Source organism: Mesorhizobium huakuii (genome assembly GCF_030160235.1).
Classification (GTDB): domain Bacteria; phylum Pseudomonadota; class Alphaproteobacteria; order Rhizobiales; family Rhizobiaceae; genus Mesorhizobium; species Mesorhizobium huakuii.
Window position 1 is genome coordinate 169,731 of the sequence record NZ_BSNY01000053.1, and the last position, 88,468, is coordinate 258,198.

Genomic DNA, 88,468 nt, shown 5'->3' on the forward strand with positions numbered 1-88,468 from the left:
GCTGTTCGTTGCCCAGGCCGCTCTCTTCGCTGTGTATGCCGTCATCGCCCCTCCAGAACTAAGGTTCGAGCTTCGAGCGGGCTGGCAACCAATTGCCGGCTTGGCGCTCATCCTATATTCGGCGCTCGTCTACGAAATTCTTGGGATCGCGGCCGGCCATGGCCTTATGAACGGGCCGTTGTTCGGAGTAGCGCCGTGTCCAAGCACGATCTTCACGATCGGCTTGCTGTTGCTGCTCGGAGGTCGATCTGTGGTGCCGCTGTCGGTGATCCCTGTCATCTGGGCCTTGATCGGTACCGGTGCGGCGCTGATGCTTCAAGTCCGCGAAGATCTCGGCCTCGCAATAGCTGGCCTCATTCTAATTATCAGTCTCACGTCCGACTGGCTGCGACGCCCGCAATCGTGACAAGCGAAAGCGTCGCCGCCTGCCAGTCACCTTTCGATGGAGGTCGATGGACATAGCTGACGTCGCGCCTATCGCAGGCCGAAGAAGCTCAATATCGCTAGGACGATGACCACCGCTCCGACGAGCCAAATGATATTGTTCATGATCTTTCTCCCGTTGCCTGGAAAGCCCGCGCCCCTGGTGGAGGAACGTTGGCCACCAGCCGTTCCCGGCCGATCTTCAGGAGACACCAAGCGATGGTGCCTGCTGCAAGGGAGAACAATTAGGCAGGCCTAATGTTCCATCGCTTGGCAAGATCGAGCAATGGCCCTGCGATTGCTTTATATTAGCCTGTCTGCATGTCTTCTCGAGGAATGCTAGAACGCCGGTGACATCGGAGCCGATATGAAAAGACTGGTTTTCGCAGCAGCGGTATTTGCATTTGCCTGCCACTGCGCGCCCTCTCGGGCGGACGATGAGCGGTCATGCCAGATCATCGCAGCCGCAGCCCTGCTTTCCGGGAAGACCAACTGCAGAGACGGCGATATCATCACCATCTCCGGCATCACCACCAAAGAGGTACCGGAAGCGATAGCCAGATATTGCGATTTTTGGGCACAGATCGTCGTGCTGCCCGACGCGAGCGCGTCCGATGCATCGGGCCACTTGGTTCTTTGCAAGTACCGTCAGCGAGAAGCGGCCCCTTCCCAGCCTTAGCCCATACGCTTCGTCCATTCGGTTTGCCGCAGGCGGTCCGACTGTCCTGGGCCCCGGAACCAAAGGGCCTAGCGACAGTTATCCAACGAAGGGCTAATCAAGGCAATGGAGAAATTGCAATGAAATCAATGATCATGTGCGCTTTGGCGCTTTCCATCGGATTGCCGGCTGTCGCTTCGGCGGCAGAGGCCGACGTAATCATCAGGACTCACCATCGCCACCACGGCAACGTCAGGATCATCAACGAGGACGGCCAGCGCCTGCATCACCGCCACCATGGCACGGTGGCTTTCTACGATCACGGCCGCCGGCACCATCGCCCCGATGCCGTCGTTGTTACGAGTTCGGTCTACAAGCACCATCACCGCCGCCCGGTGGTGATCCAAAACAACGATTACTGATCGACCCAAGGGCCCGGCTCGTTACAGCCGGGCCTGCCGCATGAAATCTGAAATGTCCCTGGTGATCTGGCGTGCCGACACAAGGCATCATCAACGGACAGTCGTGTGATTTCGATGCCATTCAGCCTCTCCGAAAAAGGGTCGCGCAATCTCGCCACCTAGGCTGGAATGCCGGCTACGGCGCTTGCGAATATTTAGGGTTCGCCCGCCACGCGGACGTGGCGGGCGAACCCTATCAGCGCAGGAAGGGACATAGCTGCGCCAATCTGCCAAATATTCGTACTCTCGGATGGTCAGCCTAAAGCCATTCCAATCGCCATGAAGGTGATGGGCATTGCGAATATCACCGCGAGCAACCAGCGCGCTTGGCCAACACTCTTATCCATAAGCTTCCTCCAGGTTTAGCCGACAACGGTCACGAACGGTGGCTGTTCCGAACAGCACCACAGCCAGGACCATTGCATTTTGCGGTCGGACCAAGGTCCGGCGTTCCGTCGGACCGAAGCCCAGCCAGGGAACGTTTTCGCTGCGACCCAGTTTCGAGTGGTTGGGCGCGGGGACGATCAAACGAGGAAGCGAAACTGGATGAACGTGTCTAACAGTGAGGCCATACAATCCGATGTCCTGGGGGTGCGGGTGGCTGACCTCAAGATCAGAATGCGGCAGGCCCGGATTACCATGAGCGAAATGAAGACCTTCCGAAAGGTCGCGGCCATGATGGTCGACGGACGAGGCAGCATTGATGGCGACGACTTGATCGCCGCGTCCTTCGTTGCCGGTAGGCTGCTTGACGAGAAAACGCTCTGAGACCATGCGGACAATCAGCAAGCTTTTTGATTCCCATGCGGAAGCCTCCCGGGTTGCCGGAGAGCTGATGGCCGTCGGAGTTCCCCGCGTTCAGGTTGCCATTATCGGGCCCTACCAGGACGAACTGACAGTTCTAAGGTCTCCAAGCGTCATCCTTTGCGCCGTCGGTGCGGCATTGGCTTGCGTGAGCGCCCTTGCGGTCCACGGTATCAGTTCTCTTCCGGCCGGACTGCCGGCAACAGCACTGGTTTGCGCGGTCTGCGGCGGCGGTGCCGGCGGGCTGCTTGGTGGCTTCATGACCACAGCAAAGTCGGATGATCGGAGCGTTGCCGAGGGCATCGTCTTGGTGACGGCGCATGTCGATGAAAATGAAACCGACATCGCTCAGGCAGTGCTTGGCGGCTGCGCTCCCACTGCATTCATCGCCGAAGCAGCCTGACTTTCAGGCAGTTTGAACGAACGGCGGCGCGGGGCAGCCGGGCGCCACACCAGCGCGAGCCGCTAAGATCGGTCCGGGGCAAGGATCGACGAAAGGCCGCCCCGGCGTCAACCGGGGCGGCCCCTCTTCGTTTCCAGTGATTGAATTTAGACACTCGACGGACACCAACTTCGGGTGGCCGAGAACGTTCCCACATCGCAGGCCTCGTGGTGCCATGCCCGAGGGCTCTTTCGCGAGCCCAATCTTTGACGAAATAATCGTCGGCTCCAGATAGTTCGGTGGATATGATGAAGCCAGTGAAACGGCGAGCCGGGTGTGGACATGAATTTGATCGCGACGACGACCTCGACGCCGGTTCTTGTGATTGCGGTGCTTCTCTTTACCGGCTGCTCGTCGATCGGCAGGACCGCCGATCCGGCGAAGTACGAGAGCATGAGCTGTACAGAGCTCAACGGAGCGCTGGGGGAGAACGCGACTGAAATCTCGCAGACCGCCATCACCCGCGGCAAGGTGGCCAACACCAGTGTTCCGCGCTGGCTACTCGGCGGCTCGCGCGTGAAGACCGCCGTCGCCAACCGTGAGACTGCCCGCATCGATCGGCTGAAGCAGCAGCAGGATGCCATTGCCGCCGTACGGGCGCGCAAATGCCCGAGATCAGCTGACTGAGCGAACGGACGCCGCCCGATGATTGCCCTTACCTGAAACGACGTCTCAGGCGCTCAGCCGGAATCGGGTGACATCGATCGCCGCAGCCATCAGCGTCTGCGTGTAGACATGCTGCGGGTTGCTGAAGATCGCTTCGGTCTGCCCCTCCTCGACGATCTTGCCCTGTTTCATGACGATGATGTAATCGGCCATGGCGCGCACAACCGAAAGATCGTGGCTGATGAAGAGGTAGGACAGTTCATGGTCCGCCTGCAGCTTGCGCAAGAGTTCGACGATCTGTTTCTGCACCGAGCGGTCAAGCGCCGAGGTCGGCTCGTCCAGCACAACCATCTTGGGCTTCAGGATCATGGCGCGGGCAATGGCGATGCGCTGCCGCTGGCCGCCGGAAAATTCATGCGGGTAGCGGTTGCGGGCGTTGGGATCGAGGCCGACTTCAAGCAACGCCTCGACCGCGCGCTGGTCGCGCTGCTTGCCCGAAAGGTTGGGCTCATGCACCAGCAACCCTTCGGTGATGACCTGGCCGACGGTCATGCGCGGCGACAGCGAGCCGAACGGATCCTGGAAGACGAGTTGCATCTGGCGCCGCAGCGGCCGCATCGCCTGGCGGTCGGCTGTGGAAATGTCGCGATCGCCGAAGCGAATCAAGCCGTCGCTCGGCAGCAGCCGAAGCAGAGCGCGGCCGAGCGTCGATTTGCCCGAACCGGATTCGCCGACAATGCCGATGGTCTGGTTGCGCTGCAGCCGGATCGAAATGTCATCGACGGCGCGCAGCATCAGCGGCTCGCCGGCCAGAAACCCGCCGCCGATCCTGAATGTGACCTCGACATGCCTGCCTTCGAGCACCACGGGTGCGTTGGCGGGCGGCGGCGCCTTGCTTCCCGTCGGCTCGGCCGCCAGCAGCATCTTGGTATAGGCGTGCCGCGGGTTGGCGAAGATTGCTCCCGCCTCGCCCTCCTCGACCACCTCGCCCTGGCGCATGACATAGACCCGGTCGGCGAAGCGCCGGACGATGCCGAGATCGTGGGTGATGAAGACGATCGCCATGCCGAGCTTGCGCTGCAATTCGGCGAGCAGCATCAGGATCTGCGCCTGGATGGTCACGTCGAGCGCGGTGGTCGGCTCGTCGGCGATCAAAATGTCGGGATCGTTGGCCAGCGCCATGGCGATCATCACGCGCTGGCGCTGGCCGCCGGACATTTCGTGCGGATAGGATTTCATCCGCCGTTCGGGATCGGGAATATGCACAAGCCGCAAGAGCTTGAGCGCCTCTTCGCGTGCTTCGGCGGCATTCAGGCCGCGATGCCTGCGGATCGGTTCGATCAGCTGGTTGCCGATCGAATAGAGCGGGTCGAGCGAGGTCATCGGCTCCTGGAAGATCATGCTGATCTTGGCGCCACGCACCTTGTTCAGGTCGGATTTGCTCAGCGTCAGCAGGTTGCGGCCGCGATAGTCGACGCTGCCCGTGGCCTCGCCGTTCGAGGCCAGCAGGCTCATCGCCGCCATCATGGTCTGGCTCTTGCCGGAGCCGGACTCGCCGACCACGGCGACGGTCTCGCCCGCATTGACGTGGATGTTGATGCCCTTCACCGCTTCGACGGTACCGTCGAGCGTGCGGAAGCGGACGCGCAGGTCCTTGACGCTGAGGATCGTTTCGGGAGTGGCCATGTCAGCGGTCCCCATCTTATCGATCCCTCGGGTCAAGTGCGTCGCGCAGGCCGTCGCCGACGAAATTCAGGGCGAACAGCGTCGAGACGAGGAAGAAGGCGGGGAACAGAAGCAGCCAGTTGGCGGTGCCGATGTTCTTGGCGCCGACCGAGATCAGCACGCCCCAACTGGTCATCGGCTCCTGCACGCCAAGGCCGAGGAACGACAGGAAACTCTCCAGGATGATGACCTGCGGCACCAGCAAGGTCATGTAGATCACCACCGGACCGAGCAAATTGGGGATGACATGGCGCAGCAGGATGCCGCGCTGGCCGACGCCCATGGCTTCCGCCGCCTGGACATATTCCTGGCGGCGGATCGACAGCGCCTGGCCGCGCACGATGCGCGCCATGTCAAGCCACAGCACCGCCCCTACCGCCAGGAACATCAGCACGAAGTTGCGGCCGAAGAACACCACCAGCATGATGACGAAGAAGATGAACGGCAAGGAGTAGAGCACATCGACGATGCGCATCATCGCCTCGTCGATCTTGCCGCCGGAGAAACCCGCGGCAGCGCCGTAGATCACCCCGATCACCACCGCCACGACGCCGGCGAGCAGGCCGATGGCCAGTGAGATGCGCCCGGCCATCAGCGTGCGCGAGAGCAGATCGCGGCCTGTGTTGTCGGTGCCGAACAGAAAATATTGCTGCTTGACCGACGCGCTCATCGTCACTTCCAGACCGTCGGACGACTTGCTCTCGATCTTGGTGTCGTCAAAGGCATCGGAGCGGTCGAGGTAGCGGATATTGCGGTCATCGATCGGCTTCGTCGACTTGACCGTGACGAAGACGTGATCGCCCTCCTGGTGCCATTCCTTGATATCGACCCGCATGCGCTTGATCGCATCACTGAGCGCGGACTCGATCATGTCGGCCTTCGGATAGGCTGTCAGGCTTGGCGGCATGCGCACATAGTCGGCATAGATGGTCGTGTACTGGTGCGGCACGAACCAGTGGCCAAACACGCTGACGAGCCCGATCAAAGCGAGGTAGTAGAGGCTGAACATGGCGGCACGGTTGGCCTTGAGGCGCGCCCAGGCATCGCCCCACAGCGAGCGGCCGACGATAGCGGGAGCAGTGGCTGCGATGTCAGTCATAGCGCACCCTCGGGTCGACGACCGCATACATGACGTCGACGATCAGGTTGAAGACGATGGTGAAGATGGCGATCACCACCACCGTCCCCATCACCAGCGTGTAGTCGCGGTTGAGCGCCGCATCGACGAAGTAGCGACCGACGCCGGGAATGGAGAAGATCGTCTCGACGATGACGGAACCGGTCAAAAGGGCCGCCGCCGCCGGGCCGGTGAAGGAAACGATCGGCAGGATGGCGCCGCGCAAGGCGTGCTTGACCACCACAGACCAGTCGGAAAGGCCGAGCGCGCGGGCGGTGCGGATGTGATGGGATCGCAGCGATTCGATCATCGAGCCGCGCATGAGGCGGGCGACGATGGCGATCTGCGGCAAGGCCAGCGTCAGCACCGGGCCGACCTTGTTGATGAAGGCGCCATCACCCCAGCCGCCGATCGGCAGGAGCTTCCAGGTCAGTCCGAAGAGAAGCTGGATCACTGGCGCGATGACGAAGGTCGGTATGGTGCTGCCGGCCGTGGCCAGCGCAATCACCGTATAGTCGCCAAGCTTGTTCTGGTTGAGCGCGGCAATGGTGCCGAGCACGGAACCGAGCAGCAGCGCCAGGATCAGCGCCGAAGCGCCGAGCTGCACCGAAATGGGCAGGCCCTTGGCGAACAGTTCGGTGACGGTGAAATCCGGCATGTTGTAGCTCGGGCCGAAATTGCCGCGCAACAGATTGCCGAGATAGTGGACATATTGCAGCCAGAGCGGATCGTTGAGGCCGAACTGGGCTTCAAGGTTGGCCTTGATCTCGGGGCTCAGCCCCCGCTCCTGGTTGAATGGCCCGCCTGGCGCGACACGCATCAGGAAGAACGCCATCGTCACAATGACGAAAAGCGTCGGTATGGCGGTCAAAAGCCGCCGGAATACGTATCGCAGCATCGGTGCCCCACTTGATCCGGAACACGCCTGTCCGATTGGACCATTGTGCTCCAGCCTTCAAATCTTCGCACCGGATTTTCCGAAAATCGATTGCGCTTCCCGGCCGATGCGATGGCAAACCAGCACCGCCGCGCACAAAGTGCGCGGCGGCTTGGCCAGGGATCAGTCCTTGCTGACGAAACGCGACGGATGGATATCCATCACATTGTCGACGAAGCCATGCAGCTTCGAGGACACGATGTCGTGGTAGCTATAGTAGAGCAGCGGGATCTGGCCGACGTCGTCGACGAGAATGCGCTCGGCCTCGGAGAGCTCCTTCATGCGCTCCTCGGGCTTGCCGCCGGCGGCGGCTGCCTTGTCCATGGCCGCTTCATAGGCCGGGCTGTTGTAGTTCGAGTAGTTGTTGCCGCTCGCCTTGCGCGAGATGCCAAGGAAGGTTTCCGGATCCTTGTAGTCGGCGATCCAGGCGGCACGCGCCACGTCATAGTCGCCCTTCTGCTCGAGGAAGGAGTAATGCGTCTTGGTGTCGGTGTTGAGCAGCGTGACGTCGACGCCAAGCGGCTTGAGCTGCTCCTGGATGGCGACCGCGGTGTTCTTGTGGTTCTCCGAGGTGTTGTAGCGGATTTCCATCTTCAGCGGATGTTCGGGCGTGTAGCCAAGTTTCTCGAGGATCTTCTTGGCCGCGTCCTCGCGGTCTATCTGCGGCATGTCGGCGTATTTGGCCATTGCGGGCGTGTAGCCCTCGATGCCGGGAGGCACCATCGAATAGCCGGGCAGCATCGAGTTCTGCCAGACCTTTTCGGCGATGAAGTCGCGGTCGATCGCCATCGAGATGGCGTTGCGCAGTTCAGGGTTGTTCCACGGCGCCTTGTCCGTCTTGATCGCGTAATAATAGGTGCCGAGATACGGGCCGACATGGATCTGGGCGCCGAACTTGGTCTTGAGGTCAGCGAGCTGTTCGGTCGGCAGATCGTCATAGCTGTCGAGTTCGCCGGCCTCGAAGCGCTTCATCGCCGATGAGCGGTCTTCGGTCGGGATGTAGTTGACCACGTCGAACTTGACGGTCGCGGCGTCCCAGAATTTCGGATTCTTGACCAGCTTCATGTGGTCGTTGGGAACCCATTCGGCCAGCGTATAGGCGCCGTTCGAGACGAGATTGCCCGGCTTGATCCAGTCGGCGCCGAGTTTTTCAATCGAGGCCTTGCTGACCGGATAGGTCGCCTGGTGGGTCAGCATCTCCAGGAAGTACGGAGTCGGCGCCTTCAGCGTCACTTCCAAGGTGTTGGCGTCGATCGCCTTGACGCCCATGTCCTCGGGCTTGCCCTTCTTGGTGTTGACGTCCTCTGCGCCCTTCACCGGATACAGCATCGAGGCGTATTCGGCGCCGGTCGCCGGGTCCTCCAGCCGATGGAAGGCGTAGACGAAGTCGTCCGCCGTCACCGGGCTGCCGTCCGACCACATGCCGTCCTTGCGCAGCTTGAAGGTGTATACGGTGCCGTCATCCGATACCGTCCAGCTTTCAGCCGCGCCGGGAATGAGGTTTGCCTTCTCGTCCTGCATGACCAGTCCCTGGAACAGGTCGCGCAGCACATTGGCTTCATAGACCGTCGAGGTCTTGTGTGGGTCGACCGATTCCGATTCGGCGGCGGTGCCCCTGTTGTAGACGCTCTCGGCGAACGCCGGCGAGTAGAATGCGCCGGCGGCTACCGCCATGGTGGTGGCGAATACCGTCGCCTTCAGCATGTTTTTCAGCATGAAGTTCTCCCTGTGGCGCTGCCGTGGGCGCGCCTTCAAGTGTTGACGCCCCGGAACCGATGCCTGGTTCCTTTGAGCGCGCCGCCGGTTCCCCCCGGCAGCTGGTGGCAGGAGACTAGACAGGAGGTAAGCTCTTTTCAACCGAGTACTGATTGACCCTAAGTCAATCCCTAGAATCGAATAAGCAACGGCTAAATTAGAACGGCGCTTTCAATCGCGCGCATCTGCAGGTTGCACCCAGAGTTTTCGCTTTCTGCATGCGAACTTTGGCATGCTGACAGCATGGTCCAGAACCCCATTCCCAGGCTCCGAAGGCGTGCCTTCTCGAAAGACAATTCGGGAACCTCAGCCGTCGAATTCGCGCTGTTGTCGCCGATTTTTATCCTCCTTCTGCTCGGAATGGTTGCGTACGGTATCTATTTTGGCGCTGCCAACTCGGTCCAGCAGATCGCGGCGGATGCCGCCCGGACGGCCATAGCCGGGTTGAACCAGACCGAGCGGCAGACGCTCGTGGCCGCCTTCCTCACCAACAATGCCGGTGGCTACCCCTTCGTGGACGCCAGCAAACTGACCTACCAGGCCAATGACAGCGTGGCCGACGGCAGCCAGTTCGTCGTGTCGATCTCATACGATGCGCGCAACCTGCCGATCTGGAATCTCTTCCCGGGCATAGCCATGCCGGGGACCACCATCAAGCGTCAGTCGACAATCAGGGTCGGGGGTATCTGAATGCTGCGGCATGCCGGCAAGGGCATCGGCCGGCTTGCACGGTCGATGGCGGGAGACAGAAAGGCGAACTTCGCGGTCATGACCGCGCTGAGCGCGCCGGTCGCGCTGGCGCTGGCGGCGGTGGCCATCGATGAAGCCTCCATCTACACCGAGCGTCGGGAAGCCCAGGCGATGGTCGATCTGGCGGCGATCACAGCCGCCTCGAACATCAACAATGTCAACACGGCGGTCGTCACCACGCTCACCGACAACGGCATGCCGGGTGTCGTCGTTCAAGCCTCGGGCCAGACCATTGCCCCAGCCGTCGGCAAGACGGTGGTGACGGTCACGCGAGGCCGATATGCCTCGACGACCACCAATGTCACCCAGCGCTTCCAGCCGGGCGTGACACCCTACAATGCGGTGCGTGTCACGCTGGCGAAAGTCCCCGCCCGCTATTTCGCGAGCTCGCTCATCCCCACGCCCGTCATCGGCACCCAAGCCACGGCCAGCATGACGCCGCAGGCGACATTCTCGGTAGGGTCGAGGCTGCTCAGCGTCAATGGCGGTATCCTCAATGCTCTGTTGAGCGGGCTCCTCGGCGGCAACATCTCGCTCAGTGTCATGGACTATAACGGGCTGATCTCGGCCGATGTCAGCGTGCTGTCCTTCATCAGCGCGCTCGCCACACAGTTGAACATCACGGCCGGCACCTATTCGGACGTGCTGGCCTCGAAAGCGACCGTCGGCCAGATCGCGACTGCCATGGCCAATGTCCCTGGCCTCGGCAACACGGCGAAGGTCGCCCTCCAGACCATCGCTTCCAAATCGACCAGCACGGTCAAGATCCCGCTCTCCAGCCTTGTCGATCTCGGCTCCGTCGGCAGCCTGGGGCTCGGGCAACAGCCGTCCGGCCTCGGCGTCGATGCAAGCGCCATGGGAATGCTGACCGCCGCCGCCGTGCTCGCCAACGGCACCAACCAGGCCGCGATCGACCTCGGCGCCACCATACCGGGGCTGCTCTCGACCAAGCTCAACATCGCCATCGGGGAGCCGCCGCAATCCTCGCCGTGGCTCGCGGTCGACGGCATCGGCACTGTCGTGCGGACCGCCCAGACGCGCATCAAACTGACGGCCACCGTCGGTGTCGGCACGCCCGGCCTCGGCGGCGGCATCAGCCTGCTGGCGGTCAACCTGCCGCTCAATGTCGAAGTCGCCTATGCCGAAGCCAAGCTGACCGACATCACCTGCCCGACAGGGCCTTCCAGCATCAGCGTTTCCATCGCCGCGCACCCGGGCGTTGCCCAACTGAACCTGGCCAACAGCAACAATCCCTCCGGCTTCGCCGATTTCAGCCAGCCGCAGACCTTCACCGATGCCGACATCGCCGATGTGAGCCTGCATCTGCTGCTGATCAACATCCCGTTGATCCAGGTGATGGGGTCGGCCGCGACCGCGATCACCAACAACAACCCGCAGACCTTGACCTTCAGCGCAACCGACATCGCCAACAAGACGGTGAAAACCGTTTCGACGCGCAACATCTCGCAGTCGCTCACCACGTCGCTGGTCAACAACCTGTCGCTTTCAGCCAATGTGCTTGGTCTCGGCATCGATCTCAGTTCCCTGCTCGGAACGGTCAAACCGGCGGTGGTGACCCTGCTCAACACCGTAACGGCGCCCGTGGACGACTTGCTCTACAATGTGCTGTCGGCCTTGGGTGTCGGCGTCGGCCAGGCCGACGTGCGCGTCACCGGAGCGACCTGCGGACGGGCGGTGCTCGTTCAGTAAGGTTTCCTGGCCAAGCGGGTCGCTTGGCCAGGGCGCAGCCGAACCGCCAGTCAGTCGAGCCGGCCAAGGAAGCAACCGAGGGCCGGCAGCGAGGGCGTTGCTTCCTCACCGGCAGCGGTGCCAGCCAGGACTGCAGCGACAGCGCCAATATCCGGTGGCAAGGGCCAATTCGCCGGCTCTCCGGCGAAATTGAAGACACAGAGCAACTTTTGCCCGCCGCCTTCGCGAATGAAGGCCAGCACGTTGCCTTCGGTGTCGAGAAAGCGGATCGAACCGCTGACCAGCGCCGGATGGCGCCTGCGCAAGGCAAGCGTCGAACGGTAGGCGGACAGCACCGATTGCTCGTTGCCGTTCTGCAGATCGGTGGCGCGGGCGCGATGGCTGGCCGGGACCGGCAGCCAGGGTTTTCCCGTCGAGAAACCCGCATTGTCGGCGTCGACCTCCCAGACCATCGGCGTGCGGCAGCCATCCCTGCCCTTCACGCCAGGCCAGAAGCGAATACCGACGGGATCGCGCAGATCCTCGTAGGCAAGCTCCGCCTCCTCCAGGCCGAGTTCCTCGCCCTGATAGAGGCAGATCGAGCCGCGCAGGCAAGCCAGCAGCATGATCGAGAATCTGGCCACCGCGTCGGCATCGCCGTCCGGTCCTGTCCAGCGGCTAACATGGCGCACCACGTCATGGTTGGAAAACGCCCAGCAGACCCAGCCGTCGGCGACCGCTTGTTCGAAGGCCTCGACGCAGCCGCGCACATGCGCCGCCGAAAATTGCGGACCGAGCAGGTCGAACGTGTAGCACATCTGCAGCTTGTCGCCGCCGGAGGTGTAGGCGGCCAGCGTCTGCAGCGAGCGGCCCTCATCGCCGATTTCACCGACGGCGGCGCGGTCCTCATACTCGTCCAGCAACGCCCGGAAACGCCTGAGGAAAGCCAGGTTTTCCGGCTGCGTCTTGTCGAACAGATGCTCCTGGTAAAGGTAGGTGTTGGTTTCGCCATTGGTGCCAGCGACGCTCGACGCCAAGGGCGGATTGCTGCGCAGCCAGCGGTCGTGGACATAATAGTTGACCGTATCGAGCCGAAAACCGTCAACACCACGCTCGAGCCAGAAGCGCACCGTATCCAGCAGCGCATCCTGCACCTCCGGATTGTGGAAATTCAGATCGGGCTGCGACGCCAGGAAATTGTGCATGTAATATTGCCGGCGGGTCGAATCCCACTCCCAGGCCGGGCCGCCGAAGACTGACAGCCAGTTGTTGGGCGCATTGCCGTCGGGTTTCGTATCGGCCCAGACGTACCAGTCGGCCTTGGGATTGTCGCGGCTGGCGCGGCTTTCGATAAACCACTCGTGTTTGTCGGATGAGTGCGACAAGACCTGGTCGATGACGACCTTCAGGCCCAGCCGGTGCGCCTCGGCGACCAGAGCATCGAAATCCTCCAGTGAACCGAACATCGGATCGACCTCGCGATAGTCCGACACGTCGTAGCCCATGTCGGCCATCGGCGACTTGAAGAAGGGCGACAGCCAGACAGCATCCACGCCGAGCGAGGCGACGTGGGCAAGCCGCGTTGTGATACCCCTGAGATCGCCGCTGCCGTTGCCGGTCGTGTCCTGGAAGGAACGCGGATAGACCTGGTAGATGACGCAGCCGCGCCACCATTCGGCCCCCTGCCCCACATTGTCATCGGCCATCACGACCCCTTCCTGGCGCGACCCTTTGCGGTCTGGCGCGAACTATTTTTTCGCATCGGATTGCCCGAAAACCGGCTGCCACTTTTCGGTTCGATGCTCTGCCATGAAATGGACGCTGCGGCCCGGCAGCGGCCGCGCAAGGTCGACTGCCAGCGTCTCGACCGCCGGCTGCCATCGGAAGCCTTCCCGCGCAGGCAAGCTGAAGACGCATTGGCGACGATCGCCGTTGATCATGACGGCAAGCCGGCCGCCGTCCGCATCGCCAAGCAGCATGACGAGGCGATGCCGCGCGGGGTCGTTCCAGTCCGTCGCGGCAAGCGGCATGCCGGTCTCGGTCAGCCAGGCGACGTCGGGGATGCCTGTCGCATCGGCCGGTTGTCCAGTCAGGAAATCTGTGTCCGACAAAGCGGGGACGGTTCGGCGAAGCATGCCGAGCGCCGATGCATAGCGTTCCAGCACCTGGTCGCGGCCGGCCCAGTCGAGCCAGGTGATGGCATTGTCCTGCGCATAGGCGTTGTTGTTGCCCTTCTGGGAGCGGCCGAACTCGTCGCCCGCTGTCAGCATGATGGTGCCGCGCGAGGCAAACAGCGTGGCGAGCAGCGCGCACTGGTCGTCGAAGCGCGCCTTCGTGATCGCCGCACTGTCCGTCTCGCCCTCGGCGCCATTGTTCCAGGACAGATTGTCGTTGTGGCCGTCGCGGTTCTGCTCGCCATTGTCCGCGTTGTGCTTGCGCTCATAGGCAACGATGTCGGCCAAAGTCATGCCGTCATGGGCGGCGATGAAATTGACCGTGCGGCTGGCCGGCTGGCCGGCCTTGCCAAAAATATCGGACGAGCCGGCAAGCCGCGTCGCCAGCGCTCCGACCGCGCCGGCATCGCCACGCCAGAAGCGCCTGGCATCGTCGCGATAGCGATCGTTCCATTCGAGGAAGCGCGGAGGGAAGTTGCCGAGCTGATAGCCGTCAGGGCCTATATCCCAGGGCTCGGCGACCAACACGCGATCGGCAAGCACGGGATCGCCCGCGATCGCCTCGACCAAGGGCGCCGCAGGATCGAACGCGCCGTCGACGCGGCCCAGCACCGGTGCCAGATCGAAGCGGAAGCCGTCGACGCCGGCATGGCGGACAAAGTGGCGAAGCGTGTCGAGCACCATGTCCCGCACCGCCGGATGATCGCAGGCGACGGTGTTGCCGGTGCCGGTGTCATTGACCAGCCTGCCGTCCGGCTGGTGCCGGTAGTAGCCCTGGTTGTCGAGCCCACGCAGCGACAGCGTCGGCCCCAGCCGGTCGCTTTCGCCCGTGTGGTTGAAGACGAGGTCGAGGATGGTGCCGATGCCGGCATTGCGCAGCGCCGCCACGGTGTCGCGCAATTCCTCGAGGCCGCCGGGCGCGAGACGCGGGTCGAGCGCCATGAAGGTGACGGGATTGTAGCCCCAGGCATTGCTCAGGCCGAGCGGCGGTAGGTGCCGCTCGTCGATCGACGCCGTCACCGGCATCAATTCGACGGCGGACACGCCGAGCCTTTGCAGATGCTCGATGATGACAGGATGGGCAAGCGCCGCGATCGTGCCGCGCCGCGCTTGCGGAATGTCCGGATGCAGCCTGGTGAAGGCGCGCACCGGCACCTCGTAGATCAGGCCGGCCGGACGAAACAGCGGCGGCAGCAAAGGCGCAGCTTTGGGCAAGGCTTTCGCCACGGTCTTGGGCATCAGCGGCGCGGTGTCGGCGCCCTCGTTGCGCCGCGCGGCGAGCCGCCAGTGATAGGCATAGGGCCGATCGATTTCGACGGCGTAGGGATCGGTGAGCAGCTTGTCCGGGTCGAACCACAACCCGCGTTCGGGCGCATAATCGCCATCGGCGCGAAAGCCATACCGCGTGCCCGCGGCAAGGCCGGGAACGAAGAGCGCATGCACCCCCGCGCCTTCCGGCTGCAACTCCCGCCGGTCGAGTTCGCGGTTTCCGTGCTCGTCGAAGATCGAGACCCAGAGGCGACGAGCCGACGAGGACCATGCGGCAAAGCGGATGCCTTGGGGGGTGATGGTGGCGCCGAGCGGGGTCATGCGAGCCGGCCCCACCCTCCCCCTTGTGGGGAGGGTCGCGAACGAAGTGAGCGGGGTGGGAGGCGGCGCAGGGAAAGCGCTTTGCGAGCACCCCCACCCCGATCCGCTGCGCGGATCGACCCTCCCCACAAGGGGGAGGGTGAAGCAGCCACCACCCTCAAGTAATCACGCTCGGCTTGTTGCGGCCGGTGTGGCTTTTGATCCCGGCGATGTCGTCGGCGGCCGCGATAAGGTCGGCAAGGGCTGCCTGCGTGTCGAGATCATGCCTGGCCTTATCCGGCTCGTAGCGCTCGATGTAGACGCGCAGCGTCGCGCCGGACGTGCCGGTGCCTGAAAGCCGGAAGACGACGCGGGAGCCGCCTTCGAACAGGATCCTGATACCCTGGTGCTCGCTGGTCGAGCCGTCGACCGGGTCGTGATAGGCGAAATCGTCGGCCTTGGCGATCTTCAGGCCGCGCACGCTGGTGCCCGGAAGCGAGCCGAGCTTGACCCTGAGTTCGTCGACCAATGCGTTGGCACGGTCGCTCTCGACCTCCTCATAGTCGTGACGCGAATAGTAGTTGCGCCCGTAGGCCGCCCAGTGCTCGGTGACGACCTGCTTGCAGCTTTCGCCGCGCGCGGCGAGGATGTTGAGCCACAACAGCACGGCCCACAGGCCGTCCTTTTCGCGGACATGGTTGGAGCCGGTGCCGGCGCTCTCCTCGCCGCAGATCGTCGCCATGCCGGCATCGAGCAGATTGCCGAAGAACTTCCAGCCGGTCGGCGTCTCGTAGATGCCGATGCCGAGTTTTTCGGCGACGCGGTCGGCGGCGCCACTGGTCGGCATCGAGCGGGCGATGCCCTTCAGCCCGTCCTTGTAGCCGGGCGCCAGGCGGGCATTGGCGGCAAGCATCGCCACCGAATCCGACGGGGTGACGAAAATGCCCTTGCCGATGATCAGATTGCGGTCGCCGTCACCGTCGGAAGCGGCGCCAAAATCCGGCGCGTCCGGTCCCATCATCTCGTCATAGAGATGCTTGGCGTGCACCAGGTTCGGATCCGGATGATGGCCGCCGAAATCCGGCAGCGGCTTGAAATTGCGGCAGGTGCCGCTGGGTGCGCCAAGCCGGTTCTCGAGGATTTCCTTGGCATAGGGACCGGTCACCGCATGCATGGCGTCGAAGCGCATGCGGAAGCCCGATTTGAACAGTCTGCGCAGCGCGTCGAAATCGAACAGGCTTTCCATCAGCTCGGCATAATCGGCGACCGGATCGATGATCTCGACCGTCATGCCTGCAGCATTGACCGAACCGATCGTGTCGATGTCGATCGGATCGATGTCCGATGTCTTGAAGCTCGAAATCACCTTGGTCTTGGCGAAGATCGCGTCGGTCAGCTTTTCCGGCGCCGGGCCGCCATTGCCGGCATTGTACTTGATGCCGAAATCCTCATGCGGGCCGCCGGGATTGTGGCTGGCCGATAGGATGATGCCACCGAAGGTCTTGTATTTGCGGATGACGTGCGATGCGGCCGGCGTCGACAATATGCCGCCCTGCCCGACCATGACCTTGCCGAAGCCGTTGGCGGCCGCCATGGCGATCGCCTTCTGGATGACCTCGCGGTTGTAGAAGCGGCCGTCGCCGCCGATCACCAGCGTCTTGCCCTTGAAGCCGTCAAGCGCGTCGAAGATCGACTGGATGAAGTTCTCGGCATAGTGCTCCTGCTGGAACACGGGCACCTTCTTGCGCAGGCCCGACGTGCCGGGCTTCTGGTCGGAATAGGGCTTGGTGGGGACGGTCCGTATCATGCTTCAGGCAACCCTTTTCGAAAGCAGCAGGCGATAGAGTTCAAGATATTTTTCCGCGCTCTTGTCCCATGACACATCGGCCTTCATGCCTTGGCGCTGGATGGTCTCGAAGGCGGCGGCATCGGCGTAGGCATCGACCAGGCGGCGTATGGCGTGCAGCATCGCGCCACCATTGTTGGGAGCGAACTGGAACCCTGTCGCCACGCCGGCCGCCATCGCCGCTTCATTGGCGTCGATGATGGTGTCGGCGAGGCCGCCGGTGCGGGCCACCACCGGCACGCAGCCATAGCGCAGGCCGTAAAGCTGCGTCAGTCCGCAGGGTTCGAAGCGCGACGGGATGATGATGGCGTCGCAGCCGCCCTGCATCGTGTGCGACAACCCTTCGTCATAGCCGATGACCACGCCGATGCGGCCTCGGTGGCGTGCGGCGGCGGCTAGCAGCGCGCCTTCGAGGCCCGCGTCACCAGAGCCCAATATGGCCAGCCGCGCGCCGGTCGCGACGATGCCGTCGATCACCGTCGCCAATATGTCCATGCCCTTCTGCCAGGTCAGCCGGCTGATGACGCAGACGATCGGGCTGTCGTCGCGGTCGAGGCCGAAGCGCTCCTCGACGGCCGCCCTGTTCGGCGCCCGGGCCTTGAGCGTGGCGGCCGTATAGTTCGACACCAGATGCTTGTCCGTCTCCGGATCCCAGATGGCGGTGTCGATGCCGTTGACGATGCCGTAGAGATCGCTGGAGCGCATGTTGATCAGGCCGTCGAGGCCCATGCCGAATTCCGGCGAGCGGATCTCCTGCGCATAGGTGGGGCTGACCGTGGTGATCGCCCAGGCGGCCTGCAGGCCGGCCTTGAGGAAGCCGACGCCACCATAATATTCGACGCCGTCAAGCGCCATTGCCACCGCCGGCAGGCCGAGTTCGCCGAAAATGCCGGCGCCGAACTGGCCCTGGAAGGCGAGGTTGTGGACGGTCATCATCGACGGCGTGCCGACCGCCTTGCCGTAGCGCATATAGGCCAGCGTCATCGCCGACTGCCAGTCATGGGCATGGACGATGTCGGGCAAGTAGCCAGAGATGGCGCCGCCGGCGATATCGGCGCCGGCCTGGCTCAGTGCCGCGAAACGCCGCCAATTGTCCGGCCAGTCCGCACCGGAAGCATTGCCGTAGGGACCACCCGGACGGTCAAAGAGATGCGGCGCGTCGAGCACGAACAGGTCGAGCCCGGCGATCTGGACAGCATGAATCGAAGCCTTGCCGCCCTGCAGCAGCGGGTATTGGTAAACAGCCTTCTTTTTCTTGAAGCCTTCCATCACCACGGGAAAGCCTGGGATGAGCGTGCGCATGGTCACGCCCTTGGCCGCGAGCGCGACCGGCAGCGCACCGGTCACGTCGGCAAGCCCGCCGGTCTTGATCAGCGGGAAGATCTCGGGCGTGACCGACAGAACCTGCATGCGTCTATCCCGATCCTGTCCAATTCTCTGTTTCCAGGCAATTCCCGGGCGAAAACCCGTTTCGCACTTTTCGCGGAATTGCTCTAGAGCCCGAGTTTGTTGATCATGTCCTGTGTGATCAGGCAGATGCCCTTCTCCGAAACGCGGAAGCGCTTGGCGTCGAGCGCGGGATCCTCGCCGACCACCAGCCCCTCCGGTATCCTTACACCGTGGTCGATGACGACGCGCTTCAACTTTGCGTTCCGGCCGACATGGACGTCGGGCAGCATGACGACTTCTTCCAGCGTCGAATAGGAATTGATGCGCGCGCCGGTGAAGATCAGGCTTTTCTTCAGCGAAGCGCCCGAGACGATGCAATCGCCCGAGACCAGGGAGGAGACGGCCGAGCCGCGGCGGCCATCCTCGTCATGGACGAATTTTGCCGGCGGCTTCAACTCGGCGTAGGTCCAGATCGGCCAGTCACGGTCGTAGAGGTCGAGCTCCGGCGTGATATCGGTCAGGTCGATATTGGCTTCCCAATAGGCGTCAACCGTTCCGACATCGCGCCAATAGGCTTCGTTCTCGGCGGTCGAGCGGACGCAGGACTTGGTGAAACGGTGGGCAATCGCCTTACCGTGCTGGACGATATAGGGGATGATGTCCTTGCCGAAATCGCGGCTTGAGCCCGGCTCGGCGGCGTCGCGGCGCAACTGCTCCATCAGGAACTTGGTCCTGAAGACATAGATGCCCATCGAGGCCAAGGCGAAGTCCGGATTGCCCGGGATGCCGGGCGGATCGGCGGGCTTTTCGACGAAGGCGATGATGTTGTCCTTGGCATCGACATGCATGACGCCGAAGCCGGTGGCTTCCATGCGCGGCACTTCGAGACAGCCGACGGTGACGTCGGCACTGGCGTCGACGTGCTGACGCAGCATCATCTCGTAGTCCATCTTGTAGATGTGGTCGCCGGCCAGGATGACCATGTATTCGGGGCCATAGGCCTCGATGATGTCGATGTTCTGGTAGACGGCGTCGGCCGTGCCTTCATACCATTGCGTTTCCGAGACGCGCTGGCTGGCCGGCAGGATGTCGAAGCTTTCGTTTCGTTCCGGCCGCAGGAAGTTCCAGCCGCGCTGCAGGTGGCGGATCAGCGAATGCGCCTTGTACTGCGTGGCGACGCCGAGGCGGCGAATGCCGGAGTTGAGCGCATTGGAGAGCGCGAAGTCGATGATGCGCGTCTTGCCGCCGAAATAGACCGCCGGCTTGGCGCGGCGGTCGGTCAGTTCCTTGAGGCGGCTGCCACGGCCGCCGGCCAGTACATAGGCCATGGCATCGCGCGCCAGCGGCTGGGTCCGTTTCAAGTCTGCCATTTCTACCCTCCCAATTTACTCAAGTCTCGCCCTGTTAGTCGGCCTCGGCAACGAGTTCGAGCATGATCGTCGACAGCGGCGGCAGAAGCATCGTTGCCGAGATGCTCTTGCCTTCGGCCGTTGCCTCGACCATGCCGCCATTGCCCATGCCGGAGCCGCCATATTCGGATGCGTCGGTGTTGATGATCTCGCGCCACTTGCCGGCCTTCGGCAGCGGTACGCGATAATTGTCGCGCGGCACCGGCGTGAAATTGGAGATGACGGCCACCGGGCTGCCGCCCGGCGCGTTGCGCACCCAGGCGAAAACCGAATTCTGGCTGTCGTCGACGATCAGCCAGGAAAACCCTTCCGGCTCGCAGTCGCGGCCGTGCAGCGCCGGGCGCGAGCGGTAGAGATAGTTGAGATCGCGCACGGTCTGCCAGACGCCGCGATGCGGGCGGAAATCGAGCAGGTTCCAGTCGAGCGCACGCGCCTCGCTCCATTCGCGGCGCTGGGCGAATTCCTGTCCCATGAACAAGAGCTTCTTGCCGGGATACCCCCACATGAAGCCGTAATAGGCGCGCAAGGTCGCGAATTTCTGCCAGTCGTCGCCGGCCATCTTGCCCAGCAGCGTGCCCTTGCCGTGCACGACCTCGTCATGCGAGAGCGGCAGCACGAAATTCTCCGAAAAGGCGTAGGTCAGGCCGAAAGTCAGGTCGTTGTGGTGGTGCTTGCGGAAAATCGGCTCCTTGGAGAAATACTCCAGCGTGTCGTGCATGAAGCCCATGTTCCACTTGAACCCGAAGCCCAGCCCGCCCTCATGCACCGGCGCCGAAACCTTCGGCCATGAGGTCGATTCCTCGGCGATGGTCATGACGCCAGGATGGTGGCCGTAGACCTCCTTGTTCATCTTCTGCAGGAAAGAGACCGCTTCGAGGTTCTCGCGGCCGCCCTTCTCGTTGGGGATCCACTCGCCGGCCTTGCGCGAATAGTCGAGGTAGAGCATCGAGGCGACCGCATCGACGCGCAAACCGTCGACATGATATTTCTCGGCCCAGAACAGCGCATTGTTGACCAGGAATGACACCACCTCGCGGCGGCCGAAATTGTAGATCGCGGTGTTCCAGTCGGGATGAAAACCCTTGCGCGGATCGGCATGTTCGTAGAGCGCGGTGCCGTCGAAATGGGCCAGGCCATGCGCGTCGACCGGAAAATGCGCCGGTACCCAGTCGAGGATGACGCCGACGCCGGCGCGGTGCGCGCCATCGACGAAACGGGCAAAGCCATCCGGGTCGCCGAAACGGGCCGACGGCGCATAGAGGCCGGTCGTCTGATAACCCCAGGACGGGTCATAGGGATGCTCGGAGATCGGCATGAATTCGATGTGGGTGAAGCCGGTCTCGACCACATAGGGGATCAGCCGGTCGGCCATTTCGTCCCATGACAGGAACGTGCCGTCGTCGTGAAGCTGCCAAGACCCGGCGTGGACTTCGTAGATCGAGACGGCTTCGCGCCGGGGATCGGCGTTGCGCCAGTAGTTGCGATGCGCCTCGTCGCCCCACTCGTGCGCCGGCGGCACGGCGACAACCGAAGCCGTGGCCGGGCGCAGTTCGGATCTGAACGCGAACGGATCGGCCTTAAGCGGCAGTCTGACGCCATCGGGTCCAATGATCTCGTATTTGTAGGGTCGCCCGGCACCGATGTCGGGGATGAACACCTCCCATATGCCGGTGTCGCGGCGATCGCGCATCGTGTGGCGGCGGCCATCCCAATCGTTGAAGTCGCCGACCACCGAGACGCGTTTTGCGTTGGGAGCCCAGACGGCGAAATGCACGCCTGTGGCGCCTTCGTGCTCGATGACATGCGCGCCAAGCTTGTCGAACAGCCTGAGATGCGAACCTTCGGCGATATAGTAGTCGTCCATCGGCCCGAGCACCGGACCGAACGAATAAGGATCGGTCAGCCACCAGTCCCCGCCGGCGTTGCGCGCGTGATAGCGCAGCGGCTGCCGCTTCCTGATCGACAGCCTGCCTTCGAAGAAGCCGGCATCGTCCCGCCTGGACAACGCACCGGCCTCGATGCCCGTCAGCGTATAGGCGGTGACGGTCTCGGCATGCGGAACGAAGCAACGGGCAAACAGGCCTTTGCCGACCTCATGGACACCGAGGACCGCGAACGGATCTCCGTGCGTGCCTGCGACAATCGCCGCAACATCGCTGGCTGGCGCCAGTTCGTCCGGCCCGCTTGTCGCAGCGGTCACGCGCGGTTTCCTCATCAGGCAGTGTCCCTCCCAGGGCACCAGTGTCTATTTCTGGCGATGTGCGTTGGCATTCAACCCACGTCACCGGGACCACATTGTTCGTGGCCTCATGCAATCACATCAGGCAGGCACGTTCCAGATTTCTTTCGCATATTGGCGGATGGTGCGGTCGGACGAGAACCAGCCGACGCGCGCGACATTGCGGATTGCCCTGGCATACCAGTCCGGGCTGTTGCGCCAGACAGCGTCGACATCACGCTGGGCGGCGGCGTAGGTGTCGAAATCGGCGGCGACCATGAACCAGTCGCTGGTGTAGAGGCCGTTGATGAGGTCGCGGTAACGGTCCGGGTCATCAGGCGAAAAGACGCCCGAGGAAACGGCCGCGACCGCCTGCGCCAGTTCTGAAGAGCCCTCGATCACGGCGCGCGGGTTGTAGCCATTGTTGCGCCGTTCGGCGACCTCGGCCGTGGTCAGGCCGAAGATGAAGATGTTGTCGTCGCCGACGCATTCCTTGATCTCGACATTGGCGCCGTCGAGCGTGCCGATGGTCAGCGCGCCGTTGAGCGCGAACTTCATGTTGCCGGTGCCCGACGCTTCCATGCCCGCGGTCGAAATCTGCTCCGACAGGTCTGCGGCCGGCATCATGACTTCGGCCAGGCTGACATTGTAGTTCGGCACGAACACCACTTTCAGCAAGCCGCGCACCGCCGGATCACGGTTGATCACCCTGGCGACGTCGTTGGCGAGCTTGATGATCAGCTTGGCGTTGTGGTAGCTGGGCGCCGCCTTGCCGCCGAAGAATTTCACGCGCGGCATCCAGTCGCGCTCGGGATGCGAGCGGATCTGGTCGTAGAGCGCGATCGCCTCGAGGATGTTCAGGAGCTGGCGCTTGTATTCGTGGATGCGCTTGACCTGGATGTCGAACAGCGCCGACGGATCGACCTTGATGCCGAGCCGGTCGGCGACGAGATTGGCCAGCCTCGCCTTGTTCTGGCGCTTGACGCCGGCGAACTTCTCCCGGAACGCGCTGTCGTCGGCAAAGCCGTCGAGCCCTTTGATGGCGTCGATGTCGTCGAGAAAACGATCACCGATCGCCTCGCGGGCGAGCGAGGTCAGGCCGGGGTTGCACTGGATCAGCCAGCGCCGCGGCGTGATGCCGTTTGTCTTGTTGTTGATGCGATCGGGATAGAGCTTGTGCAGGTCGGCGAACACCGTTTCCTTCATCAGCTCGGTATGCAGCGCCGACACACCATTGATCGAGTGCGAGCCGACAAAGGCCAGATTGCCCATGCGCACGCGGCGGTCACCATTTTCCTGGATCAGCGAGATGCGGCTGATCTGATCATCCGAAAACTGGTCGGTGGCGCGTGCCTCCAGAAGCACCTGCGCGTTGATCGCGTAGACGATCTGCATATGGCGCGGCAAAAGCCGCTCGAACAGCGGCACCGGCCAGCTTTCCAGCGCCTCGGGAAGAAGCGTGTGGTTGGTGTAACCGAAGGTGCGCTTGGTGATGTCCCAGGCGAGATCGAAGTCCATGCCGTGGACATCCATCAACAGCCGCATCAGCTCCGGCACGGCGATCGCCGGGTGGGTGTCGTTCAAGTGGATCGCCGCCTTGTCGGGCAGCGACTTCAGGTCGCCATATTGGCTGAGATGGCGCTGCACGATGTCCTGCAGCGAGGCGGTCGAGAAGAAATACTCCTGCCGCAGCCTGAGCTCCTGCCCGGCCATGTGGGAATCGGCGGGGTAAAGCACGCGCGACAGCGCGTCCGCCTTGTTGCTTTCGGCGAGCGCGCCGATGTGATCGCCGGCATTGAACTTGTCGAGCAGGATCGGATCGACCGGCATGCCCGACCACAGCCGCAGCGTGTTGACGCGATTTGCCCGCCAGCCGACGACGGGCGTGTCGTAGGCGACGGCCAGGACATGTTCGGTCGGCTTCCAGACGTGTCGCTCGAGCCGGCCGTCCTTCGACGTGATGGACTCGACCGAACCGCCAAAGCCGACCTCGAAGGAGCGTTCGCGCCGTTCGAACTCCCAGGGGTTGCCGTGATCGAGCCAGGTCTCGGGCAGTTCGACCTGCCAGCCGTCGTGGATCTCCTGGCGGAACATGCCGTTGGCGTAGCGGATGCCGTAGCCATGGGCGGGAATGTCGACGGTCGCCATGCTTTCCATGAAGCAGGCGGCGAGCCGGCCAAGGCCGCCATTGCCGAGCGCGGCGTCTGGTTCCAGCGCCGCGATGAGATCGAGGTCGACGCCGAGCGACGACAGCGCCTCGCGCATATTGGCCATCAGGCCAAGATTGGAGAAGGCGTCGCGCATCAGGCGACCGATGAGGAACTCCAGCGACAGATAATAGACGCGCTTTTCCTGCTGGTCGTAGGCCTCCTTGGTTGCCTGCATCCAGCGATCGACGATGCGGTCGCGCACGACCTTGATCGAGGCCGTCAGCCAGTCGTACTGGGTCGCAACGGTGGTGTCCTTGCCGACCCGGTATTTGAGGGCCACCAAGACTTCCCTTGCGAGCGTCTTCGGATCAGGATTTTCGAGCAGTGGAGGAAGGGTTTCGGATGTCATTGCGCGCGTCATGCTGCCTCTCGTGCGGTTGCAATGATCATACCGGCTTTCACCATTCATCCCAGCCCATGTTACCGCATCGCAACATATATTCAATCGATTTAGCTGAGCGCCCGCCAGCTTACCCTGCGGCAATTTGACAATCAGGCGGCGAGCGCGGCCTCCGGAGGCGCCTTGGCGCCGGTCATGAAGGCGACGGCGTCGGACATCGTATATTGCTTGGGATCGATGACGGCGAGGCGGCGGCCGAGGCGATGGATGTGGACGCGATCGGCCACCTCGAAGACATGCGGCATGTTGTGCGAGATCAGCACGATCGGCAGGCCGCGTTTCTTCACGTCGAGGATCAGTTCGAGCACACGGCGGCTCTCCTTGACGCCAAGGGCTGCCGTCGGCTCATCCATGATGACCACGCGGCTGCCGAAGGCAGCGGCGCGCGCCACGGCGACACCCTGGCGCTGGCCGCCCGAGAGCGTTTCCACCGCCTGGCCGATATTCTGGATGGTCATCAGGCCGAGTTCGGTGAGTTTGTCGCGGGCGCGCTTTTCCATCGCCGGTCGGTCGAGCATGCGCAGCCATTGCCCGAGGAAGCCGGGTTTGCGGATCTCGCGGCCGAGGAACATGTTGTCGGCGATCGACAGCGCCGGCGACAGCGCAAGGTTCTGGTAGACAGTCTCGATACCGGCTTCGCGGGCTTCCATCGGCGACTTGAAGGCAACGGTCTTGCCTTCAAGCCGGATTTCGCCTTCGTCGGGTACGACAGCGCCTGAAATCGCCTTGATGAGCGACGACTTGCCGGCGCCGTTGTCGCCGATCACGGCGAGGATTTCGCCGGGATAAAGGTCGAAGTCGGCATTGTCGAGAGCGGTGACGCGGCCATAGCGCTTGACCAGGCCACGCGCGGTGAGAATGGGGTCCTGGGTCATGCCGAAACCTTTCTGATCCATTGGTCGACCGCCACGGCGCCGATGATCAGCACACCGGTGAGCAGCACTTTCCATTGCGGGTCGGCGCCCAGCATGTTGAGGCCCATGGAGACGACGCCGACGATCATCGCGCCGAACAGCGTGCCCAGGATCGAGCCGCGCCCGCCGAAGAGGGAAATACCGCCGATCACCGTCGCGGTGATCGCTTGCAGATTGTAGTCGGTGACGGCCGCCGACGGCGAAATCGAACCATTGCGGCCGATGGAGACCCAGGCGGCGAAAGCGGCGATGAGCCCGGCAAGGGTGTAGACCGTCACCAGCACCTTCTTGGTCTGGATGCCCGACAGCTTGGCGGCCTCCTGGTCGTCGCCGACGGCGTAGACATGGCGGCCCCAGGCGGTGTGGTTGAGCACGTACCAGAGCAGCAGCACCAGCGCGACCATGGCGATGACGCCGAGCGTCAGCACCGCGGTTCCGACCTTGAAGCTCAGGGCGAACAGATGCAGCAGCGGCGCCTGGGTGTCGACGTCGGTGTCACGGATCGTTTCATTGGCCGAATAGATGAAGTTCGTGGCCATGACGATGTTCCACGTGCCCAGCGTCACGATGAAAGGCGGCAGCTTCATGTAGGCGACGAGCAACCCGTTGAGCAGCCCGCAGGCAGCACCGGCGGCAAGCCCGAGCGCCACGGCCACCACGCTCGGCAAGCCGTAGCTGACGGCGCAATTGCCCATGATCACGGCTGAGATCACCATGATGACGCCAATCGACAGGTCGATGCCGGCGGTCAGGATGACCAGCGTCTGCGCGGCGCCCAGAATGCCGACGATGGCGATCTGCTGCAGGATCAGCGTCAGCGTGTAGGACGAGAAGAAGCGCCCGCCAATGGTGATACCGAAGATGATGATTGACAGGACCAGCACGATCAGCGGCACGGCGGCCGGTGTCGAATGCAGGAAATGCTGGACGCGCCTGACTGCCGACTTGTGTTCGTCGAACGCGGCGACGCTGGTGTCGCTGCCCGAGAGAACTTTCTCGAATTCTTGAGCTTGAGCCATGTTTCCTCCCCGTGAGGGGTCAGCCTAGCGCCGACGCCCGTCCACGCCTTTCCGGTCTGTCGCCGGGATTGTTCGCGGTCACGCGACCCATCGTCCACCCGAAGCGGCCGGGGATCAAGCCCCGACCGCTCGAGTTCTGTAATTGCCCGTCAGGCCGGCATCAGCCCCAGCACTTGGCGAGGCCTTCCTTGGTGTCGATGGACTTCACGCCCTTGGCCGGCTTGTCGGTCACCAGGTTGACGCCGGTGTCGAAGAAATTCTTGCCTTCGGTGGGCTTCGGCTTGGTTCCATCCTTGGCGAAGGCGGCGATCGCCTGGATGCCGAGCGCTGCCATCTGCAGCGGGTATTGCTGCGACGTCGCGCCGATAACACCTTCCGTCACCGACTTCACGCCGGGGCAGCCGCCGTCGACGGAGACGATCAGCACCTGCTTTTCAAGGCCGACGGCCTTGAGCGCCTGGTAGGCGCCGACGGCTGCGGGCTCGTTGATGGTGTGGATGACGTTGATGGTGTTGTCCTTCTGCAGAAGGTTCTCCATCGCCTTGCGGCCGCCCTCCTCATTGCCGTTGGTGACGTCGTGGCCGACGATGCGCGGATCGGTTTCGTCGCCGATCTTGTTGGGATCCTTCACGTCGATGCCGTAGCCCATCATGAAGCCCTGGTCGCGCAGCACGTCCACGGTCGGCTGCGACGGCGTCAGGTCGAGGAAGCCGATCTTGGCGTCCTTGGCCTTGTCGCCGAGCGTCGCGGCGGCCCAGGCGCCGATCAGCTTGCCGGCCTCGAGGTTGTCGGTGGCGAAGGTCGCGTCGGCCGCGTCGATCGGGTCGAGCGGGGTGTCGAGCGCGATCACCAGCAGGCCGGCGTCACGCGCCTTCTTCACGGTCGGCACGATGCCCTTGGTGTCGGATGCGGTGATCAGGATACCCTTGGCGCCGTCAGCGATGCAGCTTTCGATCGCCGCCACCTGGCTCTCGCTGTCGCCGTCGATCTTGCCGGCATAGGTCTTGAGGTCGACGCCGAGTTCCTTGGCCTTTGCGGTCGCGCCTTCCTTCATCTTGACGAAGAAGGGGTTCGTGTCGGTCTTGGTGATCAGGCAAGCGCCGACGCCGGCCGCGGAGGCGGACGACGCAAACGCCATCAGACCCAGGGCCGCCGCGGCAAACACGGTCGATTTCAACAATTTTGTATTGGTCACGATCTTCCTCCCAGTGGAACCATTCCGGATGCCGGCCACCGGCATCTACGGCGCATCCTACGAAATTCTCCCAGTGTGGACGCCGCCTCAACAGACACCAGACCGCAGTCGCTGTCAATAATTAAATCACTCTTATTTATTATTGACAGCCTTGCGTCGTTCACCCATTCTGGCCCAAAAGCATTGAGGGGAAACGACGGGAGGAACTAGGGTGGAGACCGCCACTGCGAGGCACGGTTCGCCCGAAGCGAATGACAGCCTGATTCACCGCGGCACCAACCAGAGCGGCATGCGCGATCACAACGAGCGGCTGGTGCTCTCGCTGGTGCGCCAGCACGGCAGCCTGGCGAAATCCGACATCGCCCGCATGACCGGACTTTCGGCGCAGACGGTTTCGGTCATCATGCGCGAACTGGAGGAAGAAGGCCTGCTGGTGCGCCAGGCGCCGCTGCGCGGCAAGATCGGCCAGCCTTCCATACCCATGGCGCTCAATCCGGAGGGCGCCTTCTTCATCGGCCTCAAGATCGGCCGCCGCAGCGCGGAACTGGTGCTGATCGATTTTCTTGGGCACGTGCGCGCGATGCTGCAGCACTCCTATCGCTATCCGGCCCCGCGCGAGACGGTTGAATTCGTCACCGCAGGCATGAAGAAGATGCGCGACGAACTGACACCGCAGCAGGACAAGCGCATCGCCGGGCTCGGCATCGCCATGCCGTTCGAACTGTGGAACTGGGCCGACACCGCCGGTGCGCCGCGCGATGTCATGGACGAATGGCGCCACCGCGACATCAGGGCCGATATCCAGGCGCAGTGCGATTTTCCGGTCTATCTGCAGAACGACGCCACTTCGGCATGCGGCGCGGAGCTCGTCTTCGGCCAGGCGGGCGGCGCGCGTGACTTCGTCTATTTCTATATCGGCGCCTTCGCCGGCGGCGGCATCGTGCTCAACGGCCGGCTGTTCGGCGGGCCGACCGGCAATGCGGGCGCGCTCGGCTCCATGCCGGTGCCCGGACCGGACGGCAAGCCGACCCAGCTGATCGACGTGGCGTCGATCGCCATGCTGGAAAAAGCGCTCAATGCCCGCGGCGTCGAGGCCTCGCACCTGTGGACGTCGCCCGAGGACTGGGGCGATATCGGTCCCGAACTCGACGACTGGATCGCCAGCGCTTCACAGGCGCTCGCCTATGCCATCGTCGCGGCGTCCTCGGTCATCGATTTCGAGGCGGCGGTGGTCGACGGCTGGATGCCGCAGGCCGTGCGCCGCCGGCTGGTCGATGCCATCATCGCGGCGATTGCGACAATCGACGGAGAAGGTCTGAAACTTCCCGCCGTTCGCGAGGGGACCGTCGGCATTCATGCCCGGGCGCTCGGCGGCGCCAGCCTGCCGCTTTCCGAGCGCTTCCTGATCGGCTCGACGACGATTTCCAGGAGCGCCTGAATGCTGATCGGAATCCCGGCGCTGCTCAGTCCAGACCTTCTGGCGACGTTGCGCGCCATGGGCCATGGCGATGAGATCGCCCTGGTCGACGGAAACTATCCGGCCGAGGAACAGGCAAAGCGCCTGATCCGGGCCGATGGCCTTCCTCTCATTCCGGTGCTCGATGCGATCTTGAGCGTGCTACCGGTCGACGACGCCGTTCCGGAAGCCCTGTTTCGCGCCTCGGTCAAAGGCAATCCCTCGATTGCCGATCCAGTCCATCACGAGATCGAGGCGATCTGCGCCAAGCGCGCACCGGGCCGCAAGGTGGTTGCACTGGCCGGCGCCGACTTCTATGCACGGGTCAAGTCGGCGCATGCCATCGTCGCGACAAGCGAGCCCAGGCTTTACGCCAACATCATCATCCGCAAGGGCGTGATCTATCCGCCGGAGACCAAGACGCCATGATCCTCTGCTGCGGCGAAGCCCTGATCGACATGCTGCCGCGCGTCACGACGCAGGGTGAGCCGGCCTTTGCCCCCTATGTCGGCGGCGCGGTGTTCAACACGGCGATCGCGCTTGGCCGATTGGGCGCGCCGGCCGGCTTCTTTTCGGGCCTGTCGTCTGATCTTTTCGGCGGCCAGTTCAGGGACGCGCTGGGCGCGAGCAAGGTCAGCTCCACCTATGCCCACACCTCGCCCAGGCCGACCACGCTCGCCTTCGTGCGGCTTACCAATGGTCAGGCGACCTACACGTTCTACGATGAGAACACCGCAGGGCGCATGCTGACGATCGACGATCTGCCGTCGCTCGGCAACGAGATCGAGGCCATGTTGTTCGGCGCCATCAGCCTGATCTCTGAGCCCGCCGGCGGCGCCTATGAAGAGTTCATGCGGCGCGAGCACGCAAGCCGCGTCATGATGCTCGACCCCAACATCAGGCCGAACTTCATCCCGGACAAGGCCAAGCACCTCAGGCGCATCCGCGAGATGATGGCGATGGCCGACATCGTGAAACTGTCGGACGAAGACCTCCATTGGTTCGGCGAAGCCGGCTCGCATGAGGATGTCATCCGCAACTGGCTCGACCGTGGCCCCAAGCTGATCGTCGTGACCCATGGCAGCGAAGGTGCCGTCGGCTACACCAAGGACCACACCGTCACCGTGATGCCGGAAAAGGTCGAGGTGGTCGACACGGTCGGCGCGGGCGATACGTTCAACGCCGGCATCCTCGCCTCGCTGCATGAACAGGGCCTGCTGACGAAGGCGGCCATCGGCGGCCTTCCGCAAGACGCCATTCGCAAGGCATTGGCGCTTGGCGCCAAGGCAGCGGCGGTGACGGTGTCACGCGCCGGCGCCAATCCGCCGTGGCGGCATGAAATCACCTGAGCAGCGCTCAACTTAAGTTGAGCCAGCCGATCACTTTATGTTTCGCGGGGCCGCCCAGCGGGACTATAAAGGCGCAATCGCGCCCGACGAAGCCCGGATTTCCGGCATCTTGCTGATATACGCCGGAAATCGGAGGTAACAGACTGCGACACCCGGGCATTTGGCGGTTCTGGCTGTCCGGCTTTCTCGGCAGGCACAACTCTGGTACCAGCGGGCCGTTCTCTGGCTAAACCGCCTGGTTAAAATCGTTTTTGAGGCTGACATGCAGTTCATCGATCTTGGCGCACAGCGCGAACGCATCCGCGACCGGCTGAAGGCCGCGATCGACCATGTCGTCGAGGACGGCCGCTACATTCTGGGCCCGCAGGTCGCGGAGTTCGAGAAGAAGCTTGCTGCCTATGTCGGCACCAAGCATGTGGTGGCCTGCGCCAACGGTACCGACGCGCTGCTGCTGCCGCTGTTTGCCGCCGGCATCGGCCCGGGTGATGCCGTGTTCGTGCCGAGCTTCACTTTCGCGGCCACCGCGGAAGTGGTGGCGCTGGCCAAGGCGGAACCTGTCTTTGTCGACGTCGATCCGGTGACCTACAACATCGACATCGCCAGCCTCGAGGCGGCCATCGCCATGATTAAGAAGGAAGGCCGGCTTAAGCCGAAGGCGATCATCCCGGTCGACTTGTTCGGCCTCGCCGCCGATTACGATGCGATCATGGCGATCGCCAATCGCGAAGGGCTGTTGGTGATCGAGGACGCCGCCCAGTCGATGGGTGGGTCGCTTGACGGCAAGATGTGCGGCGCGTTCGGCCATGTCGGCTCGACCAGCTTCTATCCCGCCAAGCCGCTCGGCTGCTACGGCGACGGCGGCGCGATGTTCACCAACGACGACGAGATGGCCGACAAGCTCAGATCCTTTGCCTTCCACGGCAAGGGCGAGACACAATATGACAATATCCGCGTCGGCATCAATTCGCGGCTCGACACGCTGCAGGCGGCGATCCTCATCGAAAAGCTCGCCATTCTCGAAGACGAGATGGTGGCGCGCCAGGTGGTCGCAAACCGTTATGCCGAGGGACTTGGCGACATCGTCACCGCGGCCCGCAACCTCGACGGCAGCCGTTCGGCCTGGGCGCAGTACGCCATCGAGACACCCAAGCGCGACGGCCTGAAGGCGCATCTGAGCGAAAAGGGCATTCCGTCCGTCATCTACTACGTCAAGCCGCTGCATACGCAGGTCGCCTATAGCGACTACCCGCGCACGCCGACTGGTCTTGCCGTCTCGGAGGACCTGCCGAAGCGGATCCTGTGCCTGCCAATGCACCCCTATCTCAGCGAAGCCGACCAAGACCGGATCATCGAGACGATCCGCAACTATATCGGCTCGAACTCGGCGCAGGCCGCCGCCGAGTAGTAGGCAGCCGCTCTATTTTCCTCGTAGCCGCTTGGGGCAGGCCAATATCTTCTCCGGCTGGCAGCCGAATGATGGTGGCCGCCGGAAATCAATTCCTCGGGTGTGACAATGAACGATGCCGTTACCCCCCGTGGCTACGTGTCGCTCGTTGTGGTCGCTGTGTTTGGCATGCTGGTTTTGGCCGTATGAACCGGCGCCTTCGCCGTTCATCCGCCCGAGCTCATAATCTTCACGCCCCAAAAGGCGCTCACAAGACTGACGGTCAACAAAGTCATCGTATTGACCAAGCTCACTATGATCTTGCCGTACACCTCCTCTTTGGTAGTGGACGTGGTGTTGTGATGCATCAGGAGAACGGCAACCGTCAGGACGAATAGAAAGGCAATCATACCAATCATGCCAATCGCCACCCATGAAAGCCCGGAATGCTTTTGGGTGACCGGAACCACTCTTTTATGAGTCTTTTTGGCTGCGTCGGCCTGGGAAACAAGGTTAAACGAAAGTTGCGTTTCTTCAGGCACCTCTACTTCAAAGTTCAATGCCTCTTGCAGCTTTCGGATCTCCGCATAGGCACCGCGCAGATCTTCGATGCCCTTGAGCGGCGGCGCAGGTGGGGTCAGAGGTGCCGGCGCTGGTGAAGGCGGTGTGACAGTCTGTTCGGCCGATCTGTTTTTGACGATCTCAGCTTCGGCCTTTTGCAGCGTCTTGTCTGGTGGGGGCTCTTCGTCAACCTTGAGGTCATTTGCGGCAAAGACAGCTTCAAGTTTCTGCTGAACGCTGTCCGCCAGATTACCTGCCCTTCCTACGGCCTCGTCAAAATCGTCAATTGCCCTGTAGGACATTGCAACCTGGCTTTGCAGGTCTGCAGTCTGCATGTCATACGCATACCCCAGAACGAGACCAGCGACGATTGCTATTGGTATGATCGGCACTAAGCCGCTTAGAATGGTTCCCACCAATCTCTGTTTGGACCAAGGACCAGGGCTGGGATATACTTGAGAGCCTAAATCGGCCATCTTTTCGCCTCCCGCTGTTCCAGAAGCATTTGTACGGGAGGGCAGAATACTGTCAATTCGACTTGACCTCGAAACGGGCCCCTTCGGTGTCAGAATCTTTGCGCTTGGCGGCGAGACGGGCTCATTTCATTCCGTGCAATGGCAATCTCCAAACCAGCGACGAAGCGCTGATGCCGAAGGGGCAGGAACGTGCTGAGGCCAATTTAGACCGGGCTCGCCCCTGCCCTGCCGCTGGCGATGAAATGCGGGTTGGCGAAATCCTCGTCATCGGCCTGATCGCGTTTGCCGTAGGCCAAGGGCTTGCCGTCCAGCGTTCGTGTCGTACCGCCAGCCGCGCGCAGCACCGCGTCGCCCGCCGCGGTATCCCATTCCATGGTGCGGCCGAAGCGCGGATAGACATCCGCCTCGGCGCTGGCGAGAAGACAGAATTTCAGGGAAGACCCAACGGAAACGATCTCGGCTGCGCCGAGGTCGCGAATATAGGCGTCGGTTTCCGGCGTATTGTGGGAGCGGCTGGCAACCACGGCCAGCGGTGATGCGGCCGTTCTCACCGAAATCGGCCGGCGGCCGACGATCTGATAGTCGTCATTGATTTCCAGGGCTTCCGCGCTGCCCGGCCGCCCCGAAAAGAAGCGGCCGGTGCAAGGTGCGAAGACGACGCCGACTTCCGGCACGCCATGGCGGACAAGCGCGATGTTGACAGTGAAGTCGGTGCGGCGGTTGACGAATTCCTTGGTGCCGTCGAGCGGGTCGATGAGGAAGAAGGTGTCGCCGAGATCGGCCGGCATGATTCCGGCCGCCGCTTCCTCTTCGGCCACGCAGGGAATGTCGGGAAATGCGGCACGCAAGCCGGCAAGAATGATCTTCTCGCTCTCGCGGTCCGCCTCGGTCACCGGCGAGGCGTCTGATTTCCGGTCGACAGCGCAGCCGGCGTGGAAGACGCGCATTACCTCGCGTCCAGCCGCCAGGGCCAGCTGCTCGAAGACGTCGAGCATCGACCTGTCGTCAGATACCGCCGCCATTGTCATATTGGTCTTCGGCAATGTCGCGCTCGTTCAACCAGTGTTCCAGGGCATCTACCATCTCTTCCGCCGATTTGCCGAGCGTCTTGAGATGGATCTCCGGTTTTTCCGGCGCTTCGTAAGGCGAATCGACACCGGTGAAGTTCTTGATCTCGCCATTCAGCGCGCGCGCATAAAGGCCTTTCGGATCGCGCCTGGCGCATTCCTCGAAGGGCGTGTCGACAAACACCTCGATGAACTCGCCATCGGCCATCAACTCGCGCGCCATGCGCCGTTCGGCGCTGAACGGCGAAATGAACGAGACAATGACGATCAACCCCGCATCGGCCATCAGCTTGGCCACTTCAGCGACCCGGCGGATGTTCTCGACGCGGTCGGCATCGGTGAAGCCGAGATCGCGGTTGAGACCGTGACGGACATTGTCGCCGTCAAGAATATAGGTATGACGGCCGGTGGCGAACAGCTTCTTCTCGAACAGGTTGGCGATGGTCGACTTGCCGGAGCCGGAAAGCCCGGTGAACCAGAACACTGCAGGCCGCTGGTTCTTCATGTCGGCGCGCACGCGCTTGCCGACATCGAGCGATTGCCAGTGGATGTTCTCGGCACGACGCAGCGAGTGCACGATCATGCCCGCGCCGACGGTGGCGTTCGAGATGCGGTCGATCAGGATGAAGGCGCCGGTGGTGCGGTTTTCGGCGAAGGGATCGAAGGCGATCGGCGCCCGCGTCGAGATGTTGCAGATGCCGACCTCATTCATTTCGAGCGACTTGGCCGCCTCATGGGCGAAGTCGTTGACGTTGATGCGGTATTTCAGGTCGGTGACGGTGGCGCTGGTCTGGTCGGTTTCGGTGCGCAGGATGTAGGAACGGCCCGGCAGCAACGCATGCTCGTCAAACCAGACGATGTTGGCGGCGAACTGATCGGCGACCTGCGGCCTGGCGGCCGGCGAAACCAGCATATTGCCTCTGGAGACCTCGACTTCGTCGTCGAGGACGAGCGTTATGGCCTGGCCGGCCACCGCCTGTTTGAGATCGCCGCCATGAGCGACAATGCGTTTGACATGCGAGGACTTGCCGGATTTGGCGACGACGACCTCGTCGCCTTGCGCGATGGCGCCCGACGCGATCGTGCCGGCAAAGCCGCGGAAGTCGAGGTTGGGGCGGTTGACGTACTGCACCGGAAAACGGAACGGCTGCTCGACGGCAGCCTCTTCGACCGAAACGGTCTCGAGGTGCTCGATCAGCGTCGGACCGGAATACCATTGCATGTTGTCGGAGCGGCCGCTGACATTGTCGCCGTATCGGGCCGACATCGGGATCGGCACGATGGTCTGGAAGCCTAGATCGCGCGAGAATTGTGCGTAGTCCTCGACGATCCGGTCGAAGACCGCCCGGTCGAAATCGACGAGATCGATCTTGTTGACGGCGAGCACGATGTGACGGATGCCGAGCAGCGAGGCGATGATCGAATGGCGCCTCGTCTGGCGCAGCACCCCTTGCCTTGCATCGATCAGCACGATCGCCAGGTCGGCGGTCGAGGCGCCTGTCGCCATGTTGCGGGTGTATTGTTCGTGGCCGGGCGTGTCGGCGACGATGAACTTGCGCTTCGGCGTGGCGAAGAAGCGGTAGGCGACGTCGATGGTGATGCCTTGCTCGCGCTCGGCCTCGAGACCGTCGACCAGCAGCGCGAAATCGATGTCGTCGCCGGTGGTGCCGTGCTTGCGCGAATCGCGTTCGAGCGCGGCAAGCTGATCCTCGAAGATCTGCTTGGTGTCGGACAAGAGGCGCCCGATCAGCGTCGACTTGCCGTCGTCGACCGAACCGCACGTCAGGAAGCGCAGCAGCGACTTCTTCTCCTGCGCGGCCAGGTAGTCGCGGACACTGTCGGTGGGGGCGAGGCTTTTTGCCATGATGTGACGCATGGTCAGAAATACCCCTCGCGCTTCTTCTTTTCCATCGAGCCGGCTTCGTCACGGTCGATCAGGCGGCCCTGCCGCTCGGATGTGCGCGCTGTCAGCATCTCGCCGACGATAGCTTCGAGCGTGTCGGCATCAGATTCGATGGCGCCGGTGAGCGGATAGCAGCCCAAAGTGCGGAACCGCACCAGGCGGTTCTCCACTGTCTCGCCGGGGCGCAGTTTCATACGGTCGTCGTCCTTGAGGATCAGCATCCCGTCCCGCTCCACCACCGGCCGTTCCTTGGCGAAATAGAGCGGCACGATCGGGATGTTCTCCTGCAGGATGTACTGCCAGATATCGAGCTCGGTCCAGTTCGACAGCGGGAAGACGCGGATCGATTCACCCGATGCGATGCGGGTGTTGAAGATCTTCCACATTTCGGGGCGCTGGTTCTTTGGATCCCAGACATGCTGGGCGTTGCGGAACGAGAATATGCGCTCCTTGGCGCGCGACTTCTCCTCGTCGCGGCGAGCGCCGCCAAAGGCGGCATCGAAACCGTATTTGTCGAGCGCCTGGCGCAGCGCCACGGTCTTCATGACATGGGTGTGGGTGTTCGAGCCGTGGTCGAACGGATTGATGTTGTCGCGCACGCCGTCTTCATTGACATGCACCAAAAGGTCGAAGCCGAGTTTTTGCGCCATCTGATCGCGAAAAGCGATCATCTCGCGGAACTTCCAGGTCGTGTCGACATGCAGGAACGGAAAAGGCGGCTTGGCGGGATAGAACGCCTTCATCGCCAGATGCATCAGCACGGATGAATCCTTGCCGACCGAATAGAGCATGACCGGCTTGGCAAAGGCGGCCGCAACCTCGCGGAAAATGTGGATGGACTCGGCTTCAAGCCGCTGCAGATGCGTAAGCGCTGTTATCATAGACTGTGAGCGTTCTCTCGTGCCTTGCGACAGAAGACCTTGCGTCAAATCATCGAGCTTTGCGCCCGGTTCAAGCTTCGCTTCTGGACAAAGTGTTTCGTGCGGGCGTTCTAGCAGATCGGCGCACGGCAAAACAATGCAAGACGAGCCCGGCAGCGGTCAGTTCGGGAATGATTTTTCCATGCTTTCGCCAAAACCCGGAAATTTCTGTTCGCAAGGCCCGCAACCGGGAAAAGCCTGGGAAAAAATTGCTCGGCAGACGATACGACAAACGCTGCTTGAGCCCATTCCCGATCGTCGGGCACCGGCCGCCGATTTTAGGTGACTGCAAGCTCCGCCGCACTATCGAAAAAACAGCCCAGCCGTTATACAACCTCCGGAAGCGGGCAAGATGCGTCATCAGGCATGGGCAAATTCAACGCGAGCATATTCGGTTCCGCTGAACAGGATGTGCCGCATAGAGCTACTCGAGAATAGCGGGCCCGAAACTTGACCGGTCTTTCGTCTGCAAGACAGCAACTCACGCCTTCGCGAATCAATATCTACTTTTCTACTCTTTGCTTCTTTTTTCCGCCGGTCCTGGGATCGGTGGTGAGCTTCGTATTCAATGGTGGCGCTCTGTGGTCCGTCCTGTTGCTCGCCCTCAGGAAAAGGCGCTTCAATGCCGACCCGGCGATGATGGCGATGACGATCGCGATCTATGCCTATTGCGCGGCCAATCTGGTGGCGTCCATCGTCAACAACGCGATCGCCAGGGATGCCTTGCACCTGATCCCGCTCGTTACATTCCTGTTTTTCCCCATCTCCTATTCGACCTGGAGCATTACGCAGAAGACAACGCTTGTCCGTATCATCGTGCTGAGCAGTATGGCGGCCTGTTTTGTCGCGCTGCTTCTGGCGGTCTTCCAACAGCATTGGCTGGGTATGCGCGCCGAGGGCGGGGCCGGAAATGCAATTGTATTCGCGGAGGTGCTCTGCCTTGCTGTGTTGGTCTGCGTGGCGAGCGCCCTGTCGGATATCGAGAGACACAGGATCGCCCTCCTTTGCGCGGCACTTGGCGGGACGATCGCCATCATCTACTCCGGCACCCGCATTGTCTGGCTGGCACTGCTGATTGCCGGTATCGCCATTCTGCTGATCAACCAGCACAGGCTGAAGGGAAGGAACGCCATTCGCCTGCTGGTGCTTTTGCTGGCGGCGGGCGCCGTCATTGCGGCTGTCGGCTTCCAGACAATATCCGGGCGTGTCGACTTTCTGCGTTCCGACTTGGACGCGCTCGCCGTCAACGGTGACCACACGACGGCTATAGGATTGCGATTCGCCCTGTGGGATATTGGTCTGAAGGCGTTTCGTGAGATGCCATTGTTCGGACATGGAGTGGGTGCTACCCAGGCCTTGATAAAACAGGGCTTCCGCGATCAGTTCGGGATGGACGCAGGCTTCAATCATTTCCATAACGGTTTCCTGACCGCCCTGGTGCAGGCAGGTCTCCTGGGTGCCATGACGCTGGCGGCGATCTTCGTCGTTGCCGCCAGGAATGCAGCCGTGGTTTTGCGAAACAGCACCGATCAGATCGAGCGTTTCGGCGCAACGATGATTGTCATCGCCGTGATCACCTATCTCACGTCCGGGATGACAGGCATCCTGATTGGTCATGACATCCTGGACTCGGTGCTGATGGTCTTCCTGGTGTCGGGAACGTATCTCGCCTCGGGCCGTCAGGCTCCGTTGCCGCAAGGCCAGGCGCTTCCGCCCGAGACGGAAGAGCGAGCGCTTCCGCCAGTGACGGAAGACGCCCTTCTTCCAGGGATGGAAGATCGGGCGCTGCGATTCACTCGATAGCCGTTCAGGGCAAGACCAATGAAAGTCCTGGTCACGGGCGCGACAGGCTTCATCGGCCGCCAGGTGGTGCGCCGGCTTCGTGAGGCGGGCGCCGAGCTTCGCCTCGCGTCCCGCTACCCGGAGAAGCTTGGTCCGGGACATGATGCCATGCAGATGCCCGATGTCGATGCGCCGACGGCTGCCTTCCTGGCGCTTGCCAGGGGTGTTACCGATGTCGTGCATTGCGCGGGTCTGAACAATGACGAAGGCAACGCCACCGAAGCCGATTTTCGGGCGGCCAATGCAGAATTGAGCGCAAGGCTGGCGCAAGCGGCGGCCGAACAGGCAAGCGGACGTTTCATCCAGCTCTCCTCGATCCGGGCCGTGATCGGTGCGCGTGTCAGTGCAACGATCGACGAGGACACGATCCCCGATCCGCAATGCGCCTATGGACGGTCGAAGCGCGAAGCAGAGATAAGGGTGCTGGACGCCTATGCGTCGCATGGCCGTTCCGATGCCACCATATTGCGGCTGCCCCCGGTCTACGGAACCGGCATGAAAGGAAACCTGGCGACGCTGATGCGCCTGGCCGATACGGGCCTGCCGCTGCCGACAGGCGCCCTGACGGGAACCCGCTCGCTGCTGTCAACGCAATCGACGGCAGGCGCGGTATGGCATCTGCTCAGCCTTTCGGGGCAGCTGCGCCCGATCCATGTTGCCAGCGATGTGCCGCCGGTTTCGATCGCCGACATTGTCGGCGCCTTCCGCAGGGGTTTCAGACGGCCGACGCGCCTTATGGCCGTGCCGGCCGGGCCGTTGCGGGCAGCCGCGATCCTGTTGGGCAAGCGGACGTCCTGGGACAGCCTGACCGCCACACAGATATGCGACCCTTCCCTGCTCGTATCCGAAGGCTGGCTACCGGAAACCGGGACGCTGGAGCAACTGGCCGAAATGGCGCGGCTCGGAGACGCTCAGTCGCCTCCGTTGCGATAGAGCGTCCCAAACAGGATGCGAAGGTCGAGCCAGAACGACGCCGTCCTGAGATAGGCGGCATCCGTTTCAGCCAGAAGCTGCGGGTTCGACATGTCGATGCCCCTGATCTGGGCCATGCCGGTAATGCCCGGACGTGCTGCCAGAACCCCCAGCTGCCTGCGGCGCTCGATCAGTTCCGTCTGTGTCGGCAGGCAAGGGCGCGGCCCGACCAGGCTCATCTCGCCCCGAAGAACATTCCAGAATTGCGGCAGCTCATCGAGCTTGAACTTCCGCAAGGTCCTCCCGACCGCGGTCACGGCATTCGCCGGTGCCTCGTGCGAGGGCAAGGACGGCGTTCCCTGATACATCGTCCGCAATTTGTGGCAGCGAAACAACACGCCATCGCGGCCGACCCGCGTTTGTGAAAAAATCACCGGACCGGGCGACGATACCCGCACGGCAAACATGCAGAGCAATAAGACAGGGGATGTCACAAACAACAGCAAGGCTGTCGCGACGAGATCGAAGGCACGCTTCAGTCCCTTCATGGCCATCCCCTGATCACTGGAGCCATTCCAGGAAAAGTGTGAAACGGTTTTCCCGGCAAAAGCTTTTCCGCCGGGAATTGCTCCGATACCGCCGGCCGCGGGATCGATATCCAGGCAAAATCCCGCCATTCAACCGCCAGCTGCAACGTGTCTAACCTGCCTGCCCGACCGTTCTCGGGCCAGTTTCCTGCAGCGTGTCTGGCGCTGGCGTCTCCGGCCGATGGAGTTGCGCCAGCACGGCAAGGGCGGAAGCCTTGTCCTGGCTTTTCATTGCCACCTGCAGCGCGGCTAGCGCCGCCTGAACCGTCGGCCACGCCACCACATCGGTCCTGAGACCAAAGATCTTGGCGATGTCGAGCGTGATGATCTCTTCATTGGCGCCCTGGAGCGTCTCATGCAGCTTCTCTCCAGGCCTGATGCCGGTGAAACGGATCGGGATATCCGCATAGGGCGTCTTGCCGGCCATGCGGATCATGGTTTCCGCGACTTCGAGAATCGGCACGGGTTTGCCCATGTCCAGCATATAGATGGCATAGTCGTCCTTGCCGTTACGCGACTGAGCGTCGGCGGCGGCCATGATGACGAGGTCGACGGCTTCCGCCACCGTCATGAAATAACGGGTCATGCGTCGATCGGTAATCGTGACCGGACCGCCGGCCTCGATCTGTGCCTGGAAGATGGTCGCCACCGAACCATTGGAGCCAAACACGTTGCCGAACCGCACGGCTATGAATTTGGTACCGGAACGGCGCCCGTCCGGCGCGATTGCGTGGCTTTCGTGCAAGGCGCTGACGAGTTGCTCGGCGGCTCTCTTTGTAATGCCAAGCACCGAGGTCGGATCCACGGCCTTGTCGCTCGATATGAGCAGGAACTGCGGAACACCACATTTGGCGGCAACCTCGGCGCAGACAAGCGTGCCGAAGACATTGGTCTGGATGGCCGATTCCCAGTTTTCCTCGAGCAGCGGAACGTGCTTCAGGGCCGCGGCATGAAAGATGATGTCCGGTTTGAATTCCATGACGACACGAGTCATCTGGCGCCGGTCCGCGACATCGACAATGCGGACCTTCAGCCGATCATGGTCTTTTTCGTCGACATACTGGCTCAACTGGAAGATGCCGAACTCGGAATTGTCGGCGACCAGCACCGCCCCTGCCCCCAGCTCCAGCGACCGCTTGACCAGTGTGCGGCCGATAGATCCGGCGCCTCCCGTCACAAGGACGCGCTTGCCGCCGACGAAAGCACCAATACGCGCGATATCGGACGGCACGGTCGGGCGCCGCAGAATCGTTTCCATCTCGACTTCGTCGAGAACGATCTTTCCCTCCTGTCCAAGCTGCGAAAGCCTCGAGAACTGTAAAACGGTTATGCCGCCATGCCGGGCGACACGCACAAGCTCGGAATATTCCTCGATCTCATGCTCGACGCCGCTGCCAAAAATAAGCAGGTCGATGCTCCTGGTGCCGGCGGCGTAGTCCTCCAGGACATCGATCAGGCGTGGCCGGGACGCCACCACGGGAACACCTTGAATCCGTGTGCCCAACGATGCGCCGCGCTCGGTCGCCATGATGCCGGCAATGGAATAGTCGACCGGCTCTGCCGTGCGCGTGAAGCGAATGATCAGGTCGGCCTCGCTAAGCCGACCGACGAACAGCGCCCGCTTGGCCTGCACTTTATTGGCCCTGTGGGTGAGGATGCCCCAGCTCGCGCCGTCGCGAAGAAATCGGTAGAACAGCCTCGGCGCCGATATGATGGTGAAGGAAACGAGGAAGAAGACGATGAATTGGCGTTCGTTGAGGCCAGCCACGGGCTGGATGAAGCGAAACATCAGCGAAAGAGTGTAAAGCACGACCGTCAGAATCGCACAGCTCTTCAGAATGTTGAAAAAGTCCGGGGTCGAGGCAAAGCGCCAGATCGTGGTGTAGAGACCGCAATATCGGAACAGCAGGTGGCTGATGAGAACGATCCCGAGCCAGGTGACCAGGCCTTCGTAGGAGAATGCATCGAACGAAAGGTCCGACCGGGAGAGGACGAGGCTAAGCGCCACCGCAACCAGGACCATGAGCAGGTCCTGGACCATGATGATGACGCGCCGCATCTTCGGTCGAAATCCGAACACGGCTTCTGCATAGGAAGTCATTGGCGAGTATTGAACTCCGGGCGTAAGAACTTCAACACTAATGCGGCGTCAGATCGAATACCATCCGTCACCGGTCACCTATTCTCAGCGTCAAGTCCTCGGCCCCCGCCGTCGCTACCCGCATAGCGTGGACTTGAGGCCATCGCCAGAGATTTTTTCGCTGGCGGTTTGATTGGGATCACGTGTCGACCAGGATATCGCGTAACCGGCGGAAAAGTTTAAGGTTCACGCTGTTGCCACGGGCCGGTCAGGCGATGCAATTGGCTGCCGTTTGACGAAGCGCAACCGTTGCCCCGTTCGTTCATCGACTCACTATTTTTCAAGCTCTCGAGGAAACCTCGGGGTGGGCGGCAAAGCGCTTTTCAGTTAACAGGGAAACCTACCGCAACATGATGGCCTACCCTCTCATCAGCCAAAGTGAAATGATGAAATTTGGATCGAGTGGCCTTAGGGGCCTGGCTTCGGAATTGGTCGGCAACCCGAGCGGACTTTACACCGAGGCTTTCGCCTGGCGCTTGGCCGCCGGCGGGGTTCAGCCGGACGCCATGGTGCTGGTGGGCCGTGACTTGCGCGACAGCAGCCCCGCCATCGCCGCCAACTGCATGGCAGCCCTGGCGGCAAGCGGGCTTCAACCGATCGATTGCGGCGCCATTCCAACGCCGGCTCTGGCGCTGTACGGCCAGCAGCAGGGCGCGGCGGCCCTTATGGTGACGGGTTCGCATATTCCCGCTGATCGCAACGGTATCAAATTTTACGGCCCGCACGGCGAGATCAGCAAGGCCGATGAAGCCGCCATGGCAAAGTACGCCGCCGAGAGATCGGGAGCCTATTGCCCTCCGCCGCCAGCAACGGCTCTACCAACACGCCATGATCAGGCGATCGCCACCTATCGCGCGCGCGCCGGGATCATAACGGAGCCCGGCTCCCTTTCCGGCATGAGGGTCGGCGTTTATCAGCACAGCTCGGTGGCGGCGGATCTGCTCGTCGAGATTCTCCAATCCCTTGGCGCCAATGTCACACCTGTCGGGAAATCCGGTACGTTCGTGCCCGTTGACACCGAAGCCGTCAGCCCGGCCACACTTGCAAAATTCAAGCGTTGGGTTGGGGAATTCAACCTCGATGCCATCGTGTCGACAGATGCCGATGCCGATCGTCCGCTCATCGCCGACGAGAATGGCGACCTTTTTCGCGGCGACCTGATTGGCCTCGCCACGGCCTTGTTCTTGCGGGCAGACGTCGTCGTGACGCCGGTGACCTCCAATTCGGGCATTTCGAAAGCTTTCGGTTTCGAGGTCGTGAGAACGAAGGTCGGATCTCCCTTTGTCATCGAAGGAATGGAAGCATCATACCGTGCCGGTCGTATCGTCGTCGGCTTCGAGGCCAATGGCGGCGTTCTCCTGGGATCGGATTGTTCCCTGCGCGGAAAGACACTGACGGCATTGCCGACACGGGATTCCCTGCTCCCGATCCTCGCCGTCCTGGGTCTGGTTGCATCGACAGGAAATACGCTGTCGCAGCTGCGCGCGGTTTGGAAGCTTCCGGTTTGCGCAAGCGAGCGACTTGAAAACTTCCCGATGGAAAGCTCGCAAAGCTTGATGCGCCGGCTCGCCGATCGGGATGCACTGCAGCAATTCCTGGCGCCTTTCGGGACCGTTGCCGAAGTCGACGAGACCGACGGCTTCAGGATGCGAATGCTGACTGGTGAGATCATCCATTTGCGGCCCTCCGGCAACGCACCTGAACTTCGCTGCTACTCGGAAGCTGCAAACCCTGACAGAGCGGCAGCGATCGTGGCATTGACGCTTGAAAGGGCGCGGGCGATCACGTCCATGGGTTAAACAGCGAGACGGCGTTCCCCTGACGTATCGTCCTCAACGTGTGACAGCGAAGAAACGCTCGGGCCAATAGAACACGAGGTCACCGCTCGACCACGAGCCTTGAAGCGATTCGATTTCAGATGCGACCCAGGACGAATGCGAGATAGAGCCCCAGGGTCCCGGGGAGGGTCTGCCGATAGACACCGCTTGCGGGCAGAGTGCGCAAACGCTGGAAAAGACTGCCCTGCCGACCGCTTGCAAACAGGTCGAGGCACGCCACGGCATCCGGCGTAAGGAGGTCGCGATTGACCGCCAGGCCGGCAAGGTTGAGATCGGTCCAGTCGGCAAACTCGCCCTTGAACAGGCGCCCAAGCCGCGAGACCCTTGCCGCCCACGACACGTTGGCGCCGACAAGGTTCGCCGCGTGCTGCCGATAGCGTACCAGGGGCCGCGGGTCGTAATGGACGACGCCGCCGGCGCCGGTGACAATCAGATAAGCCCACCAGTCGTGGCTGACGAAGCCCGTGCGTGCCGAGGCTCTTGCCAACAGATCGCGTGCCGTGCGGTTGAGCAGGATGGTGTTGCCGCCGGCGATGCTTTGCACGAGCGCGTTGCGAAAGGATGGCGGCCGCCGAAACAATGGCGAGTGGCCGGCAAGGCTTCCCGTTTCAGTCATGGTCGCGGTTCGCGAGCAGAACATCAGCGGGATTTCCGCGCCGAATGCGTGGATCCATCGGATGGCACTTTCCAGCCTGTCCGGTTCCCAGACATCGTCCTGATCGCTGAAGGCATAGAAGTCGGCATCGATCCGCCGGTCGAGTATCATCGAACGGAAATTGGCGGCGAACCCCCGACCCGGTCCCTCCACCAACGTCACTCGTCCCTTTGTCCAGCGGGACTTCCAGGCTTCGATGATGGGAACCGTGCCGTCGACGGAGCCATCGTCGGAGATCCAGAGGTCGATGAGCGGATGCGACTGTGCGAGCAGGGATTGCAACTGCTCATCGATGAACGCGGCGCCGTCTTTCGTGCCCATCAGCACCGCTATGCGCAGATCTGCCTTATCCACGAATGTCGAACACCTGGCTTGAGTTCTTCATGAGGGCGGGGCGCGTCTGTGGCCGAAGTCCGAATCCAGATTCCAGCTTCATCGGATGGCACCAGGCTCCAGGCTCGTGGACGTGAACACCAGCAAAGTGCGAACACGAAAATAGCTCGTGGCCGTTCACTTCTTCAAAGTGCGATTTCCGGCCCGTCGCGTTGTATCGCATACTGTGGGCTCGAAGTCATAGCCAGAGGTTTTTTTCGGGATGAGCGGACGGTCAATGGAGAAGCGTGGTGCATCATCCTCGGGTGATTGCCGTAAGCTTAACATTAGTCTCGACTAACGAAAAAAACAGCACGGCACCAGCATGTGCCCAGTTTTGCCGCAGTTGACACGGCTCCTGACCTCGTTACGACGCAATGCGTTGCCATATGCCCGTCGAAATGGCTATTAGAGATGGGCTTGGTGGTTCGCCATGGCAGCGAAGGACAATGCGCCAGAACAACGGATTGCGATACTCCCAGCTATGATTGCGGCACTGAACGGCGCTTTTGACGACATCTCAAAAGCCATGAGATTACACCGGGTCTGGATCGCGCTTGCCCATGAGGACATCGGCGACCAGCACAGACGCACGACGCTTGGCCCGCTTTGGATGCTGGTCAACTATTTCGCATTCGTCGGCACATTTGCCTTTGTCTTCGTGACCAAGGACGCAAGCAACCCAAGCTATATAGCCTATGTGGCCATCGGCATGCTGGTGTGGTTCTACCTCACCGAGACCATCACCATGAGCGTGTCTCTCTTCCAGCGCGAAGCGAGCTTCATTCAAGGCACGACGCTGCCGTTGTTCGTCTATGTGATGCGATTGACGATGCAATGCATCATTCGGGCCGGCTATTCGCTGGCGGGCTGCGTTCTTATTTTGCTTTTGGGCGGTTACGGGATCAATACAAACTGGCTGCTGTCCTTGGTGGGATTGTTGCTCCTCATTCTGGCAACCCCTGCATTCGTGGTGGTTTTTGCGTTCCTGGGCGCCTTCTTTCCCGATAGCGAATTCATCGTTGGCAACCTGATGCGGGTGGGCATGTTCTTCACGCCGGTCTTCTGGGTCTATAGCGGGCAAGAGGGCATTCAGGAATATGCCTATAATTGGAACCCGTTCACCTATTTCCTGGAGGGCGTGCGTGAGCCGATCACGACGGGCATATTTCCGGGGCATGCCTTGGCGGTGACAGGTTATTTCTGCCTCGGCCTCTGGGCTATTGCGCTGCTGCTGCTAGGCCTTTATCGCAAGCGCATCGTTTTCCTGATCTGAGCTCCATGACCTCCATCACACTGAACAATGTCAGCCTGGTCTACCGCCTGTTTGAAAAGTTGACTCTTTCGGCGCCCGGCCGACGTCGGAGCGCTCTCGGCGGCAACATAGCCAAGTCGGGCACCAAACAGGTCGTGCAGGCGCTCGACGGTGTCAGCTTCGAGCTCAAGGCGGGCGACCGCTTAGGGCTTGTCGGCCCGAATGGCGCCGGCAAGACCACCCTGCTCAAGGTTCTGTACGGAATCTACCAGCCATCGGGTGGCACGATATCGATCACCGGCAAGGTCGATGCCCTGTTCAACATCCACATAGGATTTCGTCCCGAGGCCACCGGGCGCAGAAACATCGTGCTGAGAGGGTTGATCAGCGGTTGGACGGCGGCCGAGATCGAAGAGAAGATGGAAGAAATAATCGATTTCAGCGAACTGGGCGACTTCATCGACCTGCCGTTCAAGGCGTACAGCCAAGGCATGGCGGCACGTTTGGCATTTGCAGCAGCGACCACTCTCGAGCCTGAAATTCTGCTGATGGATGAATGGATTGGCGCCGGCGACGCGTCGTTCCAGGAAAAAGCCAAACGACGCATGGACGAACTGGCGGAAAAGGCCGGCATCATCGTGTTGGCCAGCCACGACGACGCGCTCATCCAGCGCGTCTGCACGAAGAAGCTCACCCTTCGAGCCGGCCGGGTGGAATCGCTGGCTTAAAGCGTCTCGCGATATTCGATATCGAGGTCGAGCCAAGGCCCGATAGATCGTAGCATCATCCTCTTGCGCATGCCTTCAACGATCCAGGCCCACTCCCGAAGTCAAGGCCGAACAACAGAAATCGGGTGCACCCGATCAGCCACGCAACCCGACCAGGCAGCTGCGTTCGTCGCAATCTCATGGAATTGACGTTTTAGCAGACCCTGGTCTAAGCGTACTGAACGTTGACCAACCGGACGGAAAAGCACCTTCAATTGATGACCCCAATAGCCGGATTGCCACGGGCACCGACGCGTCAAGCCATCTTGATCCTGGGAATGCACAGGAGCGGAACCTCGGCGCTTGGGGGCGTAATCAACGCATTGGGAGCAGCCGGGCCGAAGACCCCGCTGCCGTCGCACATCGCCAATCCGCGCGGATTCTTCGAGAGCGCGCCCCTTACCCTTGCGCACGACGAACTGCTCGCAGTGGCAGGCTCGTCCTGGCACGACTGGCGTCAACTCAATCAGCAAAGGATCAACTCGGAGGCAACAGAGCCGTATCGTCAGAAGATTAAACAGCTGCTCATCGACGAGTTCGGTGACGAACCATTGATCGTTATCAAAGACCCGCGGACATGCAGATTTGTTCCGTTCATGTCGTCGATCTTGGACGAGATGAATGTCAGCCCTGTCGCTCTTCTGCCGATACGCAATCCTCTTGAGGTCGCATATTCGCTGCACCGGCGAGACAAAATCGCGCCGCCGAAGTCGCTGCTGTTGTGGCTCAGGCATGTGCTCGAAGCTGAATATCATTCACGACACATGCCGCGATATATTCTGTCATATGAAGGATTCCTGGCCGACTGGCGAAAGCATATGGAGCGCGCAGCTGAAAAAACAGGTGTCGTCTGGCCTGCTCAGCCCGACCACTCGGACGTCAAGGTGGAGCAGTTTCTGACGACAGACCTTTATCATGAGAGGTCCACGCTCGAAGACATGCGTAATCATCCCGATGTCACGTCGCTGGTCCGTGAGACCTATCAAATTCTGACCACGATCGCCGCCGGCGATGAAGACGATGGCTTGCTTGCCCAGCTGGATGTTATGCGGACGAGATTTGACGAAGCCTGCGAAACATTTTCGGCAGCCATGGCGACGGAGGAATCGGCGGTTGCGCAATTGCGTGGTGAGCTTAGCGCACGCGGCACCGAGACGGAGCAGATCCGTCAAGAGAATTCGAAACTTGCGAGCTTCTTGGAACAGCAATCCGTTACAGTCCGCGGCTTGACGGCCGAACGTGATGCGCTGCTGCGGGATAGGGACTGGATCGTCAATGAGCGCGACGCGCTACTCACGTCGCGCAGTTGGCGACTGACCGCACCTTTGCGACAGATACGTCGCCTGTTCGCCCGTGGCTGATGCGTGCGCGGACAGTAAACGCACGGCGAGAGGCAGTTGGAGCCCCTCACGGGCGACTTGCCCATGTGCCGGAGTTCAGTTTGTTGATTGCGATCCGGCTAATCCCCAAACGCGATCCTTCGCAGGCCGCGATAGAGTGGCCTGAGAATCCTGAACGCTATTGGCGATCTGGCTACAATTGATCTCTTGATCGAGAAGATGAGGCCACGAAAGGACCTAGCCACTCCAAAGTTTCCGAATTCCGCCGGAGCCCCGTTCTCGCACAGGGCTTGCAATTTAGTCTCCAGCATTACGTAGTTGTGAGCAGCATGCCCGGCCGTCATCACGTGCCGGAAGGTATAGCCGGCGTCGATTGCGACATAGGCTATGATCCGCTCTATGGCATGGACCAAACTCCCATCCCGATAATCCATATTGGCAAAGTCACCCCAACCCCACTCTTTTTCGAAAAGCTTCCTTAAAGCGGCAGGACGAAACCAGTACATTCCACCATAAGGCGCTACAGGCGTACTATCATCCAGATGCACGATCAGACCCAACTGACCGGCAAGCTTCGCTACGTTGGCTTTGTTGCCAGACCACGAATTTCCCAGGGTCGGATACCCAATATGAACCAGCGGAGGCATGACGAGACCAAGCGCTGGATTGCTGGCAAAAAGTTCAAGCAAGTTCGAGACATAGCCAGGCGTGTGAAGAAGGTTTTCAAAAGTGTGGAGTTTGAACAACTCTCCCCTGGGGCCATCCTGGGGAGATCGCTTGGAGTGGATCCGGCAGATCAAGTCGTACCGGTCTTCAAGTACATAGTCCCGGCAACCGACAATAAGGGCGGAAGTATCCCTGCCGTCGTTGCGGACGACCAGGACGACCGCATTCCTGGCGTTCGTCGCCTTCGCGACTGCCTGCTGGATCAAGGCCTGCTTATCGGCATTGTCGGTCGTGACGATCAGGTCGTAGCCCTTCGGCACGTTTTCGGCATAGCCCAGAATCTCGTCGATCATGTCGACGTGATAAACATGTGCGAGAACGGCTATCCGATAATCGTCCCAATTCCGTTGCGGACCGATACGCATATCCGGCAGGACCGAGAGCAATGCGGCGTTACCGTTTAGCGTGCGAGGCGACCCCAGGCGGCCAACGCTTTTCCATATCAGCGACAAATCATAATCTGATTGGTCCTCTACGATCTGCAAGGCACGCGGCAGGTTGATGGCCTCGCGCTCGAGCGATAGCGTGTCGTGAAAGAAGAGTCGCCGCTTCAGGATTGGACTGCGATCCTCCAGCGTTTTGTCCGGCTCCATGAAAACCGGGTATGGGGTCTTATATCGTTCCGGATCGAGCAACACCGAACATGTGTAGCCCAAGGCCTGGAAATGCTCCGTGAACACCGTCTCGTGCTTCGCAACTGAATCCATATAGGAGTTGATCGGGACCATCCGGGTCCAATAATCGCGAAACGCCTTTGACTGATGCAGGGGGCGCCGCACGGCGATGAAATGGGAGTTGAGATGGAAGGGCATTTCCGATCTTCTGAAGTCGAACGGATGGGGTCTCATCGCCCTGTGAGCGGAAATTCCCCAAAAATCGCAGCGACGTTGGTCCATCTCGGAAAACATTTCCGAGAACGGGAAAATCGGCCCGTAGAAAGTGTGATTGAAAAGCAAAATCTCATCGAAGCGTGAAAGTTCATCCCACCCGATGTGTTCCAGGCCGGTTCGATAGGCCCATACATCGAACCCTTTGTTTTCCCTGATCAGGAAGCCATCAGCGGCCTCGGAAAGCCGAGACTGAGCCTCCTTGTCAACCTGGCCGTTGCAAACGACCAGCAGTTTCTCGACAAAAGGCCGAATCGACGCAATCAGGTGAAAATAGTAATCATCTACCTTGCCGTATTGATCGTAGTAAAATGCAATGGCTAGACGCCTCATCGACCTCTCTCTTTGGTCGCTTGACAGGTGATCCGCATGTGCATGCCTTTCGTCAATCAGCGTTACGTGCGCGAACGCGGCTTCAAAACGGAGGCCATGCCGCGATAGATTGGCCTGAGCACTTTAAACAGGACAGGCGCCCTGAATTTTAGCGAGTTCTTGACGGCGAAATTGAGCCCGGCCAGGGAGTGCTTCACCGACGTCTGCGCCCATGGCATAGGGGCCGGCAGATGGTTTGCCGAGGGATAGCCGGCCTTTTTCCACTCGGACAACATATGACACTGCCAGTGGAAGTCGCCTGTGGGCATCAGGCTGGCAAGCTTCTGCAGCTTGAACTCCAGCATGGTGTAGTTGTGCGCCGCCTGATGCGCGCACATGATGTGCTGCGTGGTATATCCAGCATCCTGAGCCGCGTAGGCAATCAACCGTTCGAGCGCGTGCGCCAATCCGCCGTCGAGATGATCCGGCTCGGCATTGAACTCTTCCCATTTCCACCTGTGTTCGAACAATTTGCGCAGCGCCCGCGGCCGGAACCAGAACATGGTGCCATACGCGGCCACCGGCGTACTCTCATCTAACTTGACGTTGATCTTCAACAGACGCGCGAGTTCCTCAACCTTGGGCCTGTTGGCAAACCAGGAATGCCCCATGGTCGGATACGAGATATGGAAGATCGGCGGAATGGCCAGCCCGATGGAAGGATTGCCCTGAAACATATCCAAGACGTTGTGAACGTAGCCACCGGTGTTCAACAGGTTCTCAAGCATGTGCCGCTTGAACAGATTGCCCCTCGACGACTGCACTTGAGGCGACTTCTTTGTGTGCAGACGGCAGACGAGGTCATAGCGGTCGTCGATGAGCAAATCGCGCAAGGAGATAAAAAGCGAAGACATGTCACGACCGCGATTCTTCTCGATAACGCGGACAATGGCCTTCTTTACACCAGGGCGTTTTGCCAAGGCGGTTTCAATCTCGGCCTTTTTTTCCGCCGTATCCGTCGTGGCGATAAAATCATAGGAAACCGGGATGTTCTCGGTCAGGGCCAATATCTCGTCAAGCAGGTCGGTGTAGTAGACATGCGCGCAGACCGCGACGTTGCCGTAGTCGGTGGGCGCCCCGTCGCCTTTCGCCCGCTCATCCGGCAGGACGCTCATCAGCGCAGCGTTTGTGTTGAGATTCCTCAACTCGGAGCTGCGTAAAACATTCCGCCAAATCAAATTGAAATCATAGTCCGACGTCGCCTTGAGAACGCGCAAAGCACGCGGCAACTCTATGCCATTCTGCTCCAAAAACGGCGGATCTCCGAAAAAAAGGCGTCTTTTTAAAATCGTACTTCTATCCAAAATAGTTTCGTCAACGTCAATAAACACCGGATAATTCGATGAATACTTACTCGATTCGACATATGATGAGGACTTAAATGCAAGATCTTCAAAAAACTTCGTAAATCGAGATTCGTGAATTAGCACCGAGTCCGTATAATTCCCAATCGCCGGCATGCTTTCCCAATAATTTCGAAAAGCATGCGAGACAAGCATAGTCCTTCTTACTGCGATAAAATGAGAGTTTAGATGGCCGGCCAAGCTCCCTTGTCCCGTAAAAGGACTAGGCACCATTTCCTTGTGATCAGATATACCCCAGAAGTCACAATCCCGGCTTTCCATTTCTGAAAACATTTCCGAGAACGGGAAAAGAGGCCCGTAGAATGTGTGATTGAGCAGAAGGATTTCGTCATAGTCGCCGAGCTTGTCATAGCCTATGAACTTGAGCCCATCGCTGTACGCACCAACGTCGAACCCTATGTTTTCACGGATGACAATGTCGTCGACAGCAGACCGGACCGAAATTTCCGACGCCTTGGAAAGATCGCCATTGGAGACGAAGATGATCGTTTCTACGAACGGTCTCAGCTTGCCCAAAAGGAAGAATATGTACCCGTCAACAACACCGGCTTCATCGTAGAAGAAGAAAACTGCTCCACGGCGCATCCCCGACCCTCGCAAAACCAAATCCACACGGCATGGGGACCACGTCTCCCGCTAGAGCCTGTAGGCCGCAACATATTTCCCTGTCACGATGCCATAGCTCTAGCCGAGCCGTGAATCGATCCACCCTGAAAGTTCGCCGATACCTCGCTCTACATCATGCAACGGGCGCCATTCCAATTCGCGCACCGTCCTGTCAATGTTGGCGACAGCGCAGCGTACATCACCGTTGCGGAACATGCCGTTGACGTGCGGCTCCGGCGCCCCGTACCGCTTCGCGATGATTTTCGCCAGATCAAGGACAGTGGTCTTGAAGCCCGTGCCGACATCATAGGCGAGCGATTGCGACAGATTTGTTGTCGTGGCCTTGTCGATCGCCGAGGCGACATCGTCGATGAACACAAAATCCCTTCCGATGTCACCATCTTCATAGATTGGAATGCTCTGGCCTTCCTTGGCCATCCTGATGAACAGCGACACAATTCCCGTGTAGCTGTTCGTCAAGGACTGGCCGGGGCCATATACGTTCTGAAGACGAAGTACGTTGACGGCTGTTCCGAATGACAGGGCCCAGGCCCGCAATATCTGTTCCTGGGTCAGCTTGGTTGCACCGTAGATACTGGTCGGATTCGGTATCGTTTTTTCCGCGTCCATCGGCAAAGGTTCAAGACCGGGGAAATCCCACTCCGCGCGCTCGAGCTGCTGCTTCGATCTCTGCCCCGGATAGGTTGCCTCGCCGGTATCCCTGGATCGCCATGCCCCTTCTCCGTAGACGGCGCGGCTTGAGGCCAGGACAAAACGCTCCGGAACGTGCGACACCGTCGCGAAGACATCCAACATGCGGGTTGTGCCGAGGACATTTGCCATCGCGTGGCGGGAGGCCTCGGTGAGCGACTGTCCCGTGCCTGTTTCAGCCGCAAGATGCACGACAACTTCGGGTCGGGCCATTTCCAATGCCCGCGTCCAGGTGGAAGCCTCGGTCACATCGGCAATGATAAGTTCAACGCGCGGATCAAGTTCGGCGGGACGCTTCCGCTCCGCGTGAATCTGCGGATGCAAACTATCGATGACGATTACGCGGCCGAAACGGTCCGCCAATTTGGAGGACAGTGCACAGCCAATGAATCCGGCTCCGCCAGTCACCACACATGTTTTCGACATTCAAGCAGTATCCGTGTTCATCGGTCGCTTCTCATGAAAGCCGGCGCACCACGGCTTCCGTCGATTGCTGCCAGTCCGGCGCCGTCCAGCCGAAAACGGAGGCGAATTTCGCGGTCGAAAGCCGCGAATTGGCGGGGCGGCGTGCCTTGGTTGGATAGTCCATCGTGGCAATGTCGCGTACCCGCGCCCAAGGACCATCAAGGGCCTGGCTTGTGTCGAGGATGTGACGAGCAAAGCCGCTCCAGTTGGTCTCGCCCGTGCCGGCCAGATGATAGGTGCCGAACGCACCAAAGCTCTTGTCGCCATGCAGCATCGCCGCCGCATGCAGGATGGCGTCGGCGATATCGAGCGCGCATGTGGGATTTCCCCATTGATCGGCCACCACAGAAATCTCGTCGCGGTCGGCGGCCAGCCGCAGCATGGTTTTGACGAAATTCCTGCCGAACGGGCTGTAGACCCAGGCCGTGCGCAGGATCAGGTGGCGCGGCCCGGCAGCGGCCACCGCCTGTTCGCCGGCGAGCTTGGAAGCGCCGTAGACGCCCAGGGGTGCCGTTACATCGGTTTCGACATAAGCGCCGGGAGCACTGCCGTCGAAGACATAGTCGGTCGAAAGATGAATGACGGGAACGCCGAGCCGCGCGGCGGCCTCGGCCACCTTGCCGGCGCCGGCCGCATTGACCGCAAAGGCGAGATCAGGCTCATCCTCGGCCTGGTCCACGGCCGTGTAAGCGGCGGCCGACACGACGACATCCGGCTTGGTCGCGGCGATGGCGTCGATGACGGTCTCCGGTCTTGCCAGGTCGAGCTGCGGACGGCCGATGGCGACGACCTCCACATCCGCGTGCGCATGGCCGACTTCCAGCAGGCTAGCCGCGACCTGGCCGTCGCGTCCGGTAACGGTGAGCCTCACGCGCCCACCTTGCGGGCTTCGCCCAGTCTTTCGCCGGCATAGCGCTGCTCCCGGATCGGCCCCCACCACCATTTGTTGTCGAGGAACCAGTCCACGGTTCTGGCCAGGCCGCTGTCGAAATTCTCGCTCGGCGCCCAGCCAAGCTCGCGGCTGATCTTGGAGGCATCGATGGCGTAGCGGCGGTCGTGGCCGGGGCGGTCGGTGACGAAGGAGATCAGCTCGCGATAGCGCTTGCCGCCGGCCCGGGGGCGCCTGATGTCGAGCAGGTCGCAGATCGTCTCGACGACGGCAAGGTTGGTGCGTTCCGAATTGCCGCCGACATTGTAGCTCTCGCCCGGCGTGCCCTTGGTGGCGACCAGTTCCAGGGCTCGGGCGTGATCCTCGACGAACAGCCAGTCGCGCACATTGGCGCCGGCGCCGTAGACCGGCAGCGGTTTTTCGTCGAGCGCGTTGAGGATGACAAGCGGGATCAGTTTTTCGGGGAAATGATAGGGGCCGTAATTGTTCGAACAGTTGGAGAGCACCACCGGCAGGCCGTAGGTCTCGTGCCAGGCCCGCACCAGATGGTCCGAGGCGGCCTTCGAGGCCGAATAGGGAGAGGACGGCGCGTAGGGCGTCTCCTCGACGAACATGCCGCCGTCGAAGGGCAGGTCACCGAACACCTCGTCGGTGGAGACATGATGGAAGCGGAAGCGGCTCTTCCTGTCGTCGGCAAGGCCGCGCCAGTATTCGAGCGCCGCATTAAGGATCTTGTAGGTGCCGACGATGTTGGTCTCGATGAAGGCGCCGGGTCCGTCGATCGAGCGGTCGACATGGCTCTCGGCAGCAAGGTTCATGACGATGTCGATATCGTCACGGCGCAGCAGATCGAGCACCGCCCTCTCGTCGCATATATCGGCCTGGGCGAAGCGATAATTATGCGCGTTCTCGATTTGCCGCAGCGAGGCCAGGTTGCCGGCATAGGTGAGCTTGTCGAGATTGGTCACCCGGTATGCCGGATTGGCGCACAGATGCCGGCACACCGCCGAACCGATGAAGCCAGCCCCGCCTGTCACCAGAAAATTCATGCCGCTATCCTCATGCCCATCAGGCAAACACTTCGGCCTCGGCGAGCATCGGCGCCTTGAGGTCCTTGTCCGAAAGCTGGAACCCGCCAGCCACTGAAGGCCATTCGATGCCGATAGCGGGATCGTCGAAGCGGACAGACCGATCGTGCTCGGGCGAATAGGTGTCGGTAACCTTGTAGAGAACCTCGGTGTCGGGCACGAGCGTCACAAAGCCATGCGCGAAACCCTTTGGCACCAATATCTGGTTGCCCTTTTCAGCCGAAATCTCGCAGGCGACCCATCTCCCAAAGGTTTTCGAACCACGGCGGATATCGACGGCGACGTCGAGGATACTGCCGCGGATGACGCGCAGCAGCTTGTCCTGGGCTCGCGGCACGAGTTGGTAGTGAAGCCCTCGCAAGACGCCTGCCGCCGCGGAATAGGAGTGGTTGTCCTGCACGAAAACCAAGTCAATGCCTGCCTGCGAAAACCGCTCGGCATTGTAGGTTTCCATGAAGAAGCCACGTGCATCGCCATGCCGCTTCGGAATGATTTCCAGCACGCCATCGATGCCGAGAGACCTGATCTCCAAAACTCAGCCCTCCGACAGATCGGCGACGCGCCGCCGCAGATAGGCGGCATATTCATTTTTGCCCAACCGGGTTGCGCGTTGCAGGACTTGCTCTGCCGTCAGCCACCCCTGCTCGAAGGCGATCTCCTCGGGGCAAGCGACCTTGATGCCCTGCCGATGTTCGATCGTGCGTACGAAGGAAGAGGCTTCGTGCAAACTGTCATGCGTGCCGGTGTCGAGCCAGGCATAGCCGCGGCCCAAACGGTGCACGTGCAGCTTGCCGCGTTCGAGATAGACATTGTTGACCGCCGTGATCTCGAGCTCGCCGCGCGCCGAGGGGCGGATCGTCGGAGCGATGTCGACGACCTCATTGTCGTAGAAATAGAGACCGGTGACAGCCCAGTTCGACTTCGGCTTCTGCGGCTTCTCCTCGATCGTCAGCGCGGTTCCGGTCGCCTTGTCGAAGGACACAACGCCATAACGCTCGGGATCCTCGACATGGTAGGCGAACACCGAAGCACCCGCGTCGCGCGCAGCGGCGGCGCGGCAAAGCTGCGACAGGCCATCACCGAAATAGATGTTGTCGCCAAGGATCATCGAGACGCTGTCCTTGCCGATGAAATCCCGGCCGATAATGAAAGCTTCCGCAAGACCATTGGGATGCGGCTGCTCGGCGTAGGAGAATGCCAGCCCGAACTCCGATCCGTCGCCGAGTAAATCACGAAAGGCCGGCAGATCACGCGGTGTCGAAACAATCAGGATTTCACGGATTCCCGCGAGCATCAGTACGCTCAGCGGATAATAAATCATCGGCTTGTCGTATATCGGAAGGATTTGCTTAGAGACTGCTAATGTCAGTGGATAAAGACGCGTTCCACTGCCTCCAGCAAGGATAATTCCTTTCAAGAAGCTCTCCTTGACATGCCTTAGCCCCCCGGCCCTGACCGACCGTGCTTAGGTTTCATTCAATGGCTTGTCAATGCGGCACGCGACGCAGGAGAGGCCCGGTTTCGCACGCCAGGACATGACCTTAGCCACCCCTACCCAAAATACGCCTGGTACCACTCAACGAACCGCCCTACCCCGTCTGACACGGACGTGCCGGGGCGGTAGCCAACAGCCTCCTGCAGCGCGGTGGTGTCGGCGAAAGTGTCGGGCACGTCGCCGGCCTGCAGCGGCAAGAGTTCGATGATGGCCTTGCGGCCAAGCGCGCTTTCCAGCGCCTCGACATAGGCGGTCAGCTTCACCGGATTGTTATTGCCGATGTTGAAGATGCGCCAGGGTGCGCTGCTCGTTGCCGGATCCGGGTGGCCGGAGTCCCAGGCGGGATTGCCCGCGGCAGGATTGTCGCTGGTTCGGATCACGCCTTCGGCGATGTCGTCGATATAGGTGAAGTCGCGCGTGTGATTGCCGTTGTTGAAGAGCTTGATGGGCTCGCCGGCCAGGATGCTCCTGGTGAACAGGAACAGCGCCATGTCGGGACGCCCCCAGGGGCCGTACACGGTAAAGAACCGCAGCCCGGTGGTCGGCAGCCCGAACAGATGGCTGTAGCTGTGCGCCATCAGCTCGTTGGCACGCTTGGTCGCGGCATAGAACTGCAGCGGATGATCGGCCGGGCGATGCTCGGAAAACGGCATGTCGGTGTTGGCGCCGTAAACACTCGAGGTGCTGGCATAGGTCAGGTGGGCTATGCCGCCGTTGCGGCAGGCCTCCAGCATGTTGGTGAAAGCGACGATGTTGCTTTCGACATAGGCGCGCGGGTTTTCCAGGCTATAGCGCACCCCGGCCTGGGCGGCGAGATGGATCACCCGGTCGAAGTCGTGGTCGGCAAAGCAGCCGTCCACGATTTCCCTGTCGGCGAGATTGCCGTGGATGAAATGATAGCCGGCATTGGTGCCGCGGCTCGCCTCGGCCAGCAGCCGCAGCCGCGCCTGCTTGATCCGCGGGTCATAATAGTCGTTGACGCTATCGATGCCGACAACCTCGTCGCCACGCTCCAGAAGCCGCCTGGCGACATGATAGCCTATGAAGCCGGCGGCGCCGGTGACCAGAACCTTCATCGGAAGTGCCCTTCCTCAGGAATGGACCCCGGACGTCTGTTGCGCGCCAAGCTTCCTGCAGACCTCAGGAGCGCTTCAGCAGCGACCAGACGGCCGGCACAAGGCTTGCCGCCAGCGCAACCTTGATCAGGTCGCCGACGATGAACGGCACGACGCCGAACTGCCAGGACTTTTCCGGACCGATGAGCAGCGCCAGCCAGGCAAAGCCCATCGCCATCATCACCACTTCGGCAACCAGCATAGCGTTGAAAAGCTTGATCGGGTGGCGATCCCAGCCGCGATCAGCGGCCCAGCCGACAATCGCCGCCATGACCACGAAGCCGGCAAGGTAGCCGCCGGTCGAGCCGAGCATGTAGGCAATGCCGATGCCCTTTTCCGGAGTGCCCTGGAAGACCGGGAAGCCCATCGCGCCCTCCGCCATGTAGAGCAGCAGCGTGGCGACGCCGAGGCGCAGGCCGAAGGCCGCGGCGATCAGCAAGACGGCGAGCGTCTGCATCGATATGTCGACAGGCCCCAGCACAACCTTCGTCTTGGCCGACAGGGTCAGCAGCAGCGTTCCGGCGATCGCCAGCAAAAACTGTGTTGCCAGTCGAGCCGCGCCTTCCTGCGGCAAAGCCAGAAAAACAAGCGGGCGCATCGTCGTTGCAGTTGCCATGGTCTTCCCCAATCCGATCTAGCGCGACCCGATGATCGCGGTCCTGCGTTTTCCTATATTGGCTTGCGTGCTATGCGGCAATCGGTTTTGCCGTTCCGGGAACAATGTGCCGACATGGCTCTCAAATTCGATACCAGCTTCGATCCGCACTACGGCCAGGGCGTGAACGTCGGCCCGGACGTGCAGCGCGTCACCGTCCGGAACCCCAGCCCCTTCACCTTTCATGGCACCAATAGCTATGTCGTCGGGCGTGACACGCTGGCGGTGATCGATCCCGGGCCGGATGACGAGGCGCATCTTCAGACCTTGCTCGGCGTGATCGCCGGCAGGCCGGTCAGCCATATTTTCGTCAGCCACACGCATCGCGACCATTCCCCGCTGGCGGCCCGACTGAAGGAGAGCACCGGCGCCGTGGTGATGGCGGAAGGGCCGCACCGGCCGGCGAGGCCATTGCATACCGGCGAGACCAATGCGCTCGACGCCAGCGCCGACACCGCCTTCATTCCCGACATCGCACTGCCGGACGGCGCGTTGGTCGCCGGCGACGGCTGGTCGATCCGTACGGTTCTGACCCCCGGCCACACCGCCAATCATGCGGTGTTCGCGCTGGAAGGAACCGGCATCCTGTTTTCGGCCGATCATGTCATGGCGTGGGCGACGTCCATCGTGGCACCTCCGGACGGGGCGATGGCCGACTACATGGCATCGCTGGACCGCCTGATCGAGCGCGACGACCGCCTGCTGCTGCCTGGGCACGGCGGACCGGTGACGAGGCCGCGCGCTTTCATGCGGGGATTGAAGACGCATCGCAAGATGCGCGAGCGGGCCATATTGGAGCGGGTCAGGGCCGGCGACCGGACGGTTCCCGACATGGTCAAGGCGATCTATCGCGACACCGATCCGCGGCTGCATGGTGCCGCGGGACTGTCAGTGCTTGCCCATCTCGAGGACCTTGTGGCGCGCGGCATGGTATCGACAGATGCCGCCCCCGCCATCGACGGCATTTTCATGCCGGCGCGATAGGCCGGTCTGGCCCGGGTTCCTGCCCTCCCCTCAGGCGTGGTTTCGCAGGGAAATGCCTATTCGGCCGGAGCCGCTCCGACCTGGCCGGCGACTTCCTGATCCAGCTCCGCCAGGAAATCGGTGATGCGCGCGGCATTGTCGCCAAGGTCGTAGCGGCCGTAACGCGAGGCCGACCGCATGTCGACGATCACGCTATCGCCGTCATCCGTCACACGGATCGCCACGTCCGCCGGCAGGCCGAGCACGAAGCCCTTGGCGACAGCGGTGATGGTCACGTCGCTTTGCCCGGCTAGGTCGGGATAGGGTTCGGAAAGATCCCAGTTGCGACGGTCGAGCACGGTTTCGACGGCATTGACGATGGTTTCGAATGGCAGGTCGTAGCTGCGCGCGGTGACCAGCGGATAGCTGTCGGCCTGCAGCCTCTGTTCGCCTGGCGTCGACGGGGACAGCACATTCATGTCCTTTGTCCGCTCGCTGACGTCGAGCGCGGGCGGCTCGTCGAAGTCGGTCGAGATGTCCCGGAGCGGCGGATAGATAGTCGCCCAGTAGGCGGCAACGCCATAGGGGACCAGCACCAGCAGTGCCAGCAAGGCGCCGATGGTCAGGTCGCGGCCGCCGCGATCGCCGAATTTCCACAGTCTCGAAAAGGCAAAGGCGGCGAATAGCAGCGCCAGCGCCGCGAGCAGCGCAACGATGCCAAGCACCCACAGGAACACCGGCGTTTCGACGAGATCGAAGCGGTGGCCGACGAAGTCGGTCAGCAAAAGCACCGCTGAAAATGCGGCCGTGCGCCGCGACCAGCCGGCAGCCTTCGACGTTCGCCGTTCGGGAATGCTAACCATTGTTCTCTGTGTCGCCCCAGCCCGGACGGAGGTTTAGTGCCTTTTCGCGGCGGCTTGAAGCCGAAACACGCAACATCCACTCAATCCGTCGGCAAGCGATAGTCCCTGAACTGGTGGCGCAAGGTGATCTTCTGGATCTTGCCGGTGGCGGTATGCGGTATTTCACCGACGAATGCGACATCGTCGGGCATCCACCACTTGGCCACCTTGCCATCCATGAAGCCGAGAATATCCGCCTTGGTCGGCTCCTTGCCCGGCTTGGCAACGACGACCAGCAAGGGCCGCTCGCCCCATTTCGAATGATGGACGCCGATGGCCGCAGCTTCCGCCACGTCCGGGTGGCCGACGGCCAGATTCTCGAGGTCGATGGTGGAAATCCATTCGCCGCCGGATTTGATGACGTCCTTGGCCCGATCGGTGATCTGCATGTAGCCGCCGGCGTCGATGTGAGCGACGTCTCCGGTATCGAACCAGCCGTCCTCGTCGAATTGCTCCGCCCCGGCGCCACCATAATAGGCACGAGCGACGGCAGGGCCGCGCACTTTCAGGCGGCCGAAGGTCTTGCCGTCCCAGGGTTGCGCATTGTTCTCGTCGTCAGTCACCTTCATTTCGACGCCGAAGGGCGGGTAGCCCTGCTTCTGCTTGACATCGAGCCGAGCCTCGCCCTGGAGACCGGCATATTCCGGCTTCAGGGTGCACAGCGTGCCAAGCGGCGACATTTCAGTCATCCCCCAGGCGTGGATGACCTCGACACCGTAATTATCCTGGAACTTCGTCATGATCGCGCGCGGGCAGGCAGAACCTCCGATGACGACCTTGTTGAGATAGGGAAGCTTCTTGCCGGTCTCCTCCAGATATTGCAGCAGCATCATCCAGACGGTCGGCACGGCGGCGCTGAAGGTCACCTTCTCGGTGTCGAGCAATTCATAGATCGAGGCGCCGTCCATCTTGCAGCCGGGCATGACCAGCTTGGCGCCGATCATCGGGCCGCTCTGGCCAAGGCCCCAGGCATTGGCATGGAACATCGGCACAACCGGCAGGATCGTGTCGCGCGACGACAGGCCCATCGCGTCGGGCATGGCGGCGATCATGGCGTGCAGCACGTTCGAGCGGTGGCTGTAGACGACGCCCTTGGGATCGCCTGTGGTGCCCGATGTATAGCACATGCCGGCGGCGGTGCCTTCGTCGAAGGTCTTCCAGGCGAAGTCGCCATCGACCTCGTCGAGCCAGTCCTCATAGGCGACAGCATTGGGCAAGGTCGTCTGCGGCATGTGCGCCTTGTCGGTCAGCACGATCACCTTCTTCAACGATTTGACGGCGCCGGCGATCTTCTCCAGCAGCGGTATGAAGGTGAGGTCGACGAAGACCGCTCTGTCCTCGGCGTGGTTCATGATCCAGACGATCTGCTCGGGAAACAGGCGCGGATTGAGCGTGTGATAGATCGCGCCGACGCCCATGATGCCGTACCAGGCCTCGAGGTGGCGCGCCGTGTTCCAGGCCAAAGTGGCGATGCGGTCGCCCAACCCATAGCCATCCCGCTCCAGCCGCTGGGCGACCTTGAGGGAACGACGATGGAGGTCGGCATAAGTGGTGCGCTCGATCGGCCCCTCGATCGAGCGCGACACGATCTCGCGCACCCCATGCTGCCGTTCCGCGTTGTCGATAAGCTTGTGGCACAGCAGCGGCCATTCCTGCATCAGCCCCAGCATCCGGTTCCTCCTCCCTCGCGCATTTTGCGTCGTAGCTTTGGCTCATTGTGAAGCGAACCGGCGGATTGTCCAGTCACCCGCTTGCGTGGGCCGCGAATTTCAGGGTCCGTGCCGCGGCGGCAAGCGGTTGAATTCTGGCGTGTTTTGGATTTTGGACTGCTGGCATTCGTGCCAGCGAGATGGCAGGAGGGTCAAAACCACAGTGGCGAGAGTGTCCTACCCCACGAAATGACGGGAAAATCCGCCACAATCCGGCCATCGTCGGCGTTAAGCTTCGTTAACGGGCAAAGGGGGCGATTGGCGACTGAAAGAGGTTCGCATGGACGCGCAGCTCGACGACAAGGCCCTTGAGAGTACACTTGCCGAAAGCCTGGCCGATCTGGTGCCGGACGAAAAGACTGTTTCCGAAGACGAATTTGTTGAAGTTGTCGGCGGCGCGCTCGAAGCGGTCGGCGGCACGCTGCTGTTCAAGATGTGTGTCCAGAACGAAGGGGAAGGCCAGCACGTCGCGGCCGCATCCGTCGGCGCTGGAGGCAATCGCCAGTTCCTGCTTCTCACCTTGCCGACCGGCGGCGGCTCGCTGAAAGTCGAGACCGTTTCCAGAAGCAGCAACCCGGTTGCCGGCATCGCGGCCGCTTATGCCGGACTGATGGACGCATTCAAGACCGCCGCCTGAGCCACGGCTGCCACTCGAAGCGCTGCAGCGCCACGCCTTGGTGATTGGCGCGCCTGTTTTCGTGATACGAACCCACCTTGCGCGACAGCTGTGCCCGCCACACTTTGAGGGGCCACGCAAGGAGAACCAGCATGGACAAGATCGCCAACCCGGCACCCGGCTTCCAGCGCAACCCCGACAAGATCATCACCATCGAGCCCTATGTCGGCACCGTCACGGTGCGCGCCGGCGATACGGTCATCGCGTCGTCCACGAAGGCCAAGGTGCTGAGCGAAGCGCCCTATTCCCCTGCCTTCTACATTCCGTTCGCCGACATCGATTTCGACAAGCTGAGCGGCACCGAACACTCGACCCATTGCCCCTACAAGGGCGACGCCAGCTATTGGAGCGTGCTGCCTGCCGGCGAAACCGGTCAGAATGCGATGTGGGCTTACAAGCGGCCTTTCGACGAGATGACCGAAATCCGCGACCACGGCGCATTCTACGCCAGCAAGGTCACGATCGAAGCAAAGCCGGGCTGAGCACTCCGGCTTGAATGCATTCAGGGTGCATTGAGATTCAGGTCAGGCCGAGTCGAAAATGGCTGATACCGAGAACCGGAGCGGAGCGTACTTTCGTACGTGAGCGCCGGAAGCGCAGGTGTCAGTCATTTGCAGGCCGGCATCACCTGAATATCAATGCACCCTCAGTCGGTGGTGCCGTGATTGCCTGTGCCGTCGGCATCGTCGAGACGTACGAAGGTCATGCCTTTGGCTTTCAGCGCCAGCAGGCCCTGCACCACGCCCTCGCCGGCGGCATGGGTCGGCTGGTTGATGTGTGAGATGATAACGTCGCCGTCCTTGGCAGCGGCGATGCGCTTGGCGGTTTCCTTGGCGCCGAGCAGCGAACCGCCATCGCCATTGATCGAGAAGCCGGCAATCTTGAAACCGAGCTTGCGGATCATCGCGATCGCCGAGGGGCTGTATTCGGCGGTGGCGCCGCGGAACCATTTCGGCGCCGGCTCGCCGGTCCTGGCAAGCGCCGCGGCACCCGACTCGACTTCGGCCAGCACGGCATCCGGGCTGCCGGCGCTCTTTATGCCATAGATCTTCTGCGGCGTGTCGACCGCCGGAATGTGGCGGCCGCCATGATTTTCCAGTTCGAAAAGGTCCGGATGCGCCCGCATGATCTCGACGGCCGCGGCATTTCGTTTCAGCCAGATTCCGGTGACGAAAATGGTGGCGGGGATCTTGTTTTCCACCAAGGCCGAGAGAATGCGCGTGTCGGTTTGTCCGTCGCAGGCATCGAGCGTGAGCGCAACGCGGCCGGCTCCGCTTGCCGCGGGCTTGATGTGCAGCGTGGGCTCGACCAGCGTCGCGGCATGGGCGCTGGATACAGCCACCAACGACATGGCGATCAGGCAGAGATGTCTTTGCAGCAGACGCATCAAACCGAATTCCTGATTGGCGATTTCAAGCCGGCATCCAAAGACCCGCATGAAGGCGGAAATCGGACGATGGATAGCAGAAAAATGCATGGCGCGGCAATTTGACTGCCCTGGTGCACGCACCATCCGGCAGCCTGACGAGCCGTTGCCCTTCAGACAGCGCGTTCCCGCTTCATCGCAGTGCGACTATGCAATGGCTTCAGCACGTTCGCGTGAGCTTTCGCACAAAGCCGTAGGCTTTGATCTCCCTATCCGCGCCCCGCTTTCGCCACCTGTATTGCGGCTTGCGCGGCCGCCAACCTGGCGATCGGCACGCGATAGGGCGAGCACGACACATAATCGAGCCCGACCTCCTCGCAGAAGCGGATCGATGCCGGGTCGCCGCCATGCTCGCCGCAGATGCCGAGCTTGATCTCCGGCCGCGTCGCCCTGCCCTTTTGCGCGGCCATGCGCACCAGTTCGCCGACGCCGTCGATGTCGAGCGAGACGAATGGATCCTGCTCGATGATGCCTTTCTGGCGGTAGGTCTCCAGGAACGAGGCCGCATCGTCGCGCGAGATGCCGAACGTGGTCTGGGTGAGGTCGTTGGTGCCGAAAGAGAAGAACTCGGCTGACTGGGCGATGACATGGGCGCGGATCGCCGCGCGCGGCAGTTCGATCATCGTGCCGGTGAGGTAATCGATCTTGACGCCGCTCTCTTCCATGACGCTCTTGGCAACCGCATCGATGCGCGCCTTGACATAGTCGAGTTCCTTGACCAGGCCGACCAGCGGCACCATGATCTCGGGAACGACCAGCGCGCCGGCCTTCTGGCCGGCCTCGACGGCGGCCTCGAAAATGGCGCGCGCCTGCATCTCGGCGATCTCGGGATAGGAGACGGCCAGCCGGCAGCCGCGATGGCCGAGCATCGGATTGAATTCGTGCAAGGCCTCGGTGCGCTGCCTGAGCCTGTCTGGCGATACATTCATGACAGCCGCGACCTCGGCGATTTCGGCCTCGGTCTTGGGCAGGAATTCATGCAGCGGCGGATCGAGCAGGCGGATCGTCACTGGCAGGCCGGCCATGATCTCGAACAGTTCCAGGAAGTCCGAGCGCTGCATGGGCAGGAGCTTGGCAAGCGCGATACGCCGGTCCTTTTCGGTATCGGCCAGGATCATCTCGCGCATGGCGACGATACGGTCGCCGTCGAAGAACATGTGCTCGGTACGGCAAAGCCCGATGCCTTCGGCGCCGAAGGAGCGCGCCATGCGGGCATCGAGCGGCGTTTCGGCGTTGGTGCGCACCTTCATGCGGCGCACCGCATCGGCCCATTCCATGATGGCGGCGAAATCGCCCGACAGTTCCGGCTGCAACATCGCCACGGCGCCCTTGAGCACCTGGCCGTTGCCGCCGTCGATGGTGATGATGTCGCCCTTGCGGAACGTCTGTCCCATCGAGAGCAGCGTGCCGGCCTTGTAGTCGACGCGCAGCGACCCGGCGCCGGACACGCAAGGCTTGCCCATGCCGCGCGCCACGACGGCGGCATGGCTGGTCATTCCGCCGCGCGTGGTCAGGATGCCTTCCGCGGCATGCATGCCGTGGATGTCCTCGGGGCTGGTCTCGATGCGCACCAGGATCGCCTTGCGGCCTTGCGCCTTCAGATCCTCGGCATCGCCGGAGGAAAAGACGATCTCGCCGGTGGCGGCACCGGGCGACGCCGGCAGGCCGACGCCGATGACATCGCGCGCGGCTTTCGGATCGATGGTCGGGTGCAGCAATTGGTCGAGCGATGCGGGGTCGATGCGGGCGACGGCTTCCTCTTTCGTGATCAGGCCGTCCCTTGCCATCTCGACGGCAATCTTCAGCGCCGCCTTGGCGGTGCGCTTGCCGGAGCGGGTCTGCAACATCCACAACTTGCCGCGCTCGATGGTGAACTCGAGGTCCTGCATGTCGCGATAGTGCTTTTCCAGGCTGTCGGAGATGGTGACGAAGGACTGGAAGGCGTCTGGCATCAGCTTCTGCAGCGACGGCTTGTCGGAACCGGCGGCGATGCGGGCGGCCTCGGTGATGTTCTGCGGCGTGCGGATGCCGGCGACGACATCCTCCCCCTGAGCGTTGACCAGGAACTCGCCATAGAGCTGCTTTTCGCCGGTCGAAGGGTTGCGGGTGAAGGCAACGCCGGTGGCCGAGGTCTCGCCCATATTGCCGAACACCATGGCCTGGACGTTGACCGCCGTGCCCCAGCTTTCGGGAATGTCGTGCAGGCGGCGGTAGGTAATGGCGCGGTTATTCATCCAACTCGAGAACACCGCGCCGATGGCGCCCCAGAGTTGCTCCTGCGGATCCTGCGGGAACGGCCTGCCGAGTTCTTCCTCGACCTTGGCCTTGTAGAGCGCGATCACCCCTTGCCATTCGATGGCCGTCAATTCGGTATCGAGCTCATGGCCGAGGCTGGCCTTCTGGTCTTCGAGGATTTCCTCGAACACCTCGTGATCGAGGCCCATGACGACGTCGGAATACATCTGAATGAAGCGGCGGTAGCTGTCATAGGCAAAGCGCGCATCGCCGGAATCGGTGGCCAGCGCCTCGACCGTCTCGTCGTTGAGGCCAAGATTGAGCACGGTGTCCATCATTCCCGGCATCGAGGCGCGAGCCCCGGAGCGCACCGACACCAGCAGCAGCTTCGAGGGATCGCCGAAACGGCGGCCAGTCAGCCGGCCGATGTGATCGAGCGCGACCGCGACGTCGGCTTCCAACCCCGCCGGATAGGCGCGGCCATTGGCATAGTAGGCATTGCAGACCTCGGTGGTGATGGTGAAGCCTGGCGGCACCGGCAGGCCCAGGCTGCACATCTCTGCCAGGTTGGCACCCTTGCCGCCCAGCAGATTCTTGTCGCCGGCACGGCCTTCCGCCGCACCATCGCCAAAGGTGAAAACCCATTTGGTCATGCTTTGCTCTCCGGTTGCAGGAGATTGGAAAGATTGGCGAAACGGAAAGTTCCACCCTGGTCCGACTTTGGAGCGATATGATGCTGCAGTGCGAAAGGCAAGCGCCGGCAGAGCCGTCCCGCCGCTACAATCGATTAAGAAAAAGCCTCGCTTGGGCATGCGGCAAAAAGACTTGCCACCTCACGACTTGACGACTAGAACATAAAGGGAACAACGAGGTGCCCCATGAAACTGACCGGAAAACTCGACTATCTGGAAATGCCGGCGACCGGCGGCACGCTGGACCGGTTGAAGGCTTTCTACAGTGCCGCCTTTGCCTGGTCGTTCACCGACTACGGGCCGACCTATTCGGCCTTTGCCGAGGGCCTGGATGGCGGTTTCCAGGCCGATGCCGCGGAAGCACCGGCCAAGCCGCTGCCCGTGCTCTATAGCGACGACCTCGAGGAAACCCTCGGCGCCGTCGAAAGTGCGGGCGGCACGATCATCAAGCCGATCTTCCCGTTCCCCGGCGGCCGGCGCTTCCACTTCGTCGATCCGGCCGGCAATGAGCTGGCTGTCTGGGGTCAATAGCCCGCCCGAAAAGGATCCGATGGCATTTGTGGATTGCTCGATTTGGGCATTCCTGCCATCGCTCATAAGCATTGTGCTTTTCGGCTGCTCTGCTAATAACGCGCCGCACAAGCGACTCTGACGGCTATTGGGGCGTCGCCAAGTGGTAAGGCATCGGTTTTTGGTACCGACATTCCCAGGTTCGAATCCTGGCGCCCCAGCCATCATAAAATAACGCAATAAAATCAACTATTTACAGCTATTTCTATTTTTTGGTGTGACGTGTTCTAGGTCACCTTTTTAGGTTTCGACGCCTAGTTGTGGCACCAAGTTTTTGTGACTGCAACACCTACGGAACCGCCCCAATCAATTGGAAAATAAAGCCTGTGACAATCAAGAAGATACCAACGCCAATTGGAGGCCGATATTCCCGTGGTCGCCGTTGGTGCTCTGCCAGCTTCATTTCGAGTTTCGATATAGCCACGTATCGAGAGTCGACAGTCTCGAGCTTCCCAAGCGCACTTATCGGTTGCGAGAGCTGAAGTGAGGCTAGCAAAATCGACGCACGCGAATTTGTGCCGAAGTGATCTAGCATAGTCGCGTCGTCATAACCCGCCCGCACGATGCCTTTAGTGTCGGCCTCGGTCCGCCGGTCTATCAAACCCTGATAGGCAGCAAGATCGATGCGAGCCCGAGCAAGTGCCTTTCCGGCCTTATAGAGCCGAAACTCCGGAATTAAATCCCAAGCCAGAATCGCTACGCCTGTCATATCTGCCGACAAACCCGAGACGGACCACCAGCCGGATGCCATACCAAAGAGCGCGGTCAAGAGGCGATCTCTCCTTCGTCAGGCCGTAGAAGCCGTTAAATCAAAACCATTTATCTATGTATGGTCGCAAAGCTGTCGTAAGCACCAAGACAATGACGGCTGTAACAGCCGATGCTACAATCTGGGACCAATGACGACCCAGCCAATTTTCACCCCCCTTATATCTAACTGATTTTCTCCAATTGTCTAGATACCAGTATCTTGCCAATATTATTAAAGAAATCGCTCCCGGAATACAGGACAATATGTATGTCTTGTTCAAATCATAGTGCATAAATGATCCGAATACGATAATTATAACGCCCAATGTGAATGTTAATCCATAAGCCTTACCGGATATATCCGCAAATCTATCCTCAATACCTTTTTCTTTCTCCAGGTGGGACTTTAATGAAAGCGCCTTTTCATACATTCCATCTTTAGGAAGAACACTGGATATTGTTGTCCCCCAAGAGCTGAACGACAGCGCAACACCGTCACAAATTACTCTCGGGTTTCCAACAATAAGGGCTTTATTTGCAGCGATGTCATCAACATTCTCAAACTCAAGATTGTCATTTTTCGCTTTTATTTCTTTGAATCCGATAGAAGACAATATCGAAATCAACGTATCTATGTCGATAGTGATACGCCCAATTGAAAATTGGACGAATTCTTTACTAATATCTTTTACCATCGATCTACCCCTCGCCCCTCATGCTTCCGCAGTCTACCAACCACAAAGAATCAGTTACGCCTCTTTACGGTAGAATATACACGCCCAGCGACCAGGGCGACATCGGACGCGGTGCGACCCGCGCCCCTTGCATGCGCCATGAGGAGACTGACGAAGAGCCGCGCAGACTTGCTGGCGTTAACTTCGAAGCGACTCAGCCACGCTGAACGATGGATTCGTTGAGCGCAGAGACAACGCTTGTGATGAGCTGCCCATCCGTGCTCTCCAACGCCTTGGTTTCACCGGAAGACGTCGCCAGCAGCACCGAATAGGATGCCTTTTGCTTAACCAGAGCCAAAATAGCGATAGCAGTAAGTATACCGCCCACCATCAACGGGCCAGCGGTGCCGTGTCCGGCGAACAGTATTACAACCCCAACGACCGCCAAAACAATAAGACCGCCACGCTGCGGCTTCTTTTCGAATGACTTGACCGACGTTATTCCGCTCATCGCATATGTCTGGCTTCCCACCATAAAGCGCGATTTAGTAACACTCACGTTATCTTTCTTATAGATAAACTCTTCCATATTTGTCGCCCCCACTGCTGCATAAAAAATCGAACAACCGAGCCAGTCCGGTTGAAATCATGTTATTGATCTCCCGACGCGAATATGTAAAGATCAAAGGGACGTAAATAGGCTGAGCCACGAATAAAACGTGGCTTACTGGGCGACTCGTCATCGCGGGCAATGTGCGAAGCCTCACCTTGCTATCACCCTTCACTTCAACCGGACGTGCACCCTGAGCTTTATCAGCTCGCGGGAGCGCTGTCGTTGATAGGATGATGGCCATGTGGTCCAAAACGACCGTGACCGTTCTCGTTAAAATAAACTTGGCAGCTTGCCTCTTCGGCATCGCGGCTATTCTGAAGATTCTCATCTAATAGCGAAGGGCGCGGTGCGATCCGCGCCCTTCGCATGAGATGTCCGTGGCCGGTCAATCGTTCCGATATCCGAAGTCAGACGCTAGCTGTTCCAAGCGCTTAAGCCGACGACGAGCATTGTCGAGGTCGCGCCTCTTCCTTTCAGAGACAACTATGCCGGACTCGATACCCCAAATCTCACTGACGATTTCAGCTTCAAAGACGTCAAGCACGCGGCCTTGATCAGTGATGCCGATTTTTTCGATTTGAGCGGCTGTCGGAACGCGGCTCATGACAACCGCCTAACGACCTGTATCTCACGAAATGTCGGTTCTGTCAGTTCGCGCTTCATGCGAGCTTCAGTAATCGATCCATCGATCAACTGAGAGGGTTTGTCGAACCCCTTTGCGAGAAGTTCGGCAACCGCCGTGCTGGAAAGGCCAGATGTCGGATATTCAAGTATCTTGGTCATTGCTTCCTCCAAATAATACGAGACGTTCGCCGGAGCTTTGGCTCCGGTTCGTATCTCGTCATTGCTGCGGGGAATACCTATCAGTCACATGTGATGATGGATCACAACAGGATTTTGGCGGTTTTTTATGACCTTGCGTTAGATCAAAGGCTTAGCGTTTCCGAGGCTTCACGCTCGCCGGCCATATCTCGGCGGCCATAAGCGCCTCGACCATCTGGTAGGGCTCGCGCTTGCCGCTGAAGGGGCAAGGTTCGATCGCGGCGAGCGCCTGGGTGAGCCGGGTGTGCGTGTCGTTGTCGACGTAGGTGTCCATGTCATGTCCTCCGTTGCGTGATTGCGAGCGCAACATGAGTCATACCGGCCCGGTCGTCAACATATATTATTCAATGTTTTCATATAGTTAGATAAGTCATCGGTGACTTTACACGACCGAAACGTTCTTCAGGAGCGACAAAACCTGCCCACGTCGGGCGGTATAGAGCGAGCTGGCAGCGCTGCGCACCGCATTCGTCGAAGCAAACCAGTCACCATTGATCGGGCGCTTCATGTTCTTGAACCGCCCTCGATAAGGCACGACGCCAGACAAGACAGACAGCCCGCGAACGTAGTGACTCCAACCCACATTCGGGGCCGGACGGGTGTGAGCCTGAAACTGGCGAGCCTCTTCCCACTCGCCACCGGCGATGCGTAGTGCTTTGCGGACACACAGCGAGTCACTGGACGCGATCTGTAGCTCGCCGTGACAATGTAGCCTTCGCGGCTGCCCCTCCTGTGTGAGCTCCACAGCGAACCAGAAATCGATAGGCCTTCCAAGGGCGAGCTTAAGCTGGCGATCAATTCGCCTGGACAACCATTTGACGGCCGACCGCTTGGTTCGGGCTAACCGGTCTATGTCGGGAGAGAGATTCAACGTAAACGAGTGAACGGGTCCGGTATGGCGTAACGAGTGGTGAAACCATTCGAGCGTCGACAGGTCGCTTAGATCACGCCAGACAGCCGGCACGTCGTGAGCGGCTAAGCCTGTGTAGACGCTGAAGGACTGCCAGAAGCGTTCGTGGCAGGCGGCGTCTTTAGGAGAGAGGCTTTCGCGGACGTAGGGTGTAGGGGTAGCGGTGGAAGGACTAGAGGTGGCGGTTGGCGTTGAAGGGCTGGGAAGGGGTAACAGCACTGTAACTGAAGTCGCCCCGTCTTCCTCCAGTTCCTCAAGGGCGTCGAGCCCTTGGAACACATGACGAAAGGCAGCATCGCGGTAAGGCGATTTCAGGTGCTTCAGGTTTCCCTTTTTGTCACCACGCCCGTTTGTCAGCGTGATCACGATAGGAACATTTTCCTCTGTGATCAGGTGTCTGGCGACAGGCGTTGCCGGTAGTCCGGAGTCGATTTCAGGCGGCATGGGAGAGGTGTTACCTTCGATGATTGGGTTGCGGCTGGCGGGGCCGGCGATCGGAGCTGATGACGAGGCGAATGTGGGCGACACCAGTTAGGTGCCGCCCGATTCCGCCAAGAACCGCAATCATTCGAGTGCAATTACAGTATAGCAGAATTTCAGCGGTGACGGCGAGAAAAGCGGCCTTCCCTGAGTCAAATGGCCTATTCCGCGTTGAACTCGCGAACCACATTTGGCTGTGATACGAGAACGCCAACTTGCCAAGCCTCGATTTTAACTCGATGCCCGTCCGCCGCGTCCCGGGCGGCTTCTCTTTCAGCTTCTTCTAAGGCGGGACTGGCAAAAGAATGTCGCCAATCCTCATCGTTGCGAATGACGAAGTATAGCACTTGCGCACCCCCATGTTGAACCCAACGGTCCGAATCTAGCACGGGCGCACTCAAGCAATCGTGTCTCGCTAGCGCCCTCGATTGTTGGCGAGATTGCCGGGACGTTGCGCCCGTCGTAGCTCATCTGAAATCAGGCCTCTCAGGCTGCTTTCCATTTGACGGCCCATCTTTTTCGCAAGGTCATCGTTCTGTGCGGGAGTGCCGGCGCTTCCGTTCACGGTAATCGGTGCTGAAATCGCAATCTGCGCCCCGGGCCGATTGTCGTTACCGGCGAACACAGGCGCGCCACCTACGAGCCCACCGTCGGCGAAGCCCGGAAGGCGGTTGTCGTTCACGGCTTCAAGCAGCGCCCGGTTGCGGGCGGTGGCGCGGGCGTTGACGACGAACTCGCCATCGCTAAGCCTAGCCGGAATGCTGTCTGACGTTGAAGTGCCGGGACCACGGACATGCCCTCCCCCTGCGAGGCGCATGCCGGCCCAAGGGTCACTCTTCACAAGCCCGCCACCGCTGAAGCCGAACAGCGACCCCACAAGTCCCATAATGCCGCCGCCGCCGGTCGTGCTGAAAAGCGAATTCAAGGCAATGTCGATAAGCTTGTCCTCGATCTTGCCAAGGGCATTGAAGAGCATATCAGACGCCGACGTGCCGGCGCGTAAGTCAGAAATGAAGCCGCCGAGAACGTCGCGGCCTAGGCTGGATATTTCCTGTGCCGTCGCGCGGGTCTTGTCCTGGCTGTCGGCTAGCTTCTGCGCCTCTGTAGAGGCACTGGCGTAGGACCGGGCGATCGCGTCGATAGATGCCGCCAGTTCGGGCGTGATGGTCTTGCCCGCCTGTTGTGCGGCGTTGAGAAGCTCTTGCTTCGTTCGGGCGAAGGCGAGCGCATCGCCGTAGTCATCGACCAGCGGATTGAGACCAGCTTGCGCAGTCGTCTCGGCGCGCATGAGCGCGATGCGCCGTTGCGTCTGCGCCAGCTCGCGCTCGAAACCGTCTTGCGCTGGAGCCTTGGCCTTTGAACCGCCACCCTTTTCGGTCGTCTCGCCGGGAATGATGGTCGCCCGGTTCACGGCGTTGCCGTATCGAGCCTTCAGGTGCTCGACAATCTTGTCGTCGGCCTTGGCGATCTCGCCGCCGAATGCTTGTGAAATGCGAACGTCGATCGCGTCAGGCTTGTCGCTCTTGCCTGGTCCCGTAAGCACGTCACCCGGCTTGCCGACCAGCGAGCCCGCTAAGTCGCCCATCTCGGCCGCCTGGCGGTTTTTCAGGAAGTCCTGCATACGGCCGTTGAGTTGGTCCATACCCTCCAGCGCCGACAGGATGGCCGACTGTGAGCTAACCGCGAACCGGTGCCACGCCGCGTCCCATCGGTCGCCCATCTCTTCAGCACGTCGCAATAGCTGCTCATCGATGACGCCACCGGCATCTTCGGCGGCTTTCTTCATATTGAGGATGCCTCTCGCGCCGTCGTTCAAACCGACGAGCATTGCGCCGCCACCACGGCCGAACGCCTCAGTGACGAGTAGCATCTTCTCTTGTTCGGAGGCGGCATTGCGGATCAGTTCGGCGTAGCTGGCGAGCAGTTGCTCCGACGTTCTAATCTGCCCGTTGGCGTCGCGGATCGCGATACCGTTCGCCTTCAAGATGTTGGCGAGCGTGCCGCCTTTGGTCGCCGCCTCGCCGATGCGCTTCGAAAACTGCTCCATGCCGGTTTCGAATTCCGACTGCTCAACACCAGCCTGTGCAAAGCCGAAGCCTAGTTCCTGGAGAGCGGTTGTCGAAAGGCCGATACGGTCGGCCGTGTCGACCAAATGCGAAGCCATGTCGATCGTGTCGAGCGCCTTGTTGAAGAGCGCAAGCGGTGCAAGTGCTGCCGTTGCGGCAGCGCCCGCGCCCAAGAACATGCCGGCCAAGCCGCCCTTCAGCCCGCCGCCGATGTTCGCAAACGTCGCGTCCAGGCGCGACGTCATCGTCTTGGCGCGCACCTCGATCTTGTCGAAATCCGACACGGCAGAAATGCGGGCGCGCTCAAAGCTTCGCCGGAAATCGCTATCTCGGGCAATGAGGTCAACGGCTAGAATTTGGTCGTCTGCTGCCATGGTCGGCTCCTATGCACAAAGTTCGTCGAGGTCGTCGGAATCGTAGATCGATCGCGCGTTATCGTTCGCGGCGGCACGGCTGACAGCCATCGCGGTCGCAACAGCGCCATCGATCCGGTCGCGGCTCGTCGCCTTGTGCATGCGCGTGAGGCCGGTATCGCCGGTCGATGCCACGACGCTATCGAAGTGATGGCGGAGAACAGGGTGGCCGCTGTGGCGTATCTTGCGGCCGTTCACCGTGCGCTCAAGGTCGCCGATCGCTGGCGCCATCGTGAGCGGCCCTTGGCGCATCTCGATTGCCGGTATGCCATCGTTGTGAAGCCGCTGCATCATCATGCGCGCCAGGTGTGGGTCGAAGGCAACTTCGATCACGTTGTTCGTCGCGCACAACTCGCGAATGTGAGCCTCGACAATCTCAGGTTCGATAATCGGCCCGTCGATCGCGGTGATAAAGCCATCGTCGCGCCACTGCTCATAAGGAACGCCGTCGCGGTCGGCGCGCCCGCGCAAGTCGTCGCCCGGAACGAAGAACCACGGATAAACGGTGATCCGGCCATCGTCGTGCCGCCAAGCAGCGACAACCGCTGTCAGGTCGCCATTCACTGACAAATCAACGCCGATGAAACACGGCAACTCTTCAAGGTCGGCAAGCTCGAATTTGAACCGGCCTTCGTCATAGACGGCCATGTCGAAAAGTGGCGTTCGGCTGTGAGCCTGCCAGATGTTGAGGTTGAATTGCTTGAAAGCGTGGCGTTCGGCCGGCCGGTGTTCCGCTTCTTTCGCCAGTGAGCGCAGCCCGTCCAGATTAGGAAAGCCATGCTTCAGGCCGGGGTTAACGCGGTGCCAGAGCGCTTCAGCGTTCCAATCGTTATCGTTGGCAGCTTCGAAGATGATCGGCAGGAAAGCGGGATTGTCGATATCGCCGAGCGCGATCTTGCGGGCGTAGTCGTATTGCTCGAAACCGATGTTCTCAGAACCACGGCCGGCCGTCGTGGCGATCACCATGAGCGTGCCGGGCGTTTTTACCAAACCGGATTTAAGGGCTTCCCAGAGGTCGCGGCCCTTCCATACGTGAATCTCATCGACCAGGATGAAAGCAGGCGTCTTGCCGTGCTGCGATGCGCCGTCGCTCGAAATGGCCTGTAGAGACACGTCCTGCTTTTTGTAGACGATCTTTTTGACGCTGTTGTGCGCATCGTAAATCTTGGTCGCCGCGATCAACCGGCGATCCATGCGGATGATGTTGGCGGCCTCTTTGAAGCCAAGCCCCGCTTGCTCTCGATCGGAAGCAGCGAAGATCACTTGCCCTGCCGGGACTTTCTCAGGGCCGATCGTATGAAGCAGCGCCAGCGCCGCGGCTAAGCTGGTTTTGCGGTTACCGCGGGGAATCATCCAAAAGACGGTTTCAACGATACGTCGGCCGTCTGCATGGCGCGGGCCATAGATGCGTCGAACGATGCGTTCTTGCCAATCATGAAGCTGAAAAGCGCTACCGAGCGCGGTGCTGTTCGGGTGCTTCAGGCTTCGCAGGAAACGAACGGCGCGATCACCGCAGCCGAGCGGGTCGGCAATCGGCGAGCCGTCAAAAATCCATTCGGGATAGGTGCTGGCGTTCATCTGATGTCCAGCGGGTTCGTGTCGTCGTCATCATCGTCACGACCACCGACGCGCGTTCGCGACGTAGGCGACAAGCCATACTCGGCGGCAAGCTGCCGGGCCGTCTGCATGGATTTGTCTTGTGCGCGCACAAGCTTCAAATCGATCGCACCATCGGCGTTGCGCATGATGGCGTCGATCTCGCGAACAAGGCCACGCGCCAAGCAGAAGTCCTCGACGCCGCCAAGATCGGCCTTGGTGATGATGCGATCATCAATGAGCCGGGGCATGACACGATGCCATTCCGCCTTGGCGAACACGCTGAAGTAGCGAGGCGTTGGCGGTGCCTTGGTGAGCGGGTCGCGGTCATGCGAGAGGGCTGGCTTTACGCCGCGAAGATGCGTCACTAGCGGGCGCGCTCGCACCGCAATTCGAGGCCACGCCGCCGGCCGATCTCAGTTATCCCGACAAGGTCGAATGCAACGCCCTCATAGATGACGCGATCGGCCGTGGTGAGATTGCCGATATAGCGAATGCGGAACGTAATGGTGATGCGTTCGGCCTCACCGAATGTGAGCGGTGTTTCGGCCGCGCTGGCACCGACCCTCTCGGCGCGGACTCCGGTTGCAAAATTTGACCAGACGGGTGTCACCGCGCCGGTCGGTCCTTTCGTCTCGAGGCTACATCTCTGTAGCGTAATCGATCTCGACAAGCTGCCGGCGCGCATTAGAGCCTCCACCGAATGACGGCCTCGACGTTGAGCACACCGTGCGCAAAATCAGGGTCGGGGTCTCGAAGCCAGCGAACGTTCTTGGCTTCAAAGAAATCGATTGCACAGTCCACCATGTCGAGCGGTGCGAGCAACGCGCCGTGCAACGCGAAACCGACGGCCTTCGCCATGTCGTCGCCGGCATCAAGCGCCCAGATGTGAAGGTCCAGCCAGACGCGAGCGCTGTATTGGCCGCCAGCGTTATAGCCGAGATATTCGGTTTGCGAGCCGGCCATGATGACAGACGGCAGCTGCTCACGGCGCATGCTTCCGGTGCGGATTTGATCGGCCGCGACGAGTGCGACAACGGCCGGGGTCGTAGTCAGCCGGGTGTTGATCGCCGTCTGAAGCGCAAGCGATGGTTCGATCATGACCGCGCCCATGCGGCTTTGACCAGCTTGCCGAGCGCGAGCTTGATCGCCCGTTGCCCGCGCGGCCCGTAGGTGCGCACGGTCGGCCAGAAATACGGCTGAGCCGCCATCTTCGACGTGCCGTATTCGATGAGATGCGGATAGCGAACGACGTTGTTGCCGACGGTGATAATCGCTTCGTTGTTCGCAGCGATGCGCGAGCCGCCTGGCTGCGAATAGGCTGGCGTCGATCCACCGGGCGCGGTGACGACGACCGAATCTTTCAGGTCGCCGCTATCTTCTGGCGCTGCACGCTGGATACGGCCGGCGATCTTGTTCGCTTCGATGACAAGTTTCGGCTCAATGGCCTTCGCCACGACGTCGGGAAGCTCTTTCATGACGCGATCGAAGGCCTGAAGCTGCTTGGAATAGGCCATCAAAGTTCCCATTCGCGGTAGGGTCGAATGAGGTCTCGGACGCCAAACGGCACTTCGTTCGCGCCGATGCCGATCAAGACGGCCTCGCGCTGCTCATACCAAGCGGCGGCAAGCTGAAGCACGGCTTCAGTGAGTGTCGCCGGCATCGGGCTTATGTCGGCTAGATCCTTTCCGATCTGGTCGGAAATCCACTGTTCGGCCGCTGCGATCTTGTGGGAAAGCAAGGCGTCGTCATCGGTGCCGGTGAGGTTCATCTGTGATTTGAGAAGGTCGAGAGACACGCTCATTCTGAAATTCCTATATTCGTGCTCTCTTGCACGGTGCTCTCCCCGCCGGTCCCTACGGACATTGGCAGGTTGAGAGACACCCCCCGACAGACTCCTAATGCTTTCGGAATGAACAGCAGCATGATAATGCTGTGCAGGAATACGCGAAACAATAAGGTTTCCACTATGGACCGAAAGTTATTCGCTCTACTGCTGTGCCTCTCCGTCTTGATCTCATCAAGCAGGGCGGACGCTGACTGGCTTAGCGATCCCTTCAAAGACCTAAAGGCGATAAAAGACGTAGCGAATGCCGTGAATAAAGCGGCGCAAGACGTAAGCAACGCATTGGCGAAGGGACTCAAGGCTAGCCGTATGTTTAGCGGCCCTGGAGAATATCCTCCAGAGAACTTCGCAGCATACGGAATTCTAACCTTCCCTGCGACGGCATCCACCTTTGATAAAGATAGGCATTTGATGGTTTGCCGAGCATTTCTGAATAGTTTTGTCTCAGCATTCAATTTAGATATATCTCCCTCAAAGCAGATGGTTACAGTTTGGCCGATCAACGACGACAAACTCGCTGACAGACTGAATGCAGGAACAAAGAAGGAAGACTGCGAGGTAGTCGTTTCTAATTTTGATCTGCCCATGGCCACAGTCGCAATTGACTCCGCTAGACGCGCAGGCTGGTCGCCTGATGGGCGAGGACCGTTCTTGATTGCGTGGGCGCCGGGAAAGAGCATACTCGATAACAAGCCGATAATATTGTATGAAGACATGTCAAATAAGGATAAATACGATGACTTTGTCGCCGTGATGAACTTCTGGAAAGGAGAAATACAAGGCGACAACGATTTATTTAAAAATGGATGGACGATAGAAAGTCTAAAGAAAAAGATACGAGATACCGCGAATAAATATGGAGATGCATTTGCGGAATCTTTTGGCGTAAAGGGCGGATGAATGGATTTCTTAAAATATGGATCCGCAGGCGCCGTCGGATTTTTGATTGGTTTGGCTGCCGTTGTTTGGATCGGAGGACTAAGCACTGGCGGTATCTTTCTAGTCATTATATTTTTCGTTGCTGTAAGCATAATTGTTTTTGCTTTGGCTAAATTTCTTTTCAAATCTGGAGACAAAAAGCCAGGTAATGATTAGCGATAGATTGCTTACCGACCATTTCGCGTTATGCTGCCAGATCGTGCATTACGCAAAGGTTCGAGGTCATCAAGGGTGATGCCAGGCCTTGTTGGTATGGGTTTCGTAATCGCTCGTTCAATCGGCATGTCTTGGTGAAGCCGGGTCATGATTGTCCTCACTGGGATGCCGTAGTCCAGCGCCCATTCATTGATTGACTGTGTCACGCCGTCTAAGGTGAGAAGATCGTTGCGGGTCATAGCTGGCGTTCCTGTCGCTGCTTGCGGCTTGAATGGCAGGGTGATGCGGCCATGGGTTGCCAATTGGCATGGTCCCAGAAGAGCCGTTTGTCGCCACGGTGCGGAACGATGTGATCGACCATGTTGGCGAGGCGGCCGCAGCCGCACGCGCAATGGTGATGTTGAGGCATGGCGAGGAACGCTTTGCTTTCACGTTGCCACTTGCTGTCATAACCGCGCTCGCGGGCAGACGGCCGGGTCTTGTCGAAGCGTGCCTTGCGGGTGCGGTCGCGCACTACCTGACAAGCGCAGCGCTGCTCGGCGGGAACGATCTTGCCACATAGGCAAAGGTGGGGCGGGCGGGTTGCCATCACTGTGCCTGACGGGAGAGAGCACGAAGGGTTGCGATGCCTTCCCGAACCTCTTGCGGGCTGACAGGCTCACGCGGGTCGTGTTCGGGCTTGTCATTGTCTTCAGCGCTGCCGTGAATGGCCTTCAGCTTGGCGACAAGGCCACGTTGCGCGACGATGATCTCGGCGGGTGTCGCCGCCCAGGTATCGGCCGGCGACCAGCCAAGCCAGCCTGTGCCGATCTCGAAAAACTGTTCAAGGCCGGCTTCGATTGAGAATTCTTTGCCCGCTTTTTCACGGGGCTTTTCCGGCTCAACATCGGCATCGATGCCGAATGAAGCCGCCACCAGCCGGGTTAGTTCATCGGCAAGCTCAAAGAGACAAGAATAGCCGCGCTCTTCGACCCTCTTGACCAATATCCGATAGGCGGCTGGGTTGTCTGTTGCCGCCGTGATGATGTCGAGAACGATGTTAAAGTCGCCCTCGCCGATCGCCTTAACGATTTTGCCTAGGCCGTGCTGATTTTCAAGCAAGACAGCGGCCCGCAATGACGGGCGCAAGCGAACGACGTTTCCGCCGTGAGCAATGACGATGTCAGGTGCGAGCCGCATGATCGTTACGCCGAGATCTTCAGCTTGGCGAAGCGGTCGGGGTTCGTGACGTCGCCGCCCACGCGCTTGCGGCTGTGAAGAACAACGATGCCGTTCTTCGCCCTGGTGTAAGGGTCGGACAGGATGCTGAAGTCGGTGCGATCGACAATGCGATAGCCGGACCAATCTCCGAACACGATCGGGAACTTGCCGGCCGCCACGTCCGGGAAGTCGACCATTTCGATAACCGGGCGGCCGAGCAGCGACGACGGCTGACCAGCCTGTAGACCCGGCTGCCAGAGGTAATTGCCCTGGCTGTCCTTCCACTTGCGCACGATGCCGAGCGTGTTGCGGTTCATCGCCCATGCGCCGTTCTGGGCATGCGCGGTCGGAATCGCGCTCATCACGTCAATGAGCTTGTCGCCGGGGTTTGCGGCCGGGAAGTCGGCAGCAACGCCAGTCTTTACTTCAGCGATGCCGGTAGCGACGAGAATGCCTTTCGGGCGATCTGTGCCGGTGCCGTCAACGAACGCCTTGCCTTCGGCGATGGCGAAAGACTCGGCAAGGTCGCTGGAAACTTCGCCCTCGACGTTGTAGGCGGCATCTTCCAAAAGCTGCCGGCTGATCTCAACGAACGTCGCCATTTCCCATGGCGTCAAAGTGACCTGCTCATAGGACGGACCGCTTTCAGTGCGGTCGGCGATCTCGCTTACCCAGGTCGCAGCGGTCGAGCCGATGCGACGCGGAAACTTGATCTCGGAACCGGCGATGGTCACGACTTTCGCGTATTGGCGAAGCGGGCTGAAAAGGCGCAAGGCCTTCAAGATTTCCGCGCTGAATTCGGTCGGCGCGAGATAGCCGGCGGTCGCATCAGTCGCGACTGTGAGCGCCTTGACGTCGATGTCCTGAAGGCCACGGTCGCCGCGACGAAGATACGTGCCGAAGGCCTTGGCTTCAGGCGTCGGGTTGTCGTTGTCGGCGACGGGAACATTCGAGTTGGCAGCCGCCGGGCGGTTCATTTTGGCTTCGAGCTTGTCAAAGCGTTCGGTAAGCTTGACGCTATCGCCGGACTTGGTTTCGACGGCCTTCAGGCGGGTTTCGACAACCGCCTGAAAATCGGTGAGTGCCTTCGTGACGACGTTTTCAGCGTCGTCGGCTTCCTTCAGTTCAAGGGCGCCGGACAGCGCCCGCTTGTTTGCAGACTTCATTTTCAATTGCCTTTTCGGAAGAGCGCCGTGGCGCGGTTGAGCGCATCGGCGATGCCGAGAGCCTTGATTGCCGACTTCGCGCTTGTGACGCGCGCGCCGGGGTGCATGGGGAGAGAAACAAGGCTCGCCTCCAGCAATTCCAGTTTTGAGATTGTTCGGCCGCCGCCGATGCGGGGCATGGCCTTACGGGTGACGAAGCCAATGCTGATCCCGCGCACCGCGCCGGACTGCACCAGGGCGCGAACCTCACGGGCGCGCGCAACGTCATCGACCAGAAGCCGGCCCTTCAGGCGCAAGCCGTCGGGAGCTTCGGTCGCTTCCGTCCAGACCCCAATAGGTTCGTTCTGGTCATGGCCGAAGAGCATGGTGAGCGGAAGTTTGACGCCAGCGAAAGCGCCTTTCTCGATGATGTCGCCGACGCGATCGGCCGAGCCGAACGGCCATGCCAAGCCTTCGATGTCGCCGGTTTCATCGGTCGTGAATTTCGTTTCGATAACGAGCTTATCCATTGGCGAGTGCCTGGCCTTCCTGTGTCGGTGCCGGCGTGCCGTTCCAGACTGCCTGTAGGACCGCTACTGCGATCGGGAATGATTCAGTGAGAGGACGCTTGGCCGCGTAGGTGTCGGCAAGAGCGGCTGCTTCCTTCGGCGCGATGCCGCCGCCGATAAGTGCAAGCCGGATGATCTCGACAAGCTCAGCGTGACGAAAGTTGCCTTCAGGGAAGCGAAGACAGAGCGAGCCGATGCCCGCGCCGGTCTTGCGTTCAAGTTCGATGATGAGGTCGGGCGTGAGCGCAAAGGTGCGCTCGCCATCGCCGAAGAATGTGACGTGCGGGTTCATGCTGCGACCTTGGCGGCCGTGGCGTTGTCGTTTTGCGCTGTCGGTGCGCCGGGCGTGATGTTCGGATTTGCCAGAACGTCGCCGCCGTCCAGCGGCTCTCGGTTCAAGCCGGCGCGGACTTCGTTGGCGGTGATCGCACCCATGGCGCGATACTTCTGATAGGTCTCGGCGCGTGTCGCGGAATTGGCGGTCATGAGGTCGTCTATGACGAACTCGACATAGTGGGTCTTACGCTCTTCTGGCGTAAGCAGGACGCGGGCATATGCCCACTCCCATTCGTCCAGCCAAGAGCGAAGCGTGAGCGTCAGGAAGGATTGAAACATTTCTTCCGCGTTCGACCATGTGGCGCGGGAGAGCTCGAAAAGCAGATGAGGCGGAACGCGGAAAACGCGCGCGATCTCATTGACCTGTTCGACGCGCATCTCGGCGAACTGAGCGTCGGCGCTGGTCAGCGCGATCTGCTCGTATTTCCAGCCGTCATCAAGAACCATGGGTTCGGTGAAGCTGCCGGACGAAGTGGCGGCCCGGTAAGCGGCCTTGATCGCGGCGATGACTTTCGAGCCGGAGTTGCCGCCCTCCCCGCCCTTTTTGTTGTCGTTGTAGAAGAGCGCGGACGGCTTAGCGCCACCTGCGAAAAGCTGAGATGCGTGACGCTCCAAGATTGTTGCGAGCGCGATGGCTTCGCGGCCTGCTTTGATCGGCGCGAGACTGAGGGGCGACGACACATGAAGGACGTCGCGGAAATCATAGGTCCACTCGCGAGCGCCGACGCGCCGGACGTAGACCGGCTCGCCAGTCAGTTCGTTCGTTTTGATGGTGACGGTTCGCGGGTCGAGGCGGATGAACTCTTGCGGCTTGCCAGCGCCGACACGAATAGCGAGGGCGTAGCCGTGATCATGAAGGAGCGCGTCTGCCGTGAGCGTAGCGCGGAGCTGCCCGGCAGAAGTCCATTCATTGGCTTCGTCATGCACCAGGCGATAGGCGGGATGATCCTTTGAGGTTCGCTTCCCGCCATCTGCCTCTGCTACAAAGATTTTGGCGGGAAGCGAACCGATCGTGCCGGAGATGAGCACGATAGCTGAATAGACGGCCGGGACGTGAAGTGCGGTCGCGGCGTTGATCGAAGGGCCGGCCACTGTCGGGAATGCACCGAACAAGTCGAGCGCCAGAGGGTCAGTAAGTGATATCGATTTCTTTTCGATATCGCCACCGAACAGATTCTTGAACAACTCAACGGGACTCTTGAACAAAACAACCTCGAATTCAATTTCGAGATTATTGTCTCACGTCCATTGATAGGAAGATATGCCTATATTTATCTATGAAGGCGTTTACTTTTGTGCCGGATTATGCTCTATCGACCTGACGCAAGAACGGTGGAGGGCGGAGTGTCATCGTATTCGGAAGAGACGATAAAAGAATTCGCAGAAGCCTATGAAAAATGGATCCTCCGCCAAGACGATTTAATGACGAATTATATGACTCGGGCTTATCGTAGTGAGAAGGCATCGGAGTATGCGCGACATGGATTGTCGAGGCGATTGCAGAGCCTTCGCCATAGCATCGATCGGACATTTCGTGTGATACCGCCGGAAGCGAAGAGGCCTCCAAGCCGCAATCAGCTCATGGATGCTACAGCCTTCATCCACTCGTTTCTTGTGAGCGCCTACGGTGGCCTGGACAACCTCGCTCGAATTTGGTGCTTGGAAGCCGACGTGAAAAACGAGAAGGGAAAGCCCGTCTCGGACGGGCGCATTGGCCTTGGACCCAAAAACACAATCGTTCGGGAGAGCCTTTCCACTGAGTTGCAAGATTACCTGAGAAGCGCTGACCCGTGGTTTGAATACCTGCAAAACTACCGTCATGCGGTCGCTCACAGGATACCGGTCTATATTCCTCCTAAAACGCTTAGCGATGAAGACGCCAAAGAGTGGCGGAGGATAGAGGAAGAGATTGTCGGAGCTTTGAAAGCACGTAGTTTTGATGAGTATGACGCGCTATTTTCCACCCAAAAGGCTTTGGGCCGTTTTCAGCCTGTAATGATGCATTCGTTTGGAGAACGAGCGAGGCCTGTATGGCTTCATGGGCAGATGCTTTGCGACTTCTCGACCGTGATTGAGATTGGCGAGAACCTGCTGAAAGAGTTAGACGGCCTAGATAGTTAGATGTTCCAGGTTTAGGCGGGGATATGCAACCGCCTCAATCATCTCGACACGCTGGCGTAACATGCCTTGAGGCAATGTTCCGTATTGTTCGGTCATCGAATGGGCCTTGTGGCCAACCAAGAACCCGAACTGCTCATCTAGATATTCAGCCCGGCGAAGGGCGTCGATAAAACCATGCCGGAAGCTGTAGAGCGAAAGCCCTCGCCCGGCCTTGATGCCTATGCGGGTCAGATAGCGGCCGAAGTCGCGTGAGAAGTCGGCGACCATCTGACCACGTTGGTTTCTGACGGCTTGCGGGAACAGGCGTGCCTCTCCCTTCGCCTTCACTGCTTCACGGTATTTGACGAAACCCAGCTTAACCAATTCCGGGTGCACCGGAACGACGCGCATAGAGCCCTTGGTTTTTGTCGACTTGTCGTCGCCGCCTTCCGTTGTGATATGGATAATCCATGAGCCGTGTTGCTCGCGCACGTCGTCAATCCCAAGCTGTGCGATCTCAGCCGGCCGCGCTCCGCTATAGAGCATGACAAGCGGCAACCAGTAGCGGTGATCGCGAACAGCATGATTGCCCGGAAGGTGCCAGTCGTCATCGTTTCGGCATCCGGTGAACAGTGGTGACGCAAACAGGGTGTTCATTTGGTCGACGGAAAACGGCTTTTGCGATCGCTTTGTCTTGTCGACCTTTTGCGAGAAACCGTCGACTGGGTTGCGGTCAAGATAATCGTTGTGGGAAAGCCAATCGCAGAAAGCGCCAAGCGATGAGAGATACCGATTCACCGTTCGATCCGTGATCGTCGGCTTTTTGACCGCGACGTTCGCCTCTATAATCTGCTTCATGGTCATGCCACGGAACACCGCAATCTCAGCGGCCTTTACAGGATAGTCCATCAACAGCGCTTTCCAGTTGCGAACCAACTTCTTGTCGATCTCGGAAGCTGGAATGCCGCCTGTCGTGTCAACGAACAGCTTCACGTCGCGCCTGGCTTGAGTGAGAGTGTCCTGGGTAATGCCCTTGGCGTTCTCCCGCGCGTAGAGGTCATAGAGGTCCATGATGCCCTCGCCCGCTTCAGCGGCCACGGCTTCCGGCTCTACGTCGATCAAAAGCGGGTGCGTCGGTGTCCCGGTGAAGTCGCCGCCGTCTCGCTCATCTTGCCTGCTACGAGCTTCGTAAGTCGAGGCACAGAGCGCTTGTGCGATCGTGCGCCACTCATCGCTGCCTTTCGGCGACCGTTGGCCTATAGCGGCCATGTGGTGGCTGACGCGAGCGCCGACGATCTCGTCCAACTGGTCGTCGGAAAGGATACCGGAATAGCCGTCACGGAACCGGCGGGCTTCGTCATGGTCAACGCCGATCTGCGCCCAACGATGGTCGGCATCTCGGAGCTCAGCGTCGAAGGCGATCTGTGACTTGTAATCGCGCATCGCTATCTGAGCGACCGATAATGGCTGACGTTGCTCTATCGCAAGCGCAGCTTGCCGGTGAGCTTCGTCAAACATGCGGTCCCACTCATCTAGGACCGGCCGGACAAGCCGCTTGGCTTCACGCGGGTCTTTCGTGCGCAACGACCTATCCATGGTCTTTCTGTTCATGATAGGCTGCAAGTCGAGCGGCACGGCGACCTGAGCGTAGTAGGTGGAGCCGCGTCGTTTGATGTGTGAGGTTTGGGCCAATTTGTCCGATCTGACGGTGCAACTTAGGTCACCTGTCTAGGTCAGTTGTGCGCCGGAAACGTAATAGAAAGCAATAGCTTATTAAAAATCAATCGCTTAAGTCTGGTTGGATTAATGTCCTGGCGCCCCAGCCATCTCATTGCCACCGGATGGTTGCGCCGCGGCATGGTCCGCGCTTGGCCTGGATCGTCCTGCGGCTCAAGGCTTCGGACCGATGTCAGCTCTCTTCGAAGATTGTTGGAGCAGATGAAATTCTATTCGGTGGCCATATCGACCGCCTTTGTCGTCACGCTCGTTGCGGTTCTGGTCCTCGCATTGCTTCCAATGCCCGAGCTCCAGGAATTTGGGTTCGATATCGGTTTCGACAATGACAAGCTCAATCACGCCAGCGCATTCGCCACACTGGCTGTCCTGGGAGCTCTAGGCTGGCCTAGGCGTATAGTCACACTGGTCATTTTCCTGGCCCTGGTCGGGGCCGCGATCGAGATCCTTCAGGGCACCCCGCTGATAGACCGCGATCTCGACGTGTTCGACTGGGTTGCCGATTGCATCGGCATTGCGGGCGGCCTCGTGGTCGCGATATCTGTAAATTGGGTCATGCGCCGCAAAGGCTGATGGCCAATCGCGTCTGGCCTACAGGCCGGACCATGACCAACCGACGCGTCAGCTCGCCTCGCGCATAGCCTCGGCGGCCTGCAGGTCGACCGAAACGAGCTGGCTGACGCCCTGCTCGGCCATGGTCACGCCGAACAGCCGGTCCATGCGTGCCATGGTGATCGGATTGTGGGTGATGATGACGAAGCGCGTCTCGGTGGTCTTGGCCATCTCGTCCATGAGATTGCAGAAGCGCTCGACATTGTGATCGTCGAGCGGCGCGTCGACTTCGTCGAGCACGCAGATCGGCGCCGGATTGGTCAGGAAGACGGCGAAGATCAGCGACATCGCCGTCAGCGCCTGCTCGCCGCCGGACAGCAGCGTCATGGTCTGCGGCTTCTTGCCGGGCGGGCGGGCAAGGATTTCCAGGCCGGCCTCGAGCGGATCGTCGGATTCGATCAGCTGCAATTCCGCCGTGCCGCCGCCGAACAGATGCGAGAACAGCCGCTGGAAGTGGCTGTTCACCACGTCGAAGGCGGCGAGCAGCCGCTCGCGGCCTTCACGATTGAGGCTCTGGATCGCCTGCCGGAGCTTGCGGATCGCCTCGATGATGTCCTCGCGCTCGGTAACGATCGCTTCGAGCCGGTCGGAGAGCTCCTTCTGCTCTTCCTCGGCGCGCAGATTGACGGCGCCGAGCCGTTCGCGCTCGATCTTCAGCCGGTCGAGCTGGCGCTCGATCTCGGCCATCTCGGGCATCGGGTCATCGGCTTCCAGGCCGGTATGGCGGATGACCAGATGCGGCGGCGTGTTCAGCGTTTCCTGGATGCGCGCTTCGACCTCAAGCCGGCGCTCGTCGGCCGCCGTCAGCCTTTCCTCGGCACGGGCACGGGTCTCGCGCGCCTCGGCCAGCGACTGGATGGCTGACGTGGCCAGCTTGTCCAGTTCGGCCTGCCTGTTTTCCGCTTCCTGCAGCCGGTCGGCCGCCGCCTTGCGCAAGGTCTCGGCCTCGGTCAATTGCGACAGCAGCGCGCGCCGCTTGGCGTCGATCTCGTCCGGAGCATCGGCCAGCCGTTCGCGCTCGGCCTCGGCCTCGGCCTTGCGTTCACCAAGGGAGGCAATCTGCGTCGAGGCGTTTTCGGCGCGGACCAGCCAGTTGCTGCGCTCGGCGCCGATGGCATCGAGCCGGCGCGTACGCGCCTCGGCCTCGCGCCGCAGCCCTTCATGGACGGCACGCGCATCGGCAAGCGTGGCGCGGTCGCGGGAGACGTTGGCCGAAGACTGTTCAAGCTGCAATTGCAGGTCGCCGAGGTCCGGCGCGTCCTGCAGCAGCATTTCGGCCTCGACGAAAGCCGCCGAGGTTTCCTCATGGCTGTCGACGATGCGCGCGCGCGCCTCATCGAGCGCCGCGCGCCGGCTCGCCAGCTCGCCGCCGGCCTTTTCGGCCTCGGCCAGCGCGTCGCGGGCTGCGTCCAGCCGGTGCTGGGCGT

General features: G+C 60.7%; 82 protein-coding genes and 1 tRNA gene (1 of these 83 running past the window's edge). 27 read left to right on the plus strand and 56 right to left on the minus strand.

The features are described from left to right. The 6 genes from QQK95_RS27475 to QQK95_RS27500 form a co-directional block, all read left to right on the plus strand. On the plus strand, nucleotides 1-406 hold the 3' portion of the coding sequence (locus QQK95_RS27475; protein WP_284277551.1) for a DUF6064 family protein. The gene continues 248 nt to the left of window position 1, outside the view; 406 of the gene's 654 nt are visible here — the last part of the coding sequence; its start codon lies off the left edge, out of view; its stop codon occupies nucleotides 404-406. A gap of 384 nt (nucleotides 407-790) precedes the next feature. After that, a complete protein-coding gene (locus tag QQK95_RS27480; RefSeq protein ID WP_284277553.1) occupies nucleotides 791-1,102 on the plus strand; it encodes a hypothetical protein in 312 nt (103 codons plus the stop codon). 119 nt (nucleotides 1,103-1,221) lie between these two features. Then, nucleotides 1,222-1,503 (plus strand): hypothetical protein, encoded by a 282-nt coding sequence (locus tag QQK95_RS27485; protein WP_284277554.1) that lies wholly within the window; start codon nucleotides 1,222-1,224, stop codon nucleotides 1,501-1,503. A gap of 636 nt (nucleotides 1,504-2,139) precedes the next feature. Next, on the plus strand, nucleotides 2,140-2,310 hold the full coding sequence (locus tag QQK95_RS27490; RefSeq protein WP_322791229.1) for a hypothetical protein: 171 nt from the start codon (nucleotides 2,140-2,142) through the stop codon (nucleotides 2,308-2,310). A gap of 4 nt (nucleotides 2,311-2,314) precedes the next feature. Continuing rightward, nucleotides 2,315-2,749 carry a hypothetical protein gene (locus tag QQK95_RS27495; RefSeq protein WP_284277556.1) on the plus strand — a complete coding sequence of 145 codons (435 nt, stop codon included), beginning with the start codon at nucleotides 2,315-2,317 and terminating at the stop codon, nucleotides 2,747-2,749. 321 nt (nucleotides 2,750-3,070) lie between these two features. Further along, on the plus strand, nucleotides 3,071-3,415 hold the full coding sequence (locus tag QQK95_RS27500; RefSeq protein ID WP_284277557.1) for a hypothetical protein: 345 nt from the start codon (nucleotides 3,071-3,073) through the stop codon (nucleotides 3,413-3,415). A 45-nt stretch (nucleotides 3,416-3,460) separates the two neighbouring features. Here QQK95_RS27500 and QQK95_RS27505 read toward each other — a convergent pair whose 3' ends face one another. From QQK95_RS27505 to QQK95_RS27520, 4 genes are all read right to left on the minus strand, one after another. Continuing rightward, nucleotides 3,461-5,080 carry an ABC transporter ATP-binding protein gene (locus QQK95_RS27505; RefSeq protein WP_284277558.1) on the minus strand — a complete coding sequence of 540 codons (1,620 nt, stop codon included), beginning with the start codon at nucleotides 5,078-5,080 and terminating at the stop codon, nucleotides 3,461-3,463. A gap of 16 nt (nucleotides 5,081-5,096) precedes the next feature. Beyond that, nucleotides 5,097-6,218 (minus strand): ABC transporter permease, encoded by a 1,122-nt coding sequence (locus tag QQK95_RS27510; RefSeq protein ID WP_284277559.1) that lies wholly within the window; start codon nucleotides 6,216-6,218, stop codon nucleotides 5,097-5,099. Beyond that, a complete protein-coding gene (locus QQK95_RS27515) occupies nucleotides 6,211-7,134 on the minus strand; it encodes an ABC transporter permease subunit (RefSeq protein WP_019857069.1) in 924 nt (307 codons plus the stop codon). The genes QQK95_RS27510 and QQK95_RS27515 overlap by 8 nt, the downstream gene beginning before the upstream one ends. Before the next feature lie 162 nt (nucleotides 7,135-7,296). Then, a complete protein-coding gene (locus QQK95_RS27520; protein ID WP_284277560.1) occupies nucleotides 7,297-8,889 on the minus strand; it encodes a peptide ABC transporter substrate-binding protein in 1,593 nt (530 codons plus the stop codon). Between the two features lie 282 nt (nucleotides 8,890-9,171). Between QQK95_RS27520 and QQK95_RS27525 the strand changes: the two genes are divergently transcribed. Both QQK95_RS27525 and QQK95_RS27530 read left to right on the plus strand, forming a co-directional pair. Continuing rightward, a complete protein-coding gene (locus QQK95_RS27525; protein ID WP_284277561.1) occupies nucleotides 9,172-9,618 on the plus strand; it encodes a TadE/TadG family type IV pilus assembly protein in 447 nt (148 codons plus the stop codon). Then, nucleotides 9,619-11,388: a TadG family pilus assembly protein gene (locus QQK95_RS27530; RefSeq protein WP_284277563.1), complete on the plus strand. Its 1,770-nt coding sequence runs from the start codon at nucleotides 9,619-9,621 to the stop codon at nucleotides 11,386-11,388. A 50-nt stretch (nucleotides 11,389-11,438) separates the two neighbouring features. Here QQK95_RS27530 and bglA read toward each other — a convergent pair whose 3' ends face one another. The 10 genes from bglA to QQK95_RS27580 form a co-directional block, all read right to left on the minus strand. Next, nucleotides 11,439-13,073 (minus strand): beta-galactosidase BglA, encoded by a 1,635-nt coding sequence (bglA, locus tag QQK95_RS27535; protein ID WP_284277564.1) that lies wholly within the window; start codon nucleotides 13,071-13,073, stop codon nucleotides 11,439-11,441. Nucleotides 13,074-13,115: 42 nt separating this feature from the next. After that, nucleotides 13,116-15,131 (minus strand): glycogen debranching protein GlgX, encoded by a 2,016-nt coding sequence (gene glgX, locus QQK95_RS27540; protein ID WP_284277565.1) that lies wholly within the window; start codon nucleotides 15,129-15,131, stop codon nucleotides 13,116-13,118. A gap of 157 nt (nucleotides 15,132-15,288) precedes the next feature. Next, on the minus strand, nucleotides 15,289-16,917 hold the full coding sequence (locus QQK95_RS27545) for an alpha-D-glucose phosphate-specific phosphoglucomutase (RefSeq protein WP_284277566.1): 1,629 nt from the start codon (nucleotides 16,915-16,917) through the stop codon (nucleotides 15,289-15,291). A gap of 3 nt (nucleotides 16,918-16,920) precedes the next feature. After that, the gene (gene glgA / locus QQK95_RS27550) at nucleotides 16,921-18,366 is read right to left on the minus strand and encodes a glycogen synthase GlgA (protein WP_284277567.1); all 1,446 of its coding nucleotides are present in this window, start codon (nucleotides 18,364-18,366) and stop codon (nucleotides 16,921-16,923) included. 83 nt (nucleotides 18,367-18,449) lie between these two features. Continuing rightward, nucleotides 18,450-19,715, minus strand: coding sequence for a glucose-1-phosphate adenylyltransferase (gene glgC / locus QQK95_RS27555; protein WP_284277568.1), 1,266 nt, complete (start codon nucleotides 19,713-19,715; stop codon nucleotides 18,450-18,452). Nucleotides 19,716-19,749: 34 nt separating this feature from the next. Beyond that, entirely contained in the window at nucleotides 19,750-21,969 is a 2,220-nt protein-coding gene (glgB, locus tag QQK95_RS27560; RefSeq protein WP_284277569.1) for a 1,4-alpha-glucan branching protein GlgB, read from the minus strand. A 105-nt stretch (nucleotides 21,970-22,074) separates the two neighbouring features. Further along, complete coding sequence (locus tag QQK95_RS27565; protein ID WP_284277570.1) at nucleotides 22,075-24,543, minus strand: glycogen/starch/alpha-glucan phosphorylase; 2,469 nt, start codon at nucleotides 24,541-24,543, stop codon at nucleotides 22,075-22,077. A 131-nt stretch (nucleotides 24,544-24,674) separates the two neighbouring features. Next, nucleotides 24,675-25,478, minus strand: a complete 804-nt coding sequence (locus tag QQK95_RS27570; protein ID WP_245318013.1) for an ATP-binding cassette domain-containing protein — start codon at nucleotides 25,476-25,478, stop codon at nucleotides 24,675-24,677. Beyond that, complete coding sequence (locus QQK95_RS27575; RefSeq protein ID WP_019857056.1) at nucleotides 25,454-26,515, minus strand: ABC transporter permease; 1,062 nt, start codon at nucleotides 26,513-26,515, stop codon at nucleotides 25,454-25,456. Before QQK95_RS27575 ends, QQK95_RS27570 begins: the two co-directional genes overlap by 25 nt. Nucleotides 26,516-26,675: 160 nt before the next feature. Beyond that, the gene (locus tag QQK95_RS27580) at nucleotides 26,676-27,653 is read right to left on the minus strand and encodes a sugar ABC transporter substrate-binding protein (protein ID WP_409371715.1); all 978 of its coding nucleotides are present in this window, start codon (nucleotides 27,651-27,653) and stop codon (nucleotides 26,676-26,678) included. A gap of 268 nt (nucleotides 27,654-27,921) precedes the next feature. On the opposite strand from QQK95_RS27580, the gene QQK95_RS27585 reads away from it, so the two are divergent. From QQK95_RS27585 to QQK95_RS27600, 4 genes are all read left to right on the plus strand, one after another. Further along, nucleotides 27,922-29,148: an ROK family transcriptional regulator gene (locus tag QQK95_RS27585; RefSeq protein ID WP_284277571.1), complete on the plus strand. Its 1,227-nt coding sequence runs from the start codon at nucleotides 27,922-27,924 to the stop codon at nucleotides 29,146-29,148. Beyond that, on the plus strand, nucleotides 29,149-29,595 hold the full coding sequence (locus QQK95_RS27590) for an RbsD/FucU family protein (protein ID WP_284277572.1): 447 nt from the start codon (nucleotides 29,149-29,151) through the stop codon (nucleotides 29,593-29,595). After that, nucleotides 29,592-30,515: a carbohydrate kinase family protein gene (locus tag QQK95_RS27595; RefSeq protein WP_284277573.1), complete on the plus strand. Its 924-nt coding sequence runs from the start codon at nucleotides 29,592-29,594 to the stop codon at nucleotides 30,513-30,515. Before QQK95_RS27590 ends, QQK95_RS27595 begins: the two co-directional genes overlap by 4 nt. 262 nt (nucleotides 30,516-30,777) lie before the next feature. Continuing rightward, nucleotides 30,778-31,920: a DegT/DnrJ/EryC1/StrS family aminotransferase gene (locus QQK95_RS27600; protein WP_284277574.1), complete on the plus strand. Its 1,143-nt coding sequence runs from the start codon at nucleotides 30,778-30,780 to the stop codon at nucleotides 31,918-31,920. A 206-nt stretch (nucleotides 31,921-32,126) separates the two neighbouring features. Here the strand turns inward: QQK95_RS27600 and QQK95_RS27605 are convergent, their stop codons facing one another. The 4 genes from QQK95_RS27605 to cysD form a co-directional block, all read right to left on the minus strand. Continuing rightward, nucleotides 32,127-32,795, minus strand: a complete 669-nt coding sequence (locus QQK95_RS27605) for a hypothetical protein (protein WP_284277575.1) — start codon at nucleotides 32,793-32,795, stop codon at nucleotides 32,127-32,129. 344 nt (nucleotides 32,796-33,139) lie between these two features. Further along, nucleotides 33,140-33,931 (minus strand): 3'(2'),5'-bisphosphate nucleotidase CysQ, encoded by a 792-nt coding sequence (gene cysQ / locus QQK95_RS27610; protein ID WP_284277635.1) that lies wholly within the window; start codon nucleotides 33,929-33,931, stop codon nucleotides 33,140-33,142. Between the two features lie 10 nt (nucleotides 33,932-33,941). Continuing rightward, a complete protein-coding gene (cysN, locus tag QQK95_RS27615) occupies nucleotides 33,942-35,879 on the minus strand; it encodes a sulfate adenylyltransferase subunit CysN (protein ID WP_284277576.1) in 1,938 nt (645 codons plus the stop codon). 2 nt (nucleotides 35,880-35,881) lie between these two features. After that, entirely contained in the window at nucleotides 35,882-36,787 is a 906-nt protein-coding gene (gene cysD, locus QQK95_RS27620; protein WP_284277577.1) for a sulfate adenylyltransferase subunit CysD, read from the minus strand. A 588-nt stretch (nucleotides 36,788-37,375) separates the two neighbouring features. Here cysD and QQK95_RS27625 point away from each other — a divergent pair. Both QQK95_RS27625 and QQK95_RS27630 read left to right on the plus strand, forming a co-directional pair. After that, nucleotides 37,376-38,629: an O-antigen ligase family protein gene (locus tag QQK95_RS27625; RefSeq protein WP_284277637.1), complete on the plus strand. Its 1,254-nt coding sequence runs from the start codon at nucleotides 37,376-37,378 to the stop codon at nucleotides 38,627-38,629. A gap of 18 nt (nucleotides 38,630-38,647) precedes the next feature. Next, nucleotides 38,648-39,601, plus strand: coding sequence for a UDP-glucose 4-epimerase family protein (locus QQK95_RS27630; RefSeq protein ID WP_284277578.1), 954 nt, complete (start codon nucleotides 38,648-38,650; stop codon nucleotides 39,599-39,601). On the opposite strand, the gene QQK95_RS27635 is transcribed toward QQK95_RS27630, so the two are convergent. Both QQK95_RS27635 and QQK95_RS27640 read right to left on the minus strand, forming a co-directional pair. Continuing rightward, complete coding sequence (locus QQK95_RS27635) at nucleotides 39,580-40,128, minus strand: sugar transferase (protein ID WP_284277638.1); 549 nt, start codon at nucleotides 40,126-40,128, stop codon at nucleotides 39,580-39,582. The genes QQK95_RS27630 and QQK95_RS27635 overlap by 22 nt on opposite strands. A gap of 151 nt (nucleotides 40,129-40,279) precedes the next feature. Continuing rightward, nucleotides 40,280-42,268: a nucleoside-diphosphate sugar epimerase/dehydratase gene (locus QQK95_RS27640; RefSeq protein WP_284277579.1), complete on the minus strand. Its 1,989-nt coding sequence runs from the start codon at nucleotides 42,266-42,268 to the stop codon at nucleotides 40,280-40,282. A 389-nt stretch (nucleotides 42,269-42,657) separates the two neighbouring features. On the opposite strand from QQK95_RS27640, the gene QQK95_RS27645 reads away from it, so the two are divergent. Further along, nucleotides 42,658-44,106 (plus strand): phosphomannomutase, encoded by a 1,449-nt coding sequence (locus QQK95_RS27645; protein ID WP_284277580.1) that lies wholly within the window; start codon nucleotides 42,658-42,660, stop codon nucleotides 44,104-44,106. Between the two features lie 115 nt (nucleotides 44,107-44,221). On the opposite strand, the gene QQK95_RS27650 is transcribed toward QQK95_RS27645, so the two are convergent. Then, nucleotides 44,222-45,154, minus strand: coding sequence for a glycosyltransferase family 2 protein (locus QQK95_RS27650; protein WP_322791230.1), 933 nt, complete (start codon nucleotides 45,152-45,154; stop codon nucleotides 44,222-44,224). A 451-nt stretch (nucleotides 45,155-45,605) separates the two neighbouring features. Between QQK95_RS27650 and QQK95_RS27655 the strand changes: the two genes are divergently transcribed. From QQK95_RS27655 to QQK95_RS27665, 3 genes are all read left to right on the plus strand, one after another. After that, entirely contained in the window at nucleotides 45,606-46,448 is an 843-nt protein-coding gene (locus tag QQK95_RS27655; RefSeq protein ID WP_284277581.1) for an ABC transporter permease, read from the plus strand. Nucleotides 46,449-46,453: 5 nt separating this feature from the next. Then, nucleotides 46,454-47,155, plus strand: coding sequence for an ABC transporter ATP-binding protein (locus QQK95_RS27660; protein WP_284277582.1), 702 nt, complete (start codon nucleotides 46,454-46,456; stop codon nucleotides 47,153-47,155). A gap of 224 nt (nucleotides 47,156-47,379) precedes the next feature. Then, entirely contained in the window at nucleotides 47,380-48,555 is a 1,176-nt protein-coding gene (locus QQK95_RS27665; protein ID WP_284277583.1) for a sulfotransferase family protein, read from the plus strand. A gap of 98 nt (nucleotides 48,556-48,653) precedes the next feature. Here the strand turns inward: QQK95_RS27665 and QQK95_RS27670 are convergent, their stop codons facing one another. The 9 genes from QQK95_RS27670 to QQK95_RS27710 all read right to left on the minus strand — a co-directional run bounded on the left by QQK95_RS27670 (nucleotide 48,654) and on the right by QQK95_RS27710 (nucleotide 58,868). Beyond that, the gene (locus QQK95_RS27670) at nucleotides 48,654-50,480 is read right to left on the minus strand and encodes a rhamnan synthesis F family protein (protein WP_284277584.1); all 1,827 of its coding nucleotides are present in this window, start codon (nucleotides 50,478-50,480) and stop codon (nucleotides 48,654-48,656) included. Between the two features lie 62 nt (nucleotides 50,481-50,542). Continuing rightward, nucleotides 50,543-52,468, minus strand: a complete 1,926-nt coding sequence (locus tag QQK95_RS27675) for a rhamnan synthesis F family protein (RefSeq protein ID WP_284277585.1) — start codon at nucleotides 52,466-52,468, stop codon at nucleotides 50,543-50,545. Nucleotides 52,469-52,567: 99 nt separating this feature from the next. After that, nucleotides 52,568-53,626 carry an NAD-dependent epimerase/dehydratase family protein gene (locus QQK95_RS27680; RefSeq protein WP_284277586.1) on the minus strand — a complete coding sequence of 353 codons (1,059 nt, stop codon included), beginning with the start codon at nucleotides 53,624-53,626 and terminating at the stop codon, nucleotides 52,568-52,570. Nucleotides 53,627-53,657: 31 nt separating this feature from the next. Next, nucleotides 53,658-54,536, minus strand: a complete 879-nt coding sequence (rfbD, locus tag QQK95_RS27685; RefSeq protein ID WP_284277587.1) for a dTDP-4-dehydrorhamnose reductase — start codon at nucleotides 54,534-54,536, stop codon at nucleotides 53,658-53,660. Further along, complete coding sequence (gene rfbB, locus QQK95_RS27690; RefSeq protein ID WP_284277588.1) at nucleotides 54,533-55,603, minus strand: dTDP-glucose 4,6-dehydratase; 1,071 nt, start codon at nucleotides 55,601-55,603, stop codon at nucleotides 54,533-54,535. The genes rfbD and rfbB overlap by 4 nt, the downstream gene beginning before the upstream one ends. Nucleotides 55,604-55,622: 19 nt before the next feature. Beyond that, nucleotides 55,623-56,174, minus strand: a complete 552-nt coding sequence (rfbC, locus tag QQK95_RS27695) for a dTDP-4-dehydrorhamnose 3,5-epimerase (RefSeq protein WP_284277589.1) — start codon at nucleotides 56,172-56,174, stop codon at nucleotides 55,623-55,625. 3 nt (nucleotides 56,175-56,177) lie between these two features. After that, nucleotides 56,178-57,059, minus strand: a complete 882-nt coding sequence (gene rfbA, locus QQK95_RS27700; protein WP_284277590.1) for a glucose-1-phosphate thymidylyltransferase RfbA — start codon at nucleotides 57,057-57,059, stop codon at nucleotides 56,178-56,180. A 134-nt stretch (nucleotides 57,060-57,193) separates the two neighbouring features. Further along, entirely contained in the window at nucleotides 57,194-58,213 is a 1,020-nt protein-coding gene (locus tag QQK95_RS27705) for an NAD-dependent epimerase (protein ID WP_284277591.1), read from the minus strand. Nucleotides 58,214-58,277: 64 nt separating this feature from the next. Next, the gene (locus QQK95_RS27710) at nucleotides 58,278-58,868 is read right to left on the minus strand and encodes a biotin transporter BioY (protein ID WP_284277592.1); all 591 of its coding nucleotides are present in this window, start codon (nucleotides 58,866-58,868) and stop codon (nucleotides 58,278-58,280) included. Between the two features lie 114 nt (nucleotides 58,869-58,982). On the opposite strand from QQK95_RS27710, the gene QQK95_RS27715 reads away from it, so the two are divergent. Further along, complete coding sequence (locus QQK95_RS27715; protein WP_284277593.1) at nucleotides 58,983-59,891, plus strand: MBL fold metallo-hydrolase; 909 nt, start codon at nucleotides 58,983-58,985, stop codon at nucleotides 59,889-59,891. A gap of 56 nt (nucleotides 59,892-59,947) precedes the next feature. Here the strand turns inward: QQK95_RS27715 and QQK95_RS27720 are convergent, their stop codons facing one another. Both QQK95_RS27720 and QQK95_RS27725 read right to left on the minus strand, forming a co-directional pair. Then, nucleotides 59,948-60,733, minus strand: coding sequence for a DUF1499 domain-containing protein (locus tag QQK95_RS27720; RefSeq protein WP_284277594.1), 786 nt, complete (start codon nucleotides 60,731-60,733; stop codon nucleotides 59,948-59,950). Nucleotides 60,734-60,813: 80 nt separating this feature from the next. Beyond that, nucleotides 60,814-62,442: a fatty-acid--CoA ligase gene (locus QQK95_RS27725; protein WP_284277595.1), complete on the minus strand. Its 1,629-nt coding sequence runs from the start codon at nucleotides 62,440-62,442 to the stop codon at nucleotides 60,814-60,816. 319 nt (nucleotides 62,443-62,761) lie between these two features. Here QQK95_RS27725 and QQK95_RS27730 point away from each other — a divergent pair, with 319 nt between their 5' ends. Together QQK95_RS27730 and QQK95_RS27735 are read left to right on the plus strand one after the other, a co-directional pair. After that, on the plus strand, nucleotides 62,762-63,118 hold the full coding sequence (locus tag QQK95_RS27730) for a hypothetical protein (RefSeq protein ID WP_284277596.1): 357 nt from the start codon (nucleotides 62,762-62,764) through the stop codon (nucleotides 63,116-63,118). Nucleotides 63,119-63,249: 131 nt separating this feature from the next. Continuing rightward, entirely contained in the window at nucleotides 63,250-63,639 is a 390-nt protein-coding gene (locus QQK95_RS27735) for a DUF427 domain-containing protein (RefSeq protein WP_284277597.1), read from the plus strand. A gap of 164 nt (nucleotides 63,640-63,803) precedes the next feature. On the opposite strand, the gene QQK95_RS27740 is transcribed toward QQK95_RS27735, so the two are convergent. Beyond that, nucleotides 63,804-64,544 carry a polysaccharide deacetylase family protein gene (locus tag QQK95_RS27740; protein WP_284277598.1) on the minus strand — a complete coding sequence of 247 codons (741 nt, stop codon included), beginning with the start codon at nucleotides 64,542-64,544 and terminating at the stop codon, nucleotides 63,804-63,806. Between the two features lie 248 nt (nucleotides 64,545-64,792). Continuing rightward, nucleotides 64,793-67,471, minus strand: coding sequence for a pyruvate, phosphate dikinase (ppdK, locus tag QQK95_RS27745; protein WP_284277599.1), 2,679 nt, complete (start codon nucleotides 67,469-67,471; stop codon nucleotides 64,793-64,795). A 225-nt stretch (nucleotides 67,472-67,696) separates the two neighbouring features. Between ppdK and QQK95_RS27750 the strand changes: the two genes are divergently transcribed. Continuing rightward, the gene (locus QQK95_RS27750; RefSeq protein ID WP_032929385.1) at nucleotides 67,697-68,041 is read left to right on the plus strand and encodes a VOC family protein; all 345 of its coding nucleotides are present in this window, start codon (nucleotides 67,697-67,699) and stop codon (nucleotides 68,039-68,041) included. 128 nt (nucleotides 68,042-68,169) lie between these two features. Continuing rightward, a tRNA-Gln gene (locus QQK95_RS27755) sits at nucleotides 68,170-68,244 on the plus strand. Between the two features lie 125 nt (nucleotides 68,245-68,369). On the opposite strand, the gene QQK95_RS27760 is transcribed toward QQK95_RS27755, so the two are convergent. From QQK95_RS27760 to QQK95_RS27825, 14 genes are all read right to left on the minus strand, one after another. Then, the gene (locus QQK95_RS27760) at nucleotides 68,370-68,849 is read right to left on the minus strand and encodes a hypothetical protein (protein WP_284277600.1); all 480 of its coding nucleotides are present in this window, start codon (nucleotides 68,847-68,849) and stop codon (nucleotides 68,370-68,372) included. Nucleotides 68,850-68,889: 40 nt separating this feature from the next. Further along, nucleotides 68,890-69,525 (minus strand): hypothetical protein, encoded by a 636-nt coding sequence (locus QQK95_RS27765; protein WP_284277601.1) that lies wholly within the window; start codon nucleotides 69,523-69,525, stop codon nucleotides 68,890-68,892. Nucleotides 69,526-69,718: 193 nt separating this feature from the next. Continuing rightward, entirely contained in the window at nucleotides 69,719-70,093 is a 375-nt protein-coding gene (locus QQK95_RS27770) for a DUF6232 family protein (RefSeq protein ID WP_284277602.1), read from the minus strand. Between the two features lie 409 nt (nucleotides 70,094-70,502). Continuing rightward, a complete protein-coding gene (locus QQK95_RS27775) occupies nucleotides 70,503-70,721 on the minus strand; it encodes a hypothetical protein (RefSeq protein WP_284277603.1) in 219 nt (72 codons plus the stop codon). Next, nucleotides 70,718-70,900 carry a hypothetical protein gene (locus tag QQK95_RS27780; protein WP_284277604.1) on the minus strand — a complete coding sequence of 61 codons (183 nt, stop codon included), beginning with the start codon at nucleotides 70,898-70,900 and terminating at the stop codon, nucleotides 70,718-70,720. Before QQK95_RS27780 ends, QQK95_RS27775 begins: the two co-directional genes overlap by 4 nt. A gap of 151 nt (nucleotides 70,901-71,051) precedes the next feature. Then, nucleotides 71,052-71,213 (minus strand): hypothetical protein, encoded by a 162-nt coding sequence (locus tag QQK95_RS27785; RefSeq protein ID WP_284277605.1) that lies wholly within the window; start codon nucleotides 71,211-71,213, stop codon nucleotides 71,052-71,054. Nucleotides 71,214-71,321: 108 nt separating this feature from the next. Then, entirely contained in the window at nucleotides 71,322-72,293 is a 972-nt protein-coding gene (locus QQK95_RS27790; RefSeq protein WP_284277607.1) for a hypothetical protein, read from the minus strand. Nucleotides 72,294-72,744: 451 nt separating this feature from the next. Beyond that, complete coding sequence (locus QQK95_RS27795) at nucleotides 72,745-74,769, minus strand: hypothetical protein (RefSeq protein WP_284277608.1); 2,025 nt, start codon at nucleotides 74,767-74,769, stop codon at nucleotides 72,745-72,747. A gap of 9 nt (nucleotides 74,770-74,778) precedes the next feature. Continuing rightward, nucleotides 74,779-76,386, minus strand: coding sequence for a terminase large subunit (locus QQK95_RS27800; protein ID WP_284277609.1), 1,608 nt, complete (start codon nucleotides 76,384-76,386; stop codon nucleotides 74,779-74,781). Then, entirely contained in the window at nucleotides 76,383-76,685 is a 303-nt protein-coding gene (locus QQK95_RS27805; protein WP_284277610.1) for a P27 family phage terminase small subunit, read from the minus strand. Before QQK95_RS27805 ends, QQK95_RS27800 begins: the two co-directional genes overlap by 4 nt. 86 nt (nucleotides 76,686-76,771) lie before the next feature. Continuing rightward, the gene (locus tag QQK95_RS27810) at nucleotides 76,772-77,092 is read right to left on the minus strand and encodes a phage head closure protein (RefSeq protein ID WP_284277611.1); all 321 of its coding nucleotides are present in this window, start codon (nucleotides 77,090-77,092) and stop codon (nucleotides 76,772-76,774) included. Then, on the minus strand, nucleotides 77,092-77,505 hold the full coding sequence (locus QQK95_RS27815) for a DUF3168 domain-containing protein (RefSeq protein ID WP_284277612.1): 414 nt from the start codon (nucleotides 77,503-77,505) through the stop codon (nucleotides 77,092-77,094). Before QQK95_RS27815 ends, QQK95_RS27810 begins: the two co-directional genes overlap by 1 nt. Further along, the gene (locus QQK95_RS27820; RefSeq protein WP_284277613.1) at nucleotides 77,502-77,921 is read right to left on the minus strand and encodes an HK97 gp10 family phage protein; all 420 of its coding nucleotides are present in this window, start codon (nucleotides 77,919-77,921) and stop codon (nucleotides 77,502-77,504) included. Before QQK95_RS27820 ends, QQK95_RS27815 begins: the two co-directional genes overlap by 4 nt. Beyond that, nucleotides 77,921-78,208 (minus strand): head-tail connector protein, encoded by a 288-nt coding sequence (locus QQK95_RS27825; protein WP_284277614.1) that lies wholly within the window; start codon nucleotides 78,206-78,208, stop codon nucleotides 77,921-77,923. Before QQK95_RS27825 ends, QQK95_RS27820 begins: the two co-directional genes overlap by 1 nt. A gap of 165 nt (nucleotides 78,209-78,373) precedes the next feature. On the opposite strand from QQK95_RS27825, the gene QQK95_RS27830 reads away from it, so the two are divergent. Further along, nucleotides 78,374-79,150: a hypothetical protein gene (locus QQK95_RS27830; protein WP_284277615.1), complete on the plus strand. Its 777-nt coding sequence runs from the start codon at nucleotides 78,374-78,376 to the stop codon at nucleotides 79,148-79,150. Continuing rightward, nucleotides 79,151-79,345, plus strand: coding sequence for a hypothetical protein (locus QQK95_RS27835; protein WP_284277616.1), 195 nt, complete (start codon nucleotides 79,151-79,153; stop codon nucleotides 79,343-79,345). Nucleotides 79,346-79,580: 235 nt separating this feature from the next. On the opposite strand, the gene QQK95_RS27840 is transcribed toward QQK95_RS27835, so the two are convergent. From QQK95_RS27840 to QQK95_RS27865, 6 genes are read right to left on the minus strand one after another with little or no spacing between them, the layout of a single operon-like run. Then, nucleotides 79,581-79,934 carry an HNH endonuclease gene (locus QQK95_RS27840; protein WP_284277618.1) on the minus strand — a complete coding sequence of 118 codons (354 nt, stop codon included), beginning with the start codon at nucleotides 79,932-79,934 and terminating at the stop codon, nucleotides 79,581-79,583. After that, the gene (locus QQK95_RS27845; protein ID WP_284277619.1) at nucleotides 79,934-80,524 is read right to left on the minus strand and encodes a hypothetical protein; all 591 of its coding nucleotides are present in this window, start codon (nucleotides 80,522-80,524) and stop codon (nucleotides 79,934-79,936) included. The genes QQK95_RS27840 and QQK95_RS27845 overlap by 1 nt, the downstream gene beginning before the upstream one ends. A gap of 5 nt (nucleotides 80,525-80,529) precedes the next feature. Beyond that, nucleotides 80,530-81,711, minus strand: a complete 1,182-nt coding sequence (locus QQK95_RS27850) for a phage major capsid protein (RefSeq protein ID WP_284277620.1) — start codon at nucleotides 81,709-81,711, stop codon at nucleotides 80,530-80,532. 2 nt (nucleotides 81,712-81,713) lie between these two features. After that, a complete protein-coding gene (locus QQK95_RS27855) occupies nucleotides 81,714-82,220 on the minus strand; it encodes an HK97 family phage prohead protease (RefSeq protein WP_284277621.1) in 507 nt (168 codons plus the stop codon). Next, complete coding sequence (locus QQK95_RS27860) at nucleotides 82,213-82,551, minus strand: gene transfer agent family protein (protein WP_284277622.1); 339 nt, start codon at nucleotides 82,549-82,551, stop codon at nucleotides 82,213-82,215. Before QQK95_RS27860 ends, QQK95_RS27855 begins: the two co-directional genes overlap by 8 nt. After that, entirely contained in the window at nucleotides 82,548-83,780 is a 1,233-nt protein-coding gene (locus QQK95_RS27865) for a phage portal protein (RefSeq protein ID WP_284277623.1), read from the minus strand. Before QQK95_RS27865 ends, QQK95_RS27860 begins: the two co-directional genes overlap by 4 nt. A 159-nt stretch (nucleotides 83,781-83,939) precedes the next feature. Between QQK95_RS27865 and QQK95_RS27870 the strand changes: the two genes are divergently transcribed. Beyond that, a complete protein-coding gene (locus QQK95_RS27870; RefSeq protein WP_284277624.1) occupies nucleotides 83,940-84,716 on the plus strand; it encodes a hypothetical protein in 777 nt (258 codons plus the stop codon). On the opposite strand, the gene QQK95_RS27875 is transcribed toward QQK95_RS27870, so the two are convergent. Next, nucleotides 84,705-86,387 carry a site-specific integrase gene (locus QQK95_RS27875; protein ID WP_322791231.1) on the minus strand — a complete coding sequence of 561 codons (1,683 nt, stop codon included), beginning with the start codon at nucleotides 86,385-86,387 and terminating at the stop codon, nucleotides 84,705-84,707. The genes QQK95_RS27870 and QQK95_RS27875 overlap by 12 nt on opposite strands. Nucleotides 86,388-86,633: 246 nt before the next feature. Between QQK95_RS27875 and QQK95_RS27880 the strand changes: the two genes are divergently transcribed. After that, nucleotides 86,634-87,002 carry a VanZ family protein gene (locus QQK95_RS27880; RefSeq protein WP_284277626.1) on the plus strand — a complete coding sequence of 123 codons (369 nt, stop codon included), beginning with the start codon at nucleotides 86,634-86,636 and terminating at the stop codon, nucleotides 87,000-87,002. A gap of 48 nt (nucleotides 87,003-87,050) precedes the next feature. Here the strand turns inward: QQK95_RS27880 and QQK95_RS27885 are convergent. After that, on the minus strand, nucleotides 87,051-88,468 hold a 1,418-nt coding region (locus QQK95_RS27885; protein WP_284277628.1), incomplete at its 5' end, for a chromosome segregation SMC family protein.

Bases quoted from the DNA above. Each gene is read 5' to 3' on its own strand.
- QQK95_RS27750 (WP_032929385.1), top strand. From the start codon at position 67,697: ATGAAACTGACCGGAAAACTCGACTATCTGGAAATGCCGGCGACCGGC.
- cysD (WP_284277577.1), bottom strand. From the start codon at position 36,787: ATGATAACAGCGCTTACGCATCTGCAGCGGCTTGAAGCCGAGTCCATC.
- QQK95_RS27845 (WP_284277619.1), bottom strand. From the start codon at position 80,524: ATGCGGCTCGCACCTGACATCGTCATTGCTCACGGCGGAAACGTCGTT.
- cysN (WP_284277576.1), bottom strand. From the start codon at position 35,879: ATGCGTCACATCATGGCAAAAAGCCTCGCCCCCACCGACAGTGTCCGC.
- QQK95_RS27840 (WP_284277618.1), bottom strand. From the start codon at position 79,934: ATGGCAACCCGCCCGCCCCACCTTTGCCTATGTGGCAAGATCGTTCCC.
- QQK95_RS27725 (WP_284277595.1), bottom strand. From the start codon at position 62,442: ATGCTGGGGCTGATGCAGGAATGGCCGCTGCTGTGCCACAAGCTTATC.
- QQK95_RS27565 (WP_284277570.1), bottom strand. From the start codon at position 24,543: ATGACGCGCGCAATGACATCCGAAACCCTTCCTCCACTGCTCGAAAAT.
- glgA (WP_284277567.1), bottom strand. From the start codon at position 18,366: ATGCAGGTTCTGTCGGTCACGCCCGAGATCTTCCCGCTGATCAAGACC.
- QQK95_RS27815 (WP_284277612.1), bottom strand. From the start codon at position 77,505: ATGATCGAACCATCGCTTGCGCTTCAGACGGCGATCAACACCCGGCTG.
- QQK95_RS27705 (WP_284277591.1), bottom strand. From the start codon at position 58,213: ATGAAGGTTCTGGTCACCGGCGCCGCCGGCTTCATAGGCTATCATGTC.
- QQK95_RS27680 (WP_284277586.1), bottom strand. From the start codon at position 53,626: ATGTCGAAAACATGTGTGGTGACTGGCGGAGCCGGATTCATTGGCTGT.
- QQK95_RS27765 (WP_284277601.1), bottom strand. From the start codon at position 69,525: ATGGTAAAAGATATTAGTAAAGAATTCGTCCAATTTTCAATTGGGCGT.
- QQK95_RS27635 (WP_284277638.1), bottom strand. From the start codon at position 40,128: ATGAAGGGACTGAAGCGTGCCTTCGATCTCGTCGCGACAGCCTTGCTG.
- QQK95_RS27645 (WP_284277580.1), top strand. From the start codon at position 42,658: ATGATGGCCTACCCTCTCATCAGCCAAAGTGAAATGATGAAATTTGGA.
- QQK95_RS27530 (WP_284277563.1), top strand. From the start codon at position 9,619: ATGCTGCGGCATGCCGGCAAGGGCATCGGCCGGCTTGCACGGTCGATG.
- QQK95_RS27600 (WP_284277574.1), top strand. From the start codon at position 30,778: ATGCAGTTCATCGATCTTGGCGCACAGCGCGAACGCATCCGCGACCGG.
- QQK95_RS27735 (WP_284277597.1), top strand. From the start codon at position 63,250: ATGGACAAGATCGCCAACCCGGCACCCGGCTTCCAGCGCAACCCCGAC.
- QQK95_RS27710 (WP_284277592.1), bottom strand. From the start codon at position 58,868: ATGGCAACTGCAACGACGATGCGCCCGCTTGTTTTTCTGGCTTTGCCG.
- QQK95_RS27495 (WP_284277556.1), top strand. From the start codon at position 2,315: ATGCGGACAATCAGCAAGCTTTTTGATTCCCATGCGGAAGCCTCCCGG.
- QQK95_RS27790 (WP_284277607.1), bottom strand. From the start codon at position 72,293: ATGCCGCCTGAAATCGACTCCGGACTACCGGCAACGCCTGTCGCCAGA.
- QQK95_RS27820 (WP_284277613.1), bottom strand. From the start codon at position 77,921: ATGGCCTATTCCAAGCAGCTTCAGGCCTTCGATCGCGTCATGAAAGAG.
- QQK95_RS27580 (WP_409371715.1), bottom strand. From the start codon at position 27,653: ATGGCGTTTGCGTCGTCCGCCTCCGCGGCCGGCGTCGGCGCTTGCCTG.
- QQK95_RS27770 (WP_284277602.1), bottom strand. From the start codon at position 70,093: ATGGAAGAGTTTATCTATAAGAAAGATAACGTGAGTGTTACTAAATCG.
- QQK95_RS27660 (WP_284277582.1), top strand. From the start codon at position 46,454: ATGACCTCCATCACACTGAACAATGTCAGCCTGGTCTACCGCCTGTTT.
- QQK95_RS27740 (WP_284277598.1), bottom strand. From the start codon at position 64,544: ATGCGTCTGCTGCAAAGACATCTCTGCCTGATCGCCATGTCGTTGGTG.
- QQK95_RS27640 (WP_284277579.1), bottom strand. From the start codon at position 42,268: ATGACTTCCTATGCAGAAGCCGTGTTCGGATTTCGACCGAAGATGCGG.
- QQK95_RS27835 (WP_284277616.1), top strand. From the start codon at position 79,151: ATGGATTTCTTAAAATATGGATCCGCAGGCGCCGTCGGATTTTTGATT.
- QQK95_RS27785 (WP_284277605.1), bottom strand. From the start codon at position 71,213: ATGGACACCTACGTCGACAACGACACGCACACCCGGCTCACCCAGGCG.
- QQK95_RS27505 (WP_284277558.1), bottom strand. From the start codon at position 5,080: ATGGCCACTCCCGAAACGATCCTCAGCGTCAAGGACCTGCGCGTCCGC.
- QQK95_RS27780 (WP_284277604.1), bottom strand. From the start codon at position 70,900: ATGACCAAGATACTTGAATATCCGACATCTGGCCTTTCCAGCACGGCG.
- QQK95_RS27810 (WP_284277611.1), bottom strand. From the start codon at position 77,092: ATGCGCGCCGGCAGCTTGTCGAGATCGATTACGCTACAGAGATGTAGC.
- QQK95_RS27485 (WP_284277554.1), top strand. From the start codon at position 1,222: ATGAAATCAATGATCATGTGCGCTTTGGCGCTTTCCATCGGATTGCCG.
- rfbB (WP_284277588.1), bottom strand. From the start codon at position 55,603: ATGAATTTTCTGGTGACAGGCGGGGCTGGCTTCATCGGTTCGGCGGTG.
- QQK95_RS27850 (WP_284277620.1), bottom strand. From the start codon at position 81,711: ATGAAGTCTGCAAACAAGCGGGCGCTGTCCGGCGCCCTTGAACTGAAG.
- QQK95_RS27595 (WP_284277573.1), top strand. From the start codon at position 29,592: ATGATCCTCTGCTGCGGCGAAGCCCTGATCGACATGCTGCCGCGCGTC.
- bglA (WP_284277564.1), bottom strand. From the start codon at position 13,073: ATGGCCGATGACAATGTGGGGCAGGGGGCCGAATGGTGGCGCGGCTGC.
- QQK95_RS27715 (WP_284277593.1), top strand. From the start codon at position 58,983: ATGGCTCTCAAATTCGATACCAGCTTCGATCCGCACTACGGCCAGGGC.
- QQK95_RS27720 (WP_284277594.1), bottom strand. From the start codon at position 60,733: ATGGTTAGCATTCCCGAACGGCGAACGTCGAAGGCTGCCGGCTGGTCG.
- QQK95_RS27480 (WP_284277553.1), top strand. From the start codon at position 791: ATGAAAAGACTGGTTTTCGCAGCAGCGGTATTTGCATTTGCCTGCCAC.
- QQK95_RS27655 (WP_284277581.1), top strand. From the start codon at position 45,606: ATGGCAGCGAAGGACAATGCGCCAGAACAACGGATTGCGATACTCCCA.
- QQK95_RS27545 (WP_284277566.1), bottom strand. From the start codon at position 16,917: ATGATACGGACCGTCCCCACCAAGCCCTATTCCGACCAGAAGCCCGGC.
- QQK95_RS27500 (WP_284277557.1), top strand. From the start codon at position 3,071: ATGAATTTGATCGCGACGACGACCTCGACGCCGGTTCTTGTGATTGCG.
- QQK95_RS27520 (WP_284277560.1), bottom strand. From the start codon at position 8,889: ATGCTGAAAAACATGCTGAAGGCGACGGTATTCGCCACCACCATGGCG.
- glgC (WP_284277568.1), bottom strand. From the start codon at position 19,715: ATGGCAGACTTGAAACGGACCCAGCCGCTGGCGCGCGATGCCATGGCC.
- QQK95_RS27800 (WP_284277609.1), bottom strand. From the start codon at position 76,386: ATGAACGCCAGCACCTATCCCGAATGGATTTTTGACGGCTCGCCGATT.
- glgB (WP_284277569.1), bottom strand. From the start codon at position 21,969: ATGAGGAAACCGCGCGTGACCGCTGCGACAAGCGGGCCGGACGAACTG.
- QQK95_RS27575 (WP_019857056.1), bottom strand. From the start codon at position 26,515: ATGGCTCAAGCTCAAGAATTCGAGAAAGTTCTCTCGGGCAGCGACACC.
- QQK95_RS27730 (WP_284277596.1), top strand. From the start codon at position 62,762: ATGGACGCGCAGCTCGACGACAAGGCCCTTGAGAGTACACTTGCCGAA.
- QQK95_RS27605 (WP_284277575.1), bottom strand. From the start codon at position 32,795: ATGCAGACTGCAGACCTGCAAAGCCAGGTTGCAATGTCCTACAGGGCA.
- QQK95_RS27675 (WP_284277585.1), bottom strand. From the start codon at position 52,468: ATGCGCCGTGGAGCAGTTTTCTTCTTCTACGATGAAGCCGGTGTTGTT.
- QQK95_RS27795 (WP_284277608.1), bottom strand. From the start codon at position 74,769: ATGGCAGCAGACGACCAAATTCTAGCCGTTGACCTCATTGCCCGAGAT.
- QQK95_RS27590 (WP_284277572.1), top strand. From the start codon at position 29,149: ATGCTGATCGGAATCCCGGCGCTGCTCAGTCCAGACCTTCTGGCGACG.
- QQK95_RS27775 (WP_284277603.1), bottom strand. From the start codon at position 70,721: ATGAGCCGCGTTCCGACAGCCGCTCAAATCGAAAAAATCGGCATCACT.
- QQK95_RS27830 (WP_284277615.1), top strand. From the start codon at position 78,374: ATGGACCGAAAGTTATTCGCTCTACTGCTGTGCCTCTCCGTCTTGATC.
- QQK95_RS27570 (WP_245318013.1), bottom strand. From the start codon at position 25,478: ATGGATCAGAAAGGTTTCGGCATGACCCAGGACCCCATTCTCACCGCG.
- QQK95_RS27525 (WP_284277561.1), top strand. From the start codon at position 9,172: ATGGTCCAGAACCCCATTCCCAGGCTCCGAAGGCGTGCCTTCTCGAAA.
- QQK95_RS27825 (WP_284277614.1), bottom strand. From the start codon at position 78,208: ATGAGCGTGTCTCTCGACCTTCTCAAATCACAGATGAACCTCACCGGC.
- QQK95_RS27670 (WP_284277584.1), bottom strand. From the start codon at position 50,480: ATGAGGCGTCTAGCCATTGCATTTTACTACGATCAATACGGCAAGGTA.
- QQK95_RS27515 (WP_019857069.1), bottom strand. From the start codon at position 7,134: ATGCTGCGATACGTATTCCGGCGGCTTTTGACCGCCATACCGACGCTT.
- QQK95_RS27860 (WP_284277622.1), bottom strand. From the start codon at position 82,551: ATGAACCCGCACGTCACATTCTTCGGCGATGGCGAGCGCACCTTTGCG.
- cysQ (WP_284277635.1), bottom strand. From the start codon at position 33,931: ATGCTCGACGTCTTCGAGCAGCTGGCCCTGGCGGCTGGACGCGAGGTA.
- QQK95_RS27510 (WP_284277559.1), bottom strand. From the start codon at position 6,218: ATGACTGACATCGCAGCCACTGCTCCCGCTATCGTCGGCCGCTCGCTG.
- QQK95_RS27855 (WP_284277621.1), bottom strand. From the start codon at position 82,220: ATGGATAAGCTCGTTATCGAAACGAAATTCACGACCGATGAAACCGGC.
- QQK95_RS27630 (WP_284277578.1), top strand. From the start codon at position 38,648: ATGAAAGTCCTGGTCACGGGCGCGACAGGCTTCATCGGCCGCCAGGTG.
- QQK95_RS27880 (WP_284277626.1), top strand. From the start codon at position 86,634: ATGAAATTCTATTCGGTGGCCATATCGACCGCCTTTGTCGTCACGCTC.
- ppdK (WP_284277599.1), bottom strand. From the start codon at position 67,471: ATGACCAAATGGGTTTTCACCTTTGGCGATGGTGCGGCGGAAGGCCGT.
- glgX (WP_284277565.1), bottom strand. From the start codon at position 15,131: ATGACCCCGCTCGGCGCCACCATCACCCCCCAAGGCATCCGCTTTGCC.